Raw genomic sequence first — 100,193 nt, forward strand, 5'->3', positions numbered from 1 at the left:
GTTGTTCGCTCCAGTTCCAAAGCGGGTACAAAAGTAGAAAATCATTCCTTACAATACAAATTATTCACAATCTTTTTTTTGAAGTTTTTTAAGGGAAATTCGCAGCACACTATGGATTAGATGTTTACGAATCAAAAAAAATTAATGCATACTAAAGAAATCTGGCTTTATAACAATACCTAATCTCAAACGCTGCCTGTATTGTTTGTATTCGAGCATAGATTCTCCGTAACCATTATAATACTCGACAAACAAATATTGGTTGTCGTCGCTAAACAAACGGACGGCAAAGTTTGCTGTAACATTTGCATTAAGGTTGAACCCTCCTCTTTTGGTAACCAGACAACTGAATGTATATTTTCGTCTAGGGCCAGAATAGTCCATACCTATTTGCCCCCAACCTGCATATTTTACAATATTTTTGTTGTTCGTTCCATCTACGATGGGTATCCAAGCTTTGGAGTGAAGTGTCCAACGGTCGTTTAGTGTAAGGTTGGTGCCAAATGATATCTTATTCCAACTACGAGAGTCGTCACCGCCTTTTCCGTTCGACTCGTGTTCGAATTGTAGGGTTATTGTTCCCAAAAAGCGGTTGTGCCGTACTAAAGCCCGCCCAAGCCCGATGGTAGGGTTATAATTCAGGTCGCGAAAAGGGAAGGACTCTTTAAATACATCCCAAAATGCTTTTTGGGTATATGTCAGGAAAAAGTATGTTTTGAACGGCAATGTACTATTGGTAAGTTTCTGCCGGATGCTGACCTGAAATTTTGCATCGGAATTGTCGGATGTCGGTTTCTCGAACATATCTGTACCTACGACAAAGTAGTTATCTTTGTATATGCCGAAAGATGGCATAGCATCGAATTTATTGATCAGACTATCGGCATTGCTAAGTTGCTTGGAAGGGCCAAACATAGAGCCTACTATGACATCTGCCTGATGATCGAGAAATGCCCTTACCGGGCTGCCGACACTATCTTTCCTATGGTTTTCGCTATGTTTATTATGACGATGCTTCTTTCGATATTTCTCTTCATGTGTGTTCTGTGGAACAGTATCACCTTGTAATTCTACTCCCACACTTTTTTCTTCCTGTGCGTTTACTGCCGTTGAGAAAAAAATACCACAAATTATCAAACAATATAAATATTTCATATCCAAAATATATGTTTATTCGTCGAGTAACCGTAACAATACCTCGTAGGCTATCGGACAGGTTTCGGTATTTTTAACAGTAAGTTTGTATATTTGTTCAAACTTCTTTCTATCGGTATGTGGATATTCCCTGCACGCTTTTGGCCGATGCTCGTATATAGAGCAGTAATTGTCGGGCATAAGAAAGGGGCAAGGCATGGAGTTGAACACATAATCTCCATCTTCGTCTATTTTCAAATAAGTAGCAACTACATCCGATGGTTTCATCCTCAATGCCTTTGCAATGCGGTCGATATCTTTATCATAGATTGCAGGTCCCAGCGACCGGCAACAGTTTGCACACTGCAAGCAATCAACTTGCGAGGATACTTCTTCGTGCAGTTGCCTGACGACGGTATCCATTTTAGCTAAGCGTTTCTTATTCTTCTTATAATATTGCAAAAATAATGGTTTCGATTTATCCGCCATTATTTTCAGGTCTTTATATTTTTTCATTTACTTTGTCGTCTGTCCGCGTCATTTCTCCGACCAGAGGTACTCTCATCCTTATTTTTATCTCTTCTTTTTCGTATTTATGCCCTATCAGGAACATAAGTTTGGCTATTGCCGTTTCGAATGTGGCATCGCTACCACTTACAACTCCGGCTTTGAGCAGTTCCCTTCCTGTCTCGTAGCGTTGCATGTCTACCATCCCGATATTACATTGGGTTATGTTTACTACTATAACGCCTTTTTTTACGATTTCGCGTATCGCATCGATAAACCAGGGCGATAATGGAGCATTCCCCGAACCGTATGTTTCTAATATCAAGCCTTTTATATTTTTCATCGACAAGATGGATTCTACAACATGCTTATTGATGCCGGGGAATAGCTTCAAGGTAGCAATACGCGTATCGAGCCTGTAATGAAAAATGGTCTTCTTTTCGTAATCGGGTGTGCGGATAACCTTCCGGTCGTAGCGTATCTGTATGCCCGATTTGCCGAGATTGGGGTAATTGTATGACTTGAAAGCGTTGAAGTTTTCTGCATTCGCCTTCGTTGTACGGTTGCCACGCAGCAAATCGTTTTGGAACAGGATACAGACTTCGGGCACAATCGGATTTCCTACACTGTCTTTGTCGGCTGCTATTTCGAGGGCTGTAATCAGGTTTTCTTTGGCATCTGTCCTCAGCTTTCCTATCGGCAACTGCGCTCCGGTGAGCACGATTGGCTTATGCAGGTTTTCGATCATAAAGCTAAGAGCCGAAGCCGTGTACGACATTGTATCGGTACCATGCAGTATTACAAATCCATCGTACCTGTCGTAATTCCCTTCGATGGTACGGACGAGCATTTTCCAATGTTCGGGTGTCACCTCAGAGGAGTCTATTACAGGGTTGAACACGATATGGTCTACCTGAAATCTAAAACGTTGCAGTTCGGGTATATGGCTATTCAGATGGGCAAAGTCGAATGGTTCGAGCGAACCTGTTTCTATATTCTCTACCATCCCGATAGTTCCTCCCGTATATATCAATAAGATATGAGCATTCACATCAATCATAGGCTCCTTCTTTATTTATCAATTTGTAAAAATAAAGAAATTATTATTTAAAATAAACGCTTGTCAAGAAAAATCAAACATTTTGATAGCATTTTTGGCAGCCAACCCTACGAAAACACTCACATCTACACCCAAAACGTCAGACACCGAACTATAAATATTACAAATAGATACTTTCGAATTATCGGTTTCGCAAAACAATGAGTCTGAAGGAATATGCCTAACGGCATCCGCATTAAACTTCTCTCCTACAGAAAACTTAAATCCAAACTGTACCAGTTGCCTTGCCTGTTCTGCATTACCCCTATACCCATGTAGAATCCAGGGTGTATGCGATTTATATGCCTTATGCAAAGCAATAAGTTCGTCCCAAGCTTTTACGCAGTGTATAATCATAGGCTTATCGAAGCGGATAGAAAGGTCTATTTGCTTTCTGAATATATCGGTTTGCATTTGCATATCGCCACCTTTCAGTTTGTCCAGCCCGGCTTCGCCTACTGCTACTACTTTCTTTTGTGTAAGTATCGAGGTTAGTTGTGCCAACTTTTCTTCTGCATTGCCGGAATACCAAGGATGTATGCCGCACGAATACCATGAATTGGGGTTTTGCGCCCTCACCGCTTCAAACGTCTCAGGATATGTATTTAATATACGACGGACATCCTGCCCTTCGCCTCGGAGGCAAGTATTGTGAGTATGTATATCGTAATAAAGCATAGCGGTTACTGATTCTTAAAACTTAAAAAGCGAGGCCGTTCTTTTTTTCAGACGTGGCCCCGCAGCATTTCTTTATATTACAGAAGAACTATCGTATAAGGTTGATAAATTCTTCGCGGGTTTTTGCCTGGTTAAATACTCCGGTAAAATCGGAGGTGGTCGTCGTAGAGTTTTGCTTTTCCACTCCACGCATCTGCATACACATATGCTGCGCTTCTATAACAACCATTACACCCAAAGGGTTGAGCGTTTTCTGAATACATTCCTTTATTTGCAAGGTCATCCTTTCCTGCACTTGCAGCCTGCGGGCAAATACATCTACAACACGCGCTATCTTGCTCAGCCCTGTTATATATCCATCGGGAATATATGCGACATGAGCCTTGCCCCAGAATGGCAACATATGATGCTCGCAAAGCGAATAAAAGTCAATATCCTTTACGATCACCATCTGGCGGTAGTCTTCTTTGAATAGAGCTTTGTTGAGTATTTCGCGAGGGTCTTCCTGATAACCTTTCGTAAGGAATTGCATAGCCTTGGCCACACGCACAGGAGTATCGAGCAGCCCTTCTCTTCCGGCGTCTTCTCCCAGAAGGTTTATTACATCTTTGTAGTGAGTCGCTAACAGTTCTGTTTTCTGTTCTTCTTGCATTGTGAAGATTTATTTATCCGGTAAAATTATTCAACGACACGCTTTACGACATCGGAGACAACATACATCTCGCGTCCCAAAGAGGGTAATTTCTTTTTCATCTCTTTCAGTACCGTTTCGGCGTCTTCCTTCTTTACGAAGTTGCCCACACGCAAACGCCAGACTGGAGACTGGAAGTTGACAACAGCTTCCAATTCGGGAAAAGCTGAACGTACCTGTGCTTTCTTCGATTCGGCTTCTCTTTTGGAGCGTTGCTGATTGTTACCGGAAAAAACCTGTATTTTGAATCCTTTTACTTTTACATATTCGGCATTAGGGTCTACATATCCTAATTTTTTAGTTGTATCTATCTCCTGACGGATGCCAAGTATCTTGTCGATGGTTTCGTCTTGCATGACGGTTATCCGGCCTTGTCCTGCCTTGCGGGAATTAAGGTCTTCTATTATTGTACGATGCCCGTCCTGCGCTATGCATGGCAACGATAAAAAACAGATACAAAATGAAGTAAGGAATAAAAAATAGGTTTTCATATATTATAGATAAAATAATTACGGGAATCTGCACGGGACTCCCGTAATATGTAGTGTGTGATATTAAAATCCTTCGATAACAGGAATAAACTTCTCAACATCGAGAGAAGCACCACCAATAAGTCCGCCGTCGATGTCAGGACAAGCAAACAGTTCTTTCGCATTGCCTCCGTTGGCGCTACCTCCGTAAAGGATAGATGTGTTGTCAGCCACTTCGTTATTGTATTTTGCAGCAATCGTTTTGCGGATGTAAGCGTGCATTTCCTGTGCTTGTTCCGATGTTGCAGTAAGGCCTGTACCTATAGCCCAAACCGGCTCGTAAGCGATTACTATTTTAGCGAAATCTTCGGCCGAAAGATCGAAAAGGGCTTTTTCCACTTGTGTTTTCACTACATCGAAGTGTATGTTTTTTTCTCTTTCTTCTTTTGTTTCTCCGATACAGAAAATAGGAGTAAGCCCGTTAGCCAAAGCCAACAATACTTTTTCTTTCAGTATTGCATCTGTTTCGCCATAGTATGTACGACGCTCAGAGTGGCCTAGTATAACATATTTGGCACCTGTAGAAGCCACCATTGCAGCCGATATTTCTCCTGTATATGCACCAGATGCTTTGTCAGCACAGTTTTGCGCAGCTACGCCCAACTTTGTAGAAGATGCTATGCTAGCCAAATGGATAAATGGAGTTCCTATAACAACATCACATTTCAGTTCCTTGCCGGCAAGAGCAGCTTCAAGTTCTTTTGCAAAAGCCACACCTTCCTGAAGGTTCTTGTTCATTTTCCAGTTTCCTGCTACAATGTTTTTTCTCATAATTCTAATTCTTGTTGTTTATTAAATATATTAGTCAAAGTTTTACTCAATTATGCCCGTCGGTTGTTCTTCTTCCTTCCTGCGCCTGTACACCAGAAAATCGAATCCCTTGAGGCTCAACAGTGGGATCAAAAATATAGCACATATATAGAGAAGATTATCCCTGTCTCGTTCTTTTGCATCGACCAGCCGACCGTACTCTAATTGGGATAAAGGTGCTGTCAGGCTACTTTCTACAGGAACATCTATATCTGCCCATTTGTTGACCACTGTTCCATTTTTTAACAAGACAAGTCCCGGGTTGGTACGTATTATCGTTTTCAGTGTGCGCTCGTCCATCGAACAGAATGTGAAGTTTATGGCATTATCGCCCGACCATTTCACAATTTCATCCTTTGGCGAACCTGTAATGCAATAAAATTTATATCCATAGTCGCTGGCATAGTTCTCCACATCTTCGAAACTACCGAGATAGGACGCACTCATATGATCCAACAACGGGCTAATCATCAGGAAGACATAACTGGTATCAGACAATACTTCTTGCGTAATATCTGCCTGACCTATTATTTCCGTCCTCCGTGAGTCGAAGTCCAGCCTATTAATTGCGAAATCCTTGATAGGCGACTCTACTCCCTCGTTCAGCACTTTGGTATCCATCCTTACGAATACCCACGTACTGTCTTCCCAAGGATAATTGTCTTCGGTAAATTCTTTCTCCACCCCATCTTTAGCATATACAAGTGTAGAGACTTCGTGCCGCCCTTCGCCTTCGTTCACATCCATCAGTTCAGGCAGGTTAGCTCCTATTTTATACGGACGGAAATCGAAAAGCGGATTATACAGGTAGTTGCGGAAAACGAAAAAGCCTATAAATATAAAGATGTATAGGAATGCAAGCCAATAGGTCTTACCTGTAAAAAGATTGGTAATACGCTCGCAATATATACAAGCCATAACAGAACAAGCCAACAATACTATATTCTTGAAGAAAGTCTGCCAGTTGGTAATAATAACGGCATCGCCAAAACACCCGCAGTCGTCCACAGGATCGGCTATTGCCAGATAGAATGTGAGCAGGGTCATAAACACCATCATGGCAAGCATCAGGCGGGAGTTCCACCTGCGGTAAAGCCCAAACAGCATGCAAGCACCCATCGCAAACTCGGCTATGCACAGTCCGGCTGAGATAGGAAACGCAAGTATTGACAGCGAGGGAACGCCAAATGCTGCAAAATAATCTTCTATCTTGTATGCAAAGCCAAACGGATCGACCGCCTTCACGAAGCCTGAAAAAATAAAAGTCGCCCCCAGTACTACTCTGGAAATTTCTACAAGCACTTTTATTAGAGTATCCTTTTTGTTCATTCGCTCTTAACCCCTTTCTTTATCGGGAAATTCCAGTTTTATAAGTCCGAATAGTGAATAATTAATCATATCCTTGTAATTGGCGTCTATACCTTCGGATACGATTGTTTTCCCTTCATTTTCTTCTATTTGTTTTGTGCGATATATCTTTGTGAGTATAAGATCGGTGTAGGAGCTTATACGCATCGAACGCCAAGCCTCGTCGTAATCGTGGTTTTTTGCATACATCAGTTCCTTGGTATCTGTCATATGCTTATCGTACAAGGCTAAGACTTGCTCTTCGTTTAAGTCTATGCTATCGGAATAACCGAGTTCCAGCTGTATAAGCCCGATGATACCGTAATTGACAATGCCTATAAATTCGGAAGCGATGCCTTCGTTGATAAGGCTCACCCCTTTTTCTTCGATACTGCGAATGCGCTTTGCTTTAATAAGTATCTGGTCGGTAACCGATTGCGGCCTAAGGATACGCCACGAAGCACCATAGTCTTTAAGCTTCTTGGCGAAAAGACCACGGCATATTGCAATCACATGTTCAAACTGCTGCTTGGTATCTGCCATGCCAATATATTTGTTTTTTATGACTTACAAAGGTATGAAAAATTGTTTAATGACTAATAGGCTCTATTATGCTTTTAGCTTAAAAACAGAATAATTCAATAAACCTTAAAAACAGAAAGACAACCCTACGTTGACGGCGCTGTTTCCAAAGCTGCTTTTCACTTTATTCCCTATAGAATACGGAGAATACTGATACTCGGCAAAACAGCCCACTTTTTTATAGCGCAAGACGGCTCCGCCATATACGCCAAATGTTTCCACAAAATAGAAAGGCGATTCTTCTTCGTCATCACCTTCTTTCCTGAGGTTAGTTCGCAATCCGTTAAAACCAAAGGTGAGATATGGTGTAAGGAATACATCGGGTGCTAACATTTTCTGGTAGCGCCACCTGAGGTTCATACCAAAAATTGCCCTGGCCTTGGCTACATCATAAAATTCGTCGTGCCGGTAATAGTCGAAAGGCTTGGAACTGACAGGAAAGGTCATCTGCAATCCTATATCAAAAGCCATAGTCGCATTATTGAAAGGTACTCCTACGAAGAAACCAACTGTAGGAGCCACCTCAAATATCTTGTTTAGTTTACCTAGGGGCAGCGACGTTCCGACTCTTACTTCCCATATATTGATCAACAGCTTAGATTCTGCTTCCTCTTCCTCTGTTAACAGCGTAAATCCTGCGTTCCTGTTCCCTATAGTTTCTAGTTGTTCATACTCGGGTATGTCGAAAGCATTATGCGCCGATTCGGGCAATTGAGGAATGCTCATTACCTGCTGCAACAGTGGCGACAACCTGTAGTCGTTGCGATTATATCCGTAGTTGCTCAACACACAACTCATGTACCGCCCTCTTACTTCCTGCACTATGTAGTAAACGATAAGGCTTCTGGCGGCACTGGCAGCAATTTCATATTTCTCCTCCTGCTGGTAAGCTACGCGGTAAGCCAAGGATGGTATCCCTTCGAACATGATATCGAGAGGTCCCTCATCCAACACTACAACATCTTTGCCATCGGCATTGGCGGCTATGCGGTTGTTTATATCCTGATTGGCGGCTTCGAACGAGGTGTGTTCCGACCAGCTTATCTGCCCTCCCATACAATAGACATTGTGAGCACTGCGCCACAAACAAGCATTACCCAGATGGATAGTCCTGCCTGCAAACTGAATGGAATCGGCTCTGAGATCGGTTATATAATCATCTATTTTCCCATCCAGATATATCTGTACAATAGCTTGTTCCAACTGCGGATTACGCTGGTTCAGGGTTTGAAAGATAATAGTAGTGATTCCCTTTTCCGGCTCGCTTATCAGATAGCCTTTCATATTGAATGTTGTGTTAGGCCGGTCTTCCCGCCTTGCTATAGCTTCAAAGGCTTTGTTGGGCACATCCAGTGTGGAATCGGAATAGTTGGCTAAAACATCCTTGATATTATATTTCTTCTTAAGTTGAGCCAATACTTTGTCATCGTCCATATTTCCTTTCATACCGGAAATAATGATTTCATAGCCACCTGCCTCTAATACAACACCCCCTCTTCGGTCTCTCAATCCCTGGATATCGGGTAAAGTATAATCCTGCGAAAACAAAGGTAATGACAGAAATAGAAAAACAAGGGTAAATGTTAGTTTATTCATAATATCGATTGCTAAAGTAATTGTCTAAATATAAAACTCCCCTGATAATGGAAAATCCGGCTAAGTGACAATAAGAAAAACCAATCAATTATTGCCTTTACATATTTTCAACCCTACTTTCTCGATGCCAATAAGAGGTTCGTCGCGCATAGCATGTTCCACCTTGATCCGGTAATTGTGCCTTTCCCTGAAAACTATCTTGCCCAAAGGCAGCGACTTCTGGTAAGTAGAACCAAAGCCGGAACCAAGCCATTTGCCAAACTCGTCTGTCAAAAGGAATCCTTCGGGTGGAAGATAATATGCAAAATCGTCACCCAGGTCATGCTGAACAAAGAAATGAATGTTCTGGTAAGGATAGTTGGTATTATTTACCAACTCCAACGATACTGCATACGGGATATTCAACTCGAAAGAGGTTGAATCTACATCGAAGAACAAAGTATCTTTCTGCTTCCATTCCTGCTTATCCAGCTCGTAGAAATTATAATATATTTCCCCCTTCTGGCAAGAGAAGAAAAGCGCTGCGATCAGCAAGGTCAATATATTAAGCCGTCTATTCATTTGTGTTTTTCTGGTTACCTGCATTCTGGTCGCGATCCCGGTTATTCCGGTTACGGTTGTTGCGATAATGCTGCTTTTTATTCGATCTCTGATTATTGTTTTGTGCAGGTTGTTCTGCCTTGCCGGCGGGCTGAGACTGAGGTTTGGCATCGGTATTGGCCTGGGGCTTTTTCAACTGCTTGTTGTTATTGCCTTGCTTGTTATTATCGCCGCTACCATCTTGCTTGTTCTTTGCAAACTTTTTACGGTTGCCTCTGTCGCGGTTATTATTGGAACTGTTGTCGAAACGAGTTATATTTTCCTGCAATATATCGTATGAAGCCGGCTTTTCGTTTTGCTCCTGCTCTTCGGATACAAGGTGCAAAGGTTTATCGCCACGCTTATTAGTCCTTATTACATCATACACCCTGTCTTTAGAGAGAGTCACTAGATTGGCGGCAAAGTTCTTGTCGGTGGAATAAGTCATCATGCCGGATAGCACATCCGTCTTGAAATGATAGTAGGAAGCATCTTTCGTTTCCAGCACCACATCGCGCGAAGGCAACTTGCGTTGGGCTTCCACATAAGTATCTACTTCGAAGTTTAAGCAGCATTTCAGTTTTCCGCATTGCCCTGCCAACTTTTGCGGGTTCAACGGGATATCCTGCAAACGGGCAGCCGATGTAGACACCGATATAAAGTTAGACATAGAGCTTGAGCAGCAAAGTTCGCGCCCACAAGGCCCGATACCACCTACCCTTCCGGCTTCCTGACGTGCTCCGATCTGCTTCATTTCTATTTTTACACGAAACTCGGAAGCATATACCTTGATCAACTGACGAAAATCGACGCGTTCGTCTGCAATATAATAAAATATAGCCTTGTTGCCATCGCCCTGATATTCCACATCGCTTATTTTCATATTCAGGTTGAGCTCTTCTGCTATTTCGCGGGCACGGAGCATCGTCTTATGCTCTTTGGCCCGGGCTTCGTCCCATTTTTCTATATCGTTGGGTTTTGCAGTCCTGTAGATGCGCTTAGTCTCGCCCCGGTAGTTATTTTTAAGCATTTGCAGATCTACGAGTTTGCCAGTAAGGGTAACCTCGCCGATGTCGTGACCGGGAGTAGCTTCTACGGCTACAATATCACCCTTGTACAACTCCAGATTATTACTATTCAGATAATAGCCTTTTCGTGTGTTTTTGAACTGCACTTCTACCATCTTTGAGGTATTCATCAGCTCCGGCATGTCTTCGAGCCAGTTGTAAACTTCCAGTTTGTGAGTACCATTGCAGCATCCTCCTGTCGTGCATCTTTCGCAATCGCCTTTAGCCGCCTTTTCTACCGTTTTCTCTTTGCCGGCATCTTTATTGACTACAGTTTTCCGGCTCTCCTGATTGTCTTCTGCATTTTCTACAGTCTCGTTATCAACCTTGCCACAAGTGCAGCCGATAAGTGTTTTGCAAGTGCCCTGACAACCGATAGGCAATGATGTATTTTGGTTTTGATCTGATTCCATTATGTTATATTTATCAAGTTCTTGAAAAACAAAGCCCCTTTAACGGCTTTGTGGGTCTATATTTATTGCTTAATCAACATTGTTATTTTGAGGCAAAGATCGAAAAACACCATCTTTGCATTTACATTCTGTTCGATATGCCGTTCGGCCAACGCCAGTTCGTCCATCAGTCCGAAAATATTCTTTTCGTTGACAAAAGGGGCAAACCTTACGCCGAAATTGGCTTCATCCTGCGCCAGATAAATCATATCAGGCTGTTGCAAATTGCTTATAAAATATTCCCTCACCATACGCTGGCAATAAGCAAGGAAGCTCTTCTGATTTTCGCGTCCTATGCCACCCAGTTCGTTGCCGATAGCTTTTATCTGTTTGATATTGCGGGCATAGGATGCGCGCATCATCTGGATGAAAAGGTCGAAAAAGAACTTATGCTCTTCGTTCAGGCTGATGGTTTCGAGGGCTTTTAAGTAACTGCCATTTGATAGATGTGCTACATTTGCTGCATCTTCGCGGCTAATGTTATAGCCCGATTGCAGAGCGCCCACAATATCGTCTTCTTCTATGCCATGTATATTTATCCGCTGGCAACGCGACTGTATTGTAGTAATTATATGGTCGGGCATATCGGATACCAACAAGAACAATGTATTGTCGGTAGGCTCTTCTATTATCTTCAACAGTTTGTTGGCGCACGATTCGTGCATCTTTTCCGGAAGCCATATCATCATCACCTTGTATTTGGCTTCGTAGATACGCAGGTTCAGCTTACGTATAATCTCCTCGCTCTCCTTAGCATAAATCAACCCCTGAGAATTTTCGGCATCAATAAAACCAAGCCACTGGCTAAGATTGAAATAGCTGCTACGTTTTACAAATTCGCGCCATTCGCTGATATAGTCGTCGCAAACGTCCTTCTTCTTCGCCGCTTTCTTTACAATAGGGAATACGAAGTGTAAGTCGGGATGCGCCAGATTGTTGTATTTGCTACACGAAGGACATATGCCGCACGAGTCGCTTTCGGTAGGGTTTTCACAGTTGAGATATTGGGCATAGGCCAGTGCCAAAGGAAATTTACCGATCCCCTCTGGCCCGCAAAAAAGCTGTGCATGGGGAATAAATCCCTCACGGGCTGTACGTACCAGCCGCTCTTTCACCTCCTGTTGTCCTATTATATCTCTAAATAACATTGTTTATAATTTAGCTACAAGTCCTTATTCCGGTCGTTGGTTGAGAAAGTAACAAAAGTAACACTTTTTCACAGTACATGACAAAAAAATGATATTCTCTCGAGAGCCTGTAGGGGCGAATTATCATTCGCCCGACACAACCGACTGGCGAATGATAATTCGCCCCTAATAATTTTAATTTTTGTCATGTACTATGCACTTTTTTCCGTTTTCCTCATTGTTACTTTTTCTTTAGATACAAGTAAACAAGATACAAGGCACAAGTTCATGTTTTATCAGAAACCGACTCGTTAACTCGTCTACTGGTATCTTGTATCTTCCTAAAAAGTAACACATGTAACACTTTTTTGCTATTTTCTCATTGTTACTTTTTCTCCCGTTTTAGCTTCGCTCTACTCCCATCCCTTTGGATGGGTTGGAAGAGATGTAGAAGGCTTATATAGATAAAGTTTTATCAATATATTGCACTCGCTATTTTAGCCACACTATCGGTAGCCATCAGCGAATAAAAGTGCAGGCTAGGCACACCATGCGCAATGAGTTCCTTACATTGTTTTATACCCCATTCCACTCCTACTATCTTAGCCTCGTCGTCGGTCTTGCATTTGCGCAACTCCGCCGCCAGTTCGTCCGGTATGCTCGAACGGAAAATGCGCGGCAATACTTCCAGTTGGTTCATCAATACGATAGGCTTCACTCCGGGTATGATGGGCTGGGTTATTCCCTCTTTGCGGCATTTGTCGACGAACGAGAAGTATTTCTCGTTGTCGAAAAACATCTGGGTCACAAAATATTCTGCTCCCGCCTCCGCTTTTTTCTTCATATAGTGAATATCCGACTCCATACTCGGCGCATCTTCATGTACTTCGGGATAACATGCCATGCCGTAGCTGAAAGGCGTTGCATTCTTCTCGAAACGAGAACCGTCTTGCCACACTCCCTGGTTGAAATCGTTGACCTGAGCCTGCAAGTCGGTTGCATACTCGTTGCGGTTAGGATATATCTGTTCGGGCGACAAGCGTTTGGTATCTCCCTGTAGCAACAACAGGTTGTGAACATGCAGGAAGTTCAAGTCGATCAGGGCGTATTCGGTTTCTTCCCTCGAAAATCCCTTGCAGATAATATGGGGAACGGCTGTCACCCCATACTTGTATTGTATGCTGGCTGCTATAGCCACCGAACCCGGACGCTTGCGTATATTCGCCCTCTGCAACGATCCATCGGGCATCTGCTGGTCTATATATTCGCTATGGTGGGTAGTGATATTTATATATTTAGGGTCGAATTCTATAAGCCTGTCAATTATACTGTACACCTTTTCGATATCGTTGCCCTTCAATGGGGGCAATATCTCGAAAGAAAAAGCTGTTTTCTTATTTTTGTTTATTAAATCCGCTACTGTCATCTGTGCTTTATTTAAAAGAAAATCCTGATTATATCATTCCCGTTGGCTACTATAAGCAGCAATAATATAAACAACATACCCACTATTTGCGCATGCTCCATAAATTTCTCGTTTGGTTTGCGCCTTGCAATCACTTCGTAGAGCAGGAACATGATATGTCCTCCGTCGAGTGCCGGTATAGGCAGGATATTCATAAATGCCAATATAATGGAAAGAAAGGCTGTCATAGACCAGAATGCGTGCCAGTCCCACATCGGAGGAAACATATTGCCGATACCTGCAAAGCCACTAAGGCTACGCACCCCTTTCGACGAAAACACAAAACGTATCTGGGCTACATACCCTTTCAATGTCTCTACCCCAAGTACTGCCCCGGCGGGTATTGCCTGCAACAATCCGTAAGAATCTTCTTTTATGTCGTAAATCGGTTTCTTCGAGCCAATGCCGATAGTCAGTTCGTCGCTCACTAATACTTTAGCATCTACTGCTGTCGTGTCGCGCATATACGACACGGTTATTTCCTTACCTTTATTTTCTTCCTGAGATATTGCTGCTACGGCATCTATCCACGAGAAGACTTTCTTTCCATTGATTGCCGTAATACTGTCGCCCTTCTGCAAACCGGCTCCTTTTGCCGATGCAAATACCGAATCGATAACGGTAGGCATCCAGAAATAATACGGAGGAGTGGGATCGCCCGACTGTACTACTTCTTCGGCAAAATTATCAGGCATTGTTAATGTCACTTCTTTTCCATCGCGCAATACAACAACTTCTCCGGCATCGAGAAACTGCATATAAGTATTCATATTAAGTATGCCGGAACGGAAATTCATATCCTTGCCGTCGATGCTGAGAATAATATCTTTGTCCTGATAGCCTCCCAGTTCTTTCGCCGTTTTCGAATATGCCATCCCGTCTTGAGCTGTCTTGACAGGTATGTACGAATCGCCCCACGAAAATAGTATCATCCCGTAAATGATAATTGCCAGGATAAAGTTGAACAATACGCCCCCTACCATCACCAGCAACCTTTGCCATGCGGGCTTGGAACGGAACTCCCACGGTTGAGGTGGCTGTGCCATCTGCTCGCGATCCATCGACTCGTCTATCATTCCCGATATCTTTACATATCCGCCAAGCGGCAACCAACCGATACCATATTCGGTGTCGCTGTTTTTAGGCTTGAACTTAAACAGGGAAAACCAAGGATCGAAAAAGAGGTAGAACTTCTCAACCCTTATCTTGAATATACGGGCAAAGAGGAAATGTCCGAACTCGTGAACGATAACCAATATAGATAAACTGAAGATTAACTGTAACGCTTTTATTAAGATTGTTTCCATTAACAGATTGTTGTATATATTTATTTAATCAAGTCTTGTGCGATAAGCCGCGCTTCCATATCGGACTGTACATAATCTTCGTAAACAGGAGACAGTACGAAGCTGGCTTTTTGCATTGTTTTTTCTATTACATCGCTCATCGCGGGAAAACTAACTTTATCCTGCAAAAATGCCGCCACAGCTATTTCGTTCGCTGCATTCATTATGCAAGCCATATTTCCTTTCTGACGTGCAGCTTCGTAAGCAAACGCAAGATTGCGGAAACGGGTGGTATCGGGCTGCTCGAATGTCATCGTCCCCAGTTTGAAGAAATCGAGACGTTCGAAGTCCGACTTCAACCGTTTAGGGTACGACAAAGCATACTGTATCGGCAGGTGCATATCGGGCAAACCCAGCTGGGCTATGATAGACGAATCTTCGAACTGCACCATAGAGTGAATGATGGATTGCGGATGTACGACAACCTCTATCTTATCAGGTTCTATGCCAAACAGCCATTTAGCTTCTATCATTTCAAGCCCCTTGTTCATCAGTGACGCAGAGTCTATGGTAACCTTTGCGCCCATATCCCAATTGGGATGCTTAAGGGCTTCAGCTTTTGTCACCTGAGCCAACTGTTCGGCTGAGTGCTTGCGGAAAGGCCCGCCCGAAGCGGTAAGTATTATTTTTTCTACCGGATTTTGCTCACCTGTCAGGCATTGAAATATAGCTGAATGTTCGGAATCGACAGGCAAGATAGGTACTTTGTGTTCTATAGCCAAGGCTGTAATCAATTCGCCTGCTACAACAAGGGTTTCTTTATTGGCCAGCGCAATGGCTTTTCCTGCCTTAATGGCGTTTATTGTAGGCTTCAATCCCGAATAGCCAACCATCGCCGTAAGCACCATGTTTATAGGCTCGCTCTCTACTACCTGGGCAATAGAATCGCTGCCCGCCCATACCTTGATAGGATATTCGCGTAAAGCATCTTTGAGTTTGCCATACTTATCCTCGTTTGCTATAACAACAACTTCGGGCTGGAACTCTACAGCCTGCCTGATGAGCAAGTCTACATTTTCGTTAGCTGTGAGCGCATATATTTCGAAGGCTTCGGGATGCTGACGCACTATGTCGAGTGCCTGTGTACCTATTGATCCCGTTGAGCCTAAAATTGCAATATTTCGTTTCATTATTCTTTTTTAAAAAGATATATAGTTTTCGGGATTTACAGCACTACCTCTGTACCATAGTTCGAAGCCGAGCTGTTGCCCTTGCGAACCGTCGCCCTTATCTTCTATTATGGCTATTGCCTCTCCCGTACGCACTTTGTCGCCCGCTTGTTTGAGCAACATAGAGACATTGCTATACACCGAGATAAAACCGTTCTTATGCTGTATCTGTATCGAATAACCGGCATTTATATCATATCCGGCAAACATAACCGCCCCTTCCAAAGCAGCCAGCACGGTTTCTTTTCCGGCAGTTTTCACCATTATGCCAAATTGTTTTTTCAGAGGGTCGAATTTGTTTGCTACAATTCCTTTTACCGGCTTGAAGAAGACCAACCCATCCATCGGGTTCGAGCCGTCTAAAGGCAATACCGACAAATTATATTTTTCCTCCTCTTCGTATTGTTTCACAAACCGTTTCTCCGATTTGGTCTTCTGCAAAGCAGGATCGTCGGCCGAAACGGATATCGTGTCTATCATCTTCACAGAATCTATCTGCCTTTTTCCTTCAAATACATCTTTCATATTCCGGATATAGGCCTCCTGGTAGTCGATCTCCTTCTCCAGCGAGTCGGACCTCATGGCTGCCCTCAGTGCATTCTCCCTGATTTCGGCATCCATATATCCCGGAAGATAGTAACGGATCGGCGTGGCAATAATGATTACGGAAGTAACGGTTATCAGCAGGAAAGCAAAAACCAACAACAGCACCGCCCCTGTGAATATGGAAGCCTTGATAGTCCAAACCTCCTCCAGGGTATTTTCATTCATTACCGAAAGTCTGTATTTGAAACGCAAGCGTTTCCAAAGATCATGTTTGTTTTTTTTATTTTTCACCATGCAGGTTTATCAACATCTAATGTCAGGCTTTATTACCCCTTAGTCTTTTTGTACAATATACCAAACTACAAATTTAGAAAAAAACAGCCAACTTAGACAGTATGGCAGGAAAGAAAACATTAAAATATCCTTTTTGAAATTATTTACACAAAAAAAGTCTTCTTTCTGGTTTTTTTTAGCTATTTTTGCAACCTGCGTTTTATGGGGTAAATCAAGTAGATAGAGCCCAAAATGCGGTAAAAAACCTTTATTTTGTTATAAAACCAAATATGAATTTATTAACTGATAAGTTGTATCGGTATGATGCGGCCAGAAACACAAGGGCGGCAGGAATCTACCCCTATTTCAGACAAATACAAAGCGACCAGGACACTGAAGTTGTCATCAATGGCAAGAAAGTATTAATGTTCGGCTCGAATGCCTATCTGGGGCTGACCAATCACCCTAAAGTAAAAGAAGCTTCTATTGAAGCTACAAAAAAATACGGAACAGGTATGGCCGGTTCGCGTTTTTTGAATGGTACTTTGGATATCCACATCGAACTGGAGAAAAAACTTGCAGAATTTGTAGGAAAAGAAGACGCCATCGTTTACTCTACCGGGTTTAATGTCAATCAGGGAGTACTGTCTTGCGTTACCGGACGAGAAGATTACATATTGTGGGACGAACTCGACCATGCTTCCATCATCGAAGGATGCAGGGTTTCGTTCTCTACAAAGCTAAAGTTCAAGCACAACGACATGGCTTCGCTGGAAAAACAACTCCAGAAATGCGAGCCCGACAAGGTGAAACTTATTGTAGTAGACGGTGTATTCAGCATGGAAGGCGACGTTGCTAAACTGCCTGAAATAGTTGAACTTTCGAAAAAATACAATGCCAATGTTATGGTAGACGAGGCTCACAGCCTTGGCGTGCTTGGCAAAAACTATAGCGGTAAAGGATTGGTAGAACAATGCGGACTGGTAGACGATGTAGACCTGATAATGGGTACATTCAGTAAATCGCTGGCTTCTATCGGCGGATTTATTGCCGGAAATGAAACTATACTCGACTATCTGCGCCACAACTCTCGCGCATATATATTCACAGCAAGTGCCACCCCGGGAGCTACAGCTGCAGCTAGTGCTGCTTTGGACATACTGAAAGCCGAACCCGAAAGAATAAAGCACCTTTGGGATATAACCCACTATGCACTGGATGGATTCCGCGATATGGGTTGCGAAATAGGCCACACTTCTACACCTATCATCCCGCTATTTATCAGGGACAATGAAAAGACATTCTTGATTACCAAAATGCTTTTCGAAGAAGGCGTATTTGTAAATCCGGTGGTATCTCCGGCAGTTGCCCCATCAGATACATTGATCAGATTCTCGCTAATGGCTACACATACCAAAGAGCAGGTTGATGCCGCATTGCTAAGAATAGAAAGAGTATTCAAAAAGGTGGGAGCTCTTGTTTAGAATACAATAGGGCACAACAAACATTTTTTTGAAAAATAATAAAAAAGACCCTCTGCCCGTTAAAAGGTAGAGGGTTTCACTTTTAATGGTTCAAAGTAAATGATAAAGAAACTGACAACAATTATCCTGAGTATATTATTATCCATTCCATTGTTTGCCCAATATACAGTGACGGGGGGGATGGGAGTACCATATGCCTACGATGAAAACCTGGCAGGGACAGGAATTGAGAAAATATATCTGCTCAACTCGCTATCGAATGCCACTATACAATATAAGTCGTCGGCTATATCCGTCAATTTCTACTACTACACCAACACTTTATCCGACAAGGTACAAGTACCGGCATCAGACATCAGTTCGTCGTCGAGCGGAGGTGAAACAACATATACCATCTCCAACATACAAGATAGCCGGGGATATATGGCTGAAGAAAACGATGTATTAAAAGCCGCTGTATGGATTGTCGACTATCAACAGCATCAGCCGGCATTAAGCTCCGTATCTGTAATAGAAAACGAGGACAAATGCGAGAATATAAAGCTTTTCATTGACAAATCGGACGAACTATCTTTCTATACTGTTGGCGGGAGCAAAAGGAATATCAGCCGCAAATATACCATTTCTTACAACAACCTGGAATGGAACGGCAATAGTGAAGCGTTTGAAGATAAGGAAACAATCATATCCGAAAGGGAAATAGGAACGGAGATTATCATAAATGCCCCTCTGATGGATACTAAGTTCACGTTGCAAGGCGACCAGTTTGCCAAGCACTTCGGACAGGCAAAAACGGTGGAGTCTGCCCCCTATCGGGCAATAGCTGTGGAAGCCCATATGATAACCGTTCAGGAAAAACGAAACATTGCCAATGAAGTACGCACCGAAGGCACGGACCTGGGCGGATCGGCACCTGTGACTATCAACTTCTACGGATATGGCAACGAGCCTGTCGCGGGGTATTACACATGGTTTATATACAACAAAAGGGATATGAACAACCCCGTAGCCCGCTATACCGACAAAGATATAAAATACGCATTCGAAGAATCGGGAGACTTTATTGTAAAACTGGAAGTGGCAGAAAGCACTTCTATTTGTTCTGATACGACAAGTGTAGAGTTTAAAGTTACCGAGTCGTTTCTCGACATTCCCAATTATTTCTCTCCGGGGGATTCTCCGGGGTCGAACGATGAATTCAGGGTAGCCTACAAATCACTGGTCAAGTTTAAATGCACCATCTTCAACAGGTGGGGGCAGAAACTATATGAGTCCACCGATCCGGCTAAGGGATGGGATGGCAGGTACGGAGGCAGATATGTGAATACCGGCGTTTATTTTTACGTAATAGAGGCATTAGGTTCGGACGGCATTAAATATAAGAAAGGCGGAGACATAAATGTCATAAGGAGCAAATAGAAACACAAAAAAGGTGTTGTCCCAAAAGGAATCATCCGCTTCATTGCTTCATTTATTAGCCATCGGTCACATACCTTTGTATGCTCCCTTCTGTCTAAAAATGAGCGGCTTCGCATCTAATCACTTTTTGAACTCTTCACTACAGAAACACGAGAAAGGTGTCCCTACTTACTTTTGGGACACCTTCTTTTTTATATATTTCAACGCTAAAATCTAAACTCTTAGTCTGTTATACCAAGTTTAGTTTTTACCAGTTTGCTTGCATCTACTGCCGAAGGGCTTACATACATCAAAGAAGCTGCATCAAGGATATATCCATAGTTTTGTTCTTTACCTACATCCTGAATAGCTTGTCTCATCTTTTGTTGAAGAGGAGCCAGCAATGCTTGTTGCTCTTTCTCAAGTTCTACCTGACTGTCTTGCAGGAATTTTTGATATCTGGCCTGAAGATTCTCAATTTGAGTCTGTCTGTCTATAGCAATACTTTGAGTGATACTATCCGATGGTGTCTTTTGGAATTTTTCAATCAAATCGTTATACTCTTTTTCGATAGCGGCTGCGTTTTTCCTTATAGTTTCGCTTTTTGACGCAAGTTTGGTTTCTACCTCTTTTAGCTCAGGCATTTTAGAAAAAATCTCATTCGCATTGATATATGCAAGTTTATCCTGTGCAAATATCGCCATAGGAGCTATTACCAATAGTAATAGTGTTAGTTTTTTCAACATAGTTTAAAAGTTCTTAGTTCTTTAATTGGTTAATTCAAATTTATGAGAGCAAATATATATAATTATTTCGAATATCCCAGTTTTGCCAGAACGTCATTGCTAATATCAATTCTAGGAGATGCAAAAATAACACTTTCTGCCGAGGCTCTATCCAAAATTAACTGATATCCTTTTTGCTCCGATATCTCTTTTACTGCATTGTATATCTCATCTTGTATAGGTTTTACCAACGCTTCCCTTTTTTTGAAAAGTTCGCCTTCGGCCCCGAAATATTTTTTATTGAGCTCTTGTATGCCTCTCTCTTTTTCCACTATTGCATTTTCCCTTTGGGTCTTTTGCTCAGCTGACAGGAACACAAGGTCGGATTGATACGATTTGTACATATTCTTCACTTCCTGTTGTGCTTTTTCTACTTCTCCCTGCCATTTCTTCGACATAACTTCCAATTGTTCCTGAGCAGTCTCATAGCTGCTTATATTTTTCAGGATATATTCCATATCAATCAATGCAAATTTCTGGGCATAACTACAAGTTATAATTCCCACAAACAAGGCACACAACAATACAATTCTTTTCATTACATCTATTTTTTGGTGTCATATAATTAGATGACCAATTTACATATTTGTTTATTCCCTTCTGTTTTAAAGAATGTTAAATAAACACATCATTTAAAATTCCTGCCCAATCACAAAGTGGAACTGGCTTCCGCTATAGCTACGCGATCCGTTTATCGGGTCGAAACCGTAAGCCCAGTCAATACCCATCAAGCCAATCATTGGCAGCATGATACGTGCACCGACACCGGCAGAACGCTTCAAGTCGAACGGATTAAACTTATTCAGGTCGCGCCATGCGTTACCGGCTTCGACAAAGGTAAGCAGGTATATTGTAGAAGAAGGTTCGAGTATAAGCGGATACCTCAACTCAAGGGCAAGGCGTGTGTATGCACTAGCCTGCGTACCCAACGATCCGTTTTCGTAACCGCGCAATCCGATGGTTTCGGTTGCATAAGTGCTCGAATATCCCGACATACCGTCTCCCCCCATATAGAATGTTTCGAAAGGAGATTTTTTGTCTTTATTGAAATATCCTACAAATCCGTACTCGGCACGGGTCATCAACACCGGAGTCCTTTTGGTTTCGTACAGTGAAGTAAATGTCTTCGCTTTGAATTTCCATTTGTGATATTCTATCCACTTAAATTTGTCGGGCGACTCGTAATAGTTGTCGACAAGTGGCATTGCTGCATAATCCTTGCCATCCCACATAGAGAATGGAGGTGTTATTTGCAGGCTCAACGAGATATCTGTTCCCCGGCGAGTATAAACAGGGTTGTCGATAGACCGCCTGTTCAGAGAGAGGTTCAAACTTAGGTTGTTTGCCGTTCCATCTTTAACGATGAAGTAAGCCCAGTCTTTCATTTTGTATAATTGGTACGAAAGTTCTGCTTGTACATAGAAGTAGTCGTCTGGCCAACTCAAACGTTTTCCATACCCTACCGATGCCCCTATCATCTGGATAGATTTGTTAGGGTCTGCACCAATGCTATAGTCTCCACCATAACTATTTCCATAACCATAGCCATAACTACTGTAAGGATTGTACATTCCATAAGCATTGTTCAGATAGCGGCTGTTGATATCAGTCTGTTTTGAATAATAAGCACCTACCGAAAGTGAGTTAGGACGCTTGCCTCCAAACCATGGGTCCATAAACGACATTGAGTAAGACTGATAGTATTTCGCATTGGTTTGGGCACTTAAGACCAAAGTCTGTCCTTCCCCTTGTGGTATGATACCTTTGTATGACTTCGGATTGAATAGATTTTTAAGTGAGAAGTTCGAGAATTTCAAGCTCAACTTACCTATTACCCCTGTCTGTCCCCATCCGGCAGAAAATTCAACTTGGTCGTTTGCTTTCGATGCTAAAGGCAGGCTCACATCCACTGTTCCTGACTCTGGGTCGGGAACGATACCCGGATTTAAGTTTTCGGGATCGAAGTGCCCGGTCTGGGCAATTTCGCGCAACGACCTGATAATATCGTCGCGGCTATATAGTGCTCCCGGCTTTATCCTCAGCTCACGGCGTACGATATCTTCATACACACGGTCGTTTCCGGATATGGAAACTTTGCGGATAGATGCCTGCGGTCCTTCTGTAATACGGATTTCGAGGTCTACAGAATCGTTGTCGAGATTCACCTCTACAGGGTCGGCATTAGAGAATATATATCCTTTATTCTGATAGTAAAGGTTCATTACCGCATCATCGTCGACCGACAAACGTTCTGTCAATTTTTTCTGGTTATATATATCTCCGGGTTTCATATTCAATACTGCCTGCAACATCCATGTTGGTTGTATTGTATTTCCTACCCATTTTATGTCTTTAATGAAATATTGTTTTCCTTCGTCTACCTTGATTGTCACATTTACCTTTTCTGGTTTATCGGGAGCCTGATAAACGGTATCCCACAATATAGTTGCATCGCGGTATCCCAATTCGTTGTACTTGGAAATCAGGTTGTCCTTATCTTCCTCGTAATTTTCGGGCACATATTTAGTCGAACGCAAGAAGTTTCTGATCCATGCACGGAAATTGCTTTTGTGCCGTGTCTTCTTCATTGCCTTTTCCAAAGTAGCATCACTTACTTCCACATTTCCGTCGATGTCGATAGTATTTACTTTGGTCTTGTTCTTTTTCACAACATCAATGTTGAGTATAATGTGGTTTTCTTTCGAAAGGTCTGGTGTTTCGGACATTGTGATTTCAGCTTTATTAAAGCCCTTTTCATCAAAATATTTTTTTATGATGACCTTCGCTCTATCCATCTGGTTTGGTGTGATTTGCAAATTTTTCACCATACCAATACGGGCTTCGATATCCGAACGCTCGCCTTTTTTCATCCCGGTATAAACGATATCGGAAATACGGGGACGCTCTTTCAGTACCAGTTCTATCCAGATATTATCACCTTCTATCTTCGTGGCAACAATCTTCACATCCGAGAACAGCCCTTGTTTCCAAAAGCGTCTGATAGCATTTGTTATTTCGGCTCCGGGTATTTCCAATGTCGAACCTACCGACAGGTTGGCAAACCCTAGTATTGTATGATCTTCATACATAGGATTCTGCACCCCGGTAACTTTTATGTCTACAACCTTATATTTCCGGCTATGATTATACGATATTTCCGGCAGGCTGTCCGCACTAATCTGCAAAGCCTTGTTAATGTTGTCAAGTTCCGTGTTACCTGTATTCTGAGCCTTAACCCCTACAAAGATGGAGCATACGATAGGTAATAGAATAAATAAGCTTTTTTTGAACATATATGTGATAATTTCTTTTCTGATACTTAGTGTTAATGGTGTCCTGTTTATTAATTACGGATTACCTGATACTTGCTGGCTTGTTTTACCAAAGCGTCTTTCCCTGTTTTGGTAATCGACAATTGCCTTATACAAAGACTCTTCGTTGAATTCAGGCCATAACTCATCTGTAAAGTATAGTTCCGAATATGCAATCTGCCACAACAGGAAATTGCTTATCCTCAGTTCACCTCCTGTACGGATCAGAATATCGGGATCGGGATAATCTTTTGTTGCAAGATATGAAGTTATCAGATTTTCGGTTATATCTTTTGTTTCTATTTTGCCAGCTTCAATGTCGGCGGCGATAGCCTTTACTGCTTCGGTTATTTCCCATTTCGAGGAGTAGCTCAATGCAATTATAACAGTAGAACCTGTGCATACCGATGTGGTCTGTAGGCAATAGTCCAATGCCTTTTGTGTATCTTCGGGGAGGCGGGCGATGTCGCCGATCACTTTTACCCTGACATTATTCTTCACCAGCTCGGCTGTCTGCCTGGATACTGCCTGTATCATCAACGCCATAAGGGCTTTGATTTCTTCTTCCGGCCTCCTCCAGTTTTCAGTAGAAAAGGCATACAAGGTAAGATACGGAACGCCTGCAATGGCAACAGCTTCTATAGCCCTTCTCACTGCGGCCTCTCCTTCTTTGTGTCCAAATGTGCGATCAAGTCCGCGCTGCTGCGCCCAACGCCCGTTACCGTCCATTATCACAGCAATGTGCTTCGGAAGGTGCGTTTTATCTATTTTGTCAAGATACGACATTTATTATGTTTTTATTTTTTAATAATCTATATTCAAACATGGACATACCCGGGAGCCAAAATCCCATGTGACCGAAAACATTGTCAGAGAATACCAATCATTGTTTTTAAATATACTCCCCTTTATGTTATAGGGGGCATCCAGATTGGCTTCGTCCTTTGTCGTTACATCGAACGAATCGCTGAACAATTTGCGGAACGAAAATTCAAATCCCAAATTCAATCTGTCTTTGACTTTGTATTTCACTCCTATCCCTATCGGGATATTGGCGTCTATAAATGTTTTCTTTCCCGAACCGAATGTAATACCGATACCGGTAAAAACATATGGTGATATCCGTTTGGTACCCAAGTAGGAAAACTTATCGCTATAGTTGAAAAAATTAAATTCTATCTGGCTTCCCAGTTCGTAAAACATCCTACTGAAAGACATTTGCCGGTCGTATGGGAACTTATTTCCTGACTTTCGTGTATCTCCGGATACTTTTCCTATCACAAAGTTACTTTTCACCGACCACCTCAAGTCTTTATTATAGCGGAATATCACTCCTGCCGAAAGTCCCGGATCCTGATAAAGTTTTGTTTTGTTGGCATCCCCCATGTAGAAAGATGTACCGAGCATACCTCCTATTTCATACCTGTAATCGTCTTGCGCTTCTATCTTCTGCGAGAGAAAAAAACAAATAACAAACAGAATGGCTGTAAAAAAAAGTTTCATCCTTATCATATTCTGTTTCTGATCTATTTTATAAAAACGCTAAAACCATGAATAAAAGTATATACCCTTCTGTAAATCTTATTTTATCTCGGGTTCAGCTTATTCAATCGGCCTCTCCATATTTGAGGCGAAAGTGTATTGCCCGAATCTGTTATTCCGCCGAATATCCAGATATAATTTTCACTATCTACTATTACACTTTGGCTCGAAGTACGCGGCATATCGGAAGGCAATTGCTCCTTCGTTGACGCTTCGGTCCACAGATAACCTAAACTTGAGGTTTTGTATAGCACATTCCCTGTCAACGCATATAAATATCCATCGTAATTGAACGAAACGATCCCATCTCTGGCCGGGAACACAGTATGCTGTTGGTTAGAAACCACCTGCAAAGCACCCTTGTCGTCTACTTTGAAAGACCATGTAAGATTGGTTGAAACATTACTTTTGTTTCGCCCTCCGGTAATGGAAAGTATATTTGTATTCAGGTTGCTCCTCGTATAACTGGTAGTAGACGAAAATCCTGTCATCGGCATATTATTTGCTTCATAGGTAGAAAGTTCGCGAATGATATCGACTGTACCAAAGTCTTTTGTTTTGGCAAAACAATATTTTCCACCATTATCTACCACTGCCAGTATTTCATCGTCGGCCTGAGTGCTACCCGGAAGTATGCCTATTATGCTATATGTTTTCATGCCGGCATTGCTCCAGTTCAGCCCGTTGTCGGTCGATACATAGGCATTATCCGAATTGTCGGCGACAAAGAATTTACCGTTCAACGATGTAAAGCTTTCCAATACTACATTGTCGGGAGCCGGCAAACCTGCCACGCCTGTGCCGCCATCGTAAGCTAAACTTGCTTTTTCCGATTTGTATATATATAATTGGGTATTATTACCATTATTTTTAGCCAATGTATAAAACGTTGCATTTTCGCCGTCCAACACTGTTTTTTGTTTCACCATTGCTCCGGGCAAAGACCATGATTGCAGCCATCCGATAACATCCGGGTCTATCTTATGTATTCTCAAGTCTAATCTGTATTCGTAAGTAGTATTCCCATCCGCGGCTTTCACCTGAAATGTGGGGATACCTCTTTTGAAATCCACCGAATCGGACTTATTCCATTCCACCACAGTATCCGGGTATATCAAATTTACCGAACTCGTTCCGCCTGTAGGAAATGTAACTGCTGCATAAAAGTTTTTCAAGCGGATATTGTGAGGCAATGAATCTACATTATAAATCAAATGCTGAAACTGGTCTATCGAAAACAGAGTCTTGCCTAATACCGGATATGTAAGGGAATCGACCGCATCGTAACGCTTGGCTGATAATGCAAAAGAATAAATCTGGGCATCGCCCGATGCTGTTATAGATGTGGTGTAATCATCATCATCTTTGTTGCATGCAAAAAATGCTGAAAGAGACAAGATGATAAAGAATAGTAGTTTAGAGTTTTGCCTAAATTTCATTATTATTAAATAGGTTTATTTCCAATATTAATTTGCAAAAATAGAAAGATTTTCGGCTAATGCGTCAATAAATCTAATATTTATAAAATTTTATAGTTGTCGAAATGCCTGAGATGGACATGTTTGGACGTTCCCCAATAGAGTTCTTCTTTTACATCACCCACTATCTCAGGTGCTCTTATCCCTGCCCCAAACTCTGCATTTGAGACCTCTATATATGCTTCGTCCCACAAATCCCTGCTGATAAACGCTTGTAACAGTTGCCCTCCGCCTTCCACCAGTACCGAGTTTATATTGCAACTATTCAGAACAGACAAAATATTATCCAGCAGGTTGTCGTCGAAGCAGACTTTCCTAAATTCTACATTCGACGAGCTTTTTTCATCTTTCTCTGTAAATACAATTGTTTTCACATTTCCGTCGAATATCTTATTATCACGGGGAATCCGCCTTGTCTTATCCAGAATTACCCTTGCCGGATTCTTTCCCGACCAGAAACGTGTGGTTAGAGACGGGTTATCGTTTACAGCCGTATTGGTGCCTATCATTATGGCATCGATCTCTGCCCGTTTCTTATGCACCAATACCTGAGAAAAATTATTGGAGATGAGCGTGGGTTGCGCTTTGTCGCCTTCGTTGCGAAGCCTGTCGATATAGCCGTCGCGGGTTTGCGCCCACTTCAGGTAAATATAAGGACGCTTTTCTGTTTGCGACTTAAAAAACTCCTTGTTAAGTTCTTTTGCTTCATCTACCAATATGCCGACGACTACCTCTACTCCCGCAGCTTTCAGCATTTCCACTCCCCTACCCGATACGGCAACATAGGGGTCGAGGCAAGCCACAACCACTCTTGGTATTCCTGAGTCGATAATCAACTGTGCGCAAGGAGGTGTTTTCCCATAGTGGGAACAAGGTTCGAGAGAAACATAGATAGTCGACTCTTTCAACAGCGATTTATCTTCTACGCTGCCGATTGCATTCACTTCGGCATGTGCCTCGCCATATTTGCGGTGATATCCTTCGCCGACAATTTTACCGTTATGCACCACTACTGCACCTACCATCGGGTTGGGGCTTACTGCTCCTCTCCCGTTCTGGGCTAGTTGCAGGCATCGTTGCATATATTTTTCGTCGGCAGTCATCTTTTTCTCGTTTCTAAAATCAGAAACGCAATTATTCCAACTATATTTTAAATTTAAGTATAATTTATAAAAAGATTACCGCACTGCTATCACCTCTATCTCTACCAAAGCACCTTTCGGCAGGTCTTTTACTGCAAAGGCCGAGCGTGCAGGGAATGTACCTGCGAATTGAGTGGCATATACCTCGTTCATTCCGGCAAAGTTTGCAATATCGCTTAACAAAACAGTGGTTTTCACTATATTATCGGTAGTAAGACCGGCTTCTGCCAATATTGCCTTTATATTTGCAAACGACTGGTATGTTTGTTCTTTTATCCCGCCTGCCGGAAAATCGCCGGTTGCAGGGTCTATCGGCAACTGCCCCGATAGGAATATCATGCCGTTTGCTTCTATTGCCTGACTGTATGGGCCTATTGCCGCAGGTGCATCGTTTGTTGCTATTACTTTTTTCATATTTTATGTTCTTTTATTGTTTAAAATGATGTATCTCGACCCCTTTACTTCTCCAAATTAAGGATAGTTAATCTTTATTAACTCCTGATCTATTCTTCTATCATACTATATCAAACGCGAGCTCAATATAAACACTTAAATAGCATCCGGTTACACATCCTCCTTGTAGACTTTATGCAAAGCCCTGTGTTCTATGCGGCTATATCTTATTTTTACCACAAAAGGCACAAAGAAAAACCACAAAGAACACGAAGCTTTATTCCATATATTTGAGTAAACTATTGATTGCATACTGTTCTTTATTTCGAACTCACGTTATATCAAAAGTAGCATATAAAGCTCATAAAAGCAAATAAGTTGAGGTGTGCATTCTATTCCTTCCCGCTTGAAAGATAAAATTTGACTCCACAACTTTCCGGGATGCTCCAATTAACGGATCACCCCGAAAAGTTGTGGAGCCAAAGTTTTCACTAGCCCCGACTTTTAAGTCGGGGAAACCAATTTAGATATGTAAAGACTTTAGTCAAAGCTATGCTAAAGCAGGCGGCTATAAATCGCTATCCACAAGAATTCGGGAAGATCCCAATTAACTTTCATCAAAAAACCATCATGTATAAACACAAAAAAAGCAGCTACATATTATTGTAACTGCTTGATTTTCAAGTGGGCGTTGACGGATTCGAACCGCCGACCCTCTGCTTGTAAGGCAGATGCTCTGAACCAGCTGAGCTAAACGCCCTTGTTTACACTGCATCTTTTCCCGAATGCGATGCAAAGGTAAACAAAGTTTTGAATACTACAAACATTTCGATGAAATATTTTAATAAAAATTTCACTAATCAGGATTCTCTCTTAACAGTGCCCCATAAAACAACCAGACAAAACCCTCTAATTCAGCCTACTATTGCTTCACTTCCACCCACTGCCCTTTGGTGCGGCTTTGATCTGCCGGGCTGTACATCGCTTCGCAGGCAACGGCAGGCAAATAGAATTTACCACAATATGCAGCCTGCAACCTCACTTTGAACGATTTGGTATGTCCCGAACTGATATTGAAGTATGTATAAACCCTGTCGTCGCGAATATCCTGATAGTTGAAAGACCCGCTGGAAGACTGGGCGGATTGATTGAACAAGCGGTTGTTGAATATTTCCCATCCCGATGCAAATATCTGGCTGAGAGTCATATCTGTAAGGTATTGACCGGAAACATTCTGTACAATAACACTCGCATAGAACTCTGTTCCCTGCTTCAACGAAGTCACATCTATTTCCTTATTGTTCTCGTCTATATATTTCACGTACAGGTTTACACCGTTATTCTGAGCCGGTGTGTTGTCAGTAAGCGGCTGCGTACGCCCCAATAGGCGGACAAACAACTGTCCCTCGCCTTTGTTCGAAAATTGTACATTCAACTGCTCTTTTGGTTTTATTGATATTTCCTGGAAGACGTTCCCCGAATTGACTGGCGGCTGTTTTACTCCGTTCAACGACCATTCGTACGACAAAACTCCTCCTCCCATTTTCTCCGCCAGCTTCGACATAGCTATCAGTCCGTACGCAGCCGTTTGTGTTGTAACATAGCCGCTACTTAGCTCTTGCGACACCTTAAACGACAATGCCAATGCCTTATCCACCCTGTCGAGCAACAGGTAAGTCTCCATTATCATAGCCATATCGCGGGCAGGGCTGCCGTATGTATTATTGCGGAACGAATAAGAACCTACCTGATCGCTGACATTGTTCACCAGTTGCAGGGCGGCATCTTTCTTGCCGGCAAGCACATATGCAGCCGCCAACCGCCAACGAGACTGTGCAGAAGTATTAGCCATCTCTTTCAAACGGTTCATTGCCCCCAATTCGGCATCTCCTGCTAATGCCAGCGTGTACAAACGGTATGCCTGCTGCAATTCGCTCATAGAATTGGTATAGTAAGTTTTATAAACTTCCTGCTTATTCCATGCCTGTGCAGTCTTCTTCTGGAACTGTTTCCATTTGGTCAACACCGATGAAGGTATTTCGTATCCTGCCCGTTGAGCCTCTACAAGAAAATGTCCGGCATATGTCGTTACCCACTCGCTAGGATAACGGTCGCCCGGCCAGTAGGCAATGCCTCCATCGCCCAATTGGCGCGATATTATCTGAGAGATCGCACTCTTTACATGTTCGTTTATCTTCTCTTTCTCGCCATCGGTCAACACTCTGAAGTTGTCGATGTACAGTAATGGGAAACCTTTGGAAGTAACCTGCTCGGAACATCCGTGCGGATAGTAGCGCAGGAACTCAAGGTTTTTGCCCAGATCAATTCCCGGCATACGCGATATTTCGAGACGTGCCCAATCTCCGTCTTTTATATCTTCGAACGAGAGATTCAGCATTTCCGAACCGTTTGCCGGAACCAAAGCCTGCGAAGTCGTAACAACCGGAGCATTCGGGTTGCGTATCTCTATATTGATGGTTTCGGTAGCAGTTTCTCCTGCTCCTGTTGCTTTTATGGTAACAGTCTCGAAGCCTGTTTTCTTTCCGGCCTTCACTCTGAAATAGACCATTTTGTCGCCGGTTTCGGCGAATGTTACAGATTTGCTTGTGCCATCCATAAAGCTGAATAAGCCTTGCGATTGAACTGTGACATTTACCGTATTTACCTTCTTATCCATAGCAAATACATTTACAGGCAACAGTATTTCTTCTTCCGGCCCTGCCACACGCGGCAATGTGGAGAGTATCATCAACGGATTCCTCACCGGAACCGTCTTTTCTGCACTGCCATATGCCCCTGCCGTATTTCCGGCAACCACCATCACCCGTACCGACCCGAAATAAGACGGCAGTATTATCTTATGGCTATTCGTTTTACCGCCTTTCAGCGTGAATGGCCCCAGATATTTAACTACAGGTTTGAACCTGTTCTTTTCGTTCTTCGTAGGGTTGAGAGCTTCATCACCCCCAATACTCAGCAATGGGCCTATCTTTCCGGTCTGCGCTCCAACAACCATATCGAACATATCCCACGTACGTACACCAAGAGACTGACGCGAATAAAAATCGTTCCATGCATTCGGCGTTCTGAATGATGTAAGGTCGAGCAGCCCCTCATCTACAAGGGCAAGGGTATATGTCATGTCTTTACCCTCTCTTTCGGAAACTGATACGGTAAATTCACGTTCCGGACGAAGTTCGTCTGCCATATTAATAACCGGAGTCAGCTTAGTATCTTTATTTTCTACATTTATGTTGCGTACACCATACAAGCGGATAGGCAGGTCGTTGTCTTTCTGCGCATGAGGTTGAAGCAGGTTTGCAAATATGTAGAAGTTAGGAATCATTTCCTCAGTCACTTTGAAGCGGTATTGCGTATCTTCTTCGGCACTGGTTTTCACCCAGGTCTTCGACAATATCTTCGAACCGTCTTCGATGCTGATAAGAGCACGCCCGGCAGAACTCTTAGGCAGGGTAACGGTTACTTCCTCGCCTACTTTGTACGATTGCTTGTCTGTATTGAAAGATAGCATTGTCAGCCCATTCGGGTCTTTCTTTTCGGAACGACCCCGCCACGAAGGCCAGTCTACATACAATATTTTACCCGAAATATGTCCGCCCTGCTTGTCGCTCACCATTACCAGATAGCGTCCCCACTCCGGATAGTCTATACGGAACTTCACTTTGGCACGTCCACCGTTTGTGGTAGAAATGGTTTCGTTGAGCACAACCTTCGTTGATGTATTATTTATGTAAGACGACAGGTTGTCGTTGGAGTTCCACCACCACGACCACGACAGCTTATATATCTTAACATTCAGATTCGGGCGGTTTACCACCTGCCCCTTTGCATCCAATGTCACTATATCAATCATATTATCCGCATCTGTTTCCAGCCAGCCGTGTTCGGTCGATGCCGGAGATTTTATCCCTATATAAGCGGGATATGGAGAGTAGGTTGCCGATTGTGTATAAATACTGGCATCGCCTCCCGATTCGAACACGCGGGACACAAAGTTCGCCCTCAACATACCCGGTGCACTAGATGCCTGAGGAAGCTTTGCGCTTAGCTGAGCTTCTCCTGCCGAATTGAGAGTTCCTTCGTATATCGTATATGTGTCGGACCTGAAATTAGATGCGGGATTGTTGAACGAATACTGCTCATACCCTTTGAACGGGGAATAAGCCTTACTCAATGTCATTTCCACTTTAGCTTTCAGGTTTGCAGCAGGTGCACCGTGCAACCATTGCGACGACAGTCCGGCAGAAAGATAACCTCGACTGGCATCTACCATATCGCCGACATTGAGACGGACTTTCAGACGGTTAGGCTTTACGGTTTCTATTTTCAATGTCTTGTGAAACGTTACTGCTCCAACCTTCACCCGAGCCTGCCAGTTGCCGGTAATAGCATCGGAAGCTGTAGCCATGCGAAACGGGTAGAAGTTCTCCTTTCCGGTGGTCGAAATATAGTTTCTCACCAACTGTCCGCGCGGGTTGTACAACTCCAGCGAAACCGGATGGTCTTTCGGCAAGGTCCGGTTCTTATCATCAAGTATGAATGTGACAAATATGGAATCCCCCGGACGCCATACGCCACGTTCGCCATAAACATAGCCTTTCAGCCCCTTTTTTATCTCTTGCCCGCTTACATCGAAGTTGCTAAGAGACAACGACAGGTTGGATGTAACTTTCAGATATGCTTTATCTTTGTTGTGCGAAGCTATTACGGCAAAAGGCACACCATCGCTATATTCTATATCTACAAATCCGTTGCCATCGGTCGATCCGCTTCCTATTTGCTGCATCTGGTAGTTGTAAACATCTACCCTTGCACCGGATATAGGGTTGGTACTTAGAATATCTGTCAAGACGACTGACATCTTCTTGTCAGATCCCATTTTAGCTGTAATGCCGATATTGGATGCTAATACCATACAAGACTCCGACGACTTATTCATAAAGTAGGTTGCATGGCAAGGGTTGTCCCTTTCCGACCATACATAATCGTCCCAATTGCGACTCTGATAGTAATAGTAATCAGGGATATCCCAACTCTTTTGTTCCTCTTCGTCTATCTCGTCAAATCGTTCGAGAGACGCCTCTTCCGGTATTTGCGGCACTACCCCGTCGCATGGATAGAGGGAGTATTCTTTCCGCATAAAAAACTCAAGGCGATATACAGCTCCGGGATCCTGCTTGATCATCTTGGAAAGGTCGAGCGAGAATGTATTCCACTCTCCTAGTCGCAGGCTCGGGTCGGTATCGAGTCGCAGGCGTTTTTTCATTATGAGCTTGCCGAATCGCTTCAACGAGCCTGTTTCACCGAAGTCGTTTGTCTGCAAGTATCCCAATATATTGTTCTCGAATATCTTCACCACCTTCACATCCACAGCCCATAGGTTTACAGCCTGGAACGGGATGATGAGGTTGTCGGAGTTTGGCAGGATATTGCCTATACCTATCAGCTTTATCTCCGGGCTGTTTTTCTTTATGCTGATGGCAGCCGTATAATCCTTTTGTAAGGTGCGGTTGCCTGCGCTTTTCAGTTCCTTAAATATTTTGAGGTTGATACTGCTTCCCGCCGCTGCTTTGTCGAGATAGATACGCAGAATATTCTTCTGGATATCGAATGTATAGTTCTTTATACTACCCGGCTTTACCAACCCCTGAATATTCTGGTTCAATGACAAAGGGTCGCTGAAAGTAACCCGGATACATTCCTGTGGCGAATATTCCATTTCGACACCCAGCACAGAGAAATCCTGAATCTTAGGGATAGCAATCTTCAACTCGTCCGTCTTACCCGAATTTATAGGCTTACCATCTATATTCAATACATATTCTAAATCGCTATCTCCCCTATACAGGCTGTCTATTTGCAGGCTGAAACGCCCCTTGCCCTGAGCCGGAACGATCTTTATCTTCGCATCCTTAGCCCGGTTTGCTCCCGAAAGCGAGAACATCTTCTGCACATTTTGTATATTGGCATCATCGGCCAAAGTTAGAGTTCCCTGTACTGTATTCCATGCCAGGTCGTTGTCCTTCATTGGCGAGTAGGGGGTCAGGGTTACGCTGAAATTCTGTTCGGGTACATAAAATCCGAATGCAAACTCTTTGTATTCGCTGTCTACTTTCAGCACTTTATCGAGCCTGAATGTAGCCTGATACTCCTGTCCTTGTTTCAATTCCCCGGCTTCGGGTACAAACTTTATCGAGCGCGTACTTGTCCAATAGGCTTTGCCCTTGATGGAAGGGGAAAACTCGAACAACTTCTGGTCTATTTCCTTATTCAGTTCTACAGAAGGTATATCCTGCGTCAGTTCTATCTGAATGTTTGACGATGAAGATACCTGTCCGTAAGTAAATGCTGCAATATATTTCGCAAATTCGGGATTTATATTGCGCGTGCCCGCTTTCTTGCACGAATTGAAGACGAAAAAACATGTCAAGGACGATAATAAGAGGAAATACAAATACTTTTTCATGATGGAAACGGAATTATTTTGTGCCTTATTTTGCAATACAGAATATCTGATTTACAAATATAAAAGAATATCCCGTATTCTGCGGGTTTAGCGGCACCAATATTTCCATTTTGTTAAAAAAACGAGACGATTGCCAAATTATGCCAATCACCTCGTAATTATATATTTATTCCCTGCCCCCCTACAAAGGATATTCTTCGAATGCGTACAAGACAGTAGATAAATAACGCTCGCCCGTATCAGGCAGAAGTACCACGATATTTTTTCCTTTATTCTCAGGGCGTTTAGCCAACCGGATTGCCGCATAAGTAGCAGCTCCCGAAGATATACCGACCAGCAAACCTTCTGCTTTAGCCAGTTCGCGACTGGTACGGATAGCATCGTCGTTGCTCACCTGCAATACCTCGTCTACTACTGTGGCATTATACGTCTCAGGGACGAAGCCTGCACCTATACCCTGTATCTTATGAGGACCGGGGTTTCCTCCCGACAAGACAGGAGAATCGGCAGGTTCTACAGCCACAATTTTCACCTCGGGTTTATATTTCTTCAACACTTCTCCCACTCCGCTTATAGTTCCGCCTGTGCCGACACCAGCCACAAAGATATCGACTTGCCCATCGGTATCGCGCCATATTTCCTCAGCAGTTGTTTTCTTGTGGATAGCGGGGTTGGCAGGATTGGCAAACTGCTGTAGGATAACAGCCTTCGGGTTCTCCTGTTGCAACTGTTCCGCTTTTGCTATTGCACCCTTCATGCCTTCCGGGCCGGGAGTCAATACGATGTTTGCACCCAATGCTTTAAGCAGATTGCGACGTTCTATACTCATGGTTTCGGGCATGGTAAGGGTCAGTTTGTAACCCTTGGCTGCTGCTACAAATGCCAGCCCGATACCTGTATTGCCACTTGTAGGCTCTATCAGCTCACTATCGGGCTTTAGTACGCCCGATGCTTCGGCATCTTCGATCATTGCATTAGCAATACGGTCTTTTACGCTCGATGCAGGATTGAAATACTCCAGTTTTGCTATTATCTTAGCATCCAATCCATGTTTCTTATCAAAGTTCGACAGCTCCATAAGGGGTGTATTGCCTATCAGGTCTGTCAGTTTTTTCGCTATACGTGCCATACTTTATGTATTTATTAAGAGTTACTTTTCGGTTTTATATTAACGTTTATCCTTGCGAATCCCTTATTGATTTAACCTTATTTTGCAATATATAGTCAAAAAGTAACACAAGTAACAGTTTTTTCAGTTGTCAGTCAACAATATCTTTAAGATACGAGTAAACAAGATACAAGATACAAGTTCATATTTTATAAGAAACCAACTCGTTAACTCACCTACTCAGGGCAAACGCATGAAATTTATCCAAACTCAATTCTGAGCTTTGTAGGGGCGAATTATCATTCGCCCGCAGATTTTCCCTATTCCGGGCGAATGATAATGCTCATCTACTGGTGTCTTGTATCTCTCTAAAAAGTAACACATGTAACACATTTTTTATCATTTTTTCATTGTCACTTTTCCCCTCCCTTGTCGTGGCTTTGCTCATAAGTCCCCCTTGGGGGATTAGGGGGCTTCCTCACTTCGGAGGTGTAGGGACTATATAGATAAACTTTTCTCCTTTTTATTGCCATTAATATTTGATACAAAACTACGAGGATTGCAATAGATTATCAATCGCTTTGTCATGGTATTTTTATACCGCGATTATGGTATGTATTTAACGGCTGGCGGCAGCGAATAGTTTAACCTGCAAGGCAATCATTGCTTTAATTCTTAATTTTTATCAATTAACAGAGTAGATTGCAAAGATTTAACTAATTTCGCAAGAATATAATACTTACACCACAATGAGAATAAAAATTATCAATAAATCGCATCATCCACTCCCCGAATACGCCACTCCATATTCAGCAGGAGTAGATTTGCGGGCTAATATAACAGAGTCAATAACATTGAAACCGTTGGAACGCACACTTGTTCCCACCGGCCTTTACCTGGAACTGCCGCAAGGCTATGAAGCGCAAATACGCCCAAGAAGCGGGCTGGCATTCAAGCACGGATTGACTGTCTTGAACTCTCCCGGAACGATAGACGCAGACTATCGTGGAGAAATTCGTGTGATACTGGTCAACTTATCCAACGAGGAGTTTGTTATTAACGACGGCGAACGTATTTGCCAGATGGTAATAGCAACCCATGCCCAGGTGAGCTGGGAGGAGGTAGATGCCATCAACGAAACAGAACGTGGAGCCGGAGGCTTCGGTCATACAGGAAAACAATAACAGGCCGGCAATTGCTTTATAACAAAATATGCAGAAGAAATTTTATTTATATACATTCATCACCTTTTTGTTTTTGTGTTTCAGCCTCTCTCTTGTGGCTCAGCAATCGAAAAAGGGAACAACCGGTTTTTCCCAAAAACTGCCTTTAGACCAGCAACGTAAATTCGATTATTATTTTTACGAGGCTATGAACGCAAAAGCATTGGGCAAATACGATGCCTTGTACGACTACCTCACATATTGTACGCAGATAGACTCTACCAATGCAAACGTACTCTACGAATTGGGCAGCTACTACAATTCTACCGACAATAAGAATAAGGCGATAGACCTTTACCGGAAAGCAATCGGCTACGACGCCGACAATTATTATTACAACATAGCATATGCCATGCTATGCCTCGAATTTAAGCAATACAGCGATGCAATCGGGCAACTTGAAAAACTAATAAAGGAAAACCCCGACAATGCCGATTTGTATGTCTATCTTTCGGAATCGTACCGTGTGGATGGCAATATACCAAAAGCAATCTCTACATTGGACAAGCTGGAAACGATAGTGGGGTTGAACGAGAAAATCAGCCTACAGAAATACCAGCTCTATACATATACAAAGCAGGAGAAAAAAGCATTTGCCGAAATACAAAAGTATATTGATAAATACCCGAACGAAATAAGATACCAGATATTACTAGGCGACCTTTATCTACAGGCAGGGAAAAAACCGGAGGCGTTTATGGTCTACAGCAAAGCCAAATCTATAGACCCGGAAGACCCTTACCTGATTTCGTCCATCGCCGAGTATTACGAGCAGACTGGCAATAAAGCCGCTGCGGAAAACGAATTGCAGACTGTGCTTATCAGTCCCAAAATGGATGTGGACACCAAACTGGCCATTCTTGCCCAGTATATAGGTACGCTGCAACAAAACAAGAGCAGCACGGATGCCGCCAATGCCCTGTTCGACACATTGATGATACAGCATCCGCAAGAGCCCAAACTCAACCTGATGTATGGCAACCTGCTGATGATGCAGGCCAAGAAGGATGAAGCCCGTTTCCAGTACAGGCTGTTTGCCGAAGCAAACCCTACCAACCCTACAGGGTGGGAACAGATGTTGGCTACTGCTTTTCCCGACAGTGTCGACCTGACGATAAGCATATGCGAGGAGGCTCTGACCTACATCGCCGACCAGCCCCAGTTTTACTTCTATCTGGGTATATCCAAGTATATGAAAGATGAACACCGGAAAGCTCTCGACGTATTGCAGGAAGGGGTACAATATGTAGACGAGAATAATAAAAGCCTGCTTTCCGATTTTTACGGGCAGATAGGCGATCTTTATTACCATATCGGGCAGATGGACAGTGCATTCGCCGTTTACGATAAGTCGCTTTCATTCAACCCGAACAATCTCGGTATCCTCAATAATTACAGCTATTTCCTCTCGCTGCAAAAGAAGAATCTGGATAAGGCAGAGAAGATGAGCAGCATAACAGTGAAAGCCGAACCATCGAACCCCACTTATCTGGACACCTACGGCTGGATACTTTTCCAACAAGGAGCTTATGTGATCTCAAAAATATATATAGAAAACGCCATAAAGTACAGCGAAGCAAACAAAGAGGAACTGAGCGCAGAGGTTCTTGAACATTACGGAGATGTATTGTACAAAACCGAAGAACCTGAAAAAGCTTTGGAATACTGGACAAAGGCGAAAGAAAAAGGAGACAGCGACTCCAAAACACTGGATAAAAAAATAGAAGAGAAAACTTATATTGAGGTTGTAGCAGATGAAGCAAAATAAGATAATAGCATTCGTATTAATCTTCGCGTCGATATTATTGTTCGATAGCTGTAAGTCGAAAAAGATAATCGGAGGAGGAGAAAATGCCCTGATTGAAAATAAGACACATAGCCAGATAATAGAAGATGTACTGAATGCTGAAACAGAGTTTCGAACCATATATACAAAAGGGAATGTAAAGATAGGGAGCAAGAAATTGCCAGCCGTATATAAAATGGTTAAAGACGAGGTAATACAAGTGTCCGTCAGGATGCCGATAATAGGTAGCGAAGTGGCACGGATGACCATGACCTCCGACAGCATAATCATCCTCGACAGGATGCACAAGCAATATGTCGCCGAAAATTTCAAGAACTCATCTCTGACCAAAGGTTTCGATTTCAACTTCTATAACCTACAAGCACTGCTTACCAATAAGTTGTTCGTGCCGGGAGTCAAGGAGATCGCAAAATCGCAATACAGCAAGCTGGAGATCGGGACTACAGACAATATGTACCTGTTGCAGGCAAAAGATAAGAGTGGAACCCAATGTGTATTTTCCACCGATGCCTCCAACCGCATACAATGGACGCTCATCGCAAACGAAAAGAAAAACATAGCGATGAAGTGGACATACCGCGACTTTATAAAAGACGGGAGTAACATATATCCCACGCTTATGGAAGCTGTTGTAGGAATAAACAAAAAAGAGATAGGACTGGAAGTGTCGTATAATAAGCTGGAAATAAACGGCGAAGTAAGTATCGACAACTCCATCTCGTCGAAATATAAGAAAGTAAGTTTCAAAGAATTGGTAGAGAATTTTATAAAGTTGGAATGAGGACAATAGCCTTTTCATTACTTTTATTAATATCAATCTCGTCTTTTGCTCAGGATGCCAGGATAAAGGAACTGGAACGGCAAAGGAAAGAAGCGTTGCGCGAAATATCGAACACAACGAGGCTGCTGGCCGAAACCCAGAAGAATACTGCAACCCTGATCGACAGGGTGAAACTGATAGCCAACCAGATTTTTTCGCGCCAGAAAGTACTGAACCTGTTGGAACAGGAAATCGAGGGGCTAAAAAGTGAAGAAATACGGATAGAAGCAGAAATCGGAAAGCTGCAAATAGAACTGAAAGAACAGCAGGACAGTTATGCCAAAGCTGTAGAAGGAGTATTGAAAAACAGGCAAAACGAAAGCCAGCTATTATTTATCCTGTCGGGAAAATCGTTTACCGAATCGTACAGAAGGCTTCGTTACTTACAGAATTATTCCCAATGGCGGAAAGAAAAAGCCAATGAGATAATAGAAAAAAACAACCAGCTGAAAGAAAAGAAAATTGCTCTGGCAAAAGCACAAAAAGAAAAGACAACTCTTCTTAGCCAACGTATTACCGAGCAGGCCAATCTGAAAAAAGAAGAAAAGAATTACAAAGTTGAAGTAGCCGAAGCCCAGTCGAAACAAAGCACACTGCAAAAGATACTTACCCAACGTCAGCAGCAGGCCAACAACCTGAACAAGGAAATAGCACGTCTGATAGCAGAAGAGGTAGCCCGTCAGCAACGGGAAGAAGAACGCCTTGCCGCCGAACACGAAAAAGCAGAAAGAAAGGCCTCGCCTTCATCCACTCCCTCGCCGCGGGCAACAAATAAAAAGGCTGCAACACCCAGGAATATCGCATTATCGAAAAACTTTGCAGCAAACAAAGGGAAGCTGCCCTATCCCATTTCGGGCAATTACGCTATCGTCTCCCGGTTTGGCAATCAATCGAAAAATATATGGAAAATAGAGATACCGAATAATGGCATAGATATCCGTTCGCAGGCCGGAGCAGAAGCCAAGGCTGTCTTCGATGGGGAGATTACGAGGATTGTGGCTATGCCGGGCTATAATACCTGCATCGTTGTATGTCATGGCGATTACTTTACCCTCTATGCCAATATCGACCAGTTGTATGTGCGGCAAGGCGATAAGGTAAAAACAGGGCAAGCTCTGGGCAGGCTTTACTCCGAACCTGATACTAAGCATGCGCAGATACATTTTGAACTATGGCGAAAGACACAAATGCTCAACCCTGAGCTGTGGCTCAGATAAACACATATACCATTTATGCCATGAGCGCAAAGGCTAATACTGCAAACATAAGGATGAAATTGTATTCTCCGACTGAAAAGGAAGAATGGGATAAGTTTGTAACAGGGTCTAAAAACGGGACTTTCCTACTTTATCGCGACTTTATCGAGTATCACGGGAACAGGTTCAATGATTATTCCCTAATGTTTTATAGAAACGACAAGCTTATGGCATTACTACCCGGACATATCTCCGGAAAGGATTTTCATTCCCACATGGGGCTGACCTACGCGGGGCTGATTATGGGCGGGCAAACAACTGCGAGCGATGTACTCGAAATCTTTAAGCAACTTACACATATCTTTCGGCATCAGGGGATAAAAAGGATTGTATATAAAGCCATTCCGCATATCTACCACAGGCAGCCTGCCGAAGAAGACTTATATGCCCTGCATTACTATAAAGCCGTAATATCGGAAAGAAAGATCGCATCGTGTATATATATGGACAATAAGCCCCCCTATTCTCCTTTGCGCAAAAGAGGAGTAAACAAAGCTATGGGAGGAGGATTGGCTGTAGAAAAAAGCGAAGGCTGGCCGCAATTCTGGCAAGTATTATCCTCGTACCTGAAAGAAAAATATGATGCCGATCCGGTTCATTCGCTAGAAGAAATAATCTACCTGAAGGATAAATTTCCCCGGAATATACACTTATACATCGTACTATCGCCACAAAAAGACATTGTCGGGGGCACTATCGTTTTCGAGACAGAGACAGTCGCCCGTATCCAATACATAGTTTCCACCACCGAAGGCAAGAGAATGGGGGCTACGGATTTCCTTATCGACCATATAATAAATAAAGCGTTTCCCGACAAAGCATATTTCGACTACGGCACATCGCTGGGAGATGACGACTACGGTTTAAACACAAACCTTATGCACTCGAAAGAAGGATTTGGAGCCAGAGCAATCGTGTTCGACACATATACTATCCATTTATAACTAATGCGAATCGGGAGATGGAGTCTCATAGTAAAATCGTTCTTTTATATTATACATAAAAGCAATTTTGAGTTAAACATTTCATCTTTAACTCATGCTGCCGCGCCCTCCCGGGCTTGGCCTCCCTTTTGGCATTGCCCAAAAGGAAGCAAAAGGCTAGTGCTTCGTTCCTCGGCGACCTGTCAACGGTTTGCCAGCTGATGCAAATAAATGGGCTACCGCCCCATTNCCATTTGCATCTACGCTGCCTTCACCGGACAGGTGTTCGCCTGCGGAACTAATGCACGTCGGCTGACGCACGACTAGAATTGTCGCAAACTCTTGTCCGGCGTTAGCCCGCGCCATTAGCTTTGCGTACGGGGTACCCACGCGATGCAGACGGCGTAGAATGAAGTGGGGGTGCTGTTATGCAACTTTACTAAGCTAACTAAAAGATTGCTGTTAGTTCACTTCATTCAGCCGTCAAAGCGCAAAGTGGGTCGTACGGCTAAGCGAGGCGCAAAAGAGTTTTTGGTTCCTTTTGGGGCTTAGGCCAAAAGGAACGCAAGCAATCTGTGATTGCGCGCAGTATATAAAAGCAACATATAGTTCAACTACCGATTGGCATAACTATCAGGTCAAACGCATGAAATTTATCCAAACTCAATTCGCCCCTACAGTCGTCAAAACTGGAATATTATTTTTCCATGCGTTTGCCCTAGCATAACGATACTCTTTCGAAAGAATATTGTATTTTTACAATCGTTTTCAATTTTCTTTAAATTTGCCGTTTATACAAAACCTGATATGAATTATAAAAAGATAACCCTCAAACCTAAAAAAGAAGAATCTCTAAAGCGTTTTCACCCGTGGATATTCTCCGGAGCTGTACAAAAAAAAGACGACAACCTTAGCGAAGGCGAAACTGTTAAGGTATATACAGCCGGCGGCGACTTCATAGCCATAGGGCATTACCAGATAGGCAGCATAGAGGTGCGTGTATTATCGTTCGAAGAAGAAGATATAGACGCCGGATTCTGGCAAAAAAGGCTTGCTTCGGCTTTAGAATTGAGGAAAAGCATAGGGCTGATAAATCCTCAAAACAATTCATACCGGTTGGTACATGGCGAAGGCGACCTCTTGCCGGGACTTATCATCGACATATATGCCGAAACGGCTGTCGTGCAGTCGCACTCGGTAGGCATGCACGAAGACCGTATGGCGATATGCAATGCCCTGAAAGCCGTGATGGGAGACGACATAAAAAATATCTATTACAAATCGGAAACAACCTTGCCTTATAAGGCCGACCTGGGTGCCGAAAACGAATACCTGTATGGCGGCAACGATGTAAAAGAAATAGCACTGGAAAACGGGCTTCAATTTTATCCCGACTGGATAAAAGGACAAAAGACAGGTTTCTTTGTCGATCAGCGCGACAACCGTTCACTGCTGGAAAAATATTCGAAGGGGCGTTCAGTACTGAATATGTTTTGCTATACAGGGGGCTTCTCATTCTATGCCATGCGTGGAGGGGCAAAGCTCGTACATTCGGTAGACAGTTCGTCGAAAGCGATAATGCTTACCAACCGCAATGTAGAAATCAATTTCCCTGATGACAAGCGGCACGAAGCCTTTGCCGAAGATGCATTCAAATTCCTTGCGAAGATGGACAAAGGTGCTTACGACCTCGTCATATTAGACCCTCCTGCATTTGCCAAACACCGAGGAGCGGTAAAGAATGCCCTACAGGGATATAAGCGGCTGAATATAGCAGCTTTCGAAAAAATGCCACCAAACAGCATACTCTTCACCTTCTCTTGCTCGCAGGTGATATCGAAAGAAGCGTTCCGCCTCGCAGTGTTCAGCGCGGCTGCCATTACAGGGCGCAAAGTAAGGATATTGCACCAACTGAGCCAACCGGCCGACCACCCTATCAATATTTACCATCCCGAAGGAGAATACCTGAAAGGGCTGGTGCTTTATGTAGAATAGCCAGATGCTGACACAATAACGCGTTTTTACCTTAACCACAACATATATCATGGAAATACAAGTATCTGCCACTTTCAAAAGAAATACAGTGAAGGCCATACTGTCTATTGTGCTATTTGCTGTAGTATATCTTATACTGCTCGCCTTGTCTGTAGGGTTGGCAGTCTTCTGCATCATCGGGGCTGTGACCATCATTGCAGCAAAACCAGCGGTAATCACAATCCTTGTCGGGGCTGCACTTATTGGACTGGGAGCAATTATACTTATATTTTTGGTCAAATTCTTCTTCAAGAGCAATAAAGTAGACCGTAGCGACCTTACAGAGATTACACGGGAAGAAGAACCCGAACTGTTCCGTTTTATAGAGGAAATAGCCCAGGAAGTAGGCACGAGTTTCCCGAAAAGGATTTACCTGATGCCGCACGTCAATGCCGGAGTGTTTTACGATTCCAGTTTCTGGAGTATGTTCTTTCCTGTGAAAAAAAACCTGCAAATAGGTATGGGGCTGGTGAATACGACTACCCGCGAGGAACTGAAAGCTATACTGGCGCACGAATTCGGGCACTTCTCGCAAAGGAGCATGGCTGTAGGCAGCTATGTTTACAATATAAACGAGGCTATATATAATATGCTGTACGACAACGATAATTTTTCGCAATGGATAAACAATTGGGCAAACATAGCTAATATACTGGCTATATCGACTATTGTAGCGGTGAAAATCATACAAGGCATACAGTGGATATTGCGTAAGATGTACGACCTGATAAACATCAACTATATGGCTCTTTCGCGAGACATGGAGTTTTATGCCGATGAGGTAGCCGCCAACGTTACAGGGACAGTGCCAATGAAAGAATCATTATTGAGGCTCAACCTGAGCGACTATTCGTATAATACGGTTATAGATTTCTACAACGATAAAATCAGACAAAACTTCAAAAGCAGGAACATATTCAGGGAGCAAAGTTTCGTTCTGGGTTTCACCGCCGCTAAAAGCCAGATGACAGTGAAGAACGGCTTGCCATTGGTTTCTATCGCCGACCTGAATAAATACAACCATTCGAAACTGAATATAAAAGACCAATGGGCTTCGCATCCCAGCAGCGAAGACAGGATAGAAGCACTCGATAGACTTAACATTGCAAAGAGTGTGGAAAAAGACCTGCCTGCCGGATCGTTGTTCAGCGATATTAAAAAATGTGAGGAAGAATTGACCGACAAACTGTTCTCTCTCGTGCAATTCAAAGAAGCACCATCGGTTATCGAACTTGAAGATTTCGAGAAAGAATATACGGAAAAGTATAACAAAAACGATTTCAGCGAAATATACAATGGATATTACAATAGTAAAGAACCAGCTATAATTGATATCGAAAATCTGGAAGATATAGACGCCTCGCTAAGTCCGGATGAATTGTTCAGCAAAGAAAAAGTCAATATGATCTACGAGAGTTTATCGTTGGAGAACGACAAATATACACTCTCCGAAATTGCAGCTAAACGATATCCTGTAAAATCGTTCGACTACGATGGCATAAAATATTCTGCCCGCAAGGCTTCCAAACTGATTCCAAGGCTGGAAACAGAACTGGAGGATATAAAAGCGAAGATAAAGGAGAACGACGACAATATCTTTATCTACTTCAACAATCTGGCGAAAAAGCAGGGTGTACAATCCCACTACAAAAACCTTTATACCCAAAGCCTTGCCGTATTCAGCCAGTTCGACAAGAAGAGGGAAATCCATACGGATATCTGCGATGCTCTCGGTTTCCTGCAATTAAGTCTGGAGCCGGAAGAGATAATGCGAAAGTTGAACCATGTCGTTGTTCTGGAAAGGAAACTGAAAAATGAGATCAGGCTCTATCTGGATATGGAAGACATGAGAAGCGAAATAGATCAGCCGATGCGCGAAATGCTGGAAGCATATACATCGAAAGACCTGACATATTTCAACAGGACAACCTATATAGAGACAAACCTTACTACATTATTCGATTCGATAGATGCTTATTACTATCTGTTTACGAGAGAATATTTCCTCGCACAGAAAAGGTTGTTGGACTATCAGGCAAACCTTTACGAAAGTTCGTTGTAATACGGCAAACACAAAGAAGGTGTCCTTTATTACTTTTAGGACACCTTCTTTTATATTTCACAGGGAGTTTAGTTTACTTACTCCGCTTTGTCGTTATTCTTCTGAGGTTTTTCCGGACGAGGCGGACGAGGTAGAAGGACTTTACGCGATAGCTTGAATTTACCCGATTTAGGGTCGATGTCTATCAGTTTAACTTCTATCTTATCACCTTCTTTCAGTCCTGCATTTTCCATATCCTCTATGCGATCCCAAGAGATTTCAGAGATATGCAATAAGCCATCCTTACCCGGAAGGAATTCGCAGAATGCACCGTAAGGCATTACCGAGCGTACAGTTGCCTCATACACTTCGCCTACCTCCGGCACTGCTACGATACCTTTTATCTTAGCCACGGCTGCTTCGATAGACTGGCGGTTGGTTGCCGAAACTTCGACGCGTCCGTAACCGTCGATTTCTTCGATAGTGATTACCGCTCCGGTTTCTTCCTGAATACCTTGTATGATCTTACCACCAGGTCCGATTACAGCACCAATAAATTCTTTATTGATAATGATAACTTCGATACGTGGAGCATTGTCTTTCAGGTCTGGACGTGGCTCAGACAATGTTTCAAGGATTTTGCCCATGATATGCAGGCGGCCTTCTTTAGCTTGGAGCAATGCTTTTTCAAGGATTTCGTAAGACAGTCCGTCCACCTTGATATCCATTTGAGTGGCAGTGATACCGTCTTTTGTTCCTGTCACTTTGAAGTCCATATCTCCAAGGTGGTCTTCATCGCCAAGTATATCGGAAAGCACAGCATAGTTTGTTCCCTTGTTTTCCGAGATCAAGCCCATTGCAATACCTGTTACCGGTTTCTTTATTTTCACCCCGGCATCCATCAGTGCAAGTGTGCCAGCACAAACAGTAGCCATAGACGACGAACCGTTAGATTCTAAAATATCAGACACCACACGGATAACGTAAGGATAGTCGGCAGGAATCATCGGTTTCAGTGCGCGGTGGGCAAGGTTTCCGTGTCCTATCTCGCGGCGGCCCACACCTCTCGATGGTCTTGCATCGCCAGTAGAGAATGGAGGGAAGTTGTAATGCAACAGGAATCTGTCTTTTCCATTGTTCAGCACATCGTCAATGATTTTTTCATCCAACTTTGTACCCAATGTCACAGTAGTCAGCGATTGTGTTTCACCACGCGTAAACACTGCCGAGCCGTGAGTGCCGGGCAAATAATCAACCTCGCTCCATATAGGGCGTATTTCGGTTGTCTTACGTCCGTCGAGGCGTTTGCCTTCATCGAGGATAGAACGGCGCATAGCCTCTTTTTCTACATCGTGATAGTAGCGTGATATCAATGTTGCTTTTTCTGCCAGTTCTTCTTCTGTGAAGCTAGCTTTGTATTCTTCTACGATAGCTGCGAAGTTATTGCCGCGCTCGTGCTTGTTGGTATTGCACGAAGTGGCTACAGCATAGGCTTTGTCGTAGCATTTTGCCCATACATCTTTTTTCAGCTCCTCGTCATTAACCTCGTGGCTATATTCGCGTTTTACGGTTTTGCCCACGGCCTCCATCAGTTCTATCTGAGCTTGGCACTGTATTTTGATAGCTTCGTGGGCTACTTTGATAGCTTCGAGCATTTCTTCTTCCGAAACCTCTTTCATCTCACCTTCTACCATCATGATATTGTCCATAGTGGCACCTACCATGATATCCATATCGGCTTGCTCAAGTTGTTCGAAAGTAGGGTTGATAACAAATTGTCCGTCGATGCGGGCAACTCTCACTTCCGATATCGGGCCGTTGAACGGTACGTCGGAAACAGCCAATGCTGCCGAGGCTGCAAGGCCTGCAAGTGCATCGGGCATATCTTTACCATCGGACGAGAACATCGTAACATTAACAAAAACTTCTGCATGGTAATCGTCCGGGAATAGTGGGCGAAGTGCGCGGTCGATCAGGCGGCTAACCAGGATTTCGTAGTCGGAAGGACGTCCTTCTCTACGTTGAAAACCTCCTGGAAAACGTCCGAAAGACGCAAATTTTTCTTTATAATCCACTGATAGTGGCATAAAATCAACATCCGGCTTAGCATCTTTAGCAGCTGTAATAGTAGCCAGCAACATGGTGTCGCCCATGCGCAATTCTATTGCTCCGTCTGCTTGTTTTGCCAATTTTCCGGTTTCGAGGGTGATAGTCCTTCCATCACCTAAATCGATACTCTTTGTAATCGGATTCATCATAAATATTTTTTCTAAACTTCTTAAAATCGAACAAAGGTACAGAAAGTTTTTGAGAATTAGGGGAATGAGGGAAGGCTATTTGTTCTTTTAAATTATGCACAAAAGCTATCTTAAGTTAAACATTCAATCTTCAACTCATCCTGCCGCACTCTCTTAAACTTGGACTTCCTTTTTACATTGTCCAAAAGGAAGCTAAAGGCTTTGGCGTCTCGTTTTGTAATTAATATTTGCATTCATAGAAACCATGTAATTTTAACCTTATTTTGCAATACATAGTTAAAAAGTAACACTTGTAACAGTTTTTTCAGTTATCAGTCAACAATATCTTTAGATACGAGTAGACAAGATACGAGATACAAGTTCTTATTTTATGATAAACCAACTTGTTAACTCGTCTACTGGGATCTTGTATCTCTCTAAAAAGTAACACATGTAACACATCTTCATTACTTTTTTACTGTTACCTTTTCTCCTATTTCAGCTTCGCTCTACCCCCTACCTTTGGCAGGACTGTTAAGTTCTGATTTCTTATTACACTGAGAAACATTGAGCACAACAGTGAGGTTCACTGAGATTTTTTCTCCCTCAGTGTTTCTCAGTGGCTTCTTCGTGTATCTCAGTGTCATATTTTATTCTTTTAAAGTATTATTTCGGGGGGAGGTGTTATATAGATAAACTTTTCTACTCCTGATTGGCATTCCCTATAAATAAACAACAAAGAAGTTGTCCCAAAAGTAATCATCTGCTTCATTGCTTCATTTATTAGCCATCGGTCACATACTTTAGTATGCTCCCTTCTGTCTAAAAATGAGCGGCTTCGCATCTAATCACTTTTTGAACACTTCACTACAGAAACACAAAGAAGGTGTCCTTTATTACTTTGGGGACACCTTCTTTATCGTTTATAAAAAGATAACCTTAAAACTCCCAGTTCAACAATACTCCAATACTGCGAGCACCCGGCACATTAAAGTAATCCAGCCCAAACCCATTAGACGAGCCTGTCAGGTTTGTTTCAGGGTCTACACCTTTGTACCTGCTATACAGCAATATATTGGTAGCAAAGACAGAAACCTTCATTTGTCCGCCATGTTTAAACAGGTTTAAAGGAATGCGGTATCCCAGCGATATTTCCCTGAGTTTGATATAGCTGGCATCTTGAATACCATCTTCGCCAACACCATATTGCCCGTAACGTACCCAGCGGTTTTCGCTCAGATTGTTACCATAGAAGTTTACAGGGATATCGTTTATCCTTCCATTCGATAGCACTCCCGGGAATATATAGTTTGTCGTATTTCTATGGTCGGCAGAATATTGCGATGTACCGTAATAATTCATTGCACTCATTGTGCCGTTCCACATTTTCCCTCCTTTTTTGTAATCGAACAGAGCCGACAGGGAGAATCTCTTATATTCCAATGTGTGCCCCCAGCCTAATTGCCAGTCAGGATTCGGGTTGCCCAACACTTTATGTTCGCTGCTCTCGACAGGAAAACCGTCATCGCCAATAATCATACGCCCTTGCTCGTCCCGTTGGTAAGCTGTGCCATACAATACTCCAAGCGGCTGACCCTCTATGGCATACGAGCCCACTGCCCCTTCTATACCTGCCAGCATCAGCGTCCTTCCTCCCAGGTTGGTAACACGGTTTCGCTCGCGGGAGAAAATCAACTGGCTACGCCATGAGAAATTCCGGTTTTGAATAAGGTATGCACCGATTTCGGCTTCGAAGCCATTAGTCTTAAACGTTCCGCAATTTTCGAGGTGTACAAAAGAAGCGGTTGTCTGAGTTGGCAATAGCTGATCTTTACCCTTCTTCCAGTACCACGAAGCGGCAATATTGAGACGATTGTTCCACAAGGCCATATTGGTTCCTATTCCATAATGCCTGATCTGTTCGGGTTTTACGTTGTCGGACAAAACCACTTCCCGGCTTTCGAAATGTTGTGAAGCATCATTCAGGTTGTATGTCGCCGAATTGAAATAAACAGGGTCTATATATAGCGGTATTTCTTTATTCGCCTGCGAAACATTTGCATGCACTCTCATATAGGTAAGCAGGTCGCTTCTATACAATTCGTGCACATTGAATCCCATACCCAACGATGGCGAAAGCAATGTCGTATTATTTATCGAACTCCACTCCCCACGCATAGCAGTTTCCACATCGATCATCCGGCGATACCCCAGGTTTACTTTACCAAAGATGGCATTGGAATGGCGTCTGAACGATTGTTCGTAAGGTATGATACTGCCTGCCTGCTGAATATTGTAATTGCCTGCTTCGGCCAGATGATAACCGTCGAGCCTGTCGATGCTGCGTTTCGAGGTTGTATATTCATACCCTGCTGTCGAATTGAGTTCGAAATTATCCCAGTGTTTATCAAATTGTACGGAAAATCTGGATAGCAAGGATTTAAACTTTTCATCCCGTTTCATGATATGTCCGGTTGGCATATAAGCCGAGCCCAGATTCAATGCGGTTTTGGCGTCGTTTGACAGGTAATCCCCGTTCAATTGATATTTGAAAGAAAAGGCGTTATTCAGTTTGTAAGTCAGGTTTACATTAGCTATCAAGCGGTTTGTTTCGTCGCTGAACGGATTATTCTTTGTTGTCCAATACGGATTGTCGGCTACATTACCTGCCGCTTGCTGACTGCCATCGCCAGCGGTGTATGTACGGTTGTCGAATGTAGGAGGCGTAAGCAATATCCCCTGCATAATGCTCGACATATTATAACCGCGTTGCAAGCGTTTACCCTTGCTATTCTTGTAGTCGAGGTCGGCACTGAAGCTGAACTGGCGGCTCATCTCGCTACTCAATTTCAAACCGATAGAGTTCTCTGCAAATTTGGATTCTGGAATAAAGCCATGCTGCGTATTATTACCCAATTTCAGACTGTGGAACAACTTATCCGATTTGCCCGAAAGTGTCAGGTAATTTTTAAATGAATATCCGGTTTTGAATATATCGTATGCGTCGTATGTAGGGGCGTTTACCGATTTCGCATCGGGTCCCCAGCTAAATGGTTCGTTTGCCGTATTCCACGTAGGAGTCCCATTGTCGGGACGCCCTTGAGCAAACCGGCGTTGCAGCTTGGGCAGGCGGTTTGGTTCTTCTATAGAGAAAGAGGAAGACAATGAGACCATCTTGTTTCGTTGTTGCGCCTTTTTCGATGTAACTATCAGCACACCGTTGGCGGCTCTCGATCCGTACAGCGAAGTAGCAGAAGCATCTTTGAGGACGCTGACACTCTCCACATCATTCATATTCATCTGCGAAAAATCGGCATACTCTACAGGCGAACCATCTATTACTACCAGCGGGCTGTTGCTGCCCATTATAGAAGCATTGCCCCTGATGCGAACCCTTGACGGATTGCCCGGTTCGCCGGAGGTTTGCGAAATCTGTAATCCTGCTACTCTTCCTTGTAGCGATTGGGAAGCCAACAATTCGCTGCTCGACACGCTGGATACTCCACAAGTTAAGGTACTTTTTCTGGATACCCCATAGCCTACAACCACTACCTCCTCTAAGTTCGAGTTGTCTTCATCCAACTGAAAATCGGGAGCACTTACACTTTGTGGCGTTGAGGTTGGTTTTGGAGTCGGCGATTTTTTTATCGGTTGTGCAGCCCGTACCACATCGTCTACTGCGAGGAACGAAGTATATTGCGTAAGGAGGTTGTATTTTAGCCCCAGGTTGGTCACCCGTTCAATCTGGCTCGCACTACGCTGATGATTGCCATAATCGTCTCTCCATGCGTTAATGCTGCCTTCGTAGTATTGCGCATAATCGTCGATATAGCGTATCTGGTTGCGTGCCCATAGGTAGCGTAAGGCCTGATTGTTTTCGGTGCGTGCTTTAGCTATATCGAATTTTTGTTCATAGGCAGTATTTCCGGCAATACCGCTGACAGTGATCGTGCCTTCTGCCGGAGATTTATATTTCCCATATATGAGAATAGGGCGTTCGGCAAACACATCGGGTATGGCTACAGGTTCTACATCATATACATCGAAGTCGCCCCAGTCGACAGATATATCGGTCAGTACAGGCTGCGATATTTCTTTGATGGCTTTCTTGCCCATAGCTTCGGCTTGTGTATGATTGGTGATGATATACGGTGTTCCCATTCCGGCATGCGCCAAGCCTTCTATCATATAGCGGTTTACGCTCGACCCTATCCCAAAGGGGAATAGATTAGCCTTGTTCAGATTCTCGCGGATATAATTGAACGCTTCCCTTTCTACCGTAACATAACCATCGGTAACGATGATAAAAGTCCGTGAGAAACCTTCTGTTTCTTTAAAGCTCATGGCATTCTTAACTGCCGAATAGAGCTGGGTGGAACCGCCCCCCTGCTGTTTGTCTATCACATCCATCGCTTTTTTTATATTCTCTTTTGTAGCCGCAACCGATTCTTTATAAAGCATCTTATTGCCCGACTCGAACAACATGACATTGAAACGGTCGATAGGGCGGAGTTCTGATACCAGATTACGGATCAGTTCTTTGGATACACTAAGCGGAAAGCCGTGCATAGAACCCGAAACATCGACTATAAACACATATTCGCGTGGAGGAATCTGGTCTGATGTCGGCTTCTTGGGCGGTTGCATCATCAGCAGGAAGAAGTTTTCGTCACCATGTTCGTAGCGCAACAATCCCGATTCAACCTGTCCTCCCTGCAATTCGTACTGGAGGATATAGTCGCGGTTTCCTTCATTATCTTTCGGGTTCGATAACAGAACAGATGCCCGGTCGGGTGTATCCGATTCGATAGCAAGGTTGTGCGACGCACTGCTGATCTTACGTATAGGCATACCCGCCTGTATGGTCGTCTTGATAGAAAACTCAGGTTTTTTATCGTTCTCAAACATGTCGATAGTCTGATTTACCCACTGTTCGCCCGATTCGGAATAGCGGGGACCTACTACAGTGGGGTATATAAATTCGTATATTCCGGCATTGTGTTCGAGAAGTTCGGTATATTTCATTTCCACTACGATGGTGTCGCCGGGCAATATATTGGCCACATTCATCTGGAACACATTCGGCCGATGCTGTTCGAGCAAGGTAGTTGATTTGCCTTCCGATTTGGCTTGCTCATATTCTTTTCGCGCCTGTTCTTTCTTCTTTATCTTTGCGTCGATGCGCCTGTCGCCTATAGTCATAGCCATAGCATATACGGCAGCCCGAGTAGAGCCGGGGAAAACATATATGGCCTCCAGCGTATCTTTACTTTGGTTGATGTATATCTGTTTTACGCAGACATCCGCAATAACTCCGGCAATATTTGCGGTTACATCTGTCTTTTTAAGAGGCATCCAGGCATCTTTCGGCGAGTTGCTTTTCACAAGGAAGTAAGGAGACAGGGATTGCCCTTCCTTGGTAGGGACAACCTTGATGGGTTCTGCCTTCTTCTTCTCCGGTTCTGTTTTTTTCGGCTCTTTTTTCTCTTCCGGCACTATGGGCGTTTCCGGCTTAACGGCTGTTGCCGGCTGCCCTATCGGCTTCGAATTTTTTGTAGTGACCTTCATCTCCGTTGTTTTCATACCAACGAATGAAAATATGAGCGTGCTTCCCAGAGGTGCTTTTATCTCGTAATATCCGTCGAGGTTTGTTATTGTCCCATTTGTAGTTCCCTTCTGCACTACGCTAACCCCTATTATCGGCTCTCCATCCCTGTCTTTGATGACTCCCGAAACGGTACGCATTTCCTGTGCAATAGCTGCGGTGCAGATAAACAAAAGTAGTATTGTATATAAGGTTTTGAGTTTCATATATTTATTCTTTTTCTTAATTAATAGACCTGATTTTACGCTTGACTCAGTAAGTTATTCGATTTCGAGTTCTAACGGATCAATATCCATAACTGCATGTTCTGCCGTTCTCACCTGAATATTCTTGATGTATATACGGCTGTTAGGCGATAAATCCTTAATCCAGTCTTTTTGCTGTTTCGAAAACCGAGCAGAAGTGGAGCTGATGCCACTGATGAGATCGTCTTTGTCAGACAATGTGAACGAGGTGACCTGATAATTGCATTTCATACCCGGCGAAAACCATAGTTCGAGGCGTCCCGATTGGATAAGCTCCCACCGGTTTATCCGCCCCCTTTCCATTCCGCTAACTGTGGCATAGGGTTTGTCGAGTGTAAGCACGGCAAACCGTTTTTGCTTAAATTCCCTCAATGTGCCATTCGTATTTAGTACGCGCATTGTCAGTAATGCAGTCCCTGTTTTTTGTGGACGGACTATATAATTTATCCTGTCGGCTTTGGTTATAGTGCCATTGTCTATAGTGACGTCTATTTCGGCAAATTCGTCTTCATCATCGTAAATAATAAGAGGATTGTCGGCAAGGGCATAGAGTATATCCAACTCTTCGTCTTCGGGCTCTTTAACATTCTGGGTAAGCATTGATAGTATCCCCACAGCACAACCGGGTTTCCCCTGGTCGAATGACATGACTACCTGGTAAGTCGCCGCTTTGTTGCATGCAAAGTCGAACCGTTGCAGGTCGGTAGCTGTTTGTGTGTCGAATGTGCTGCCTATGAGTTTATCCTTCAGGTATAGTTGCAGTATTACCTTTCCTTCCGATTCTTCAGCATTGCAAACATTGAAACGGTATGTGGTATTCTTGCTCAACAAGAGCGGATATTTGGCAGTGGGAATAGCTTTCCCCGGTTCGGGCCCATCAAACTTTACCTTAAATTCGCGCAAGTACTCAGCATTGGCACCACTTTGCGAAACAGCCTTATCTACCAGTGTGTTGTCACACTGTGCGCTCATCCGACCGCAACAGAGGCAGATGGCAATCAGGCATAGTAAACCGATATGTTTCATAATCTTAATCTTTAATTTCGTGTATTTCATTCCTGCCGGTTGGTACCTGAATCCGGTCGGGATGATTACTTTTTTGAAAAAATGCCTATTTCGGCAGAAATTTTTACGCTATAGTTATCTCTCTCCATCTGAAACCATTGGTGAGATAATGAATAGTGCCATGTATTGCCTCCCCCTTTGCCCGAATAATTGATGCGCTGCCCGTAATGAATGGACTTGGGCGCAAAATCATCGTTCGACCTGCGACGGAGTTTTCCGGTATCCACGAGTTCCGAATCGTTGGCATAGAAACTGTAGTCGTTGGGGAATACGCCTTGTATGGCTACGAAAAAGCCATTAGGAGGAACAAATATCTGGTATTCGGAAAGGTTGACATCAAACCATCCGTTTGTATCTTGCGGAGGCTGAATCACAAGTATTTCCGGCAGGATATCTTTTCCGGGGGCATTGGTCAATGTATCCACATCGAAGATACGTACACGGAAGGGAGCTTCTACGTTTCCTTTGTTGGAGAGGTGGTAGCTAACCTTGCGTATATATCCGTTCAGGTGCTTCTTGTTCTCTATGTATAAAGCTATCTGCTGTCCGTGGGTATCCAGATATATCGAACCCGTAGTGAATATATTCCTGTTCCCCAGCGTTTTGCTTTTCTTGGGGAGCTTGGTAGCTGTTACAATCACCGATTCTATATTCAGAGGTTTTTCTTTTAATGCAATCCTTACTTCGGGTTTAGCCAGCAATGTGTCGGTGCCGAATGTCCGGCGTTCGTAACCCAGGCAAGATGCTGTAAGGCTGTCGGCCAGTTCGAGTTCCGATAATGTAAATTCGAAGAAGCCGTTATGGTCGGCAACCACCCCTTTGGGTTTTCCTTTTATTTGCAGCGTGGCATAAGAGATGGGACTTCCCGATGTTTCGTGACAGATAGTTCCTTTTATGGTGTATTCTTTTACAATGATCGTTTTCTTTGGAAAAAGAATCAGTTGTCCGGCATGAACCGTGTAAGCTATTTTCTTATAGGGCGCAAACAATTTATTGAGAACCGCCAGCAGCATCTGATCCTGGGCTGCAAGTGTTACGGGGCTGCAATGCGAAAACAGGTCGCTCGAATATGAAACATGGATACCGGCCGTCGCCGCAATTTTTTCAATGGCCTTTTCCATAGGCATAGCATTCAGTGAAACGCTGATACGTTTCTCAAGAACCGTATTTTGCGCAATTATAGGAATTGTTCCTACACACAGAAATATTATGAATACTATACTTTTCAAAGTTGTTTTTCTCATTAGACAAGGCTAAAAGTTAATACCCCCAAAAACGGAGGTAAAATATTATTTTTTCGAGGAGAAAAGTATTACTGAGAGGTTAATAATATCCCGCCTGCACTATCCTCTGCCCTTATCTGTAAAGTCAGTTCGATGATTTGCATAATTTCTTCGAGGCTCAGCCGGTCGAATGTACTGGTTATTTGCAGATTGGCAATAGAACCGTCTACCGATACGGGGATGCGGTATGTATTTTCTATAACTTTGGCAACTTCACTAAGTGGCGATTGTTGGAATACAAGTATTTTTGTTTTCCACGCCAATGAATTAGGGTCGGGATTATTGTTCTTTTCCAGTTTTCGCTGTTTCGTATCGCAAATTCCCTGTTCACCTTTTTTCAGTTCTATATGTCCGGATTTCCCTTCGGCAGAGAAGTTGATCACACCGGTAGAAACGGTAACCACTACCTCTCCGGCATCTTTAGCCGCTTTTATGCCGAACGAAGTGCCTACCACCTTCGTTTGTGTGTTGTTTGCATGTATGATAAATGGCTTGTGTGCATCGGGGGCTATCTCGAAGAAAGCTTCGCCTTCGAGATATATCTCGCGGGTATTGCCGGAAAATGATTCGGGGTAGCGCAGCGAGGAAGAACGGTTGAGCCAGACTGTACTGCCATCGGATAGCTTATATTCAAGCATTTCATCATCACCGGTATTCAGTGTCGAAAGGTTTTCGGCAATATAATTATTCGAGGCATCCTGCCCGGGAGTGCTTATAATGTTTATTAATATAATCACAATAGCGGCAACTGCAGCTACACTTCCTATCAACGAAAAGAATCGCAAGGGTAAGCTCTTTTTCTTCGCACCACCGATGCGAAGGTTTACTTTCTGTAGTGCCTGTTCTACATCCGGCGTAAAATCATCGGCAGGAATTTGCTGCCATATCTTCGAAAATTCATCCATTACCCCCGGATGCTGTTCGCTCCATTCGCGGATTTGCTGTTTCTCGTCATCGTTGCATTCTCCTGCAAGATAGCGGGCAATCAACTCGTAAGGAATATTTTTCATATCTGTTTTATTCTAAGTCTTGTATATTGTTAGACAATGGCGAAACCTGTTATCCCCAAACCAATAGGTATAAAATGGAGATTAATGGCAACTTTTTAAGTTTTGGTTGTAAATAGTCGCGTAACTTCCGCAGGGCAATGCCCATCTGGTTGTCGATTGTTTTTTTCGATATGTTCAAATAGTCGGCTATCTCTTCATATGTGAGCCCCTCGTGTTTGCAGAGGATAAATATCTCGCGGCACCTTTCGGGCAAAGTATTTATCCCCGATTGTATCAGTGCTGCAATTTGCGCATCCGACATTTTCTCGTCGCTATCATGCCCTTCCACGTATTCCGAATACACATCGAGGTGACGCTGCTCTGTCTGTTGTTTTTTTATAACGTTCAGTGTATAGTTACGCGCAGAAGTATATAAATATGCCTTTACGGATGTATCGATATTGATTGCCGCAGCCTTTTCCCACAAATGGACAAACATATCCTGTACACTTTCTTCCGCATCTTCATGCGAGAGGCATATAGCAAACGAGAACCGGCACAAGGGGACATAATATTTTCGAAAAAGCATATCGAAAGCATCTTTATCCCGGTGCTTTATCCTTTCAAATAATTCAAATTCGTCCAATGTCTATGTATTTTATTTTAACAGTATATTCGTTTTATATAAGAGTATTATTCATCTGGAAATCAAAAATACACAAATTATTTCAACCGAAAGATATGAAGACCATTTCGTACACTACGATTATTTAGGGTCTCAGCATAAAAAACAATATAAAAAGTTTTGTTTTCTTCCGTTTATTATCTTTATTTGCATCATATTGTTTCGTTTTAGATTTTAATCGTTTGCTTTTAATATTTATTTAGTAAGACAATGAAAGGTTTTGATGTAATAATCATAGGGGGAGGAGCAACAGGAGCCGGCATAGCACGAGATTGCGCCAAGCGTGGAATCAACGTTTTGCTTCTCGAACAACATGATATAGCAACGGGGGCAACAGGGCGCAATCATGGATTGCTGCATAGTGGTGCACGATACGCAGTAAATGATCATGAATCGGCTAAAGAATGTATCGACGAAAATAATATCCTAAAGAAAATAGCGCCTCATTGCCTCAAGCCATCAGGCGGTCTGTTCCTTACCCTCCCCGAAGACGACCCTACCTATCAGCAGACATTTGTAGATGCTTGTTCAAAAGCCGGGATCAGCGCCGAAATTATAGATCCGAAAGAAGCCTTATTGCTCGAACCATCTGCCAATCCCGACATTATAGGGGCAGTAAAAGTACCCGATGGCTCTATCGATCCGTTCAGGCTTACTTTATCAAACATTCTGGATGCTAAAAAATACGGTGCAACCATCTATACATACCACGAAGTTTTGAAAATACTAAAAAATGGAGATCAGGTACAAGGCGTGGCGGTTTGGGATAAAATAACGAAAACAGAGAAAAACATCCATGCTCCTATTGTAGTAAATGCAGCCGGTATCTGGGGGCAGAAAATGACTGTGTATGCCGATATCAATCCCGTGAAGATGCTTCCCGCCAAAGGCTCTTTGCTTATCATGGGGCACCGGCTGAACAATATTATCCTGAACAGGTGCCGCAAGCCCGCCGATGCCGACATATTAGTTCCCGGCGAAACGGTTTCCGTTATAGGTACTACTTCTATGCGTATTCCTTACCAAGACATTGACAATCTGACCATAACCACTCAGGAGGTAGACCAACTGATAAGGGGAGGCAGCAAACTATCCCCTATTTTGGCAAAGACTAGGATATTACGCGCTTATGCAGGTGTCCGCCCATTGGTGGCAGCCGATGGCGACATTGGCGGGCGCAATATTAGCCGGGGCATTGTATTGCTCGACCATGAAAAACGCGATGGGCTGAAAGGGTTCGTATCTATAGTCGGAGGCAAGCTGATAACATACCGCCTGATGGCAGAAATGACAACCGACCTGATCTGCAAAAAAATGAATCTCACGGCAGGCTGCACAACAGCGTCGGACAAACTTCCGGGAGCTTTGGATGATAAAATGCCAGTAGAGTCGAACCCCTCAATCTCCCGGATGCAAAAACAAGTACTGATGTCGCGCTATGGCGATTTGTCGGGTAATATATCGCCCGAGATAAAAGACAAATATCTTGCCTGCGAGTGCGAAGAGGTATTAGCCGACGAAGTTAGGTCGGCTATCCATAAATTTCACATCAGCAACTTGTCTGATCTTCGCCGCAGAACACGCCTGGGGATGGGCACCTGTCAGGGTACGCTTTGCGCATGTCGTGCTGCTGCTATAATGAATGAAGAAAAGGTAAGGTGTGATTATAATGCCAAACAGGATTTGATTGATTTCCTGAACGAGAGATGGAAGGGAATGCTTCCTATAGCGTGGGCAGACACATTACGCGAAAGCGAATATATGAGCTGGCTCTATCGCGGCATGTTCGGGATGTCGGCTAAAAGCAGTCCACTACAAAAGGAAAGAGTAAGCACAGTTAAACAGACTCTATGAAATTCGATACTATAATAATAGGCGGGGGGCTTGCCGGTCTGGCTTGTGGCATCAGGCTTGCCCAAAACAACCAGCGATGTGCCATTGTTTCGTCAGGACAAAGTTCTTTATGTTTCTTTTCGGGTTCTTTCGATTTGCTAGGACATACATCCGAAGATAAACCAGTATATGATTTATTAGAATCTCTTTCGATATTAGCCAATAAAGACAAAAAACATCCCTATTCGAAAATCGGAGTTTCTAAAATCGAAAAATTACTGGAACAGTCTTATGCCTTACTAAATAATCTGGATATAAAAATGAAAGGCGATGTTCGGAAAAATCATTTCAGGCTGACTCCTATGGGTACGACCCGGCCAACCTGGTTGTCGGTAGATACCCTGGCTACCAGCCCATCGGCCGACAAACTGCCTTGGCGAACATTAGCTGTATGCAACCTACAGGGATTTACAGATTTTCCTCACCAGATATTTGCAGAGCAACTGGCATCTTTGGGCGTAAAAGTAAATACACATTCTATTAAGGTTCGCTTTTTAGATAGCATAAGGCAGAATGCAACAGAAATGCGTTCAGCAAGCATTGCACGCTTACTCGAAAAGACGGAAAATCTTGAAGAGCTGGCAAAGGCTTTGAATCTGATAGCAAAAGACAACGATGCTATTCTCTTACCGGCAGCATTATACAGCGCTGACGGCAAAGCATTTGGCAAATTAAAAAACATGGTATTGGGGACTGAATTGTTTCTGTTGCCAACTATGCCTCCATCGGTTGTCGGATTGGAAATAGAATCTTCGCTTATTACTGAGTTTAAAGCACATGGGGGAGTATTCTTTGCAGGTGATTCGGTTTTGAAAGGTGAGATCCAATCGGGTAAGGTGCAATGTGTTTATACTGCCAATCATGGAGATATCCCTATGGTTGCCGATAATTACGTATTGGCTACAGGCAGTTTTTTCAACAAGGGGCTTATTGCTACCAACACCTCGATATATGAGCCGATATTTGATTGTGATGTAGAATTTCTTCCAAACCGGGGAGACTGGTATTCGAAAGATTTATTTACAAAGCAAAATTATTTTGGATTCGGTGTTAAAACCACTTCTTCATTCAAAGCCCTGTCGGGAGGAAATCCGGTAGATAACCTGTATGCCATAGGCTCGGTATTATCCGATTTCAATCCTGTAGAAGAAGGTAGTGGAGCCGGGGTTGCCTTGCTGACAGCTTTAAATGTCGCTAACCATCTATTGGATAAATAAGCATGGATACAAAATCATTATATACAAGCCCTAACAATTTCGAAGAGTGTACTAAATGTACAATCTGTACCACAGCATGCCCGCTATTGAATATTGTCGATCTATTTCCCGGGCCTAAGCATGCAGGACCCGACGGAGAGCGCCTGCGGTTGATGGATTCTGAATTATATGACGAAGCTCTAAAATATTGCCTGAATTGCAAACGGTGTGAAGTTGCCTGCCCGTCGGGCATCCAAATCGGAGATATAATACAAGCCGCGAGAATAGAATACGGAAAGCAAAGTTTTAACCTGAGGAACTTCCTGTTGGCTAACACCGATCTGGTAGGTTCGCTGTCTACAATGATGGCGCCGGTAGTGAATGCAACAATAAAGACGAAACCTGTGCGCAGGATGATGGATGCGGCTTTGAGAATCGACCATCGCCGTATTTTCCCCAAATATGCTTCGCAAACCTTCGAAAGCTGGTATAAAAAGCAGGCAGATCTTCAGCAACGATACAACAAACAAGTCGCTTTTTTCCACGGATGTTATGTAAATTACAATCATCCGCAACTGGGCAAAGATTTAGTTAAAGTGTTTAATGCCCTAGGGATAGGAGTCCAACTATTGAAGAAGGAGAAATGTTGCGGAGTCGCCCTCATTTCCAACGGATTTATTGACCAGGCTAAGAAGCAGGCGGAAATTAATGTTGCATCGTTGCACGAATCTATTATAGGAAACAATGTTCCGGTTGTAGGTACATCCTCTACTTGCATTATGACCTTGCGCGACGAATATCCGCATCTCTTAGGCATCGACAATTCTGATATCCGCGATAAAACAGAACTGGCCACCCGCCATATCTACCGCTTACTGATGCAAGGCAGTACCAACCTGAAACTGAATGCAAAAAAAATAAAGGTTGCATACCATACTGCATGCCATATGGAGAAAATGGGATGGGCTTATTATTCAATCGAATTGCTGAAGATGATACCCAACATTGAAGTGTATGAGTTGAAATCGCAATGTTGCGGCATTGCAGGCACATACGGGTTTAAGAGAGAAAACTACGACACCTCGCAAGCGGTTGGAGGATCTCTGTTCGAACAGATAGAATCGCTCGATATTGATTTTGTCGTATCCGATTGCGAAACATGCAAATGGCAGATCGAGATGTCTACATCGCGTGAATGTGTCCATCCGATTTCTGTTCTGGCTCAGGCTTTAGAGTAAATATTTTAGAGAAATACCAATTTGAAATATACATAATATGAAAAAGACAGAACGGATTGAAGCGGATATTGAAAATTCTTCTGCGCAAATTGATTATATGGAAGTGAATTTTCCTGCCAAAGAGCAAGATCTCATACACATTGGTATATTGAATATATTGAGGGAAATATTCAGGTTGATAGATTTTCCGTCTTTAGCAACTAAAAAAAGCCACAGGAAGAATATTTGATTGGCGATATAACATCTAATTTCTGCCAAAATCGCCGGAGTATTTTATCTTGCCATTGCCCACTCCCAAATCCCTTTTTGCTAATTGCGCCAGAAGCAGGCTAAAAATAAGCAAAACGAGATATTTTCTAACAATTACTAAGTAACTTTACGGGATAATCATATATCTCAAAGCCATATGAATACCCAAATAAACCAAAGCCTGCAAGCATTGAAAGAAAGCAATTACAAGGCATTCAACGAAAAACTGATCCCAACCAACTACGAAATACTTGGCATACGTATGCCCGCATTGAAGAAACTGGCAAAGGAGATAGCAACCGGGGTAGATGTCGATTCTTATCTAAAAAATGCAGAATATACGACATACGAACATATTTTGCTCTACGGGCTGGTATTAGGACAGCTCAAAAAACCGGAACTAGAAACAGTGTTCAATTATTTAGACCCTCTTATCCTGAAGTTTGACAACTGGGCGCATGTGGATACAATTGTCTCATCGCTGAAAATCTTCCAAAAACACCCGGATGAAGTGCTGGCACATTACCTGCCGCTCAAGACACACGAAGGAGAATTCACCAAGCGTACTTTTATCATTCTCCTGATGGATTATTTTATGAGCGAGACCCATATTGATATGACATTAAAGCATTTGCCCGAAATACAGCAGGGGCAATATTATGTAGATATGGCTATTGCCTGGGCGATTAGCGTAGGGCTTGTTAAATTTTATGACAAAACCATTCCATTGCTGGAACAGCAGGTATTCTCTAAATTTGTACATAACAAAGCTATCCAGAAAGCCCGCGAGAGTTACCGGATAACGCCGGAGAAAAAGGAATTGCTGAATGGCTTGAAAATAAAATAAGGGAAGGGATACGTTAGAATAGGAACAACCCACAGCTGAGCTCCCTTGATTTTGTTATCAATGTACTACAATACAATCAGTTCAACATCGAAGAAACATATTAAAGCAAGAAGTATATTTATGAAAACGTTAACTTTAACAATCGCTCTCTATCTCTTTTTTAGCTTCAATACATATGCTCAAAACAAAAAAGAGAAAGACAACGACGACCGCACCTATTGGACTAGCCTGCTATATAAGATGGCTGCACCCGTACTGAGCAATATGAGCAAAGGCGAGCTATCTAAAAACATGCAGCTGGAATTAAGCCCGACATGGGACGGACGCAACAAGAAAGTCGCCTACATGGAATGTTTCGGACGCCTGATGTCGGGACTTGCTCCCTGGCTTAGCTTACCCGACGACAATACCCCTGAAGGAATACAAAGAAAACAACTTCGCGAATGGGCATTAGAGAGTTACAAGCACGCTGTCGATCCCGATAGTCCCGACTATCTCTTATGGCAGAACGAAAACCAGCCCTTGGTCGATGCAGCCTTTATTGCCAACAGTTTCCTGCGCGCACCCGAACAGTTGTGGGAACCGCTCGACAACGTTACAAAACAACGTTATATTAAAGAATTTCAGCAACTTCGCCGCATAGACCCTCCTTATTCCAATTGGCTGTTATTTTCGGCTATAGTCGAAACTTTTTTGATGTCGGCCGATGCTCAATACGACAAATACCGCATCAACTCTGCCCTCCGCAAAATAGAAGAATGGTATGTAGGCGATGGATGGTATTCGGATGGAGAACACTTTTCCTTCGATTATTACAACAGTTTCGTCATTCAGCCAATGTATGTAGGCGTTTTGGAAAACCTTCTGAAAAAGAAAGTCAGCTTGTCGAATAAGAATCAAAACAAGATTAACCAAGATCTGGATTTAGCAACTAAAAGGATGCAACGTTATAGCATTATCCTCGAGCGTTTCATCTCCCCCGAAGGTACATTCCCCGTTTTCGGACGTTCTATGACATATCGGCTGGGAGTTTTCCAACCACTGGCATTACTAGCCCTACAGGAAAAACTACCTCAGGAACTAACAGAAGGACAAGTAAGAAGCGCACTCACTTGCTCCATGAAACGGATGTTTTCGGTAGAAGGAAACTTTAACGAAAAAGGATTCCTTCAGTTAGGCTTCGCCGGACATCAGGTCGATCTTGCCGATTCGTACACAAACAATGGCAGCCTGTACCTCACTTCCGAAGTATTCCTCCCGTTAGGGCTGCCGGCCAATCATACTTTCTGGACATCACCTTCGCAAGACTGGACATCCAAAAAAGCGTGGAACGGACAGCCATTTGCCAAAGACCATGCAATAAGAGACTGATAGCAAGACAGGCAAGCCGATATTAACTCTTTATAGCGATTCCGGAAAACCACAAGGATATGGAAACAGGGATGCTTTGTTACAAAAGCACCCCTGTTTTGTTACCTGAATGTTTTTTACACCATTTTTGAGCCCAAAACATAACCTTTGTTTAAAAGGAAAATACAATATTTGCATATAATAAATGAATTTGTCGTGGCTACCGAAAGGGTACAACAATCACATTAAAGAATAAAAGATATGAATAAAATATTGCTGCTTGCCATTCTCTTACTCTCCGGCATCTCAACCGTAGATAGCCAAAACCACAACTCTGGAGCCGAAGAAAAAGATTATGCAGGCTATCTGTTTGCATACTTCAAAGGAAACAACATAAAAGACGAAGCCGTTTGTTATGCAATCAGCCGCGATGGATATAACTATCTGGCATTAAACAACAACAATCCTATATTAGACTCCAAACAAATCAGTTCGACAGGAGGAGTTCGCGACCCTCACTTGCTTCGTTGTCAGGATGGTAGAACATTCTACATGGTGGTCACCGATATGACCTCGTCGAAAGGTTGGGACTCGAATCGAGCTATGACCTTCCTTAAATCGGATGACTTGATAAACTGGACATCGAGTATTATAAACATCCAACAGAAATACCCGAATCAGGAAAACCTGAAACGAGTATGGGCGCCCCAAACCATTTACGACCCTGCCGTTGACAAATACATGGTCTACTGGTCGATGAAACATGGCAACGGACCCGACATTATTTATTATGCCTATGCCAATAAAGACTTTTCCGGCCTCGAAAGCGAGCCTAAGGTTTTGTTTAGACCCAAAAGCGGAAAATCGTGCATCGACGGCGACATAATCAACAAAAACGGCATCTATTACATGTTCTACAAAACCGAGGGGCATGGCAATGGTATCCGCCTTGCATTGACAGACAGCCTTGCATCCGGGAAATGGCTTGAGCAACCCGGCTACAAGCAACAGACAAGAGATGCAGTAGAGGGTTCGAGTATTTTCAGGCTTATAAACAGTGATACATATATACTGATGTACGATGTGTATATGAAAGGTAAATACCAATTTTGCGAAAGCAAAGACCTTGATATATTTAAAGTAGTGGACAATAATATTACGATGAACTTTCATCCGCGCCACGGCTCGATAATACCAATAACACGCCATGAACTAAAAGCCCTGACCGATAAATGGGGAATCCCCAAAGGCTTCGAAATGCCGGCAGACAACACCCCTGTACCCGAAAGCTACTATGCCGATCCCAAAACACAATATTCCAACTAAACCTTTGAAACAGGGATGAAAACAAAAATAGCAACTTTAATCAATCTATGTACTGTATGACAGATAAGCCCTATATTGCCGAAATACGCGACATAGTAAAAGGTGCTGGGTTTACAGATGTGCCATTATTCCAATGCGACTGGAACTCCAATTTCGAAAACAATGCTCTCGAAGATTTAGTTTGGACTATTAATTTCGGTACAGGAGCCAATATCGACGCCCAATTCAAACACCCGCACCAAATTGTAATAGACCTAGGCGAAGACAAGAGAATAACAGGATTCTCGTACCTGCCCCGTGCCGAGGACAAGAAACCAGGTATGATAAAAGATTTCAAAGTATATATCAAGGCAAAACCATTTAAACAAAACTAACCTATAATGAAAAAGTATCTGATTTATTTACTTATCCTGTCTTGCATATTTGTTTGCAGCTGCGGACAGAAAAAGAACCAACAACAAGGCGAAGACGCGGAAGCAGAAGCCAAAATGATAGTATCGGGCGAAAAGTGGCTCGACACTGATGGCAACGCGATAAACGCTCACGGCGGAGGCATCCTCTACCACGATGGCACATACTATTGGTATGGAGAATACAAAGGCGATTCCACATACTGGAATCCCAAAGTACCCAGTTGGGAATGTTACCGTACCGAAGCCGGCGGCGTTTCCTGCTATTCGTCGCAAAACCTTGTAGACTGGAAATTTGAAGGAGTGGTATTGCCATCGGATACAGTAAACGAAAGTTCGGAACTTCACTATTCCAATGTATTGGAACGTCCGAAAGTGATATACAACGACAAGACCAAGAAATTTGTAATGTGGCTCCATGTCGATAGTCACGACTATGCCAAGGCTGCGGCCGGCGTTGCTGTTTGCGATACGCCTAACGGCAAGTTCGAGTACTTGGGGTCTATGCGCCCGAATGATGCCATGAGCCGCGATATGACATTATTTAAGGATGATGACGGGAAAGCCTATCATTTCTATTCTTCCGAAGAGAACAAGACATTGTATATAAGCCTGCTTACCGACGACTATCTTAAACCCACAGGGCAATTCACCCGCAACTTTATAGACCAATCGCGCGAAGCCCCGGCTGTATTCAAGCAGAACGGCAAATATTACATCCTTTCATCGGGCTGTACTGCATGGGATCCCAATCAGGCGGAATATGCTGTTGCCGATTCTATAATGGGGCAATGGAAAGTAATGGGCAACCCTTGTTCGGGCAAAGATGCCAATATCACCTTCTACGGGCAAAGTACAAACGTCCTTAAAGTAGAAGGTAAGAAAGACGCTTATATAGCCATGTTCGACAAATGGAACAAGACAGACCTCATCGACTCACGATACATCTGGTTGCCTATCAAATTCAGTGGTGATTCCATTGATATTGCTTGGCAGGAAAAATGGAATATAAATGAGGCTTTTAAGTAAGAATTAAGGCTCTAATATTATATCTAAAACATGGAAAGAAGTTGAATTCTAAGTTTCCTGCAAATTTAGAATTCAACTTCTATTTATTTCGAATTCACGTTAAAGCTAAAAAATATGCAACCATAATCAATCAGGAGTTTCTCAATGGGAAAAAGATTCGATAAATTCTTTGGAGAAGGAATAAGGCGCATCGCTATCAACTACACCTCTCATCTTATTGGGGCTATCTCCCAACTGATAACTTATTGTTGCTCCATCAATCAACATCTGGTGTGTCAGGTAATTTTTAGAATATAGGTTCCCATTTAACTGCACAGAGTGTACATAACGATTGGCTTTATTGTTATTCTCAGAAAGTATCTTTATTTGCTTACCATTCTCCAGATTCAGCGCCACTTTCTTAAATAAAGGAGAACCCAATGCATACTCATCTGTTCCCGGACAAACAGGATAAAAACCCAAGGCTGAAAACACATACCAAGCCGATGTTTGCCCGTTGTCTTCATCTCCGCAATATCCATCAGGATTGGGCGTATATAATTTATCCATCACTTCGCGAACCCAGTATTGAGCTTTCCACGGCTCTCCCGAATAGTTGTACAGATATATCATGTGTTGCACAGGTTGGTTACCATGAGCATAATTACCCATATTCATTATCTGCATTTCCCGTATCTCGTGTATAACATGGCCATAATAACTATCATCGAACAAAGGCGGAACATTGAAAACTGAATCCATCATCCGATTGAAACCTTCGTTTCCTCCCATCAGGTCTATCAGTCCTTGCGGATCATGGAATACTGACCAGGTATAGTGCCAACTGTTGCCTTCGGTGAAAGCATCGCCCCACTTCAAGGGGTTGAAAGGTGACTGAAATCCTCCATCCTGATTCCTTCCACGCATCAGTTTATGTTCTTCATCAAAGAGATTCTTGTAGTTGAAAGCCCTTTGCTTATATACCTCGATTTCACTCTCAGGTTTACCCAGTTTTCTGCCTAGTTGGTAAATACACCAGTCGTTGTAAGCATATTCAAGAGTACGCGCAGTATTTTCATTGATATTTACATCGTAAGGAACATACCCCAACTTATTATAATACTCCCATCCTTTACGTCCGGTAGAACTTACTTGCGGATGAACAGTACCGGCTCCATGTATAAGTGCCTGCCATAAAGTTTCGATATCGTATCCTCTTAAGCCTTTCAGGTAAGCATCTGCAACTACAGAGGCCGAATTGTTGCCTACCATGCAATCCCGATGGCCAGGGCTGGCCCATTCGGGGAGGAAGCCGCTCTCCTTGTAAGCATTTACCAATCCTTCCTGCATCTTTATATTCATGTCGGGATAAAGCAGGTTTAACAGAGGGAAAAGACTACGAAACGTATCCCAGAAACCGGTGTCGGTAAACATATAACCCGGCAAAACCTCTCCGTTGTAAGGGCTGTAATGTACAACTTCATTCTTTTCATTTATTTCGTAGAATGAGCGGGGGAAAAGCACTGAACGGTAAAGGCAGGAATAGAATGTCCTTACATTGTCAATATTATCATCTTCAACCTCTACCTTGCCCAACACCTTGTTCCACTCTTGCTTACCTTGAGTTTTTATTTCATCAAAGGTGTGGTTTGCCAGTTCTTTTAAGTTCAGCTCTGCCTGCTCGTGACTAATAAAGGATGATGCTACACGGGCGTGGACTTTTTCTCCTTTAGTGGTCGAAAAGCCAATGATTGCTCCTGCATGGTCATCCGACACCTCAAATTTTCCTTCTGCGATATCCCCTCCGGCAACAGAGGCTTTATATGTGAACGGCTTGTCGAAGGTTATTACAAAATAGTTCTTGAAATTATCGGGTACGCCTCCGCTGTTTTTTGTTGTGTAGCCTATAATCTTATTTTCTTCTGGTATAATTTTAATATATGACCCTTTGTTGAAGGCATCGACAACAATGTATGAATTATCATTCCGGGGAAAAGTAAAACGAAAGATTGCCGCCCGTGAGGTCGGAGCCAATTCGGCTACAACATCATGATCGGCCAGATAAACGGAATAATAATAGGGCTTGGCAACCTCCAATTTATGAGAAAACCAACTGGCACGTTCCTCCTCGTCGAACACTGGTTTTCCTGTTATTGGCATGATGGAAAACTGCCCGTAGTCGTTGATCCAGGGACTAGGCTGGTGAGTCTGCTTCAGTCCTCTGATTTTATCGGCAGAGTAAGTATATGTCCACCCGTCGCCCATCTTACCGGTCTGTGGTGTCCAGAAATTCATACCCCACGGACGGGCAATAGCCGGATAAGTATTACCCGTTGATAAAGAATATTTACTTAAAGTGCCGACTAAGGGGTTGACGTGACCTGTCCAGTCTTTTATTTGCCCTGATACTGTAGGAGCCAAAGCGAAGCAGGCTAAAAATAACAATATGTATTTTCTCATAATTTTTAGTTATAGAATGGCTGATATCTATTATTAAATAGGGGCGGACTTATTTGCCCGCCCCTACTATAAAGTTTCTATTACATAACCGTCTCCGGATTATTCATATACCCAAATCTCTGTAACATCTAAATAACTATTGTAACGTCCGGTCATTTCAAATTTCACATAACGTGCAGTCACCGGCACATAGAATCCGAAATAATGGTTAAGGCTTTGAGGTGTTTCTAGTTCTCCCTGCGAAGTCCAATCCACATTGTCCATAGATGTTGATATCTTCATATTCTTAGGAGAGGAGGCTGTTGTATTCCGGTAATAATCTGCTCCCAGAGCCACGAATGTTTTTGCCGCTCCCATATCTACGTAGAATGACAATTCGTCAGAAGATACATATAGCGAGCTTCCACCCGTTCCTCCATAACCATTGATAATAGAAGAAATATTTTTGCCGACAGGAACGATAGAGCTTCCCGTCCAACCGAGCTTCTCTATATTAACCCAAGCTGGATCTTTTTCAGCAAGATATTGGATGTTTCTGAATACTTTCAGTATTTTCAATACAGCAACCCCATTCGTTTCATCCAGAGCAATAATCGGATCGTCGGCAGTAAATGCAACAGTTACCTCGTGAGATTCTTCCTCTGTTGTTTGCAACAAGAAATCATCTGTTATACCCCAAGTTACAACTGCCGAGGTCTTTTCTCCTGCCTGAATGGTAACTTCGGCCGGAGTTATCGTTACTGTATTCATAAACTTATCTTCTATACCGGTTGTCGTAAACTTGACTTTAGTGGTTTTCAACGCCGGTTTGTCAAGCTGAACCGTAAACTTGTAAGCTATAGGGTCAGGATTCACGATTGCCCCGTTAGAGTATGCACGCCCGAAAATAGTGCTGCTACCTTCTTCCCCTACAATAGAGGCCGTAGGAATATAGGCTTCTTTCTTGACAATGACTTTCGCCTCAATCGGATCTACAGGCGTTTTATAGCCGGTGGCACGAACCCTCACTCCTATCTCGTAAGTTTCTTCATCATAATTGGTTTGTGCAAAACTAAAGTCTTCTTCTTTCAGCGTTACCGTTACGTATGTATCGGTATGACCAACTTTTAGGGTTTCCTTTGTAGTGCTGATCTCAATCAGGTCAGCAGGAATGTTTTCAGACAATATCTCGTAAGATAGGTTGATATCTTCGGGCGAAGCCTTAAACCTGAACATATATGTCCGGCTTACCACATCGTCGAGTTCTAATATACCGTCACTGTTATAGACTGCATTCAATACCAATTCTGTTCCCTCGCCGGCATCAGATATCGAAACTGATGGTTGGTTATCGGGAAAGGGTTGCAGCCCCAGCTTTTCGTCATCATCGCAACTCATAAGTGCAAATAACGCACTTACTATCAGAGCAAAAAATAATTTATAATATTTCATATCTTTTTTGTTATAAATTAGTTTTCTATAGGGAGATCTGTTAAATAGCTATAAGGTTTTGGATCCTGATGCTTATAGTAGGTAGTAATAGGTTTCAGTTTCGACCCATATAATACTTCAGCACCCGACAAACGGCCAAAGGCACTGCTAAACTTCGTTGGTTTCAGGTCAAAGCCCATATACCAGCCAAATCCGTTATTAATCAGATTCTGAGCAGACGATGCGCTTAGCGAACCTCCAATACCTAAGTTGTATTCGGATGCCAGACCTGCACATTCTTTTCGAGTCATTTGCCCAATAGGCGATGCACTACTTCCATAGTTTGGCACTACAATGTCTATCCATTCCTTAGCATCCACATCTTCCCCCGTTTCCAAATCTTTAACAGAGGCTACACCATACATGTAGCCAAAGGCAAATACTGTCATCAATTTATCAGGCATCGCTTTTTTGGTTTCATAACACAGACGGGCCGCTGCTTCTCTGCTCCTGGTTGTAAGAGCAGGATTACTAGGGTCTGGAGCAGTAGAATACTCATCATCATAATTTACTCCATCCAGATTATAGGCTTTGCAATACGAGGCTATTTCACGGGCAAAATCTTTCGCTCCCTGATTCGAGAGTTGAGCCAAACCTGTCATATCGTGGTTACCCAACAAACCTAACAATACTTTTACCCCGCGTTTGCGCAATGGCTGAAGGTAGGTTTCGTTATTATCCAGCAAAAATTGGGTCTGCGGGTTACATTGTATGCGTGGACGACCAGCTTCAGCGTCATAATTGATATTGGCTGCAAACAAGACAATCACATCCCACAGAAGTTTACCATTTTCCAACTCGAAAGAAAGTGTATTCAACGGGTTCACATTGTTTATCTCAAAAAACAGGTAACCTCTTACAACATCTTCACCCTTATATGCATCTGCCGCATTACGCATATCTTTTACAAAATAAATACAATGTTTTGCGTCGTCGTTGCTGATGGTAATATCGCTACTGTATTCCGATATCGCCAATGGAATGGCATAAGTTTTACCATCCTCCATATTATCAGAAGCATTGATAGTAATGCCTACCTCGGCAGACTTCACATTACTATTGATAGCAAACGTGCCGTCATTGTCGAAGATTACATCATCTTGGGGATATATTTCGAAGTCGGTTCCATATTTAAGATTGTATGCTGTCAAATACTCAGCATCAAACGCCACCCTCGCTTTGGTACCTGCCGTCGGCAACTTTGTCAATCCCATTTTCACAGCTGTGGTATAAGAACCTTTGTAAAGCTCTATAATATTAGATGCCTTATTGGTTTTTCCATCACGCAGGTATGCATTATTTTCATATACATTATTGTAGTCCGATTCATTTACTTTTCTCCCGATATCCAGGTCGTCATCGCAAGACATGAGAAATATCATGCTGCCCAGTATAAAGGCCAACGATGATATGAATGATATATTTTTTATTTTCATAATTAAATTCTCAAGTAAGATTAAACATCTATCAATTTATTTGGGGTATCTCTACATTCACCCAAGTCGGCGATGCGCTATTTGCTGCGGTTATATTATTTCCGTTTCCGGTATGGTCGGTAATAACATTGCCTGCACCCTCATTAAATTTCCAATAGGCAATCAGTCCCGGCGAATTCGGCTCTACTTCGTAAGGATTGCCTGCTATTTGCTCTGCCGTTCTCTGCACAGTCCAGATACGAACCTCAGATATTTCGCCTGGCAACCAACGTGTTGCATCCCATGCATAACCTATATAACAACCACTTGTCAGATTCAAAGACCCTGATGCAGCCTTATCGCTGTAAACGAGTTCTCCGTCCTTATAATACAGCCGCTCTTTGGTAGTATTGTCATATACGATGGCGATATGCACCCATTCGTTAACGGGTAACCCCGAAACTTTGTTAGGAGCCGGGAAATTTCCGCCCGGTGCTACTACCTGAAGTTGGTCGCGCGGACGATCGCCATCTCCAATACGGACAAGGAATTTTCCTTCTATACCAAATACCGAACTCAGAGCATTATCACGTCCTGCAACCCAATCGGCACTGCGCACCAACGCTTCTACTGTGATTGTAGGTACGCTACTCACGTTGCTTGTCCATTTTATAGGGAAATAAATTTTTGAAATATCAGCAACCACATTGATAAGTGCAGCGCCCTTAAAGATAAAAAATACTGTTTTCTGATCTTTAGCTATTTCAATGTCAGAAGCGTTTACTACAGCCACCGGCAGCACATAGCGTCTGGATTTATCCAGATTTCCGGTATTCATAAAATTAATGAGAATGTTATCTCCTGATACGTCTCCGGCTTTGATAACTGTCGCCTTTTCCGGTATTTCGTAATATTCAGGTTCGAGCGCGGTTGCTTCATCTCCATATATCAGGTTATAAGCTGCTGTAAGGGCCGGCACTGCATCGAAGTTGATATGTATATCTTTCTCGGCAGGCAAAGCGATGCGATAGCTAATTTCCCGTGATGCCTCCATAATATTGGGTTTGATCAACAGGTCGTCATTAATGGTAGAAGAAGTGATATAAAGCCTGTTTCCGAAATGATGCTCGTTTACGATATCTGCATCTTTACATCCGCTAACCAAAAGTGTTATTGCAACCAATAATAATGCGAAAATATTCTTATTGTGTTTCATATTCATTCTTATTTATTTGGATTCATAATACGAATAATGTCGCGTACATATCCATAAGTCCTGTTATAATAATCGTTATGAACATTCATCACGAACAAGCCCTTGCGGCTAAAGTCGGGAGACTCTTGCGTAACCCATTGCGCAGCACCAAGTGCAGCTATGGTTTTCTCGTTGTCGCCAGTCAGAGTATTCCAATAACCAATTATTTTATCTTTATCGTCGGCCTGAGGTAATTGCACACATGCAAGGAAACGGTCGGTAGGGACAGGGTTGATACCGCCTTCTACCCCTAACACAGCGTCTTTTCCTGCCTGAACGGCCAAATATGTCTTCACCGAAAGATCGTCTGCATTGGTCGAAGAGGCCGATTTAATAACCAGATAATCATACTCTTCCAGCATATCCATATTCTCGGGTACAAGATATTGGATATTGCTATACAGTACCAGCGTCTTGCCTTTGTGTGTTTCGCGCCAAGCCATAACTCTATCAAACAGGTTTTGTTGGCGTGCGTTGTACAAAGCTAAAGCCGGTTCGGTAAGGCTGACTAACGAACGGCCTGTGTAGTCGACAACAATGCCATGGTAGCTATATTTGTCGCAAAGAGCAAGTGCGGCATCTATCTGTCCTCCCAGGTATTGAAGTGCGTCTTCTTCTGTCAGTTTAGGATTTGCCTTTTCCATCGCTTGCCAGTCTGCTTCAAATCCATTATAGTCAATCACATACAAGACCCGCGTGCCTTTATCGTTTTCCACTTTCACCATTTCTTCCTGAGTAACAGAGTTTAGGTTGTCAGGATTATTCAAGCAAATGAAATCGACGCTATCGGGAAGCGCAGTCAGTCGTTCGGCTTGTTTCATTGGTATTGTCTTGGGATTATCGAACGACACAAAGATTGCATTATGTTCGCCGGCCTTATAGTCTCTCAGATTCTTCAGATAGTCTGCATATAACTGTGGATTCGAATCTTCTAAAGTAGGATTTTTGAGGTCGAGACTTTCCGGGTCTGTCCAGTCGTCGCACGAGTTGAAGGCTAGGCCTAACATCGATGCTATCACTACAAATAGAGAATATTTTAAATAATTTTTCATATATACTTTCATTAAGGTGATTATTATTTCTTAGCAGCCCACCACAAGTCTGTAGCCATATTATCAGGACCTTTCAGGTATTTGGATACAGCTTCGGTTATATTCTCCGAGTTACTATTATATTCATCAAGAGGGTAAGGCATGCGCCGGGCCCCTTTATTGGAATCTACTATACCACCACTCTTGTTTCCTGCTGCTGTCGCTGGTATCAACTTAGGGTATCCTGTACGGCGGAAATCTGCCCAGGCTTCATTTCCCAATTGCCAGTTGGCAATCCATTTTTGGACGATAATGCGTTCCTGCTTTTCTTCTTTGCTTGCACCCTCATTCCATTTGATAGTGATGGATGATAGTCCACTGGTATAAGTGTTGTCGCCGGCAGGGTCTGTATAAGCTTCCGGTTTGCTGGTAGCATCGCTCAGATATGCATCGGCTCCACTGGCATCCCATTGGTCGAAAGATAAACGAATACCTTCATTATAAAACGCTTCGGCAGTTCCCCCCATATTGAAGCCGAAAATAGCTGTTCCTTCTGCGCGCAGGAAAGCAACTTCTGCTGCATTCATCCAATAGATAGGAGATGTAGTGGAGATATTTACTCCCGAATATTTATGTCCTTTGCTGGTAAGATCGGGGATAATAATGCCGCGTCGTAAGCCTACATAATCATATCCTTTCCACATAGATTTTATAAAGTATTTCTCCCGACGGGCATCGCCATATCCATTCATGTAACAAATAATATCTGCCGCAGCATGAGTGTCACCTCCGGTATTAGTATAACCTTCTTCTATATCAGCTTCCGGTACCTGATTGTAGCGTGTTGCTACATAAATAGGATTTTGGATACTGGAAGAGAAATACTTCCAGGCTGCATTATCATCATTTGTTTCCATAACACCGCCATTTGCCGGAGCGACAGCTTCTTCTGCCATTTCTTTAGCTTTTGCCAGATCGGCATAAGCTATACGGATAGCCAAACGGAGTTTCAGCGAGTTGGCAAATTTAATCCATTGCTTGATATTTCCTGCATAAATATAGTCGGCATCCTTTACCAACATAGCATTCGGATATTCGTTCAGAATATCTATCGCACTGTTTAAGTCCTCGAAGAATGCATTATATACAGTTTCTTGCGAATCGTAAGGGATTGCCAGGTTGTTGCTTTCTCCCATTTTGGTATAAGGGATAGGCCCAAATGTATCTGCCACCCTATGCATAGTAGCTACTTTTATTATGTTTGCGATAGCATAAGGCACAGGGTTTCCGGTATTTTCGGAGACAAGTTTTACCGTAGCCAAGTTGGAATTTAGCACTGGGATAATCTTATCACTTTTCAGGAAAACCCGACTCCAGTCATCTTTCGGATTGTAGTTGGAAATCGTATTTGCCCATCCGGCATTTGCATCGGCATAATATCCACCCATCGGACCGCCTAACAGACAGTCGGTAAACTGAGCGGTATTCACGTCCGGCGATACTACACATCCTGCCAGGTTGTTCATAGCCGACCCTAAAGCATAATCATCTGCTTCCAGCGATCCCGGTTCGTGAGGATTACTGTTTATATTCTCATAGTTTGCTGTACAGGACATTAGTGCAGCAAGAGAGACAATCGTCAGTTTGTTTATTATATTTTTCATACCTGCATTTTTAGAATTTAAGATTTATGTTAAAACCATAGGTACGCATAGATGGAAGTATAAAGTAATCGATTCCCTGATAGAAAGCATCTGTTCTGGAAACAGATTCCGGATCGAATGGAGCTTTATTGTAAATCATCCAAAGATTGCGTCCTACTAAGGATACTTTAACATCGCATATATTCCCTATCCATCTTCTTGGGATGGTATATCCTATAGAAGCTTCCTGCAGGCGTACATTTGTAGCAGAGTATGTATAATACTGAGGAACGGCTGTACCTCCTGCCACTACACTGTACCAGCCTTCCGGATTTACCCGGTCGTTTCCGTTAACAGCTACATAACCACGGTCGCGGGCAGCAGCCGATGCGTCAGATACTCCGTATTCATCCAATATGGCTTGTGTACGCGAGAATGTTATACCTCCCAGGCGTGCCGTAACCATGAAGCCGACATTAAGGTTTTTCCACGAAAAATTGTTTCGCCAGGCTAAGTTGGCCTTAGGTGATACGCTACCTAGTTTGATATAACTGTTTATATCCTGTATAGATTCGGTGTGTACTCCATTATTTTCATCTATATAGATAGCACCATTAGCATCTCTTCTAAGATCCATCATCGAATATAGGTCGCCCATATCTCCACCCTCTTTCAGTATAAAGCGGGTACTGCCCAGACCACCTACGTTCATATAGTCGATGTTAATCAATTCCCCGGTTGCAGGATTCAATTCGTTTTGCGCCAAACGAAGTATTTTGTTTCTGTTCATAGAGAACGTAATTCCGGTATCCCAAGTGAAATTGCTCCATTTGTTATTGTAGTTCAATGCCATTTCCAATCCTTGGTTGCGTACAGCACCAGATTGCATATATACTACAGAATACTGTGTACCTCCGTCTATTTCGAATACCTGATCTTCTGTTTTAGAATTATAGTAAGTAACATCCAGTTCGAAGTTCTTGAGGAAGCGTAAATTGAGCCCTACTTCGAACGATTGTGTACGTTCGGGTTTCAGATCGTATTTAGGCCTTGAGGTCAGTACTACCCATGTTCCGGTAGCTTCATCCCATGTGTAACGCGGATTTGCAATATATCTTTGGAAGGCATTACCTACCGAAGCATAAGAAGCGCGCAGTTTGGCATATGACAAATAATTCTTATTCAGATTAGGTATCAACTCTGATACGACAGCCGACAAACCCACCGAAGGATAGAAGAAAGATTTGTTTTTTGAACGAGGACCTGCCAATTGCGACGGCCAGTCGTTGCGACCTGTCAGCGTCAAGTAATAGGTACTTTTATATCCAAGTTCGGCCGATGCATAAAGAGACTGAACCTGCTCGTGCCATCCGTTTTGAAGAGACTTGGTCTTAGATTTGCTTAAGTTCTGAACAGAAAATTCGTTTGTTAAGCCAACCGGTTCTCCGGGGAAAGCATCCGATCCGTCTGCGATAGGGCCGCGTACTCCCAACTCGTCATATTTAGAATCGTTGAACGATCCTCCCAGATTGGCCTGCAAGCTCCAGTCGTCTCCAAAGTATTTATTTACACTCACAAGGAAATCGCCATACAGCTGTTTATCCTTGCTTTTCACTATTCCAAAAAGCCCCCTGTTCGACAGTTCGGTTAATTGCGTATTAGTGGTAGCAAAGAACTTCTCTGTAAAATCATTATCTGAGTTATCCATCCGGATACGGCCAGCAATGCTTAACCAATCCAACACCTGATAGCTCAAACTTGCGCCGAGCATATAGCGGTCTTTCTTGTTTTCGCGCAGATTACGGTAATTGATCCAGTAAGGATTTTGCATAGTCATACTGGCATCGCCCGGAGCCCATCGCTGAGTATATATTTTACGGGCGGGATCGTATTCTTCATATGCTTTAGCATCTCCCCAGTCAACTCCTCTCGGGTATAAGTAAGCTCCTACCATCGGGTTGTTGTATGTTCCCTGGTTTGTCAGATTCCGGTCTTCTTGCCTTATATAATTGGCATTCACATCCAACGACATCTTATCGTTGAGGAAAGAAGTGGTATTGCGGAAAGTAAAGTTATAACGTGCATATTTGTTATTGGGAACGATACCTTTCGAATTTATTGCTGCGGCAGATGCATAAGTCTGGTTTTTGTCTGTACCGGTAGACAGGGATACACTTTCTGTAGCAATAACGCCTGTTTGGAAATAATCGCTTTTAGGATCGTATTTAATATACTGTGCCTCTGTCTGTTTTGGGCCCCAGCTATGATCGGGGCTAGCATTCAATACACCACCAAGGCCTCTTGCATATCGTGTTTGGAATTTTGGCATTACAAAAGGATTGCCAAATTCGACATTGCTGTTTACTGAAATGTTTATCCTACCTTCTTTTCCTTTTTTCGTATTTATGATTATTGCTCCGTTTGCAGCCGAAGAACCATAAAGAGCTGCGGCAGCGGCTCCCGTCAATACCGACATTGATTCAATATCCTCCGGATTAATATCTGCTATAGGGTCAGTCGATCCGCGTGAGTCGGCTTCTTTGTTCTGCATGTCGTTGCCACCACCGCCCAGCACTTGCTTGTACATAGGCACACCATCGATCACATACAAAGCGTCGGATGATTGCATAATGGATTTTGTACCACGCATTGTCACTTTCGAGATTCCTCCTACGCCCGACGATGAAGCATTGATATTTAGCCCTGCTACCTTTCCGCTCAATGCATTGATAAAGTTTGCATCTTTGTTTGTGGTTATAGCATCGGAGTTTACTTGTTGCACATTATAGCTCAATGCTTTTTCAGACCTTTTGATACCCAAAGCTGTAACAACAACGGCTTCCAGATCTTTAGTATTAGGATTTAATTTTATATCATAACTATTCTTGTCCGAAACTGTTACATTCTGAGAATCATAGCCCACAAAAGAAACGACAAGCACTGTTCCTTTGGCTGCAAGCAGACTGAAATAGCCGTCGACATCGGTAATGGTTCCGACAGTTGTTCCTCTGACACTCACGGTGGCTCCTGGAAGTGGGCTACCCATTTCGTCGAGAACTTTACCCGTCACTGTTTTGCCAACAGGTTCGTCTTTCTTTTGAGGTACGATAATTATATATTCATTTTTTAACTGATAACTGAATCCTGTTCCTGCAAGGATAGTGCTTAAGGCTGATTCTAAAGGTTGGCTCACAATACTTAGCTGAATACGTTTATCCCCATTCAGTTTCGATTCATTGTAGGCGATTGACATTTTCGACTGCTTTTCTACTTCCTGTAATGCTTCCTTAATAGTGATATTACTATTGTTAATTGATATTCTTACATTGTTCTGGGCGTGACCAATCAGATGTAAAGAAAAGAAGCAAAATAAAAGTAATAATTTAAAGTGTGTGTTTACACGACAATATTCCATAAATTAATACATTTTGGGTGTTAGTACTTTAGTATTAGTTTTTACTCTCGCAAATGGATGCACACGAGGTGCTTCCATCAGTATTGAATAATTTTTGTTTCATATCCGGATTGGCCGAGTCCGGATACTTTTTTCCATAGTATCACTTTTTTGGCGTTCTACAATCTATTTCATTTTTTTTGAGTTTATATAATATGAATCTTTTATTTGTTTGTAATCGAAGTCGTCGGCGACTTCTTTTATTATATCCATTATACCGGAAAGCGAAGCGTCTTTCTTGAATCTGAAGTTGTATTTATCGTCATTGAATACATTGGACCTGAACTGGAACGACACGGCATATTTACGTTCCAATGCATTCAATATTTCTTTTATAGTAGATCCTCTGAATATGAGTTCTCCTCTCTGCCATGCTGTAGCTTCATGGATATCTACCTGCTCAATTTCTTTATGTTGGGTATCCCGTTTGTACACAAATTGTTCGTTGGTTTTCAGTATATATTCTTCCGGATCGTTATCACTCTGCACTTTTACGCTTCCACTTATCAGGGTTGCCCTGAAATAGACATCATCGGGATACGAGGATACATCGAATTCTGTACCCAGGGCTGTTACTGAAAACCCTTTGGACTTAACAATAAAGGGGATGTCGGAATTTTTTCTCACATCGAAATTCGCTTCTCCCGAAATATATACAGTTCTCGTATCTTCTCCGTAAGACTCAGGATAGAGGATTATCGTTCCTGAGTTTGCATATATGATGCTTCCGTCGGGCAATGTGATAGATTTGTATTTTCCGGCTTCCGAGAAATGTTCTACGAAATTAGTTTCAACATGTGTTTTGTTGGTGTTCGTAAAAAAATAAACGGAAGATAAAATGACAATCGAAGCGATGGCTGCAACATTACGCAAAAAGGCTAAAGCTTTCTTACGTTTTTTCATCCTTAATGAATAATATTTTGCCTGTAAGGACAGAAGGGATTGGAAAATATCTTTTGTTTGCAGATTATCGGTATTGTTCCATATGTAAAGTAAAGCATCTCGCTTTTCTTCTGTATATTCTCCATTGACCAGCCATTCGTGAAATTTCCTTTTTGCAGGTTCACTTATTTCTGAGCCAGTGTATAATCGTATTATTTCGTTTATATATTTGTTCATTCTTGATTGCATATACTATATATACAACCAACGAAAGAATACTACTCAATGCGGAATGTAAAATAACAACTTTTTTTTCAGATCGGCTAGCGCCAAATAAAGATGACGTTCGACCGTCCTTACCGACATATCCAGCAATTGGGCTATAGATGCGTTGCTTTTGCCTTCGAAACGGCTCATTTTAAAGATTTCTTTTCTACGCTCGGGCATTTGTTCTATAGCATACGTAAGGATAAGTTCTATTTCCTTTGCATGAAGTTTGTCATCTATGCCAAATTCTTCTATTATGGGATTTTTATCAACTTGTCCTTGCTGGTATTTCCTTTCTATATTTTTGTGTTTGATAAAATTGAAAATATGGTTTTTGACCATTTTGAATAAATAATTATTCCTTTTTTCCAAGTTGTTCCATATTTCAGGCATGTCTATCAATTTCAGATAAATGTCTTGAGAAACGTCTTCAGCATCTTCTTCCGACATCAATATTTGCCGGGCAAAAGCTTTTACCTTCGGATAAGTTTCTATAAAGAACTTTGCGAAATCTTCTCTTAATACAGGATTATTATCTATAAACTTCATAGGAAAACAAGATTAATAAAGTCAGCGGTCTCAACTATACCTATTAACACATTTATTTTCTTTTCGGACTTATACAGTATAAGTCTCCATCCTTCTTATACTCAAAATCGGCAACTTCTTTTATTATGTTCATTATATCTGTTATAGAAGCCTCTTTTTTGAACTTGAAATTATATTTATCGTTATCAAAAGCACTATTTTCGTACTGAAATGACACCTTATAGTTGCGTTCCAGTACATTTAGTATCTCATTGATTGTAACGCCCCTGAACAAAAGTTCATTTCTTTGCCATGCTGTAATTTCATGTATATCTACATCTCTGACATTATGTTTCCCTGTATGCTTGTCATAAATAAGTTGGTGCCCGGGCAGCAGGGTATGTTCCAACCCGCTAGCTTGAACAACTTTCACACTTCCGTTTATCAGGGTCACCTTGATATACGCATCCTCCGGGTATGCGCATACATTAAACTCTGTACCTAAGGCTGTTATTGAAATCCCTGCCGATTTTACAATAAATGGAACCTTCTCGTTTTTTTGTACATCAAAGTTAGCTTCCCCCGAAAGATAAATAGTGCGTGCTTCTTTTCCGAAATGATCGGGATAAATGATTAAGGATTTTGAATTGATTTGAGCAGCACTACCATCCGGCAGAATCATAGTTTCAGTTTGCCCCGTTTGCGTAAAGTATTCATTAAATGATATATCAGTAGATTTTGATCGAGGCAAAAAGAAAATAGAAGATATTATCAATATTATCGCGACTGCTGCCGCAGATTTCCATAGCAGAATCTTTGTTTTTTTCTTCCTTTGTATGACTTTTTCCTGTAAAGCGACGAAGGATGGTAAACTATCTTCGGTTGAGGCATTATTATCCTGCTCCCATAAACGGAATAAAGCATCTTCCTTTTCTTCGGAAAATTCTTCATCTATAAGCCATTCATGGAACTCATCTTTTGTCGCGCCTTCCGCTTTTGTCTTACTATATAACTCAATAATTTTATCGATATACTTATCGTCCATCATATTTAATACAATTTAGTAGGATAAAGTACTCAATGATTTTGAAAATAAATAACATTTACGTATTTCCTTGTTAACAAATGTAATGACAAGTAACCGAAAAATCTAATATTTGATAAAAATATATTTCTTCTGTTTTATGCCTAATTGAAAAAATGGCTGTAACTCCATAATGTAAAAAATCTATTTACCATTATAGTTTAGCGATTGAATAACATTTAGTTGTAAAGAATGCAAACAACACCTCCGGAGCATATAAAATATAAATCCCGATTATTTATACAAATCAGGCTCTTGACTACCTCTTGATTACCTTTTAATCAATTTATTTTCCACAATTATCCATTTTTCACTAGGAAGAGGGGCTAGTTATGTGTTTTAATTTATAAAGGGTATTATAAAACCTGATTGACAATTACCAAGAAAAACCAGAATTGATTGATCTATGAAAATAACATAAGAGCTGTTTCATGTTGTTTTGGTATCTATTGATTCATTAAAATAAAACCGCAAACAAATGAATAGGAATAAACTATTAGTATTAGGTGCGCTAAGTGCTGTAGGCGTGAACAACTATGCAGCAGAAAAACCAACCAACATAATTCTTATAAACCTTGACGATGTCGGTTATGGCGATTTCTCTTTCAACGGAGCGTTTGGTTACGAGACCCCCAATATAGACCATATGGCTTCGCAAGGGATGCGTTTTACGCATTTTCTCGCGGCACAGCCTATAAGCGGAGCTTCTCGCGCAGGATTGCTTACTGGATGTTACCCAAATCGTATAGGCTTTTCGGGAGCACCGGGACCTGATTCCGATTATGGCATCAATCCGGAGGAAATGACAATAGGTGAGTTGCTGAAACAAAAGAAGTATAATACAGCTATATACGGAAAATGGCATTTGGGTGATGCTAAGCCTTTTATGCCATTGCAAAATGGTTTTGACGAATATTATGGCTTGCCATACTCCAACGATATGTGGCCATATCATCCATGGCAGGGAGATGTGTTCAATTTTCCTGATTTACCGACTTTCGAAGGTAATACTATTGTAGGGTATAATACCGACCAAACAAAATTTACTACAGACTATACCGACCGTACGGTGAACTTTATAAAGAAGAATAAGGATAAACCATTCTTTATTTATCTGGCTCATTCCATGCCGCATGTGCCACTGGCAGTTTCCGACAAATTCAAAGGGAAAAGCCAGCAGGGATTGTTTGGCGATGTAATGATGGAAATAGACTGGAGTGTCGGTCAGGTGTTGAAAGCATTAAGGGAATTAGGGTTGGAAGAAAATACGTTGGTGATACTTACTTCCGACAACGGGCCTTGGGCAAATTATGGAAACCATGCAGGTTCTACCGGTGGGCTACGAGAAGCTAAAGCGACGACGTTCGATGGAGGAAACCGTATTCCTTGCATCATGTACTGGAAAGGGCAAATAGAACCCGGAACTACATGTAATAAACTGGCATCTAATATAGACCTCTTACCTACTTTTGCCGAAATAGCCGATGCCCCATTGCCAAAGCGCAAGATAGATGGTGTCAGCTTATTGCCTCTGATGAAAAGCGAGGAAGGGGCTAACCCACGTAAATCGTTTGTCTATTATTTCAGGAGAAATGATTTGGAGGCAGTAACAGATGGTATGTTCAAACTAGTATTCCCACACCCTTATACCACATACACAGAGTATGTTCCCGGCAATGATGGCCAACCAGGCAAATTGTTGGAAACAGAATTGAAAAAGAGCGAACTGTATGATCTTCGCCGCGATCCGGGAGAACGTTACAATGTGTTGAGCCAATACCCGGAGAAAGTATTGGAACTGACTCAGATTGCAAATGAAATGCGCAGTGACTTAGGTGATAATCTTACGAAAGCAGAAGGGACTGGGCGACGCAAAGCCGGATTGACCAAAGACTTTAAGTAAATGGAAGTGCGAAAAAGATTTTTATTACCGATAGGGGCGTTGGCTAGCCTGATGCCAGCCGCCGCTCAAACTGAGCTGCCGCCGCAAAAGACTGAAAAGGAACGCCCCAATATACTCTTTATCCTTTCCGACGACCACACATCCCAGTCGTGGGGTATTTATGGCGGAATATTGAGTAATTATGTAAAAAACGAGAATATAAGGCGTCTGGCAGCGGAAGGGTGTGTCTTGGATAATGCGTTTTGCACAAACTCCATTTCTGTGCCCAGCAGGGCGTCGATAATGACAGGGGCGTATAGCCAGGTCAATGGTGTATATACATTGGAAGATGCGTTGCTGCCCGAACAAGACAATATAGCGAAACAATTACAAGCCGGAGGCTATCAAACGGCTCTGTTCGGAAAATGGCACCTGAAGAAAAGGCCTTCGGGGTTCGATCATTTCCGGGTGTTTCACGATCAGGGGGAATATTACAACCCAATCATGAAGGCGGAACACAATTGGGTAGATGATGATGCCGGAAAATCGGGAGACACGATATGCGGTTTCTCTACTGATATAGTGACAGATATGACTATCGACTGGATTAAGCACCGGGAGAAAGATAAGCCTTTTATGATGTTTTGTCATTTTAAAGCGACGCATGAACCCTGGGACTTTCCCGAACGATTTAAGCATTTGTATGATGACGTCGTATTTCCTGAGCCTGAGAATTTGATGGAATTTACGCCACAAAGCTCCGGACGTACCTATCAGGGGCAACAATTGGAAAATATGGCTTGGCGATGGCAAACAGCCTCGAAAGATCCCGCCGGTTGGTGGTGCGTTTACCCCGAACTTCCATTTACTACCGAAGGGTTAGATAAAATAGAAGCACGCAAGAAAACATACCAGAAGATGATTAAGGATTATCTGCGTTGTGGTGCAGCTATTGACGACAATATTGGCAGGCTTCTGAATATGTTGGACGAAGAAGGGCTGGCAGAAAATACAATCGTTATTTATGTTTCCGATCAGGGTTATTTTTTAGGTGAACATGGTTTTTTCGACAAACGGATGATGCTTGAAGAATCGTTACGAATGCCGTTTGTTATCCGTTACCCGAAAGAAATACCGGAAGGTACCCGCAACAAAGATATCATATTGAATGTAGATTTTGCTTCGCTATTGGCCGACTATGCTAATACGGGTGTACCTCTCGGCTCTCAAGGGAAAAGTTTTCGCGACAACCTGAAAGGGAAAACTCCCGCAGGATGGCGGCAGTCTATGTATTACAGGTATTGGACGCATCATGGTATTCGTCCTGCCCATATGGGAATCCGCAATCATAGCTACAAATTAATGTTTCTCTACGGAAATCCTTTAGGCTTAAAAGGTTCTGAAAAAACAGCAACAATCCCGGCATGGGAATTTTACGATCTGACAGCCGATCCTCAGGAAAACCATAATCAATACGGTGATCCTCAATACAAAGAGGTTATTGAACGGATGAAAAAAGAAATGCTGGAATTAAAGTCTGAGGTCAAGGACGTAGATAACAATCCCGACATGCAGAAAATAATGGATTCCTTTTATTGGTGATTTTTTTAAACTGACTATATAATTTTTGATAAAACCCTCATGAAAAAGAATATTTTAATTGTCCTGTTTATTATAGCTTGTATGTTTAAATTGCAAGCTTCAAATAATCCGCAACTCCCGATAATCCCGTACCCATCTAACATCCAGACGATGGACGGGAACTTTATTTTGAATGGAGAGACCTCTGTTTCGGTTGTTGGTTCTTATAAGTTCGAAAATGAAATCAGTTATTTACAATCGCTGGTCAAAAGCGTTATTGGTAAAGATATTACAATATCAAACAATCGAGGGAATAATAAAATCGAATTTAAATATAATCCAGCACTAGTATCAGACGAAGCTTATATGCTGGAGGTAAACTCAGCCCAAATTACTATTTCAGCCAAAGCAGGGCAAGGAGCTTTTTATGCAATCCAGACATTAAGCCAAATAATGAATCCCGATCCACAGGGTTTCATGTCGTTTCCTAACCTGAAGATAGAAGATAGTCCTGCATTCAAATGGAGAGGAATGCATCTGGATATTTCCCGCCATTTTTTTAACATGGAGTATATTAAAAAACATATCGACCGTTTGTCTTTTTATAAATTCAATAAGCTACATTTACATTTGACTGACGATCAGGGTTGGAGGATAGAGATAAAACAATATCCTAAATTAACTACAGAAGGAGCTTGGCGCACCCTCAAAAATAAGCACGATTCTATATGTATAGAAAGATCGAAAGAGAATCCTAATTTTGAGATTGACTCTCGTTTCATCCACGAAAAAGACGGGGTAAAGGTCTATGGAGGGTTCTATACACAGGAGCAGATGAAAGAGTTGATCGCTTATGCCCGTGAAAGGCACGTCGAAATTATACCAGAAGTAGATATGCCGGGCCATATGATGGCTGCTATCAAATCCTATCCTTTTCTGGTAGATGGAGATGCCGGATGGGGTGAACTTTTTTCAACTCCGATTTGTCCGTGCAAAGAAGACGTTTATACATTCACAAAGAATGTATTAGCCGAAATTATAGATTTATTCCCATCCAAATACATTCATATAGGGGCAGATGAGGTGGATAAGGAGACTTGGGAAAAATCGGAGTTATGTAAAGAGTTTATGCAAAAACACAATCTCGAAGATGTAAGTAAGCTACAGAGCTATTTCGTACACGAAATGCAAAGTTTTGTTGAATCGAAAGGGAAAAAGATAATTGCCTGGGATGAGATTTTGCAGGGAGGTACCAATCCGGATGTCACTGTAATGTATTGGAGGGGCTGGGTGAAGGGTGCACCATTAGAGGCTGTAAATAATGGGAACGAAGTGATTATGACCCCTACCAACCCATTGTATTTCGATTATGCCAATAATAACACCAGTGTGTACAATGTATATACCATGAATGTCATATATCCTGAAATACCAGAAGATAAACGTTCTCTGATACAAGGGGCACAAGCTAATCTGTGGGCTGAATATATCCCGACAGAGCAACAGGCAGATTTCCAGATGTATCCGCGTATGCTTGCTTTGGCCGAAAGAGTCTGGACTGATGACACTAAGCATTTTGACGCTTTCTATACACGGTTATTAAAACATTTTCCGAAACTCGATGCTATGGGAGTACATTACAGATTGCCTGATATCGAAGGTTTTGCCCTGGAAAACGTATATGTTGGTTCTACCCGGTTTCTGGTTCAAAGCCCACTACCGGGAATGAAGATACATTATACATTGGATGGAAGCACTCCACAGCACACATCGCCAATACTTGAGTCTCCTGTGTCTATATCAACTCCAACAGCATTGAGAATGGCTCTATTCAGTCCCGGAGGAGCAAGAGGGGAGATTTATAATCTGAATTTTAAGCCGAGTGATATGAAAGTCTCTGTGTCGGCAAACGATACTCAATCGGGATTGCTATGTGGCTTTTTCGACAAGAAATTTAAAAACACAAAAGAGATAGCAAGTGAGGTAGCCGACGAAACCTTCGTTGTTGCCAATATTAAAGCTCCGAAAGAAACAAAATCTTTTGGCTTGGTGTTTAACGGCTACATAGATGTGCCGGAGACTGGTATCTATAGTTTCTTTTTTACCTGCGATGACGGTGGGGTTTTGTATATCGACAACGAAATGGTAATAGACAATGATGGGCTGCACTCAGCAATACTAAAAAGCGGGCAGGCAGCAATGCAAAAAGGGCTTCATCCGTTTAAACTCGATTTTGTTGAAGGAGGAGGAGGATATACATTAAGGCTGCAATATAGCTTTAATGGCAGCGCCCCTAGAGACATTCCTGACAACTGGTTTAGATATGCTAAATAGGAAATTATGTTGCAATGAATAAAAAAATCAAGTTATAATATACGGTAAAGAAGGCGTTGCCACAACGATGTCTTCTTTACCTGTATTTTGTTTTATGATGTGTACTTAGGATTTTAATTCCTACTCCCTTTTCAAATATCCGTCTGCTGTTTTCAATATAATTCGGCAGTGTTGCACTCTGAGATATAAAATTAAGATTTCACGCTACTGCAGGTTATTTTTTGTACAAATAAGTCATTGCCAATGAATAAGGATAACTTTTTAAACTCAAACTCCTTTAATGATTTTTATAAAAACAACTATACGAAATTTGTTCATTTTGCTTATAGTTATATAAAGGATATGCCTGTTTCAGAAGACTTTGTGACAGAATCTTTTATTTCCTGCTGGATCAATAAAGAGACTTTGGGCGAAAATGTAAACATTCGCGCCTATGTACTGACTAGTATTAAAAATAAATGTTTGAACCATCTGCGCGATACCCAGTTACAGGAAAATATATTAAAAAAGATGTCGGAATATTCGATATGGGATAGAGAGATGCGTATAAACAGCCTCGAAGCCTGCGACCCCGAAGAAATATATTCCGGCGAACTTCAAGCTTTGCTGGATAAAGCTTTGGCCGTGATGCCCGAAAAAACGCTGGCTGTTTTTATGGCAAGCCGCTATCAGGATAAAACATATAAAGAAATTGCAGAAGAAATGGGGCTTTCGGCAAAAGGAGTCGGATTTCATATTACAAAAGCACTTAAAATATTGCGTACACACCTGAAGGACTATATAGCATCTATCCTTTTTGCTCTTTTTGTGTGTTTTTTTATAAATAATTAAAAATTTCACTAGGAGGTGTAATTCTTTATGTGTCCTAATATATAGAGGGCAAAGAAAACAATTAAATAAGATTGCCAATAATTAGAACATGGATCAGAAAACAATATATAAATTTCTCAACAGTCAGGCGACAGAAAACGAAGAACTGGCTTTAAAATCTTGGGTAGAGGAAAGTGCCGAAAATGAGCATTTGTTCCTCGAACAACGAAAATTATATGATTCCCTGACCTTGCTTAAAGACGAAGACGATCTCAGGCAAGTGCTTTTATCTAAGACAGATTCATCTTCAGGGCGCAGGATTCCATTGTTTAGAGAAATATTAAAAATAGCATCTGTTGCTGTAATTGCATTTTTGATAGGCTATCTGGCTGTAAACAAGCCGGAAGAGAACAAATATACAGCTATGCAAACTATAACAGTACCAGCAGGCCAGCGGATAAATATCCTATTGCCCGATGGCACCAATGTATGGCTGAATGCACAAACAACTATAGAATATCCTGTCTCTTTCAACAATAAAGAACGTTTTATAAAACTAGACGGACAGGCATATTTCGAGGTAAAGCATGACAGCGAAGTGCCTTTCATCGTAGAAACCGTTAAAGGACGGATACGTGTTTTGGGTACTAAGTTCGATGTGTTGTCTTATTCTAATTCCGACACATTCGAGACAGCGTTAATGGAAGGTTCTGTCGAAGTTGCCTTGTCTTCCGACCCGACACAAGTAATAACCTTATCTCCCGATACAAAAGCATACATGGAGAGTGACAAACTGTATAAAGTACCCTTAGTCGATCAAAACCCATATCGTTGGAAAGAAGGTCTGATAAGTTTCGAAGATTGCCCGTTTGAAAATATCATGAAAGAGTTTGAAAAAAGTTATGGGGTGAAAATTATCATCCAGAATAGCAGAATCTTAAAATACTCTTATACAGGCAAATTCAGAGTGATCGATGGTATAGATCATGCATTAAGGGTATTGCAAAAAGACCTGCGCTTTACCTATAATCGCGATCCTGAGAGCAATGACTTATATATCAAATAAACGTGAATATAGACAACCCGGACTATGATGTAATAGGATACTGTGAAAAATAAAACCTGAGTGATATAGAGCACTCAATACAACTTTAATCTAATACCTAAGGGCTAAAAGCCCTGCTATGTCATGAGTATAAATCTGAATTGAAATATGAAAATTTATAGACAAATAATCATGAAAATGTTTAACAAAGAATGGAAAACGCTTATGAAAGATGACTAAGGGAAATAATTGAAAAAAATGCCAAAAAATGCGGCAACATCTTTTGGCATTGAGCAAAAATTAATACACTAAAAATTGTATCAACTTCATTATCATTACAAATCTATGAAAAATAACGATTTGCCAGATGTTTTTCGAGAAAAATATCGCAAGGCTAAACAATTCTTTAGAATTATGAGAACAGCAATTTTGCTATTATTATGTAGCATACAATTCATGTATGCCGGTAATTCGTACTCTCAGTCAGCTAGAGTGTCGATAAAGATGAAGAATGTTCAGCTAGACAAGGTCTTGACTGAAATAGAAACTCAAACAGACTATCTATTTATTTACAACAACAAAGTGAAAGCTAAACAGCAAACGCTTTCGGTCGATGTTGTAGATAAGCCTGTAAGTACGCTTTTATCTGAAATATTCAGCAATACAGACCTGACCTATTCTATGGAAGGCAATCATATTATTGTTTCTGTAAAAGACGCTGCCGGGGTACAAACAGTACAACAGGCACGGACAATAACAGGTACAGTAGAAGATGTATCCGGAGAGCCTCTTATAGGAGTTAGCGTAGCTGTTAAAGGAACAACAACAGGCACAATGACCGATATCGACGGTAAATTTGCCTTGAATGTAAAAGATGGGGACATTATCGTCATCTCATATGTCGGTTACAAAACAAAAGAAATAGCAGTAGGCAATAAGACGACAATTAAAGTTGTCCTCGACGAAAGCAATGTTGCACTAGACGAAGTAGTAGTAACAGCGCTGGGTATCAAAAGAGCCGAAAAAGCTTTGAGCTATAGTGTGCAAAAAATCACATCGGAGGATTTGACTTCTGTAAAAGATGCCAACTTCATGAACTCACTGGCAGGTAAAGTGGCCGGAGTAAACATCAACTCTTCATCCGCAGGTATTGGCGGTGCGGTACGCGTAGTTATGCGTGGTACAAAATCAATAACTAAAGATAACAATGCGCTCTATGTAATTGACGGGGTGCCCTTGAGAAATGCAAGTAGAGGAGGTCTTAGTCAAAATGACCAATACTCAGACCAGCCTGGCGGCGAAAGCGTTTCTGATATCAACCCTGACGATATAGAAAGCATGACAGTGCTTACAGGCCCTACAGCAGCCGCACTTTATGGTTCGGCTGCTGCCAATGGGGTAATAGTTATTACAACAAAGAAAGGTAAAGAAGGAAAACCTCAGGTTACAGTTTCCAATCAAACAACATTTTCAAATCCACTGAAAATGCATGAGTTTCAAAACACTTATGCTAATATGCCGAAAGTCTATTCCAGTTGGGGAGCCAAGCAGGAAAACGGTCCGGGATATGACCCGAAAGATTTTTTCAACACAGCCGTAACTTCACAAACATCGGTAAGCCTTTCGGTAGGTAGCCAAAAAAATCAAACCTATGTATCTGTATCAAATGTAATAGGCGAAGGTCTTCTCGACAACAATGATTTGAATAAAAATACACTTAGCTTCCGCAATACCACATCTTTCCTCGATGACAAGATGACGCTTGATGCAGGTCTCACTTACGTAAACCAGAAAGAAAAAAATATGCTTGGTTCGGGTCAGTACTTCAATCCTCTGATTGCATTATATACTTATCCGCGCGGCGAAAGCCTGGAAGATCTGAGGCTTTACGAAACATACAATTCTGCAGCAGGCTATTCTAAGCAAAACTGGAAATGGGGACTTGAGAATCTTGATTTACAAAACCCATTATGGCAAATGAACCGTAATATTCGTGCAACCAAGCGTCAGCGTATTATGGCAAATGTAAACCTCGATTATAAGATCAATGACTGGTTGAGCGTAACAGGACGTGCAAGAGTAGACATAACTGCAGGAGATTATTCTCAAAAATTATATGCCTCGACAGATACCAAATTTGCAGCAAGCGAAAACGGACACTATACATTCAAGGAAGAAAAAGAAACTCAACGCTACGCCGACATCATTGGTACAATAAACAAACGATTGGAAGATTTCTCATTTTTCGTTAATGCCGGAGCGAGCACCTTCGATCAGAAATATAGTGCAGCAGGAGCGCGCGGTCCGCTGAGAGAGATACCTAATTTCTTTACCTTGATGGAAGTTAACCCGTTCGGCTCGAATGGAAATATGATACACGACCGTTATAGGCAACAAACTCAATCGATTTTTGCCAGTGCCGAAATAGGGTGGAAAGATATGCTTTATCTGTCGTTGACCGGACGTTCCGACTGGGATTCAGCACTAGCTAATACAGAGAAGAAATATTTCATGTATCCTTCAGTCGGGCTTTCGGGGCTTGTGCACGAAATGGTAAGCTTGCCTAAAGCTATAAGTTTCCTCAAAGTGAGAGGTTCTTGGGCATCTGTAGGTTCTCCTATACCGAGAAATATATCTATTGAGTCTCAAAAATATGTTCCAAACCTCAACGGATGGAACTATGAGCAAATAATGCGGATATATAGATTTAAACCGGAAAGAACAAATTCGTGGGAAATTGGGCTCAACGCCAAATTCCTGAATAATACGATTTCGGTAGATGCTACTTATTATCACTCTAATACCAAAAACCAAACATTCAATATACCACTTTCTGCATCATCGGGATATGCTTCAATGTATTTGCAGTCGGGTAATGTAGAAAACAAAGGTCTTGAATTGACCCTTGCCTACGACAACAAGTGGGGAGACTTTGCTTGGGGCTCAAGTTTTACAGCTACCCACAACAAGAATAAAGTTATTGAATTGATGGATAACGTTTACAATGCCGAAACAAATGCATATTACTCTCTCGACAAATATACCGGAGGTGGTGTAAATAATCTTGAGTTTATCATTAAAGAAGGTGGTACGATGGGAGACCTGTGGGCTAAAAACGAATTGTTGCTTGACGAAAACGGATACTATCATGTCGATCCGGCAACAGGTTCATTGAGTTCAATAGCAACAGAGAAGAAAGTTGGTTCTGTATTGCCAAAATGGAACCTTGGTTTCCGCAACGATTTCTCATGGAAAGGTATAAATCTCGGAATATTGGTTACAGCTCGTTTGGGTGGCATCGTATCATCTCATACACAAGCTATTCTTGATGGATATGGGGTATCTAAAACATCAGCCGATTTCCGCGATGCAGGAGGAGTTCCTGTAAATAATGGGAAAATGGACACTCAAACCTGGTTCCAAACCGTAGGTCTGGGGCAAGTAATGTCACACTATATTTATAGTGCTACTAATGTGCGCCTGCAAGAGCTTAGCTTAGGGTACTCGCTCCCTCCTGAATGGTTCAATAATAAAGTACGTATTAAAGCTTCGTTTGTTGGACGTAATCTTTGGATGATATACTGCAAAGCGCCGTTCGACCCTGAGTTAACTGCTTCCACAGGAACTTTCATGCAAGGGATAGACTATTTTATGCAGCCTAGCCTTAGGAGTTTGGGTTTCAATATACAACTTCAGTTCTAATTTTTGAGCAAAATTATAAAAGCTATGAGAAAATTTATCAATAACATAATAACAAAAGTCCTCTTTGTGGTTATTCTGACTACGTCAGCCTGCACAAGCAATTTCATGGACCACAACTCTCTTCCCGACCAACCCGAGCCTTCACAAATTCCAGACCGAGTGGCTTATGGGATGTCGCTGAAAAATTTGCAAAGTGTGATAATTCATGGAGTAAAAAACAGGTATCAACGTACTGAAAATCTGCTAGGTGGGGTCTATGGACGTTATTTCGCGCATTCATCTGCATCATGGACAGAGACATACGCAAACTTTAACGCTCCTGCCGGTTGGTATAATAATCCATTCAATTTTATAATGACAGATGTTTATACCGAGTGGTTTAAGGTTCAGAGCAAGAGTGGAGGCGAAGGTGTTAACTATGCATGGGCTCAGGTACTACGCATTGCAGCTATGCATCGCCTGACCGATATTGTAGGACCTATTCCTTATTCTCAGATGGGCAAAAGTCAAGAGTTGACAACAGCTTACGATTCTCAGCAAGATGTTTATATGAATATGTTTGCCGATTTGGATGTTGCCATCAAGGAACTTACAGCCTATGCAACATTGTCTCCTGAAGACCGTTCGTATGCTCCATACGATTTGGTTTACCAGGGAGATATATCGAAATGGGTAAAATTTGCCAACTCTCTCAAGTTGCGTATGGCTATGCGTATATCCTATGTTGATCCTACGAATGCTGAAAAATTTGCAACAGAGGCTATTACTCACGCTTTTGGGGTAATGACATCAGTTGATGACACTGCCGAAATCGATTATTCGGGAACAGGAGATATGAACACTCTTTGGTGGATGGCCTATAGTTATAACGAAGCTGTGGGTGCCGCTGATATCATTACTTACATGAAGAGTTATGGCGATCCGCGTCTGGAAGTTTATTTCAACAAACCGGCTTCTGGCGAAGATTATGCCGGACTTCGTGTCGGTGCTTATTTCAAAGAAGCATGGCGCAGTTCTTATTCCCTTCCTGCTGTAAAACAAACAGATAAGATGATGTGGCTTAGTGCTGCCGAAGTTGCTTTCCTTAGAGCCGAAATGGCTTTGAAGGGATGGGCTGCCGGAGGTACAGCTCAACAATTCTACGAACAGGGAATTACTTTGTCTTTCTTGCAAAATAAACTTTCGGAAGCTCAGGCTGCTACATATTACAAAAACAGTACCCTTGTGCCGGCGGCACATACCGATGCAAGAAAGGATGCTTCTTTGAACTATTCTCCACCAACACCTTACAATTTGACTCTAGCGTGGAAAGAATCTGCAGGAATAGAAGAAAAACTGGAAAAAATAATCACACAAAAGTGGATAGCTCTCTATCCTCTTGGTACAGAAGCCTGGTGTGAGCAGCGGCGTACAGGATATCCTCGTTTCTACTCTTTCGTCAACTACAAGGGATCTGAATCAGGATTAGAGACTATTGGTGCTTCGCGGACATTATATCCGGCAACCGAAAAAGACGGTAACGCGGAAAATTATCAGAAGGCTCTTCAGCTACTTGGAGGAGGCGACCTGTATGGAACCAAACTCTGGTGGGATGTTAAAACAAATAAACCAACCTGGTAGTAAGGTCTGTGCTATATGTTAGTTTGTAAATCAATTGCATAAACTGAAAAACGAAAAATCATGAATAAAATATTATTGATAGGTCTGTCGATGTTGCTCTGTTTTGCTTGCTTCACTTCGTGTGACGACTGGACCGAAGTAGAATCAAAGACATTGGAAACAGGGGACGGGAAAAGTCCTGAGTATTACGAAAATCTAAGAAAATGGAAAGCTGAGACACAGCACGATATGGCATTTGGCTGGTTTGGATTCTGGTCGGGAGAAGGAACTTCGTTAGGCAACTCTATGATAGGCTTACCCGACAGTGTACACGTAATTTCCTTGTGGGGCCCGTGGTTGCCGCATACTATGACCGAAGCCAAGAAAAAAGACCTTAAAACCTTCCAAACACTGAAGGGTAGCAAGGTAATGGTATGTATGTTTATGGAGTATGTTGGACAAGGGCTTACCAGCAAAAATGCAGAAGGCCGTGCCTCTTGGGGTTGGACATGGGAACATGCCTCTTCGGGCTGTAAAAAATGTGTATCGACCGATCCCGAAGAAAGAGCATTGCAGGTAGCTGCTATTGAAAAATATGCTGAGGCTATTGCCGATAGCTTGAAACGCGGTGGATATGACGGGCTGGATATCGATTACGAACCTCAATCACACAATGCTGCAGAACTTGTTAGCCATCCGGAAAATACAGAAGTTCTGGTTCGTGCCTTTTCTAAACATTTTGGACCTAAATCGCCAAATCCCGGCACCCTGCTAGCTGTCGACGGACAGGTGGAAAAATTGACTGCTGCTACTATTCCTTATCTGGATTATTTGCTATACCAAGCATATTCGACACCTTCGGCCTACAGTTTGAATAGTTTTGCTACAGCAATTTCGAAGAAATATACAACAGAGACTATGACTACAGAAGAAGTTCTGAAGAAGCTCTTTGTTACTGTAAACTTTGAATCTTATTCGGCAACAGGTGGAGGTGCATTCTCTATGACGGGGGAAGATGGAAAAACCATTTCAGTCAACAGACTCGAAGGGTTTGCACGTTGGCAGCCGGTAGTTGACGGAGAAACTTACCGAAAAGGAGGATATGGTGCATATCATATCGAAAAAGAATATACAATAAGTGGTAAATCCGGCTTTTATCCTTGGACCAGAAATGCAATCAGGTGGGTACACCCCCCTCAAGAATAATATAACAACATAAAATTTATAAACTGAAATTATGAAAACAATAATGAATATAAAATATATGTTGCTTGCTGTAGCTATAATCGTAGGATTAGTTGCATGTAAAGATTCTGAAGACCCTATTTCGAATAGAGTTTTCTTACACGAAGCAAGTGGACTTGAAGTTTCGTCATCCTTTGTAATTCCGGATGAGGGTACACAGGTTGTCGTTACCCCGCGTATTGCCCAGGCGCTGGATAAGGACTTGGAAATAGAAGTTTTTGTCAACGAAAGCGCCCTTGAAACTTACAACAAGAAAAATGGAACAACATACCAGCTAATGGATCAGGGCCGTTATTCGCTGAGTGTTACTAAAACTGTAATCCCTGCCGGAAAAGTACTTGCCGAGCCGGTGTATGTGTCTTTAGACGCCCTTATCCCTGAAGAAAATAAATCGGGCTTTATCTATGCCTTACCGTTGGCTGTAAAAGCGGCAGATAATTCTCTACCTTCTTTAGAGTCATCTTCTACCTTCTTTTATGCAGCTATGCCTGTTCCAATGGCAGATGTGCCTCAGCTGCAAAAATACTGTATTATGCAACTTCCATTGTCGCAAGATTATGAGTTGGAAAACTGGACTTACGAGATGTTGTTTAATGCTAGTGCTTTCACTAGTTCTTCCCCTACTTTTGCTGCAACTGCATCAGGGTATAATGCCACTGGGGGATCTGGAATTGCAAATGGTTTTTTCCTTCGTTTAGGAGATGCAGGAACAAAAGGTAATATCCTGAACGGCCGTATACAGTTTGCCGGAAAAGGTACAGGAAAGGTAGGGCTTAATACAGGTATCTGGCATCATATTGCAATTGTGTGTGCTAACAAAAACATTACTGTATATGTAGATGGTGTTGCAAATTATACTATCTCGGCAGGTTTAGATAAAGTGAAATTCGTCAAAGAACAAGGTATCAGGCTCGCCGGAGAAAATAGGACGGGTACTAATATTGCAGTGTCAACACGTTACCGTTATTCGCAAGTCCGCCTTTGGGGAGAAGCCAGAAGCGTAGAGCAACTCAAAAACAACATGTATGGTGTGCCGGAAGATTCTCCAAACTTATTGGGATATTGGAAACTGGACAGCTACACCACAGGCAAGACGATGGTAAATAAATCTGATACCGATTTGAAAACGTCAGCAGAGAAAATGGAAATTGATACATATTTCTTCAAAGACTATACTGGTAATAACCCTGATGGTTTTATAGATAGAAATCCGGCATCAAATCCGGGAGGTCTATTATTCGACAAAAATAAACGAATAGAGGTTGGTTATAGATATGACGGAACAAAACCTTAATGATATTGCATTATAGAAAATGAAAGAGTGTAAACTCTAAATCTCCAAGAGATTAAGGTGTTAAAAATTTGCCCAAGTATTATAGTCTTCTATATACTTGGGCATTTTCTTGTTTTCTGTTCTTGATTCCTCTCTAATTGAGTTCTTAAAGCCCTTAATTCTTTAGCTTACTTAATCCAAATATCATAATCACAACAAAGCAAACCAATGGGATAATAAATCCAACGGCCATAGACCACATATCAGCGATTTTGCCCATTAGCATAGGAACTACAGCCCCGCCTGCAACAGCCATAACAATAAGTGAAGATCCTTTTTCGGTATTTTCCTTTAGTCCGCTAATACCTATGGCAAATATGGTTGGATACATAATAGACATAAAAAAATAGGAAGCAAACAGGCAAATAACCGATGTCATTCCTAATCCCATAACTACAACTATCATTAATAAAATATTAATGAATGCATAGATAGATAAGAGTTTCTTGGGATTGAAGAATTTCATCATATAACAGCCTGATATCCGACCTATCATAAACATACCCATACCTCCGAAAGCTAATATTTGAGATGCTTCCAAATGGTTTATATCTGGACGTACTTCTATAACATAGTTAATAAAAAAGCTGCCAATTCCTGTTTGTCCAGCCACATATAAGAACTGGGCTATAATAGCAAAAATAAACAATGGATGTTTCAATAAATCTCTATACCTGCTTTTTGTTTCAGACGGAACTGAATGTCCTGCCGTCTGGGATTCTTCCGCCGAAATCTGAGGCAATGGAGTCTTGATGAACAAAGCCGCTATAAGCAAAACCACAACACCAATACCGACATATGGTTTGGCTAAGGCTGCGAAAGGATCTCCCTCTCCTGAAAAGATAAGTAAACCTCCTACTAAAGGGCCTAAAATCCATCCTAGCCCATTGAAAGACTGAGCAAGATTTATACGTCTTGCTCCCGATTCTGAAGGTCCGAGCACTGTAGTATAAGGATTTGCTGCTGTTTCCAGACAAGTTAGTCCACAGGCAATTACAAATAGGGCGATAAGGAATGGATAAAAAGTTTTGATTAAGGTAGCCGGATAAAAAAGGAATGCTCCTATCGCAAAAACAAGGAGGCCGAATACAATGCCTTTTTTATAGCTAAATCACAATAAAGCGTCATATTTTTGCGCAAATAAAAAGTTCTTGAATTGAGTATCCACACTTACGTCTGATACTTTTGGCTTGTGCCCATTTTCTTTCTATTGGATTTAAGTCGGGACTGTAAGGAGGAAGAAACTCTAAAGTATGTCCATGTTGTTGTACAGCCAATAAAGCATCATTCCTTTTGTGAAATGTAGCATTGTCAAGT

General features: G+C 42.3%; 69 protein-coding genes, 1 tRNA gene and 3 pseudogenes. 27 read left to right on the forward strand and 46 right to left on the reverse strand.

Going from position 1 to position 100,193, the window contains the following annotated elements:
- Positions 1-141 precede the first annotated feature (141 nt).
- The 17 genes from D0T57_RS09670 to D0T57_RS09750 all read right to left on the reverse strand — a co-directional run bounded on the left by D0T57_RS09670 (position 142) and on the right by D0T57_RS09750 (position 17,019).
- Positions 142-1,080 carry a phospholipase A gene (locus D0T57_RS09670; RefSeq protein ID WP_368666915.1) on the reverse strand — a complete coding sequence of 313 codons (939 nt, stop codon included), beginning with the start codon at positions 1,078-1,080 and terminating at the stop codon, positions 142-144.
- 90 nt (positions 1,081-1,170) lie between these two features.
- The gene (locus D0T57_RS09675) at positions 1,171-1,650 is read right to left on the reverse strand and encodes a YkgJ family cysteine cluster protein (RefSeq protein ID WP_163273294.1); all 480 of its coding nucleotides are present in this window, start codon (positions 1,648-1,650) and stop codon (positions 1,171-1,173) included.
- The gene (locus D0T57_RS09680) at positions 1,637-2,701 is read right to left on the reverse strand and encodes an asparaginase (protein ID WP_163273295.1); all 1,065 of its coding nucleotides are present in this window, start codon (positions 2,699-2,701) and stop codon (positions 1,637-1,639) included. Before D0T57_RS09680 ends, D0T57_RS09675 begins: the two co-directional genes overlap by 14 nt.
- A 63-nt stretch (positions 2,702-2,764) precedes the next feature.
- Complete coding sequence (locus tag D0T57_RS09685; protein WP_163273296.1) at positions 2,765-3,418, reverse strand: TatD family hydrolase; 654 nt, start codon at positions 3,416-3,418, stop codon at positions 2,765-2,767.
- A gap of 88 nt (positions 3,419-3,506) precedes the next feature.
- Positions 3,507-4,070 (reverse strand): GTP cyclohydrolase I FolE, encoded by a 564-nt coding sequence (folE, locus tag D0T57_RS09690; RefSeq protein ID WP_163273297.1) that lies wholly within the window; start codon positions 4,068-4,070, stop codon positions 3,507-3,509.
- 26 nt (positions 4,071-4,096) lie between these two features.
- Positions 4,097-4,600 carry an SPOR domain-containing protein gene (locus D0T57_RS09695; RefSeq protein ID WP_163273298.1) on the reverse strand — a complete coding sequence of 168 codons (504 nt, stop codon included), beginning with the start codon at positions 4,598-4,600 and terminating at the stop codon, positions 4,097-4,099.
- A gap of 63 nt (positions 4,601-4,663) precedes the next feature.
- The gene (tpiA, locus tag D0T57_RS15860; RefSeq protein WP_163273299.1) at positions 4,664-5,410 is read right to left on the reverse strand and encodes a triose-phosphate isomerase; all 747 of its coding nucleotides are present in this window, start codon (positions 5,408-5,410) and stop codon (positions 4,664-4,666) included.
- A gap of 42 nt (positions 5,411-5,452) precedes the next feature.
- Positions 5,453-6,778, reverse strand: a complete 1,326-nt coding sequence (locus D0T57_RS15865; RefSeq protein ID WP_163273300.1) for a BT_3928 family protein — start codon at positions 6,776-6,778, stop codon at positions 5,453-5,455.
- A 6-nt stretch (positions 6,779-6,784) separates the two neighbouring features.
- Positions 6,785-7,339: a DUF1599 domain-containing protein gene (locus D0T57_RS09710; protein WP_163273301.1), complete on the reverse strand. Its 555-nt coding sequence runs from the start codon at positions 7,337-7,339 to the stop codon at positions 6,785-6,787.
- Positions 7,340-7,444: 105 nt separating this feature from the next.
- On the reverse strand, positions 7,445-8,974 hold the full coding sequence (locus D0T57_RS09715) for a hypothetical protein (RefSeq protein ID WP_163273302.1): 1,530 nt from the start codon (positions 8,972-8,974) through the stop codon (positions 7,445-7,447).
- Positions 8,975-9,058: 84 nt separating this feature from the next.
- Positions 9,059-9,535 (reverse strand): gliding motility lipoprotein GldH, encoded by a 477-nt coding sequence (locus D0T57_RS09720; protein WP_255490561.1) that lies wholly within the window; start codon positions 9,533-9,535, stop codon positions 9,059-9,061.
- The gene (locus D0T57_RS09725) at positions 9,528-11,033 is read right to left on the reverse strand and encodes a regulatory iron-sulfur-containing complex subunit RicT (protein ID WP_163273303.1); all 1,506 of its coding nucleotides are present in this window, start codon (positions 11,031-11,033) and stop codon (positions 9,528-9,530) included. The genes D0T57_RS09720 and D0T57_RS09725 overlap by 8 nt, the downstream gene beginning before the upstream one ends.
- 62 nt (positions 11,034-11,095) lie before the next feature.
- Entirely contained in the window at positions 11,096-12,220 is a 1,125-nt protein-coding gene (locus D0T57_RS09730; RefSeq protein WP_163273304.1) for a DNA polymerase III subunit, read from the reverse strand.
- Positions 12,221-12,674: 454 nt separating this feature from the next.
- On the reverse strand, positions 12,675-13,625 hold the full coding sequence (locus D0T57_RS09735) for a methylenetetrahydrofolate reductase (RefSeq protein ID WP_163273305.1): 951 nt from the start codon (positions 13,623-13,625) through the stop codon (positions 12,675-12,677).
- A gap of 11 nt (positions 13,626-13,636) precedes the next feature.
- Positions 13,637-14,971, reverse strand: coding sequence for an RIP metalloprotease RseP (gene rseP, locus D0T57_RS09740; RefSeq protein ID WP_163273306.1), 1,335 nt, complete (start codon positions 14,969-14,971; stop codon positions 13,637-13,639).
- Between the two features lie 20 nt (positions 14,972-14,991).
- Positions 14,992-16,140, reverse strand: a complete 1,149-nt coding sequence (locus D0T57_RS09745; RefSeq protein ID WP_163273307.1) for a 1-deoxy-D-xylulose-5-phosphate reductoisomerase — start codon at positions 16,138-16,140, stop codon at positions 14,992-14,994.
- A 9-nt stretch (positions 16,141-16,149) separates the two neighbouring features.
- Positions 16,150-17,019: a murein hydrolase activator EnvC gene (locus D0T57_RS09750; protein ID WP_163273308.1), complete on the reverse strand. Its 870-nt coding sequence runs from the start codon at positions 17,017-17,019 to the stop codon at positions 16,150-16,152.
- A gap of 269 nt (positions 17,020-17,288) precedes the next feature.
- Here D0T57_RS09750 and D0T57_RS09755 point away from each other — a divergent pair, with 269 nt between their 5' ends.
- Positions 17,289-18,482, forward strand: a complete 1,194-nt coding sequence (locus tag D0T57_RS09755; protein ID WP_163273309.1) for a pyridoxal phosphate-dependent aminotransferase family protein — start codon at positions 17,289-17,291, stop codon at positions 18,480-18,482.
- A 99-nt stretch (positions 18,483-18,581) separates the two neighbouring features.
- Positions 18,582-19,901, forward strand: a complete 1,320-nt coding sequence (locus D0T57_RS09760) for a gliding motility-associated C-terminal domain-containing protein (RefSeq protein ID WP_185154662.1) — start codon at positions 18,582-18,584, stop codon at positions 19,899-19,901.
- Between the two features lie 221 nt (positions 19,902-20,122).
- Here D0T57_RS09760 and D0T57_RS09765 read toward each other — a convergent pair whose 3' ends face one another.
- The 11 genes from D0T57_RS09765 to cysK form a co-directional block, all read right to left on the reverse strand.
- Complete coding sequence (locus D0T57_RS09765) at positions 20,123-20,626, reverse strand: OmpH family outer membrane protein (RefSeq protein ID WP_163273310.1); 504 nt, start codon at positions 20,624-20,626, stop codon at positions 20,123-20,125.
- A 62-nt stretch (positions 20,627-20,688) separates the two neighbouring features.
- Positions 20,689-21,204, reverse strand: coding sequence for an OmpH family outer membrane protein (locus tag D0T57_RS09770; RefSeq protein WP_163273311.1), 516 nt, complete (start codon positions 21,202-21,204; stop codon positions 20,689-20,691).
- Positions 21,205-21,297: 93 nt separating this feature from the next.
- The gene (locus D0T57_RS09775; RefSeq protein WP_163273312.1) at positions 21,298-23,958 is read right to left on the reverse strand and encodes an outer membrane protein assembly factor; all 2,661 of its coding nucleotides are present in this window, start codon (positions 23,956-23,958) and stop codon (positions 21,298-21,300) included.
- A 54-nt stretch (positions 23,959-24,012) separates the two neighbouring features.
- Positions 24,013-24,762, reverse strand: coding sequence for an isoprenyl transferase (locus D0T57_RS09780; protein ID WP_163273313.1), 750 nt, complete (start codon positions 24,760-24,762; stop codon positions 24,013-24,015).
- Between the two features lie 18 nt (positions 24,763-24,780).
- Positions 24,781-25,479, reverse strand: a complete 699-nt coding sequence (locus tag D0T57_RS09785) for a DUF6089 family protein (RefSeq protein WP_255490563.1) — start codon at positions 25,477-25,479, stop codon at positions 24,781-24,783.
- 83 nt (positions 25,480-25,562) lie between these two features.
- Positions 25,563-26,957 (reverse strand): DUF6242 domain-containing protein, encoded by a 1,395-nt coding sequence (locus D0T57_RS09790; protein WP_163273315.1) that lies wholly within the window; start codon positions 26,955-26,957, stop codon positions 25,563-25,565.
- Positions 26,958-27,037: 80 nt separating this feature from the next.
- A complete protein-coding gene (gene ribD, locus D0T57_RS09795; protein WP_163273316.1) occupies positions 27,038-28,099 on the reverse strand; it encodes a bifunctional diaminohydroxyphosphoribosylaminopyrimidine deaminase/5-amino-6-(5-phosphoribosylamino)uracil reductase RibD in 1,062 nt (353 codons plus the stop codon).
- Between the two features lie 75 nt (positions 28,100-28,174).
- Positions 28,175-28,552, reverse strand: coding sequence for a RidA family protein (locus D0T57_RS09800; protein ID WP_163273317.1), 378 nt, complete (start codon positions 28,550-28,552; stop codon positions 28,175-28,177).
- Between the two features lie 664 nt (positions 28,553-29,216).
- Positions 29,217-29,291 (reverse strand) — tRNA-Val (locus tag D0T57_RS09805).
- A gap of 162 nt (positions 29,292-29,453) precedes the next feature.
- The gene (locus D0T57_RS09810) at positions 29,454-35,018 is read right to left on the reverse strand and encodes an alpha-2-macroglobulin (protein WP_163273318.1); all 5,565 of its coding nucleotides are present in this window, start codon (positions 35,016-35,018) and stop codon (positions 29,454-29,456) included.
- Between the two features lie 181 nt (positions 35,019-35,199).
- On the reverse strand, positions 35,200-36,147 hold the full coding sequence (gene cysK, locus D0T57_RS09815) for a cysteine synthase A (protein WP_163273319.1): 948 nt from the start codon (positions 36,145-36,147) through the stop codon (positions 35,200-35,202).
- Positions 36,148-36,875: 728 nt separating this feature from the next.
- On the opposite strand from cysK, the gene dut reads away from it, so the two are divergent.
- The 7 genes from dut to D0T57_RS09850 all read left to right on the forward strand — a co-directional run bounded on the left by dut (position 36,876) and on the right by D0T57_RS09850 (position 46,251).
- Complete coding sequence (gene dut / locus D0T57_RS09820) at positions 36,876-37,310, forward strand: dUTP diphosphatase (protein WP_163273320.1); 435 nt, start codon at positions 36,876-36,878, stop codon at positions 37,308-37,310.
- A 28-nt stretch (positions 37,311-37,338) separates the two neighbouring features.
- The gene (locus D0T57_RS09825; protein ID WP_163273321.1) at positions 37,339-39,117 is read left to right on the forward strand and encodes a lipopolysaccharide assembly protein LapB; all 1,779 of its coding nucleotides are present in this window, start codon (positions 37,339-37,341) and stop codon (positions 39,115-39,117) included.
- Complete coding sequence (locus D0T57_RS09830; protein WP_163273322.1) at positions 39,104-39,937, forward strand: DUF4292 domain-containing protein; 834 nt, start codon at positions 39,104-39,106, stop codon at positions 39,935-39,937. The genes D0T57_RS09825 and D0T57_RS09830 overlap by 14 nt, the downstream gene beginning before the upstream one ends.
- Positions 39,934-41,193 carry a murein hydrolase activator EnvC gene (locus D0T57_RS09835; protein WP_163273323.1) on the forward strand — a complete coding sequence of 420 codons (1,260 nt, stop codon included), beginning with the start codon at positions 39,934-39,936 and terminating at the stop codon, positions 41,191-41,193. The genes D0T57_RS09830 and D0T57_RS09835 overlap by 4 nt, the downstream gene beginning before the upstream one ends.
- Positions 41,181-42,176: a GNAT family N-acetyltransferase gene (locus D0T57_RS09840; RefSeq protein WP_368666916.1), complete on the forward strand. Its 996-nt coding sequence runs from the start codon at positions 41,181-41,183 to the stop codon at positions 42,174-42,176. Before D0T57_RS09835 ends, D0T57_RS09840 begins: the two co-directional genes overlap by 13 nt.
- Before the next feature lie 786 nt (positions 42,177-42,962).
- The gene (locus D0T57_RS09845) at positions 42,963-44,150 is read left to right on the forward strand and encodes a class I SAM-dependent rRNA methyltransferase (protein ID WP_163273324.1); all 1,188 of its coding nucleotides are present in this window, start codon (positions 42,963-42,965) and stop codon (positions 44,148-44,150) included.
- Positions 44,151-44,199: 49 nt separating this feature from the next.
- The gene (locus tag D0T57_RS09850) at positions 44,200-46,251 is read left to right on the forward strand and encodes a M48 family metalloprotease (protein WP_163273325.1); all 2,052 of its coding nucleotides are present in this window, start codon (positions 44,200-44,202) and stop codon (positions 46,249-46,251) included.
- A gap of 77 nt (positions 46,252-46,328) precedes the next feature.
- Here D0T57_RS09850 and pnp read toward each other — a convergent pair whose 3' ends face one another.
- The 6 genes from pnp to D0T57_RS09880 all read right to left on the reverse strand — a co-directional run bounded on the left by pnp (position 46,329) and on the right by D0T57_RS09880 (position 58,300).
- Positions 46,329-48,488, reverse strand: coding sequence for a polyribonucleotide nucleotidyltransferase (gene pnp, locus D0T57_RS09855; RefSeq protein ID WP_163273326.1), 2,160 nt, complete (start codon positions 48,486-48,488; stop codon positions 46,329-46,331).
- Positions 48,489-49,406: 918 nt separating this feature from the next.
- Positions 49,407-54,278: a SusC/RagA family TonB-linked outer membrane protein gene (locus tag D0T57_RS09860; RefSeq protein WP_163273327.1), complete on the reverse strand. Its 4,872-nt coding sequence runs from the start codon at positions 54,276-54,278 to the stop codon at positions 49,407-49,409.
- 54 nt (positions 54,279-54,332) lie between these two features.
- Positions 54,333-55,343 (reverse strand): GldM family protein, encoded by a 1,011-nt coding sequence (locus D0T57_RS09865; RefSeq protein ID WP_163273328.1) that lies wholly within the window; start codon positions 55,341-55,343, stop codon positions 54,333-54,335.
- A 65-nt stretch (positions 55,344-55,408) separates the two neighbouring features.
- Entirely contained in the window at positions 55,409-56,611 is a 1,203-nt protein-coding gene (locus D0T57_RS09870) for a carboxypeptidase-like regulatory domain-containing protein (protein ID WP_163273329.1), read from the reverse strand.
- Between the two features lie 83 nt (positions 56,612-56,694).
- Positions 56,695-57,675, reverse strand: coding sequence for a FecR family protein (locus D0T57_RS09875; protein ID WP_163273330.1), 981 nt, complete (start codon positions 57,673-57,675; stop codon positions 56,695-56,697).
- A gap of 49 nt (positions 57,676-57,724) precedes the next feature.
- Complete coding sequence (locus D0T57_RS09880; protein ID WP_163273331.1) at positions 57,725-58,300, reverse strand: RNA polymerase sigma-70 factor; 576 nt, start codon at positions 58,298-58,300, stop codon at positions 57,725-57,727.
- A 249-nt stretch (positions 58,301-58,549) separates the two neighbouring features.
- Between D0T57_RS09880 and glpA the strand changes: the two genes are divergently transcribed.
- The 9 genes and pseudogenes from glpA (at position 58,550) to D0T57_RS09925 (ending at position 67,877) form a co-directional block, all read left to right on the forward strand.
- Positions 58,550-60,193, forward strand: a complete 1,644-nt coding sequence (gene glpA / locus D0T57_RS09885; protein WP_163273332.1) for an anaerobic glycerol-3-phosphate dehydrogenase subunit A — start codon at positions 58,550-58,552, stop codon at positions 60,191-60,193.
- On the forward strand, positions 60,190-61,449 hold the full coding sequence (glpB, locus tag D0T57_RS09890; protein ID WP_163273333.1) for a glycerol-3-phosphate dehydrogenase subunit GlpB: 1,260 nt from the start codon (positions 60,190-60,192) through the stop codon (positions 61,447-61,449). Before glpA ends, glpB begins: the two co-directional genes overlap by 4 nt.
- 2 nt (positions 61,450-61,451) lie before the next feature.
- Positions 61,452-62,666: an anaerobic glycerol-3-phosphate dehydrogenase subunit GlpC gene (gene glpC / locus D0T57_RS09895; protein WP_163273334.1), complete on the forward strand. Its 1,215-nt coding sequence runs from the start codon at positions 61,452-61,454 to the stop codon at positions 62,664-62,666.
- Between the two features lie 37 nt (positions 62,667-62,703).
- Positions 62,704-62,895, forward strand: coding sequence for a hypothetical protein (locus D0T57_RS09900; RefSeq protein ID WP_163273335.1), 192 nt, complete (start codon positions 62,704-62,706; stop codon positions 62,893-62,895).
- 177 nt (positions 62,896-63,072) lie between these two features.
- Entirely contained in the window at positions 63,073-63,762 is a 690-nt protein-coding gene (locus D0T57_RS09905; protein ID WP_163273336.1) for a DNA alkylation repair protein, read from the forward strand.
- A 120-nt stretch (positions 63,763-63,882) separates the two neighbouring features.
- Positions 63,883-65,133: a DUF2264 domain-containing protein gene (locus tag D0T57_RS09910; protein ID WP_163273337.1), complete on the forward strand. Its 1,251-nt coding sequence runs from the start codon at positions 63,883-63,885 to the stop codon at positions 65,131-65,133.
- Positions 65,134-65,373: 240 nt separating this feature from the next.
- Positions 65,374-66,435: pseudogene (locus tag D0T57_RS09915) on the forward strand (glycoside hydrolase family 43 protein); the annotation flags it as partial.
- A gap of 59 nt (positions 66,436-66,494) precedes the next feature.
- Positions 66,495-66,812, forward strand: coding sequence for a discoidin domain-containing protein (locus tag D0T57_RS09920; RefSeq protein ID WP_163273292.1), 318 nt, complete (start codon positions 66,495-66,497; stop codon positions 66,810-66,812).
- Between the two features lie 6 nt (positions 66,813-66,818).
- Positions 66,819-67,877: a glycoside hydrolase family 43 protein gene (locus D0T57_RS09925; RefSeq protein WP_163273339.1), complete on the forward strand. Its 1,059-nt coding sequence runs from the start codon at positions 66,819-66,821 to the stop codon at positions 67,875-67,877.
- A 141-nt stretch (positions 67,878-68,018) separates the two neighbouring features.
- Here the strand turns inward: D0T57_RS09925 and D0T57_RS09930 are convergent, their stop codons facing one another.
- The 10 genes from D0T57_RS09930 to D0T57_RS09975 all read right to left on the reverse strand — a co-directional run bounded on the left by D0T57_RS09930 (position 68,019) and on the right by D0T57_RS09975 (position 83,309).
- Positions 68,019-70,316 (reverse strand): GH92 family glycosyl hydrolase, encoded by a 2,298-nt coding sequence (locus D0T57_RS09930; protein WP_163273340.1) that lies wholly within the window; start codon positions 70,314-70,316, stop codon positions 68,019-68,021.
- A 99-nt stretch (positions 70,317-70,415) separates the two neighbouring features.
- The gene (locus tag D0T57_RS09935; protein WP_163273341.1) at positions 70,416-71,747 is read right to left on the reverse strand and encodes a DUF4989 domain-containing protein; all 1,332 of its coding nucleotides are present in this window, start codon (positions 71,745-71,747) and stop codon (positions 70,416-70,418) included.
- A gap of 17 nt (positions 71,748-71,764) precedes the next feature.
- Positions 71,765-73,222, reverse strand: a complete 1,458-nt coding sequence (locus D0T57_RS09940) for a DUF1735 domain-containing protein (RefSeq protein WP_163273342.1) — start codon at positions 73,220-73,222, stop codon at positions 71,765-71,767.
- Positions 73,223-73,253: 31 nt separating this feature from the next.
- Positions 73,254-74,417 (reverse strand): DUF1735 and LamG domain-containing protein, encoded by a 1,164-nt coding sequence (locus D0T57_RS09945; RefSeq protein ID WP_163273343.1) that lies wholly within the window; start codon positions 74,415-74,417, stop codon positions 73,254-73,256.
- 8 nt (positions 74,418-74,425) lie between these two features.
- Complete coding sequence (locus D0T57_RS09950; protein WP_163273344.1) at positions 74,426-75,508, reverse strand: glycoside hydrolase family 18; 1,083 nt, start codon at positions 75,506-75,508, stop codon at positions 74,426-74,428.
- Positions 75,509-75,531: 23 nt separating this feature from the next.
- A complete protein-coding gene (locus D0T57_RS09955; RefSeq protein WP_163273345.1) occupies positions 75,532-77,151 on the reverse strand; it encodes a RagB/SusD family nutrient uptake outer membrane protein in 1,620 nt (539 codons plus the stop codon).
- A 10-nt stretch (positions 77,152-77,161) separates the two neighbouring features.
- Positions 77,162-80,545 carry a TonB-dependent receptor gene (locus tag D0T57_RS09960; protein ID WP_163273346.1) on the reverse strand — a complete coding sequence of 1,128 codons (3,384 nt, stop codon included), beginning with the start codon at positions 80,543-80,545 and terminating at the stop codon, positions 77,162-77,164.
- Between the two features lie 165 nt (positions 80,546-80,710).
- Entirely contained in the window at positions 80,711-81,703 is a 993-nt protein-coding gene (locus tag D0T57_RS09965) for a FecR family protein (RefSeq protein WP_163273347.1), read from the reverse strand.
- 45 nt (positions 81,704-81,748) lie between these two features.
- The gene (locus D0T57_RS09970) at positions 81,749-82,282 is read right to left on the reverse strand and encodes an RNA polymerase sigma-70 factor (protein WP_163273348.1); all 534 of its coding nucleotides are present in this window, start codon (positions 82,280-82,282) and stop codon (positions 81,749-81,751) included.
- A 52-nt stretch (positions 82,283-82,334) separates the two neighbouring features.
- Positions 82,335-83,309, reverse strand: a complete 975-nt coding sequence (locus tag D0T57_RS09975) for a FecR family protein (protein ID WP_163273349.1) — start codon at positions 83,307-83,309, stop codon at positions 82,335-82,337.
- Between the two features lie 514 nt (positions 83,310-83,823).
- Between D0T57_RS09975 and D0T57_RS09980 the strand changes: the two genes are divergently transcribed.
- From D0T57_RS09980 to D0T57_RS10020, 9 genes are all read left to right on the forward strand, one after another.
- A complete protein-coding gene (locus D0T57_RS09980) occupies positions 83,824-85,248 on the forward strand; it encodes a sulfatase (protein WP_163273350.1) in 1,425 nt (474 codons plus the stop codon).
- Between the two features lie 51 nt (positions 85,249-85,299).
- A complete protein-coding gene (locus tag D0T57_RS09985) occupies positions 85,300-86,829 on the forward strand; it encodes a sulfatase (RefSeq protein WP_255490567.1) in 1,530 nt (509 codons plus the stop codon).
- A gap of 39 nt (positions 86,830-86,868) precedes the next feature.
- Complete coding sequence (locus tag D0T57_RS09990; RefSeq protein WP_163273352.1) at positions 86,869-89,142, forward strand: family 20 glycosylhydrolase; 2,274 nt, start codon at positions 86,869-86,871, stop codon at positions 89,140-89,142.
- A gap of 243 nt (positions 89,143-89,385) precedes the next feature.
- Positions 89,386-89,973, forward strand: coding sequence for an RNA polymerase sigma-70 factor (locus D0T57_RS09995; RefSeq protein ID WP_163273353.1), 588 nt, complete (start codon positions 89,386-89,388; stop codon positions 89,971-89,973).
- An 88-nt stretch (positions 89,974-90,061) separates the two neighbouring features.
- On the forward strand, positions 90,062-91,018 hold the full coding sequence (locus D0T57_RS10000; RefSeq protein ID WP_163273354.1) for a FecR family protein: 957 nt from the start codon (positions 90,062-90,064) through the stop codon (positions 91,016-91,018).
- A 393-nt stretch (positions 91,019-91,411) separates the two neighbouring features.
- Positions 91,412-94,699, forward strand: a complete 3,288-nt coding sequence (locus D0T57_RS10005) for a SusC/RagA family TonB-linked outer membrane protein (RefSeq protein ID WP_255490564.1) — start codon at positions 91,412-91,414, stop codon at positions 94,697-94,699.
- A gap of 24 nt (positions 94,700-94,723) precedes the next feature.
- Positions 94,724-96,319, forward strand: coding sequence for a SusD/RagB family nutrient-binding outer membrane lipoprotein (locus D0T57_RS10010; protein ID WP_163273356.1), 1,596 nt, complete (start codon positions 94,724-94,726; stop codon positions 96,317-96,319).
- A gap of 60 nt (positions 96,320-96,379) precedes the next feature.
- Positions 96,380-97,504 (forward strand): glycoside hydrolase family 18, encoded by a 1,125-nt coding sequence (locus D0T57_RS10015; protein ID WP_163273357.1) that lies wholly within the window; start codon positions 96,380-96,382, stop codon positions 97,502-97,504.
- Between the two features lie 31 nt (positions 97,505-97,535).
- Positions 97,536-98,837 carry a DUF1735 domain-containing protein gene (locus D0T57_RS10020; protein WP_163273358.1) on the forward strand — a complete coding sequence of 434 codons (1,302 nt, stop codon included), beginning with the start codon at positions 97,536-97,538 and terminating at the stop codon, positions 98,835-98,837.
- Between the two features lie 154 nt (positions 98,838-98,991).
- Here the strand turns inward: D0T57_RS10020 and D0T57_RS10025 are convergent.
- A pseudogene (locus tag D0T57_RS10025) lies at positions 98,992-99,972 on the reverse strand (MFS transporter); the annotation flags it as partial.
- A gap of 109 nt (positions 99,973-100,081) precedes the next feature.
- Positions 100,082-100,193, reverse strand: a pseudogene (locus D0T57_RS15870) (transposase); the annotation flags it as partial.

Source organism: Dysgonomonas sp. 511 (assembly GCF_010501105.1).
Taxonomy (GTDB): domain Bacteria; phylum Bacteroidota; class Bacteroidia; order Bacteroidales; family Dysgonomonadaceae; genus Dysgonomonas.

What these genes read in the sequence shown, in the direction of transcription:
- D0T57_RS09675 (WP_163273294.1), bottom strand. Translation starts at nt 1,650, where the DNA reads ATGAAAAAATATAAAGACCTGAAAATAATGGCGGATAAATCGAAACCA.
- D0T57_RS09680 (WP_163273295.1), bottom strand. Translation starts at nt 2,701, where the DNA reads ATGATTGATGTGAATGCTCATATCTTATTGATATATACGGGAGGAACT.
- D0T57_RS09685 (WP_163273296.1), bottom strand. Translation starts at nt 3,418, where the DNA reads ATGCTTTATTACGATATACATACTCACAATACTTGCCTCCGAGGCGAA.
- folE (WP_163273297.1), bottom strand. Translation starts at nt 4,070, where the DNA reads ATGCAAGAAGAACAGAAAACAGAACTGTTAGCGACTCACTACAAAGAT.
- D0T57_RS09695 (WP_163273298.1), bottom strand. Translation starts at nt 4,600, where the DNA reads ATGAAAACCTATTTTTTATTCCTTACTTCATTTTGTATCTGTTTTTTA.
- tpiA (WP_163273299.1), bottom strand. Translation starts at nt 5,410, where the DNA reads ATGAGAAAAAACATTGTAGCAGGAAACTGGAAAATGAACAAGAACCTT.
- D0T57_RS15865 (WP_163273300.1), bottom strand. Translation starts at nt 6,778, where the DNA reads ATGAACAAAAAGGATACTCTAATAAAAGTGCTTGTAGAAATTTCCAGA.
- D0T57_RS09710 (WP_163273301.1), bottom strand. Translation starts at nt 7,339, where the DNA reads ATGGCAGATACCAAGCAGCAGTTTGAACATGTGATTGCAATATGCCGT.
- D0T57_RS09715 (WP_163273302.1), bottom strand. Translation starts at nt 8,974, where the DNA reads ATGAATAAACTAACATTTACCCTTGTTTTTCTATTTCTGTCATTACCT.
- D0T57_RS09720 (WP_255490561.1), bottom strand. Translation starts at nt 9,535, where the DNA reads ATGAATAGACGGCTTAATATATTGACCTTGCTGATCGCAGCGCTTTTC.
- D0T57_RS09725 (WP_163273303.1), bottom strand. Translation starts at nt 11,033, where the DNA reads ATGGAATCAGATCAAAACCAAAATACATCATTGCCTATCGGTTGTCAG.
- D0T57_RS09730 (WP_163273304.1), bottom strand. Translation starts at nt 12,220, where the DNA reads ATGTTATTTAGAGATATAATAGGACAACAGGAGGTGAAAGAGCGGCTG.
- D0T57_RS09735 (WP_163273305.1), bottom strand. Translation starts at nt 13,625, where the DNA reads ATGACAGTAGCGGATTTAATAAACAAAAATAAGAAAACAGCTTTTTCT.
- rseP (WP_163273306.1), bottom strand. Translation starts at nt 14,971, where the DNA reads ATGGAAACAATCTTAATAAAAGCGTTACAGTTAATCTTCAGTTTATCT.
- D0T57_RS09745 (WP_163273307.1), bottom strand. Translation starts at nt 16,140, where the DNA reads ATGAAACGAAATATTGCAATTTTAGGCTCAACGGGATCAATAGGTACA.
- D0T57_RS09750 (WP_163273308.1), bottom strand. Translation starts at nt 17,019, where the DNA reads ATGGTGAAAAATAAAAAAAACAAACATGATCTTTGGAAACGCTTGCGT.
- D0T57_RS09755 (WP_163273309.1), top strand. Translation starts at nt 17,289, where the DNA reads ATGAATTTATTAACTGATAAGTTGTATCGGTATGATGCGGCCAGAAAC.
- D0T57_RS09760 (WP_185154662.1), top strand. Translation starts at nt 18,582, where the DNA reads ATGATAAAGAAACTGACAACAATTATCCTGAGTATATTATTATCCATT.
- D0T57_RS09765 (WP_163273310.1), bottom strand. Translation starts at nt 20,626, where the DNA reads ATGTTGAAAAAACTAACACTATTACTATTGGTAATAGCTCCTATGGCG.
- D0T57_RS09770 (WP_163273311.1), bottom strand. Translation starts at nt 21,204, where the DNA reads ATGAAAAGAATTGTATTGTTGTGTGCCTTGTTTGTGGGAATTATAACT.
- D0T57_RS09775 (WP_163273312.1), bottom strand. Translation starts at nt 23,958, where the DNA reads ATGTTCAAAAAAAGCTTATTTATTCTATTACCTATCGTATGCTCCATC.
- D0T57_RS09780 (WP_163273313.1), bottom strand. Translation starts at nt 24,762, where the DNA reads ATGTCGTATCTTGACAAAATAGATAAAACGCACCTTCCGAAGCACATT.
- D0T57_RS09785 (WP_255490563.1), bottom strand. Translation starts at nt 25,479, where the DNA reads ATGAAACTTTTTTTTACAGCCATTCTGTTTGTTATTTGTTTTTTTCTC.
- D0T57_RS09790 (WP_163273315.1), bottom strand. Translation starts at nt 26,957, where the DNA reads ATGAAATTTAGGCAAAACTCTAAACTACTATTCTTTATCATCTTGTCT.
- ribD (WP_163273316.1), bottom strand. Translation starts at nt 28,099, where the DNA reads ATGACTGCCGACGAAAAATATATGCAACGATGCCTGCAACTAGCCCAG.
- D0T57_RS09800 (WP_163273317.1), bottom strand. Translation starts at nt 28,552, where the DNA reads ATGAAAAAAGTAATAGCAACAAACGATGCACCTGCGGCAATAGGCCCA.
- D0T57_RS09810 (WP_163273318.1), bottom strand. Translation starts at nt 35,018, where the DNA reads ATGAAAAAGTATTTGTATTTCCTCTTATTATCGTCCTTGACATGTTTT.
- cysK (WP_163273319.1), bottom strand. Translation starts at nt 36,147, where the DNA reads ATGGCACGTATAGCGAAAAAACTGACAGACCTGATAGGCAATACACCC.
- dut (WP_163273320.1), top strand. Translation starts at nt 36,876, where the DNA reads ATGAGAATAAAAATTATCAATAAATCGCATCATCCACTCCCCGAATAC.
- D0T57_RS09825 (WP_163273321.1), top strand. Translation starts at nt 37,339, where the DNA reads ATGCAGAAGAAATTTTATTTATATACATTCATCACCTTTTTGTTTTTG.
- D0T57_RS09830 (WP_163273322.1), top strand. Translation starts at nt 39,104, where the DNA reads ATGAAGCAAAATAAGATAATAGCATTCGTATTAATCTTCGCGTCGATA.
- D0T57_RS09835 (WP_163273323.1), top strand. Translation starts at nt 39,934, where the DNA reads ATGAGGACAATAGCCTTTTCATTACTTTTATTAATATCAATCTCGTCT.
- D0T57_RS09845 (WP_163273324.1), top strand. Translation starts at nt 42,963, where the DNA reads ATGAATTATAAAAAGATAACCCTCAAACCTAAAAAAGAAGAATCTCTA.
- D0T57_RS09850 (WP_163273325.1), top strand. Translation starts at nt 44,200, where the DNA reads ATGGAAATACAAGTATCTGCCACTTTCAAAAGAAATACAGTGAAGGCC.
- pnp (WP_163273326.1), bottom strand. Translation starts at nt 48,488, where the DNA reads ATGATGAATCCGATTACAAAGAGTATCGATTTAGGTGATGGAAGGACT.
- D0T57_RS09860 (WP_163273327.1), bottom strand. Translation starts at nt 54,278, where the DNA reads ATGAAACTCAAAACCTTATATACAATACTACTTTTGTTTATCTGCACC.
- D0T57_RS09865 (WP_163273328.1), bottom strand. Translation starts at nt 55,343, where the DNA reads ATGAAACATATCGGTTTACTATGCCTGATTGCCATCTGCCTCTGTTGC.
- D0T57_RS09875 (WP_163273330.1), bottom strand. Translation starts at nt 57,675, where the DNA reads ATGAAAAATATTCCTTACGAGTTGATTGCCCGCTATCTTGCAGGAGAA.
- glpA (WP_163273332.1), top strand. Translation starts at nt 58,550, where the DNA reads ATGAAAGGTTTTGATGTAATAATCATAGGGGGAGGAGCAACAGGAGCC.
- glpB (WP_163273333.1), top strand. Translation starts at nt 60,190, where the DNA reads ATGAAATTCGATACTATAATAATAGGCGGGGGGCTTGCCGGTCTGGCT.
- glpC (WP_163273334.1), top strand. Translation starts at nt 61,452, where the DNA reads ATGGATACAAAATCATTATATACAAGCCCTAACAATTTCGAAGAGTGT.
- D0T57_RS09900 (WP_163273335.1), top strand. Translation starts at nt 62,704, where the DNA reads ATGAAAAAGACAGAACGGATTGAAGCGGATATTGAAAATTCTTCTGCG.
- D0T57_RS09905 (WP_163273336.1), top strand. Translation starts at nt 63,073, where the DNA reads ATGAATACCCAAATAAACCAAAGCCTGCAAGCATTGAAAGAAAGCAAT.
- D0T57_RS09910 (WP_163273337.1), top strand. Translation starts at nt 63,883, where the DNA reads ATGAAAACGTTAACTTTAACAATCGCTCTCTATCTCTTTTTTAGCTTC.
- D0T57_RS09920 (WP_163273292.1), top strand. Translation starts at nt 66,495, where the DNA reads ATGACAGATAAGCCCTATATTGCCGAAATACGCGACATAGTAAAAGGT.
- D0T57_RS09925 (WP_163273339.1), top strand. Translation starts at nt 66,819, where the DNA reads ATGAAAAAGTATCTGATTTATTTACTTATCCTGTCTTGCATATTTGTT.
- D0T57_RS09930 (WP_163273340.1), bottom strand. Translation starts at nt 70,316, where the DNA reads ATGAGAAAATACATATTGTTATTTTTAGCCTGCTTCGCTTTGGCTCCT.
- D0T57_RS09935 (WP_163273341.1), bottom strand. Translation starts at nt 71,747, where the DNA reads ATGAAATATTATAAATTATTTTTTGCTCTGATAGTAAGTGCGTTATTT.
- D0T57_RS09940 (WP_163273342.1), bottom strand. Translation starts at nt 73,222, where the DNA reads ATGAAAATAAAAAATATATCATTCATATCATCGTTGGCCTTTATACTG.
- D0T57_RS09945 (WP_163273343.1), bottom strand. Translation starts at nt 74,417, where the DNA reads ATGAAACACAATAAGAATATTTTCGCATTATTATTGGTTGCAATAACA.
- D0T57_RS09950 (WP_163273344.1), bottom strand. Translation starts at nt 75,508, where the DNA reads ATGAAAAATTATTTAAAATATTCTCTATTTGTAGTGATAGCATCGATG.
- D0T57_RS09955 (WP_163273345.1), bottom strand. Translation starts at nt 77,151, where the DNA reads ATGAAAAATATAATAAACAAACTGACGATTGTCTCTCTTGCTGCACTA.
- D0T57_RS09960 (WP_163273346.1), bottom strand. Translation starts at nt 80,545, where the DNA reads ATGGAATATTGTCGTGTAAACACACACTTTAAATTATTACTTTTATTT.
- D0T57_RS09965 (WP_163273347.1), bottom strand. Translation starts at nt 81,703, where the DNA reads ATGAACAAATATATAAACGAAATAATACGATTATACACTGGCTCAGAA.
- D0T57_RS09970 (WP_163273348.1), bottom strand. Translation starts at nt 82,282, where the DNA reads ATGAAGTTTATAGATAATAATCCTGTATTAAGAGAAGATTTCGCAAAG.
- D0T57_RS09975 (WP_163273349.1), bottom strand. Translation starts at nt 83,309, where the DNA reads ATGATGGACGATAAGTATATCGATAAAATTATTGAGTTATATAGTAAG.
- D0T57_RS09980 (WP_163273350.1), top strand. Translation starts at nt 83,824, where the DNA reads ATGAATAGGAATAAACTATTAGTATTAGGTGCGCTAAGTGCTGTAGGC.
- D0T57_RS09985 (WP_255490567.1), top strand. Translation starts at nt 85,300, where the DNA reads ATGCCAGCCGCCGCTCAAACTGAGCTGCCGCCGCAAAAGACTGAAAAG.
- D0T57_RS09990 (WP_163273352.1), top strand. Translation starts at nt 86,869, where the DNA reads ATGAAAAAGAATATTTTAATTGTCCTGTTTATTATAGCTTGTATGTTT.
- D0T57_RS09995 (WP_163273353.1), top strand. Translation starts at nt 89,386, where the DNA reads ATGAATAAGGATAACTTTTTAAACTCAAACTCCTTTAATGATTTTTAT.
- D0T57_RS10000 (WP_163273354.1), top strand. Translation starts at nt 90,062, where the DNA reads ATGGATCAGAAAACAATATATAAATTTCTCAACAGTCAGGCGACAGAA.
- D0T57_RS10005 (WP_255490564.1), top strand. Translation starts at nt 91,412, where the DNA reads ATGAGAACAGCAATTTTGCTATTATTATGTAGCATACAATTCATGTAT.
- D0T57_RS10010 (WP_163273356.1), top strand. Translation starts at nt 94,724, where the DNA reads ATGAGAAAATTTATCAATAACATAATAACAAAAGTCCTCTTTGTGGTT.
- D0T57_RS10015 (WP_163273357.1), top strand. Translation starts at nt 96,380, where the DNA reads ATGAATAAAATATTATTGATAGGTCTGTCGATGTTGCTCTGTTTTGCT.
- D0T57_RS10020 (WP_163273358.1), top strand. Translation starts at nt 97,536, where the DNA reads ATGAAAACAATAATGAATATAAAATATATGTTGCTTGCTGTAGCTATA.